We start from the raw sequence: 115,343 nt of genomic DNA on the forward strand, positions 1-115,343 counted from the left end.
CTTTCTTATTGATGGACTGAGAAAGAGCAATCTGTCTGCAGCTTCTATAATTTTCTACATGCTGAACAAAAGTTTTTCTTGCTTCAGCATCATTGTCAAGTATATGCATAAAAGCTTCCTGCTCAGCCGGTGTGAGTGAATTGTCGAAATATCCCTGGATATACGGCAGCAGTTCTTTGCTTTCCTGGTTCATAAACTTGGTCTTTAAATCTATAATCCGAAAGCCTGTTAAATGGGTGACAAAAAAATTAACTTTTTTTTAAACAAACTTTAATACAATGCTGTAAAACGGTGTTTATTCTGTTGCTAAATGTTAAAATATGGTAAGATTACAGATTTTGCAGTCTATAAATGAATTTTTAATAATGTGGAGGTGGTTTTTTGGCTTTTTGACAAAAGTGCGCATTTTGCATTATTATTTGTTATTATCCGATTTTACTGACGATAATATGGCTTATCGTCCTAAAGTGTAACTTATTATTAAATGAATATTAAAATTTAATTTATTTTTTGTCACCTATTTTCAAAGAATTGAATTAGTATGTTAAGTAATGACTCCAAAATTTAAATTTTTTGTCAAGTATGTTTCGGGTTTAGAGCTGGAAAATACAGAAGATTAATTATTAAGGAGTCTGCATTTTAGGACATTGCTTAAAAATTTGCCCAATATCCTATCACAAAAAATCAACAGACTAAACCATAACTATGAAACGCACTTTAATTTTATCATTCAGTTTTTTTATCGCGTCACTGCTCCAGGGTAATGCGCAGGACTACAAGGAATCGGATCCTCTGCCTGTTGACCAGAGCATAATAAAGGGTGTGCTTCCAAATGGGATGACGTATTATATTAAGAGAACGGAAGTTGTAAAAGGAGCAGCAAGCTACTACATAATCCAGAATGTAGGCTCTATTTTAGAGAATGACGAGCAGCAGGGGCTTGCGCATTTTTTGGAACATATGGCATTTAATGGAACGGAAAGTTTTCCGGGAAAAGGAATTTTAAATACCCTGCAAAAAAATGGGGCAGTCTTCGGTAAGGATATAAATGCCTACACATCATTTGATGAAACTGTTTATAATATGAACAATATACCGACAAAAGACGGTCTGGTAGATGTATGCCTTACAGTTTTAAGAGACTGGTCAAATAAGCTTCTTTTAACTGAAGAAGAAATAGATGCTGAAAGAGGAGTTATTAAAGAAGAGTGGCGTGCCAGACAAAACGGTCAGTCAAGATTAATGGAAAAGACACTTGGCGTACGATATAATAATTCTAAATATGCGCAGAGGATGCCTATTGGACTTATGCCTGTCGTAGAGAATTTTAAGTATAAAGCACTTCGTGATTTTTACCATGATTGGTACCGATCAGATCTTCAGGCTATTGCCGTAATAGGGGATATCGATGTAAAAGCTGTTGAGGCAGTGATAAAACAGAAGTTTTCTTCGATTCCAGCTGTTGATAATCCTAAAAAAAGATTTGTTGTGGATATAGCGCAAAATGAGAAAATGCAGTTTGTAATGGCTACAGATCCTGAAATTTCATCGCCTTCAATACATTTTGGCATACGCCATCAAAGATTGCAAAAATCAGAAACTGTTGGTGATTTGAAACGTATTCTCATGGAATCGATGGCACTTAAAATGCTTTCAGACAGAATCTCGGAATTAGCACAGAAGCCTGGAGCAGCATTTCTTGGGGCACGCACAGGATATGGACAGATGTCAAAGAGCGCCAATGTATTAAATGTAATGGTAACGCCTAAACCGAATCAGCAGCAGAAGGCGTTCACCGAAGTTTTGACTGAAGTTGTACGCGCTGTGAAATTTGGTTATACCGATTCTGAAGTTGAACGTGCAAAGCAGAATATCAAAACCTCTTACGAGAATCAGATAGCAGCTAAAAATGAGAAAAGCCATGAAAGCATAGAAGAAGTTATACAGGAAAACTTTTTAGATAATGCTGCAATGACAGACATTGACAAAGAGTATCAGGCGTCAAAAATGCTGATGGCATCAATAACAAAGGAAGAACTGCACAACATTATTAAAAATTTATACACAAAGGAGAACAGATTTTTAATTGTTACCGGCGTGGAAGGACAGGATAACCTCACTGAGGATGGCGCGCAGCAGATTTTAACGTCAATTGAAAACAGTACTTCAATACAGCCCTACACTGAAGCACTTGCAGGGAAAACCCTGATATCGGGACTGGAAATCAAACCAGGCACAATACGATCTGCTAAGAAAGATAAAACAACCGGGGCAACTACATTTATTTTAAGTAATGGTGTTACGGTGCACTATAAGTTTGTTAATAAAGAGAAAAATCAGGTAGTTTTAAATGGAATCAGCAGAGGCGGCACCTCTCTTGTAAAAGATGCAGATCTTCCATCTGCAGATTTTGCAATTAATCTGGCTCAGATGTCGGGACTTGGAGAATTTACTGCTGCAGAACTGAAAAAAGTGATGGCAGGAAAAACTGCCGGTGTTTCATTATCTCTTAGTGATATTAACGAGTCCATTTCGGGACGTTCTAATACCAAGGATACAGAGACAATGCTGCAGCTTGTTTATCTTCAGTTTGTAAAACCGCGTTTTGATCCAGAATCTTTTAAAGTGCTTCAGAGCAATATAAACAATTACATTGTCAGAAGAGGTAAAGATGTCGGTGAGAAAATGAAAGACAGCTTGTCATTGGCGCTATACGGAGCAAATAACCCGCGAAAATTAATTGTTAATCAAAAGTATGCTGATGCCGTTTCATTTGAAAAAATACAGTCTGTTTACAAGGAAAGATTTGCTGACATATCAGATTTTGAATTCTTTATTGTTGGTGACGTTGAATCAGGCCAGCTGGAGCCTCTTTTAGTTAAGTATATAGCAGGTATTTCGACTGGAAATGTTAAAGAAAAATTTGCTGACAATACGCCTCAATGGCTTTCTGAGAGAACCGATAAAGACATTTATGTTGAGATGAAAGATCCAAAAGCTGTAGTAAATATGGTTTTTAGAAAAGACATTCCATACAGTATAAAAAAATCAATTTACAGCAGCGTGCTTGGAAAAATACTTCAGCTGAGAGTTACTGCTACGGTTCGTGAAGCAGAAGGAGGAGCTTACAGCCCAAGTGCGTATGCAGGCTTTTCAAGAGAGCCCAAGCCGCAGGCGTTCGTATCATTTAGCTTTGACTGTAATCCAGGAATGGCAGACAAACTGGTTGATATTGTGAATGCAGAATTTAAAAAAATCGCTGACGGTATTATTATCGACGAAGAATTAAACAAGATCAGAACAAACCTTATCAAAGAAAACGAACAGGCAAAAGATAAAAATTCATACGATCTGCAGCTTCTTATGAGATATTTCAGATATGCAGAAGATATAAGCGATCCTAAAAACTTTGAGGAGATTGTTTCCAAGATGACCAAAAAAGACATACAGCTCATGGCTGGGGAAATTTTAAAAGGCGGTAAATCCTATGAGATAGTATTCAAGCCGAAACAATAAGAATAAAGAATAAAAAACATTAACCAATAAACTAAAAAAGATGAGAAAGACCGCCTTAATTTTTGCACTGCTTTCATTCTGTGCAGTACAAGCACAAATATTAGCACCGGTAAAATGGAAAACTTCAGTGAAAAAGATTTCCGAAACTGAATATGAACTTGTTGCTACGGCTGCGATTTCTGGTGACTGGCATTTATATTCGCAGTCAGTTCCAGAAAATGGACCTTCTGCAACCAGTTTTACATTTAAGGGAAATCCAAATTATTTAAAAAAAGGAAATACCAGAGAAGATCAGGGTCATACTATAGATGATAAAGTTTTCAAAATGAAAATAAAATATTTCGAAAAGAAAGCAGACTTCAGACAGACCATCAAAGTGAAAAATAAAAAGAAAGGTTTTAAAATAAATGCGGTGGTGGAATTCATGGTGTGCAATGATTCACAATGCCTGCCTCCTTCAGAGGAAGATCTAGTTTTTGAAATTAAATAAATATTAGCAGTTAAATAATTTCCCTTCAGCGGGCCCAAACGGCTGGGGGGAGAAATTTAACAGGGTTTTTTACATCCCGATTTATACAGTTATATTAAATGAAAAAGATTATATTATTTATATTGATATTCAGCACGCTGTCAGCTGTCTCGCAGGGCTCAAAGCCGGTAAAGTGGTCAACGGCAGTGGAAAAGATATCAGATACGGAATACAAACTTATAAGTAAGGCAGAAATAGGTGCAGGATGGTCTTTATATGGACAGGAAGTTCCTGCCGGTATTCCCGCTGCTACAAGTTTTCTTTATGATGATTCTGAAGGCGGTTTTACAGTGATTGGCAATACAAAAGAACCGGAAGGCCTGCTTATCAAAGATAAGGACGGGGCAGAAGTTAGTAGCTTTACCGGGTCTGCAGTATTTGAACAGCGTATTGAAATTTTAAAAAAAATTAAAGCTGTAAAGGCCGAGGTTGAATTTACTGCAGGTACAGCCGCTGAATTTCTTCCCGTGTCTTCTCAGACCTTAACCTTTTGGTTAGAAGATACCGCCGCAGTATCGGAAGTTTCAAAAACTGCGGCCGCAATATCCGAGGATTCATCGAAAGACAACCCGAATTCGGGAGGTCTTTTTGGGATCTTTTTCTTAGCATTTTTATCAGGTTTCGCTGCCTTGCTGACTCCATGTGTATTTCCAATGATTCCGATGACGGTCAGCTTTTTTACCAAACAGAGTAAAAACAGAGCTGCAGGAATCAGAAATGCTGTTATATATGGAATCTGTATTATAATTATCTATGTGCTGCTGGGTACCATAGTGACGGCTGTCTTCGGTGCGGATTCTTTAAATGCATTATCAACCAATGTATGGTTTAATATTATTTTCTTTCTTCTGCTGGTAGTTTTTGCCTGCTCGTTTTTAGGCGGATTTGAAATTATGCTTCCAAATTCACTGGCCAACAAAGTAGATTCTCAGGCCGATAGAGGAGGACTGATCGGTATATTTTTTATGGCTCTTGCCCTGGCAATAGTATCTTTCTCCTGTACTGGTCCAATCGTTGGAACACTGCTTGTCGAGGCGGCTTCAAAAGGAGGCGCAGCCCCTATAATAGGAATGCTGGGTTTCTCCTCGGCTATAGCACTGCCTTTTGCACTTTTTGCAGCCTTTCCGGGCTGGCTTAATTCCCTGCCAAAATCAGGAGGCTGGCTGAATACCGTGAAAGTATTCTTAGGTTTTCTGGAGCTTGCACTTGCCTTTAAGTTTTTGTCGCAAGCTGATTTAGTGCTGCAGCTGCATCTGCTGGAACGCGAAGTATTCATTGCAATCTGGATTGCTGTCTTTGGTGCACTGGCGTTTTATCTGTTTGGAAAAATTCAGCTTCCTCATGATTCCCCTCTGCCGCACATTTCGGTAGGAAGATTAGGAATGGGACTGCTGGTTTTGAGTTTTACGATCTATTTAATTCCCGGTCTTTGGGGGGCTCCGCTGAATCTAATAAGCGCTTTTCCTCCTCCGCAGGATTACAGTGAATCACCATATGGTGTTGGAAGTGCTAAAGGCGCGTCGGCCGATGCAGGTAAGGCCGCAGAACTGCCTGAGGGAGCACATCTTCTTGCCCCTCACGATATTGTAGCTTTTGATGACTATGATAAAGGGGTTGCCTATGCTAAAAAAACTGGAAAACCGATTATGCTAGATTTTACAGGATGGGCATGCGTGAACTGCAGAAAAATGGAGCAGAATGTATGGCCTAAGCCGGAAGTTTTAAATATATTGAAAAACGACGTTGTGCTGATATCACTTTATGTTGATGATAAACGAAAATTATCAGATTCAGAGATCATAGAGTCAAAATTAAAACCTGGCAAAAAGCTGAAGTACATCGGCCAGAAATGGAGTGAGCTTCAGACCCTTCGCTATAAATCAAACAGCCAGCCGTATTATGTCCTTATGGATCATAATGAGCAGACGCTGGTGAAACCTACCGGATATACGCCGGAAACAGCTGATTATAAAGCATGGCTTACCGAAGGAATATCAAAATTTAAAAAATAGATTAAAAAGTATTATATACTGTAAAGTTTAATGAGCACTACTACTACCCAAAACAATATTTCCCCGTTAGAGTCCTACTTCGGGTCTTTCAGACCGCATATAGTGGGAACAGGCCATAGGTTTAAATCCTATTACGGGGAACAAAAATTAGTATATGCCGACTGGATTGCAAGCGGAAGGTTGTACGGTCCCATTGAAGATATCATGAGATACAAGATAGGACCTATGATTGCCAACACACATTCATTTTCGAGTGAAACGGGAAAAGCTTCCACGTATGCGTATCAGCACGCCAGAATGCTGATAAAAAAGCATGTAAATGCAGCTGAAGACGATGTGCTGGTAACAACAGGAGCAGGAATGACTGCCGCACTCTCAAAGCTCCAGCGTTTAATGGGGCTTCAGCAGACAGGTTCGGAAATTCAAAATTCAGCAGACTCTGCGCAAAAACCAGTTGTATTCATTACTCATATGGAACACCATTCCAATCAGGTTCCCTGGTATGAAATTGGTGCAGATGTAGTAATTCTGCCTGCAGATGAAAATTTTCTGGCGGATCCTTCTGTTTTGGACAGGATTCTAGACAAGTACAAGGATAGAAAAGTTAAAATAGGCTCTTTTACGGCCTGTTCGAATGTAACGGGCATTATTACGCCTTATCATAAAATGGCGGCAGTGATGCACAAGCACGGAGGTATCTGTATCATAGATTTTGCAGCCTCGGCACCGTATGCCAATATTGATATGCACCCTGCAGATCCAGAGGAGCGTCTGGATGCCGTGCTCTTTTCACCTCACAAATTTCTGGGAGGACCGGGAACCTGCGGCATTTTAATTTTTAATGAAAAACTATATAAATCCCGATTTCCTGACAATCCGGGAGGGGGCAATGTAAAATGCACTAATCCTTGGGGGGATTATTTTTACAGTAATATTCCCGAGGTCAGGGAAGACGGGGGAACCCCAGGTTTTCTTCAGGTTATGAGAACTGCCTTATGCATCGAGCTCAAGGAAAAGATGGGAGTTGAGAATATGAAGAAAAGGGAAAAGGAATTACTGCACCTCTGTTATACAGAGCTTCTTAAAATTCCCGGACTATCTATACTGGGCGATATTCAAACGGAGCGTATCGGATGTGTTTCTTTTACAGTTGAAAATATCCATTATAACCTTCTGGTACGTCTTTTAAATGACCGTTTCGGCATTCAGGTCCGCGGCGGCTGGTCATGTGCCAGCACCTATGCGCACCATCTCTTTGATATTGATAAGAAGCAGTCCCAAGTTATTACAAAAGGCATCCTTGAAAAGGATTTAACACAGAAACCAGGCTGGGTCAGATTATCACTGCACCCGACTATGACCAACGAGGAATTACTGTTTATCTGCGATGCGGTACAGAAAATTGCTTTTTACTGTGAGGACTGGCAGAAAGGATATCAGTACAATCCGGCAAGTAATGAATTTGACAGCATAACAGAAAAAGAGCTTCTTGCCGAGAGTGTAAAGGAATGGTTTATCCTTGATTAATTGAGTTTTGAATTACAAAAATATTATATGTCAGATACAATCGAAAAAATTAAATGCCTGATTATTGGTTCTGGTCCCGCAGGTTATACTGCTGCAATTTATGCAGCCAGAGCAAATATGAATCCTATTTTATATCAGGGAATGCAGCCAGGCGGCCAGCTGACTACAACTAATGAGGTGGAGAATTTTCCGGGTTATGCTGATGGAATTACAGGCCCCGAAATGATGATGCAGTTACAAGAGCAGGCAAAACGTTTTGGAGCTGATATCCGCGATGGATGGGCTACAAAAGTAGATTTTTCAGCACAGTCACATAAAGTCTGGATTAACGATTCGATCGAATTACAATGTGAAACCGTTATTATTTCTACAGGTGCTTCGGCAAAATATTTAGGATTACCATCAGAACAGCACTATTTAAATATGGGCGGGGGAGTTTCAGCCTGCGCAGTCTGCGATGGATTTTTCTACCGAAATCGGGACGTTGTAATTGTCGGCGCCGGAGATTCTGCTTGTGAGGAGGCACATTATCTGTCTAAACTTTGTAAAAAGGTAACGATGCTTGTCAGAAGCGAGAAATTCAGGGCATCGAAAATTATGGAAGAACGTGTCCGCAAAACTGAGAATATTGAGATTTTAATGAATCATGATACTGTAGAAGTTGTAGGCGACCAGCATGTAGTTTACGGCGTTAAAGCATTAAATAAAAATACAGGGGAAGTTATTGAAATTCCTGCCACAGGTTTTTTCGTAGCCATTGGGCACAAACCAAATACAGATATTTTTGCTGATTACATTTCCCTTGATGAAACTGGGTATATCATAAATGTTCCGGGAACATCCAGAACAAATGTCGATGGCGTATTTGTGGCTGGCGATGCTGCGGACCAGGTTTACCGCCAGGCTATTACTGCTGCAGGCACTGGCTGCATGGCAGCACTTGATGCAGAAAGATATCTGGCATCAAAAGAAGACTGATTTTTATGAAATGCCAGTAAGAAGCAGGCTCGCAGGAGCGGTGGATTTTTATAATTTTTTAATAGTTGTCTTTCATTGTTTTTATGTAAACGTATAAGTTAGTACTTTTTGAAAGATACAGGGGGCTGCTTGCAGCTCCTTTTTTACCCGGTTCATGGGGAAAGCATTAGAAAAAATTAAAGGCAGAAGATTATGAATTGATAATTTACATTAACATAAAAAAAATTGAAATGAAAAAAGTAATACTGCTGGCAGTTTTTGTATTAAGCTTAACAGCATGGAAGTCGAAATCCGCAGACTACACTTTAATATCAGGCGTCATCACTAATAAAACCGAAGATTTTAAAATCGTAAGCAGGGACCAGTCATTTTCTAAGACTTTAAAAATCTCGGCAGATGGACACTTTCAAGATACCCTGCGTGTAAAGGAAGGCATATATTACCTGCTGAATGGTAAAAATTATGCATTATTATATGTGGAAAATGGAAATGATATTAAAATCAATGCAGATGCTTCAGATTTTTACAAAACATTAAAATTCTCTGGTAAAGGATCTGAGATATGCGGTTATCTACTTCGCAAGGATCAAATCAAAAAAGATTTAATCGGGCCTGACCAGTCGTCAGTTTATAAGTTGGAAGAGACTGCTTTTAAGGCAAAATTTAAAGAAATTAAGGACAAGACACAATCAGTGCTGGTTACTTCAAAAGGAATTCCTGCAGCTTATGCCGCGAAAGAAACCAGAAACATTCAGTACGCGTATTTCGCTGAGTTGGAAAAATACGAGAAATATCATGAGTATTATACACCGATGGAAGGCTTCAAAGTATCAAAAGACTTCTTGAATGATCTGGCAGGATTAAAGCTGGACAATTTGGAAGATTTCAAATTTTCTGAGGAATATAAAAAACTGCTTGTTTCTCATTATGAAAAGAAAGCCTCTGAACTGGAAAAGACAGAATCTATTGATGCAGATATAGCGCTTCTTAAAACATACAGCACAATTTCAAATCCGCTGATCAGGAATCAGCTTTTGTTTGAATCAGCAGAAATGGGAATTACTTATGCGGAAGATCTTGAAACCTATTACAAGATTTTCATGGGTGCAGATTCTGATGAGCAGCACAAAAATAAAATTACAAAAACATACAATGAACTGGTTAAAGTGTCCAAAGGGCGTCCTTCTCCAAAATTTGCTGGCTATGAGAACAATGCGGGAGGCACAACTTCTTTAGAAAGCCTGAAGGGAAAATTTGTATATATTGATGTCTGGGCAACATGGTGCGGGCCATGCAAGGCTGAAATTCCATTTCTGCAGAAAATGGAAGAGAAATATCATGATAAAAATATTGTTTTTGTAAGCATATCGGTAGACAAAGCCAAAGCACATGATAAATGGAAAGAAATGATTGAAAAGCAGAAAATGGGAGGAATTCAGCTTATTGCTGATAAATCTTTTGATTCGCAGTTTATAAAAGATTACCTGATCATGGCTATTCCTCGTTTTATTCTGATTGATCCTCAGGGGAATATTGTAAGTTCAAATGCACCGAGACCGTCTGACGAAGCAAAATTAACCAGCCTTTTTACTAAACTGGGCATTTAAAGCTGCTATCTCGATAACCCTTTTACAGGTGTGTTTTTCTGCAGGATCATTATTGAGATTCGGTCTTATTGAAACCACGTTAAATTATTTTAATCCTTCTTTATATGCCTTTTAAATTGAAAATTTTGAATTAGTAAGCAGTGTTTCCTTATTTAAAGCAGTAAAGAACAGAGAGGGCTTCGAAAGAAAGCCCTCTTTTATTGTTTTGCGTTTCCTGGAAAGGGATTTAGAAACTTTACAAAACAAAGGCTTTAAGTAACGCAGAAGAAGTTAGGGAAGCTGCTTGCTTTCCTCCAATAACTTACTTCCTTAAAATTTATCCAGAAAATGGAGCTGTTTGTATGCTAATATTAAATTTGAATTCTTAGATTTATAATTAACTTTGTAAGGTAACAAAAGGAACTGCAATTTAGTATGGAAGATTTTGAAGCTATAGAAGACTTTATGATGAATGGACATAAAGTTTATTTACCTCATATGTCTATAGAATGTGTTGTATTTGGATATGAAAATCGTCATTTAAAAGTATTATTGGTAAAATTAAGAAATGTTGGCTGGGGAGTTCCCAGCGGTTATATTCTTAAAGAAGAGGGTTTGACGCAAGCTGCTAAAAGGATTTTAAATGAACGAACATCTCTGGATAATATTTTCTTAAAACAATTTCATGTTTTTGGAGATTCCAAATACAGAATCTCAAAACGAGATGATGAAATTTGGGATAGGCTTCCGGAAAACAACTGGCTGGCAGACAGAACTCTGGCGGTTGGGTTTTATGCGATAATAGACTGCTCGGCTGCAAATATTAAACAAGATATTTTAATAGAAGACTACAAATGGGTTGAGGTAAATGAAATACCTGACAATTTATTATTAGATCATAATGAGATTATCGCAGAGGCTCTAAACACAATGCGAAAACAGATATTTAATGAGCCGATAGGATATAACCTGCTGCCTGAAAAATTTACCTTACCTGAAATTCAGATTTTGTACGAGACTGTTTTGAATAAAACTTTCGATCGGCGAAATTTCTCCAATAAATTGATTGCAATGGAAATTATTGTGAAGCTAAATGAAAAAAGAAATATTGGGCAGCACCGTTCGCCGTTTCTTTATAGTTTTCATGAAACCAATTATTTAAATGCACTCAATGAAGGCGTAGTCCAGGCCTTATAATTTATCCGCAAAATAATCAAATAAATTCGATCCGAAGCTCAAATACAGACGTATTTGGGCTTTTTTTCTGCCCGCAGGCCAGCAGTTCTGCCTGTTCAGACATTAGAGAGGCAGTACCTATTGACTATTATATTTTAGCGCGTCAAATTGTTTTTGAAGCAGTATCCCAAAATTGTAAAAGTGTAAAAATATAACTAAAAAAAAAATGATGTGACAATAAAACTTAAATAAATATATTAATTCGGCATTAATTAAAATATTTTTATATTTTTATAGCGTTATAATTACGCAATAGAATTGTTTTAAAATACGCAATGAGAAGAAGCGTTTGATTAGCTGAAAATTCTCAAAGGATTTATAATGTTTAAAAAGTTAAGTTTTATGAAAAGAGCCATTTTAGTTTTATTGGTCGCGATGAAGAGTATTCTTGTGAATTCACAGGGATATAAAACAGTATCAGGCCTTAATTACTATTCCGAATTAATCTGCAGTAAAGATGAGTATCTTAAAGATAAATGCCGGTTAGAAATTTATTATCCGGAAAATGCTAAAGATGCCGCTACTATTATCTGGTTCCATGGCGGAGGTCTCACTAACGGACAGGCTGAAATACCTGATGCTCTAAAAAAAAGCAGTTTCATTGTTGTAGGTGTTGACTATAGATTGTCTCCAAAGGTGAAAGCCCCGGGTTATATTGAGGATGCTGCTGCTGCTGCTGCATGGGTTTTCGAGAATATTCATAAATATGGGGGCAGTCCAAATAAAATTTTCATAGCCGGACACTCTGCCGGCGGCTACTTAGCGCTGATGATTACTCTGGATAAAAATTATCTGCTGAAATACAATATTGATGCGGATCGTGTTGCGGGAATTGTTCCGCTGAGCGGTCAGGCAATAACTCATTTTACAATCAGGAAAGAGATGGGGATAAATGAAACCCAGCCCATAATTGATAAATACGCACCGCTTTATTTTTGCAGGCCATCCGCCCCTCCAATATTATTGATCACGGGTGACCGCGAGCTTGAACTTCTGGGTCGTTATGAAGAAAATGCATATCTGGATCGGATGCTCAAACTATCGGGCCACCAAAATACGACTTTGTTTGAGCTGCAGGGCTTTGACCACAATATGACTGCTCCGGCTTTTCCTCTTCTAGTCAAATTTGTGAGGAGAATCAGCAAAACAAAAAAAGCAGATTAAGTACTGCAGATTTCATCCTAACTGTCTAATTTAAACCAAATGAATTAATATGAAAAGAACATTAGTAAACTTGATAACATCCATTTTGTTGATAAACAATATAAAAGAACAAAAGAAACAATTTCTAATTTTTGCAGCGATGCTTATAATGACATCAAATATTAGTATTGGCCAGAATGCGCAGCGAGAGGTCAGTTTTAACAGCAGCTGGCTTTTTATAAATAAAGATGTATGTACAGCTGATCAGAGTAATTATGATGACTCTTCATGGAGAAAACTTAATCTTCCCCATGACTGGAGTATCGAGGATCTGCCCAACCAGCAGGCCGGGCAGGTTGTCGGGCCATTTTCAAAAAAAAGCATTGGTAAGGCAGCAACAGGCTGGACAGTCGGAGGCACAGCTTGGTACAGGAAAAAATTTACCCTGTCGCCAAAAGACACGGGGAAAAATATTTCTATTTATTTTGATGGCGTTTACATGAATTCTGATGTATGGGTTAACGGCAGGCATGCAGGGTATCAGCCCTACGGGTATTCAGCTTTTTGCTATGATATTACACCATTTCTGAACAAGGATGGAAAAGAGAATGTAATTGCGGTAAAAGTGCGCAACGAAGGGAAAAACTCAAGATGGTACTCGGGATCGGGGATTTACCGCAACGTTTCTTTAATTATTACAGAGCCTCTGCATATACAGACCTGGGGAGTAGCTGTTACGACTCCTGAAATTTCTGCAAAACAGGCAAAAGTCAATCTACAGGTTAAGGTAACGAACCACTCAGAGCATTCCAAATCAGGTATATTGAATACAAAAATTATCAATTCTAAAGGAAAAGTTGTAAGCCAGTCTGAAAAAAAATACAATATTGACGCGCAGCAGAACGGAGAGATTTCTGAACAGATAGAGGTTCAGTCGCCAGAACTATGGTCGGTAGAGACCCCGGCTTTATATAAAGCGGTTACCGAAATATTGGATGGCGGCAAAGTTATCGATCGTGTGGAAACCAGTTTTGGAATCAGGGAAATTAAGTTTGACGGGGTGAACGGATTTCAGTTAAACGGCAAAAAGATAATTCTGAAAGGGGGCTGCATTCATCATGATAACGGGCCGCTGGGTGCGGCTGCATTTGAAAGAGCGGAAGAAAGAAAAATTGAGATATTAAAAAATAGCGGCTTTAATGCGGTCAGAACGAGTCACAATCCTCCTTCCCAGGCTTTACTGGATGCCTGTGACCGGTTAGGAATGCTGGTTATGGATGAAGCTTTTGATATGTGGGTAAGACCCAAAAATCCGGAAGATTATAATCTTAATTTTAATGAATGGTGGAAAAAGGATCTGCATGCAATGCTGCTTCGAGACAGGAATCATCCTTCGATCATTATGTGGAGTATCGGAAATGAAATTTATGAAGCTCCGGATTTATTAGGGCAGGAAATAGGGAAAACATTGGCGGATGAAGTAAGAAAAATTGATCCTACAAGACCGGTTACAGAAGCTTTTGTATATCTGCCTGGGTTTACAAAAAAGTCACTCACCGCATACATTCCTCATATGGATAATATAGATGTTGAAGGGTACAATTATTTTTTAGAAGGAAGTTCTGTATATTTTCAGAGAGACAGTTCTGTAGTAAATTTCGTGGACAGGCAGAATGAAAGACAGCCTGATAAAACTTTCGTCGTTACAGAATCTCTTCCGTTTTTTGCTCTGGAAAATTATAATAAGTCGCTAGTGAGCCCCTATATGATTGGAAGTTTTAAATGGACTGCATTTGATTATATAGGTGAAGCTGGAATTGGTAAATCACGATTTAAGCTAAAGTCAAGACCAGATGGATCAGGGATAGCTGGAATGGGAATATTTTTTAAAGACGAATGGCCGATTTTTAATGCAGCATGCGGTGATTTTGATTTAATTGGAAATAAAAAAGCAGCCTCATATTATCAGGATGTGGTCTGGGGCATAAGCCCTTTAGAAATTCTTGTGCATGATGCAGTGCCTGATGGAATGAAAGAGGCAGTTTCTCCATGGGGGTTTGCCGAACAAAGAAAATCATGGACATGGCCGGGACAAGAAGGCAAAAAACAGTTAGTTTATGTTTATACCAAAGCACAGAAAGTAGTTTTGAAAATAAATGGTAAGACTGCTGGAGAGCAGAATATTGCTGAGGGGTCCGTCACTGCTGTCTTTGAGGTAGATTATCAGCCTGGAATCATTTCTGCTGAAGGTTACAATAACGGCAAAAAAGTTTATTACAAAGAATTAAAAACTTCTGGAGAGGCTGCTGCGATCCGTTTGACAGCAGATCGAAAAGTGCTTCATAAATCTTCAAATGATCTTGCCTACATATCGGTAGAGATAGTAGATAAACAGGGCAACTTAGTGCCTAATATTGATGATCTTGAAATCGAATATAAACTCGATGGTAATGCTTCAATTGCCGGGTTAGGTAACGGCAATCCGTCTGATATGAGCAGTTTTCAGGGCACTTCCAAAAAAGTTTTTCAAGGAAAAGGACTGGTTATTATAAAGGCTGATGACAGCAGCGGGGAGGTTATTCTTACTGCCAGAGCAAATAAACTTCAAGAATCTCACATAAGGATCAAAATAAATTAACAGCCGGTCATTTCAAAAAAATATCTCTCATGATTACGCCGGATCAGTTAAACCGGTAAAAGCTGATTATATCAAAGCTGAAAATCGTAAAACGCCGCAGGGTAATTTTTTACTATATGATCTAATCATTGCTGCACTGAAAGAAAGAAAGCCGCATGTGCAGCTTCACGGCTTAATGTCAGCAGGAGATCTGCGAAAGCCCGCAGTTAACTGAAGAAAGGAAAAAGAGGATATTCTCAAAAAAAAAATAATCTGCTTAAACTTTTAGAGGATTTTGCAGCCTTGTAATCTGATCATCAGCCGTGTTGTAAAATACGGCTGATTTTTTTTTGTTTTTACAGCCAGCCAATAATTATTTAATGTGCTGGAAACGATCTTTTATTCTGCTTTTTGTGTCTCTATTTTTCTTAAAAATGAAATATCTGTGCTGATTCTGATATTTAAACTGCCTTGATATCTGCCTGCATAATTGAAAATGACAGAAAAATATTTAAAAATAAAATAAAATTATTTTTTTCAGGTTTTAAACCGGCTAATAATCAAGAATCTATCCAGCCGATTTACAGCTTATTTGTGTATTGCTGTTTTTCTAAAAACATATCCCTTTTCTTTTTTTGTATTGTGAAAAACTCACTAAAAAAGATATTTTTCTGAATAATTAGCTGTCGTAACGCTTTCTTTACTGTTTGTCTGTTTTTGTAAAGTTCTTAATTTTTCACGGTTAAAAATATGCATATGGCATTTTTATATAAAAAAAAATATCAAATTACCTATTGCGTGTATTGTACGTAATGAAATAAATTATATATTGCGTGATATTTACCGAATAGAAAATTTATTATTAAAACTTTAAATGCAGAAAATGCCTTAAAACAAATTTGACTTGCTAAAATTTACTAACCAACCAATAAATAATTATGAAAATTAAACAAAGAAAGTTCAGCGGATATCTAACAGGAATTCTTCTGTTTTTAAATAGTGCTGTGATCGTTGCGCAGGATAAAAAGGAAGCGGAACAGAAATCTGATTCCATTGCAGTTTCGAAGGAAGTTAAAAACCGTAACGTAATGTTAAGCGCTGAAAGCGCTTCCAGCCCAAGGCAGTTAAATATAGGCCTGCCTTTTGCAGGCGATGTGCTTATTCTGGAGAATGATGTTCCGATTGTATATACTTTCTGGACGCAGTTTCCAATGTCAACCTGGCGTTACGACAGCAGTATCGGCCGCGTGGGATTGATGTCTTTTGCCGATGGAGCTTTAACTTTTGGAAAAGTCGGGTATATGGTTACTTCTTTTGACCGTGACCCGGGGAGAAGCTTTAAAGGTAATGCTACTTTTTACACTTCCAGTTTCGGAAGTGTGAATTATGATGTGTCCATAAGCGGTCCAATAGGAAAAAAAGGCTGGGGATACAGCCTTTCGACCAATCAGATTCATGATCGTGCAAGCGGTTTTGATTACGGATTTACACCTTGGGGAGACAAAGCTGAATTTTATAAGGCGGGTATTTCAAAGCGATACTCAAAAGGTTTTGTGAAAGTACTGTACAAGCACGCTCAGGACAGAACTATTTTTGGTTCCTATGCGCCTTTAAGATATGACGGCAACGGCAAAACGTCTGAACTGGATAATTTTAAACTGGGAGGAGACTCCTATATTCTGGGCACGGGAATTTTTCCTTATTACGACCACAATACCGGGGAATCGAAATGGGGTGACGAGATGAGCGACTCTGCTACTAAAACCGTAAGCGACGCCGTATATCTGACAGGAGAACACAGGTTTAAAAACAAAATGAAATTAAACTACTCTTCGATGTTCATGAAATCAAAAGCGGCTTTCACCATGCAGTTTCCAATCAGTTTAAATATTAAGGATCCGGAGCAGCAGGCGGCAAGCGGGGATGTTTTTAAATTTTATGATACTGATAATGTTTATGAAGGTTCAGTGCAGATGATGGCAGCACAGTATTATCCTCAGGTGGATATTACCACTTCGCTGACCAGGGTTGAACTTAATCACAAGATTGGAAAGCATAGTCTGCGCGGCGGATTTACCTATCAGTATTATTTTGCACCTACTGAATATAATGGGGGTATTTACTATCAGACCGTTGAGCCGCAGCCTAAACTGGTTGACTGGTATATGGATCTTGCAGCACAGGGAATGCCGGGGGTAAAAGCAAAGGTGACAAAAGATGGTCTGCTTCCTTCTGCAGGGGTTGGATCTTACCAGGAACAGACAATCAACAAGGCAGGTCTATATTTTTCTGACGACATTGTTTTTAATACGAGATTTAACGGAGGATTTGGAGTAAGAATTGAACATGAAAATAACAGGGATTTACATGATCCGTATCTTAATCAATTTATAAAAGACAGGCCCTTAGTTACTGATTCGAGAAGCAAGTTCAACAAAGTGTTTACAGGGAATGCCGTGGCAAAAGTTACCAACAATTTCGGTTTTTTAGCAGATGCAGTTTATAACAGTTTTTATTCTCGTTACTGGGATTATAATGAGAGAGATGCAGACGGTTTCCCAACGGCCGACGCGATTACCTCTGTTGCAAAAGATAATTTTGTGAATGTGATAAATTACGGGGGAGGTATATACTGGAACCGCGGGGAGCTGTTCAGTATAGTATCGAAAGTTACACACATCAGCAAAAACAACATTGTAACCTCTCAGACGGGATATAACGCTACAGGGCAGCAGCAGACAGTTGCTCCGATTATTTATGACATCAGTACAACAGGATGGACAACGGATATCATTTCAAATCCATTTAAAAATTTCAACCTGCATTTCCTGCTTACTTTACAGAAACCGCAGTATAAAAACTATTCGTATTCAATATTCGGAAATGAGTATTCATACAACAATAAAAATATACCTGAACTGTCAAAAGTTCTTATAGAGCTTGATCCGAGCTACTATTTGTTTGATCGTGATGTGAGAGTCTGGCTGAGCTTGAGATATTTCGGACCGCAGGCAGCAAATCCAACCAATGCATTTACTTATAACGGCTGGATAGAAAATTTCGGAGGTATCGATTACCATTTTAATAAAAATATCGATTTTAAATTACAGGTAGTTAATTTCTTGGGACAAAGCGGGGTAAAAGGAGCCATAGTCGGGGCAGACCAGATTACAGATGCTACGCCGTATATCGGTAAAACAGTTGTTGCAGGTGGTATCCGTCCAAGAACTTTGGAACTGACAGTGAAGTTAAATTTTTAGCAGATAATTCAACAGGGTAATATGAGACTGTTACCCTGTTAAACACAAGAAGCATGTAAGTCTCACACAATTCAATTTTTAATATTTTAATCTTAAATCACTAACACATGAAAACAATTAGTAAAACTTTAATTATGATAATGCTTTTAATTGGGGGATTTGCCGCCAACGCCCAGAAAGCAGATGGAAATTTAACTCCAAGCGAAAAGTATTTTATTGGGAAATGGAAATTAGATGTTTTTGGAATGCCCCAGGGGGATGCTGTAATGATATTGGAGGTTACAAAAACGGATGGCGTTCTGGGAGGTACAATTGGTAATGAAGGAACAGCAGCCCTGAAATTAACAAAAGCAGAGATTAAGGATAATACCCTTACAGTACGCTTTCTTGGAGGAGGCTGGGACATTCCGCTGTATCTTGATAAGAAAGATGAAACATCAGTAACCGGAAGCATGAATGATATGTTTGACATAGAGGGCAAAAAAATTACGAAGTAATTTTTAAATGTTTTGCAGTTCTTTAAATAGTTGAGGAACTGCAAAGCATTAAATTTTTAGAATGTTTAAAAAATGCAAAGCTGGAACCAGCTTAAATCATAATACAGCCTTTGCTGCTGTTTAAGATAAAAAACTAAAACAATTACTATAATGGGAAAAAAGCTTTTTGTTTTCTTGCTTCTTTGTTCACTTACTGCTTCATATTCACAGACAGCGGAAAAAAAAGACTGGCTTAAAAGCTACGATATTTCAATTGAGAGCTTTAAAAAGCCGCCGCTTGACTACGCTCCATTTGCAAGATGGTGGTGGCCGGGTAATGATGTTGATAAAGAACAGCTGAAAGCTGAAATCAATCTGTTTGCTGATAATAATTTTGGAGGTGTAGAAATTCAGCCAATGTCGCTGGTATTTCCCACAAAGGGAAAGGGACGGGCCGATAGGATTATGGGTTTCGACACGCCGCTTTATTATGAGAATTTAAAAGCAGTATTTGAAGAGGCCAGAAAAAGAGGAGTAACTGTTGATATGACTGACGGAAGCGGGTGGCCTGCGGGCGGAGATCATTTAACCGAAGATGACAATAACTTGAAACTGGATTATGGAATAATGGATATTCCTTCCGGTAACAAGAACGCTTTAAAGATTCCGCGTGCTGCCAAGGGTGATCGCCCTAAGGCAAAGCTTGTCGCACTGCTGGCCGCAAAAGTTCTAAATAATCCTGACAATGCTAAAAAGTCATATATGCTGGATGCAGATTCGGTGATAAATATAACAGACAAAGTTAAGGACTCAACTTTTATATATTCTCCAAAGGGTTCCTCATGGAAGGCAATAGCACTGTGGTCAATTCCCGCTATGGAATCGCCAATGCTTTCAGCCAAAAAAAATGCAGGTTTTGTAATGAATCATTTTGATTCCACAAAAGTGAAAAAAAGTTTAAATTATCTTTTTGGAGAGCGTACAGGAATGACTTCTTATTTCGGAAATCCTTTCCGATCGGTTTTTGATGACAGTTTTGAGTTTAAAGTAGAACGGCATTTTTCCGAAGATTTCACTAGATTTTTTAAGGCCAACAGAGGCTATGACGCTGTAAAATATCTGCCTGCCAATATCTGGCTGGGATATAACTGCATTACTTCAAGATTATCTAATCCTGAGGCACAGCCAGATTTTATATATAGTGAAGAGGATTGGAGACTGCGTTATGATTATGATTTGACTTTATCTGAGCTGCTGGTGAAACATTTCTTTAAACCTGCTAACTTATGGGCTGAATCCAGAGGACTGCTGCATCGTACTCAGGGGTACGGCGTTAATATGGACATGATAGCTGCAGCCGGGGAGACTCAAATTCCTGAAATGGAGACCATGCAGTTTAACATCGCTTCAGAAGGAGGTTTTAAAATAATTTCATCAGGAGCTCATCTGTATAACCGTCCTGTAGTCAGCTGCGAGTCAGCTGTCTATTCGGGCAGGGAGTTTATGACTACACCGCAGAAACTTAAAATGTTAATGGATAAAGCTTTCTGCAGCGGTGTGAATCAAATTATCTGGCATGGAGTTCCTTACCAGTATTCGCCTGAAGGCTATCCTAAAGAAGGATGGTATCCCTTTTTTAATTCCGGTGTCGGAATCAGGTTCTCAACTAATATGGGAACGGCCAATCCTTATTGGAAATATATGAAGAGCATAAATCAATACGGTCAGCGTGTCCAATATGCAATGAGAAGCGGTAAGGCTCAGGCGGATGTTTTAGTTTATTTTCCTTTCCTGAGCTACAGCCAGTCAGCTGCAAATCCCTCAGAAGTCTTGTTAAAAGGATACATGAAGGATGTCGAGCCGCCTCTTTCCGCTGAAATCTCTGAACCTGAGAGCTACAATCAGCCGTCCAGTACGGAATGGCTTCAAAAGATATGGCCTCTGCTGAATGAACTTAACTCCAAAGGCATCACCTGGGACTGGATTAATGATGCTTCCGTTCAGGAATTAAAAGCTACTTCGGACAAAAAAATAAGCATCAAAGGAAATGTTTATCAGTCCATTGTTCTTTTTGACCCGCCATTTGTACAGCTTAAAAGTGCTGAAAATCTTAAAAAGCTCTCCAAAGCAGCAGTAAATATTCTAATGGTCGGCAGCCTGGCAAAAAAACAGCCAAGTTTCAATAATTACAGAAAAAATGATCAGCTGACTGAAAAACTCATTGCAGAAACATCAAAAGCAGGCAGCACTAAAATTATTGAAATAAATTCCAGCATATCATCATGGTCCGAGACACTTGATATCCCAGTCAGGTATGCTGACACAAAAAATAATTTAAGACAGGCCAGACGCTTGATGAGCGACGGATCGCTTTTGCAGTTTATATGGAACCAGAGTGAAAAATGGCAGAGGATTGATTTGAAATTAAGTCCTGAATATAAAAATGCGTACTGGATGGATGCTGAGTCCGGACTTGTAAAACCAGGGATGATTAACGGTAAAAATGAAACAGGTTACCTTCTGCCGCCATTCAGCACAATCATTCTGAATGCCAGCCTTTCACCAATACAGAATTTACAAACTGCAGAAACTGCAGGATTTAATCCTGAAAATGCCAGGGCATTAGCAGCAATAGATAAATGGGACATCAAATCAGGCCCTGCTTCTCTTAATAACAGTGGACTGTTTGACTGGAAAAGCAATGCCGACTTTAAGCATTCGTCTGAGCTGGGAGAGTACACCGCCACTTTTACGCTTGCAGATGCAGATCTATCCAAATCATACTTTTTGGATTTGGGCAGAGTCTGCTTCAGCGCAGATGTTATTATTAACGACAAACCAGTCAGTTCAATGATATTTTCTCCCTATGTATGTGATATAACAAATTACATACGTCCTGGATTAAATAAGGTGAAAGTTGTTGTAACGCCTACCAAATTTAATGAGTTTGCCGGTTTGGGAAGCAAAGGCGACAAGCTCTACAAGCTGTTAAAAGATTCTGAGCTCATGAGCCAGGGTTTATTGGGGCCGGTACATATTTACGAACAAAAAAAACAATAGAGGAATGCTTTTAAAATCAACTTGCATATATTTTTTTCTACTATCCTTCAGTGCGGCATCTGGACAAATCAGCAGAGCTCCGCAATTGGGGAAGTCGCCGGTCAAAGAGGTGATCAATGCGATGACTCTGGAAGAAAAAATTAATTTAGTAAAAGGCAGCGGCATGCGCGGCAATGAAAATAATAACGGACCTGTTGCAGGAGGCATTGACGGAAAAGTTCCAGGTGCGGCAGGCAGTACCTATGCCATACCGCGGCTAGGCATTCCTGCAATTTATATGGCAGATGGTCCTGCAGGGCTGAGGATAGATACAGCAAGGGTGAATGATAAGAAAAGGTACTATTCGACAGCTTTTCCAACAGGAACCTCGCTGGCATCATCATGGAATACAGATCTTGTTAAAGAGGTAGGAAAAGCTATGGGAAAAGAAGTTTTGGAATATGGCATCGATATTTTACTGGCGCCAGGAATAAATATTCAAAGAAATCCGCTCTGCGGCAGAAATTTTGAATACTATTCGGAGGATCCTTTACTGGCAGGCTACCTTACGAGCGCTATGGTTACCGGCATCCAGTCAAATGGAGTCGGTACTTCCGTAAAGCATTTTGCTGTAAATAACCAGGAAAACAACCGTTATAATTTAGATGCGGTAATCGGGCAGAGGGCATTACGTGAAATTTATCTCAGAGGATTTGAAATTGCCGTTAAAGAGGCAGACCCGTGGACTATTATGAGTTCCTATAATAAATTGAACGGGGTATATACTTCTGAGAGCACTTCTCTACTTACCGCCATACTGCGAAAAGAATGGGGTTTTAAAGGGATTGTTGTTACGGACTGGTATGCCGGCCGCAAACCTGTTGAACAGGTTAAAGCGGGTAATGATCTGCTGATGCCGGGCAGGGATATGGAATATACCGCCATTAAGGAAGCAATAGAAAATAAATCTCTAGATGTTGAACTTCTGGACAGAAATATTGAAAAGATACTTAATATCGTACTGCATTCCCCTTCATTTAAAAAATATAAATATTCGAATAATCCTGATTTAAAAGCCAATGCGGCAATCGCACGCAAAGCGGCTGCGGAATCTCTGGTTTTATTAAAAAATGAAAAAGCGGCACTGCCTTTAAATAAATCAAATATATTGTTATTTGGGAATGCATCATATGATACCTATATCGGAGGTACCGGCAGCGGAGAAGTATATAAGGCGTACAAAGTTTCAATATCTGATGGTCTGCAAAATACAGACTGCAGACCGGACCAGCAGTTAATGGACAGCTATAAAGCGCATATAGCTGCAGAGAAAAGAAACAGACCCCAGCGTTCGAGCCTCCTTGCAACGGAAAAACTGCTTGCGGAAAAAAAATTCACCATCGATGAAATTAATTCGATTGCTGATAGAGGCGAAACAGCTGTTATTACGATTTCCCGAACTGCAGGTGAGGGAAGTGACAGAAACGTAGATAAAGATTATTATCTGCAGGCTTCCGAAATTGAATTAATTGAAAATGTTTCATCGGTTTTTCATGCTAAAAATAAGAGGGTGGCTGTAATCCTAAATATTGATGCGGCGGTAGATGTCGCAGCCTGGAGAGATAAAGTGGATGCAATTTTACTTGCATGGCTTCCGGGCCAGGAAGCCGGAAATGCTGTTGCGGATATTGTCACAGGAAAACTTAGTCCTTCGGGGCATCTATCAATCACTTTTCCTATGAAATATGAGGATGTTCCCTCAGCAGGGACATTTCCGGGAAAGGGAGAGAAAAGACCGGCCAAAGCAGTTTATAATGACGGGATATATGTAGGTTACAGGCATAATGTGTCATTTGATGTCAAACCAGCTTACGAATTTGGTTTTGGCTTATCCTATACTAATTTCAGCATTACCGGCATCAAATTGAACAGCACTAAATTTTCTAAATCGATCAGTGCCAGCGTTAATGTTAAAAACACTGGAAACCAGTCAGGCAAAGAAGTCGTGCAGCTTTACTTATCTGCTCCCCGCAAAAACATGGATAAGCCGGAAAGAGAATTGAAAGGTTTTGCAAAAACCAAACTGCTGAAGCCCGGCGAAGCGCAGAAACTAACTTTTATTTTAACTCCTAAAGAGCTGGCTTCCTTTGATGCGCAAAAATCTGCATGGATTGCTGAAAAGGGTGCCTATACTGTAAAAATTGGAAATTCGAGCAATAATTTAAAGGTGAACCAAAGTTTCACACTTGAAAACGATCTGCTGGTTGAACAGGCCAATAATGTGCTTGCTCCGACGGATAATTTAGCTGAATTAAAAAGCGCTGAATAGTTATACGGAAAATAATAAAAAATCATCTCAATATGAAAAGGAAACTTTTACTGCTGACTGCTGTAAGCACATTTTTTAATTTTCCTAATGCTGGTGCGCAGTCCGTTAAAACCAGCGGAAGCAGGCCTAATATAATCATCATCAACATGGATGATATGGGGTATGGAGACACGGAACCTTACGGTATGACCAATATAGCGACACCCAATTTTAACAAGGCGGCCCAGCAGGGAATCCGCCTGACAAACTTCAATGCTGCCCAGCCGGTATGTTCTGCTTCACGTGCCAGCTTAATGACTGGCAGCTATTCCAATCGTGTCGGTATTCCAGGCGCTTTAATGCCGCAGTCTCCAATTGCGCTTAATCCTGATGAAGAAACAATAGCTACCGTTTTAAAAAAAGCAGGATATAAAACAGCAATGCTCGGCAAATGGCATCTGGGATCTAAAGCTCCATATCTGCCGGTCCATTATGGTTTCGAGAGTTTCTTTGGACTGCCGTATTCCAATGACATGTGGCCGGTCGATTTTAATTATAAACCAGTCAAAGCATCAAAAGGGAGACCCTATTTAACATTATTAGAGGGCGATAAAGCAGTGGATACAATAAGGACTTTAGATGATCAGGCCAGGCTCACTACCTTATATACCGAAAAGGCTGTCTCTTTTATAAATGAAAATAAGAAAAAGAATTTCTTCCTTTATCTGGCTCATCCAATGCCCCATGTTCCGCTGGCTGTTTCAGATAAATTTAAAGGAAAAAGCGAGTTAGGCATTTTCGGTGATGTGATCATGGAACTGGACTGGTCTGTTGGAGAAATTAGAAAGGCACTGAGAGATTCGAAAATTGATAAAAAAACAATATTGATTATCACAAGTGATAATGGACCTTGGAAAATGTACGGAGACTGGGCAGGTTCGTCCGCTGGTTTTCGGGAAGGAAAGGGGACAAGTTTTGAAGGCGGTACCCGAGTGCCCTGCATAATAATCTGGCCGGACAATATCCCGGCAGGCATGGTTAACAGCGAGTTGATGACCAATATGGATATTCTGCCGACCGTTGCAGCAGCCTGCGGCGCTGCACTGCCTGTGAAGAAAATTGATGGAATGAATTTTCTCCCGATGCTTACAGGCCTGGAAACGAAGGGGCCAAGAGATACTTTTTATTATTATTATAATGATCCTGCAGAGCTTAGGGCAATCCGCTATAAAAGCTGGAAAATGGTATTTGCACATCACAGCGGAAGTTATGATGCAGACAGAGGGATGAATGGGAAAATGGGGACATACGGAGCATTTGATGCTAAAACGGCGCTTTATGACTTATCGCGAGATCCAGGTGAAACTTATGATGTCCAGAATCAGTATCCCGAAATTGTTGCAAAGATCCTAAAGCTTGCCGAGGATGCCCGCGAAGATTTAGGGGATAAACTTACAGACCGCATAGGAAAAAACGTTCGAAATCCCGCAAATGCGGCCATTAAATAAAACATTGGGACAGCCTGTTTTACAAAAAAAATCCAGAAGTTGACAGAATTAACAGTCTTAATAAATTTGTACAGTTATGAAAATTAATTTTTTTTTATTCTCCTTTTTTTTGATTTTTTCAAATATTGATGCCCAGATAAAAGTTGCGTCTGCTTTAGGCGATAACATGGTGCTTCAGAGGAACAGCGAAGTTAAGATATGGGGGACTTCAAAGCCGGACAGCAGATTAACTGTCAGTGCTGACTGGAACAAAACACAGATCAAGACCATCAGTAACAGCAGAGGGGAATGGATTGTAACATTAAAAACCGGCGAGGCCGGCGGTCCCTACCTTATTTCAATCTCAGATTCTGAACAGAAGCTAAAATTAAGCAATATACTTTTAGGAGAGGTCTGGCTTTGTTCGGGACAGTCCAATATGGAAATGCCGATGCTGGGTATCGCAAATAGTCCGGTTAATAATTCAAACGAGGCCATTTTCAATGCCGATAACAATAATATCAGATTATTTACGGTCAAGCAGAATGATAAATTGACTCCGCAGGATTCCTGCCAGGGGAGCTGGTCAGCTGCAACCTCAGAATCAGTGAGTAAATTCAGTGCCGTTGCTTACTATTTTTCGCTGCAGTTATATAAAAAGCTTAATGTTCCAATCGGCATAATCTGCTCAAGTTACGGAGGATCGCGAATTGAAGCCTGGATGGACAGTGAGACCCTTGCGAAATTTCCAAAAGATGTACAGCTGAAAGCTCAAAACAGCCAGATCGTTCAGCATAAAGCTTCGGTTCTTTTTAACGGCATGATCCATCCCCTTAAAAATTGCGTGTTCAAAGGGGTACTTTGGTACCAGGGAGAATCCAACAGGGAAGATTATAAGGATTATGCCGATTTGATGGGCGGCATGGTCGAAAACTGGCGAAATACCTTCAATAATGGCAGTTTTCCATTTTATTACGTTCAGATAGCTCCATATTCTTATGAAAACAGCAGTGCTATTTTGAATGGCAGGTTTTGGGAAGAACAGCAGAAGGCAGCAGGCAAAATTCAAAACAGCGGCATGGTTTCCACAATTGATCTTGGTGAAGAAAAAAATCTTCATCCCGCAGAGAAAGAAATCATAGGTAAACGTCTGTCTTACTGGGCTGTTGGCAAAACGTACGATGTGAAAGGCATACACTATAAAAGCGCATCTTTTAAAGAATCATTGGTAAAGGATTCCAGCATGGTTTTGATTTTTGAGAATGAGACTTTAGGATTTACTTCATACGGTCATGATCTTTCTAACTTTGAAATCGCTGGTGAAGATAGAATTTTTTATCCCGCCAAAGCTGTTATAAATACTGCCAGAAGAATAACTGTTTCTGCAAAGGAGGTCAGCAGGCCCGCTGCGGTCCGATACTGCTTTAAAAATTTTCCGCAGGGAAATGGTTTTCTCTATAATGCGGCAGGCCTGCCGGTCATGCCCTTTCGAACAGATATCTGGTAGCTCCTAAGCGTTTCTGGCCTATAAAATTCAGGGAAAATAAAATTCACAAAATAAAAATATAATTAAAAATGAAACTACATAATAAGACAATAGTGGTAACCGGGGCAGGAAATGGAATGGGAAGAGAGCTTGTCCTTCAGCTGCTTGCAAAAGGCGCAAAGGTAGCTGCCCTTGACATCAATGAATCAGCACTGGCTGAAACCGCTAAACTGGCAGGTGAAAGAAGCGGCTCTTTATTTGCATTCGAGGTCGATATCAGCAGCCGTAAAGCAGTTGAAGCCACTGTTTCGGAAGTGATTAATTTTGTCGGGAATGTAGATGCCATCATTAATAATGCAGGAATTATTCAGCCTTTCATAAAGTTAAATGATCTTGATTATGCGGCAGTTGAGAAGGTTTTTAATATAAACTTTTTTGGGACTTTATATGTTACCAAAAGTTTTCTTCCCCATCTTCTTGTGCGTCCGGAAGCCCATATTGTAAATATTTCCAGTATGGGAGGGTTTGTACCCGTTCCAGGACAGACCATTTACGGAGCAACAAAAGCAGCCGTAAAGCTTATGACAGAAGGCCTGACACAAGAACTAAAGGATACCCTTGTAAGGGTTTCGGTTGTTTTTCCAGGTGCAGTCGGAACCAATATTATGCACAATTCGGGAGCTGCATTACCCGGTACAAAAGCTGAACCAGCACAGAAAAATGGCATAAATCTGCCTCCCGGGGAAGCTGCAAGACAAATCATCGCTGGAATTGAGAATAATCAGGAAAGAATTTTTGTGGGTAGGGATTCAAAAATGATGAATTTCATGTACCGCATAAATGCCAGATTTGCTTCAAACTTAATCGGCAAGCAGATGAAAAAAATATTAAAATAATCAGGCAGGGGGATTTCGAAAAAAACAAGGACAATGCTCAAGGCACATAATTCGCAGCTTGTGCCGTAAAACGCAACTGCATTAATAGATTAATATGAACATACTTACGGATTTTAGCTTAGGAGGGTCAAACAGACCAAAGTACCTGCAGATAGCGGACTGTTTTATTGATAATATCTCCCGTGGAAATTTAAAGAATAATCAGCGCATTCCTTCAATTAATGAATTCAGCAAGGCCTACAACTGTTCGAGAGATACCGTTGAAAAGGGCTATAAAGTCCTAAAGGAAAGAAATGCAATAAAAGTTATAAAAGGAAAAGGAACTTATATTGATTCTACAAAATTTGTGGCCAGCCGGAATGTACTGTTTCTTATTAACAAATTAAGCACCTATAAGCTGGAAATGTATAACTCATTCTGCGACAATGTAGACAGCGGTTTTCAGAATGATTTTGAAATCTACAATTGTGATGAAGTTTTATTCAGGAACCTGCTTGACAGGAATTTTAATCTTTACGACTACTACATTATCATGCCGCATTTCAAGATTTATAACGGTGATCCAAATAATTTCAGCAGTGAAACCATTGAAATTATCAAGAGCATACCCGAAGAGAAGCTTGTGATTATGGACAATAATGAATTAAAAATCGACGGAAGCATAATTGAAATTTACCAGGATTTTTCACTGGATGTTTATGAAGCTTTAAGCGAGGGAATTGATAAAATCAGAAAGTACAAGTCAGTAATACTGGTAACTGGAGGACTCAGCGTGTATTCCTATATGGATAAAATTAAAAAAGGTTTTATCGAATTCTGCCAAGATCATAAATTACATTATGAAGTGCTTGAAGAAAATGAGGACACCATTGCAGTTGAGAGAGGAGATTTATTTATTACTGTCAATGATACTGATTTAGTTAAAATAATCGATGCGGCCAACGCAGAAAAATTTGAACTCGGTGCGGATATTGGAGTAATTTCATACAATGAAACCCCTTTAAAAAGATTATTGGGAATTGCTGTAATGTCTACAGATTTTAAAGGCATGGGGGCAACTGCGGCCTCCATGATTTTGAATAATGAAAAAGGCAGGATAAGGAATCCTTTTAAATTTATTGACAGGGTTTCCCTTTAGTTAAGACTTTCCTTTTTATTTTTTTTCACTTGAAAACGGTTTTAAATCCATCAAGGAAGAGAGATTAAGATTATTAAAGCCAATACTGTTTCGGGCAGTGCAATGCTAAAGCTCCGCAAAAAGAACTTAAGCTGCGCTGCTTTTAAATATAAAACAAGCACATATATGGATGTAAAAATTAAATCTGCTGCAAGACGAATTGTTATAGCACTATTTCTATCATTTTTTCCAGGAAATTATCTTGCGGCTGTGCATGCACAGGGGGTAATGAAGCCGACGGTCAGCTGCAATCCTATTAACCTGAACTATAGATTTCAGCTCAGAGATGTTTCAAGACGGGAAGCAGCCGACCCCACAATTGCACTGTTTAAAGGCAGGTATTATTTATTTGCTTCAAAGTCTGGAGGCTACTGGATTTCCGACGATCTTGTAAACTGGTCTTTAAAAGAGACAAAAGATCTGCCGATTGAAAGTTATGCGCCAACGGCCGCAGCTATAGACGATACACTGTATTTTATGGCAATTAACCGGAAAATCTGCAAGTCAACTCAGCCTGAGACTGGTAAATGGGAAGTGGTAAATGAGAAATTTCCCATTTTTGCGGGTGATCCCTGTCTATTTTTAGATGATGACGGAAAATTATATTTATATTATTCAGAGGGACATAATAATCCGCTTTACGGCATCGAACTGGATAAAAAAACATTTATGCCGATAGGTGAGCGTGCCGAGTTTTTCAGACATCAAAAGGCAGATTTTGGCTGGGAACGTCCGGGAGATTATAACACAGGAACAGAAGATCCATGGATAGAAGGCGCCTGGATGACAAAGCATAACGGAAAGTATTATCTTCAATATGCGGCACCCGGCACGGCTTTTAAGAGTTATGCAGACGGGCTGTACACAGGTGATGAGCCGCTGGGCACATTTAAGATTGCGGACAATAATCCTTTTTCATATAAGCCTGAAGGGTTTGCCTGCGGAGCAGGGCATGGTTCCACTTTTCAGGATAAGTGGGGAAATTACTGGCATATATCCACAATTTCTGTTTCCGTGAAACATGATTATGAGAGAAGACTGGGATTATTTCCTGCTTTTTTTGATAAAGACGGAGTATTTTATACCTATACCGGCTTTGGGGATTATCCACATTCGATACCGCAGAAAAAGATAAAGAGTCCTGACGATTATCAGCCTGCTGGAATGCTGCTGTCTTACAAAAAAAAGGTTGAGGTGTCATCATCACTGCCGGATCATCCAAAAGAATACGCAGCCGACGAAGAAATCCGCAGCTACTGGAGCGCTGCATCGGGCAGTAAAGGCGAGTGGATAATAATTGACCTTCAGGATCAATGCAGAGTAAGCGGGGTGCAATTAAATTTTGCGGAGGAAAATGCCGAGATTTTTGGACGTAAAAATTCCATTTATCATCAGTATATTCTTGAGTATTCCAACGATAAAATAAAGTGGGAAATATTAGCAGACAAGATTAAAAATACGGCCGATGTTCCGCATGATTTTATTGAGCTCAGCAATCCTGTCAAGGCACGTTTTCTCCGATTGACAAATGTTCATGTTCCTGATGGAAATTTTGCCCTTTCAGGATTCAGGGCTTTTGGCAAAGGAAGCGGTAAATCTCCCAAGGCGGTATCTGAATTTTCTGCTGCCCGCGATCAGTCAGACGGAAGAAATGTTAAGCTTAAATGGAATAAGATCCCTAACGCCACTGGATATAACATTCGTTACGGAACGGCAAAGGATAAATTATATCTCAATTATCAGGTTTTTGATACGGATTCACTGGTAATCCATAGCCTGAGCAGACTAAAAGACTACTATTTTACCATTGATGCTTTTAATGAAAATGGAATTACCAAAGGAAAACATATTCAATTTTCAGAAAAGATAAATTAATGCTGCTATTGAAAAAAGGTAAGAGCCGCCATCGACGCATAAAAAACTGTTTTTCAGCCTGTTTTTGAAACCGATATGGTCCAATCCATAAATGAGATAAACCAGCTTCAAGGAAAAGGTTATGGCGTGTGTATTAACAGCTTATGGTCATCTTTGAACGGCGGGCATGATGATGACAATTCAGTTGACAATAATAAGCCTGATTAGAACTGGGGCTGGATAATAAAAAAGGGAGCCAATGTCATTCAAACCGGCAGGCTGAAAGAACTACTGATGTACCTTAAAAGCAAAAAGCGCCATCGATAAGTAAGGACTTACAGAAATCAATAATTTTTTTTATCCGCAAGATTCTACCATATAGAAGCTGATGAGCAAGATTATTTTAATTAAATCGGTACAGAATACGTTTTGTTCCGATTTTTTTTAGCCGGCTTCTTCTGAAACGATATGATTTGGACTCTTAAATCTAGGTGCACCGATTCTGCAGCAAGATACAAATGTGTCTACTTCAGTATTTTACTAACCAGAATGTCTTTGTAAATATATTACCAGGTAGAGTTTCAAGTATTGATTTTGTAGGGGTTTTGTTTTTAGAAATTTTGCAGTTCCGAGATTTTGCCATAAAACCTAAAGGAGAAAAAAGCATTTGAAATCCACCTTTGCTTTTGGCGTTGTAAATGTTTCAAGTCATTTTTTCAGTTTGCAGACTCTCCAATTTTTTAACATTTATGCCAGATGCAGATAAGATCTAAATAATTAAATTTGATTTAAGAATGACCCAAAAACATTTACAGATCTTTTGCAATGGAAAAAGAGATACAATTACAGGTGAGAAAAGATTTGAATGCCCATCAGCAGCACACGATCCTTAGACTTAAAGGCAGCCTTATTTCAAAAGGCTATACCGAAATAATACATATTTTGGATCTTGATGACGAGTTTCATATCAATACGTTTGAAACGGACAGAGAAAAACGAATTGAAGTCGAAGAGTATATTGCTGCGTTTATCAATCAGGAAAACCTTCTGGATACTATCGCAATCAAATAAATCCAATTTCCAAATGTATTTACAGTGAAGAGCCCGCCGGCTGTACAGCCGGCGGGCTTCCAAGGATTGCAAAAGCATAAAAAAAGCCGATAATTTATCGGCTTACTGTTTTGGTGGCTTTTTTCCTTTTTTTCATTCGTTCCCTAATCTGGTAAAGGTTCTGACTTATCAGGCGCAGGATGTGCGCATGATGTTTGGAAGGGTTGTGTTTCTCCCCTGAGCATTGGAGCACCTGCATACGGCTTAGTGAGACTTCGATAGTCTCTACAGACTGTCCGCCGATTTTAGCAGACAGGATAAGGGAATCTTTTTTAGCATAATACTCATTGGTAAATATGCAATGCCCCAAGTCATCTCCCTGCTGCATGAAATCCTTAACGTTTTCAATTACGGAAATCGTCAGCTGTTTGTCCTGAAAAAGCAGACCAAAAAATCTCTGTTTATCGCTTCGGTATCTTTTCTGCGCTTTTTCGATTTCAAGGCGCAGCTCATGGATTTTTTTCTTTCTGAGCAGCTCCCTTTTTTTCTTTACCAAATGGTCGTGCGCCTGCTGCAGATTTTCAGGGCAGACAAAAAGCGGATTGGAAAGGTCTTTTTTGAAGTATCGGAGCAGTTCGATATAATCCTCCCAAATTTTAATGTCCGCTATCTTATAGCCATTTTTAATGACGGTCTTTACCGTCTGCCAATTGCGTTTTATTTCCTGATTCGGTCGGCAGAGGTAATGCTGCAAAAGAGCGGTCTGTTTGGCTTTTAGCAGGGTTTCTGCGATAGAATCGTTTAAAAGTGCAGTAAATAGAATCTGCGGTGCGATGCCATAAACAGATGATTTAAATCCGTTTCTTTTTAAAACAGGCAGCACACTGCTCTGCGGATATACCTTATAGGGATTGATGCGGTATTTGGCATTCAGAGCGAAATCCTTTGGCTTGATTTCAAGGCGAGAATAGAATTTCCAAGCATCACAGGTCTGCGCAAAAACATTCACGCTCAAAGAGAGCGTACGCACTTCCCCTTTAGGACTTATCCAATGCTGCATGACCTCATTATGAAAATAGGTCGGGGTCAAGTTCTTTTTCATGTGTTTGTAAGAACAAATGATGCGCACCACCTGAAAGCCTCCGCAGGTCTGCAGCAAAGCGCAGTAGTCCATTTCCCTGAAACGCACCTGATTATAGGGCTGCATTTTCAGTTTTCCCCCGCAGGCAGCACAGGCGGTATATTTTGAACAGGTATTTGGACAGGCGGGTTTCCACACGTGCGTGCATTCCAAGCAATGGAACTTGGAGCGTGAAAGCACGCCCCATTTGAGAAAGATGTTTTTTTCAGCCCATGCGAAAACCTTTGGTTCTATAGGAGCAAGGGAGGCGCTGAGTGCTGTCAGCTGCTTTTCGATGTTGGTCTTAGGTATCATAGGTCAAAGAGTGTAAGTGTGGTCTGCACAGGTTTAACTTCTTTTTTTGCTGCAGGAAAAGGTTCGCTTTTTATAGGCGGCGCGGCAGTTTCGTGCTGCGAGAACAGGTCAGCAGCCGCAGGGGACTGCACTACGGCTTTGCAGGCAACAGGGGCAGGCACACCAATGGTGTCGTCTGTGTAATACTTTATTGCCATGTCATAGATTTCCTGATTGTCAAAGGCACACAAGCCTGTTTTTTTGACCTCGCCGAAAATATAATGGATGCAGCTTTCCAAATTTTTGGAAGATTTGGCAAAGTGGGGCGCAAAGGCGGTATCGCTCTGCGCCCTATCACTGAGGTATTTTTCTATTGCGGTCTTAAAATTTTCAGAAGCTTTCATAAGAGAAGTTTTAAGATTGAAAATTTCTATTCAAAGAGCCTAGAGTAGAGGTCATAACAGTACTCCTCGAAGCAGAGCCAGCAGACAAAAGTGTAGTGCGGTGCGCTAAAGCGGTTCTCAATTGGTTCGCCTATGGCTTCTTCGAGTTCGGTACGGATATTTTCAAGGTCATCGATATGCTTGATGTAAAATTCTTTGCAGTCAGCGTGATAGATAAATTCTGAAATCATGCCGCTCACGCATCCTCCCTGCTGCAAATCAAGGAAAAAGGATTTAAGTTTTTCTCTGCGTTTTCCGCTGTAGGAGGTAATGCTTCTTCGGATAATTTCATTAAAGGCATCGCTTACACGATAGTGGCTGTAATTTGATTTTTCTAAGGCTTTCATAATGTTGTATTTAGGCGTGTATAAAAATGTAATGGCAGCTGCAATTAGAAAGGCAGGTCGTCAGGCTCTTCGTTTTTAATTTCCTTTTTAGCTGCGGGTACAGCTTTTGCGGCTTCGGTCTGAGGGAAAACCAAGATTTTAATATCTGAGGTGTGAAAGGTCAATGTCCCATGCGCCTGAGCATCATTTCCGATATAGACATTGAGTCCAATGCGCCCAAATAACTGCACAAGGGTGCCTTTTTTGAGCCACTGCACGAGTCCCGAGCTGAGCCAGTAGGAACAGTCGATGTAGGTTACAATCTTTTTGACCTCTGTGCTACCTTTGGGTTTATAGCTGTCGTTGACCGCTATGGAGAAGTTTACGACCTCACGGTTTTCTTTTACTTTAAAAACTGAGGCATCTTTTACAATACGTCCTGTGATTTCCATGACAATAAAATTTAAGTGAATATTCTTTTTAGTTTTCTTTTCCCCTGCTTCCCAAATGAAATTTTTCAAAAGAAAAAACGGGAAAAAAGAAAGCAAAGAATCAGTGGACGGTTAGGAGCCGGAGTGCTATAAGTCCCGAAGGGCGGCGCTGCGCCGTTATGCGCATGCAGGTGAGGACGGCCACTACTTTGGCTGCCCTTTTAACCCGTTTTGAATGAAAAATCAATCTGTCTATTACGCCTTTATTTGAGATTCCGGCTAAATATCAGTATCTTAGCTATGGACCTAAAAGCCTGATGTGAACTTTTACGATTCAGCTCTTACCAGTGCTGCCTTTAAAAAAATTTTAAACTATGAATATTGATTACCAAAACCTTGATATTTTTGAGACTGATTACATCTTTAGAATTCAAACTTTTGAAAAGTATCTGGAGAGTCCATTAGCTTCGCAAGAGCATTTTGCGAAATATAAAATAGGACTGATGCCCAATATCTTCTACCAGCATAATGTGCCGGAGCTTATAGATTTATTCCGAGCAGAGTTCCTTGAGATAAAAGCAGGGCTGGAACGATATGAACTGGACAACCATAATGATTTTCCGATGCTCAAGTCGTTTATCAATACCGAGAGGGCATTACGAAAAGTATTAGATGAGAAACAGCTTAGGGACTATACGGCAAAACTGGAATGGTCATTTGATCACCAGAAAACAGATGCAGGGGCGGCCGCAGTCAGCCGTTTCTTTTTAGCAAGCCCGATATTGAAGAGCTATATCTATCAAGTGGAGAAATTATTCGGCAAGGAAATTTTGGACTGATCCTCCTGAATTTGAAAAAGCGGCTCTGCAGCCGTTACACGGCTGGTCTGAATCTCATAATTTATTGGTTTATGGAACTACATTTTGAAGATTTTGCACTCATAATCAAGGCGGGGGATTACAGTATTCCGTATGGTCTTATGGATGAGGCATTGTTTTTGTCGGTCCGTCCCGCTCTAACAGCATTATTAGCAGATAAAAACACAGAGATTCTGTACTTTGGAACGGCTCCCGATAATACAGCGGACGGTCAGGATGAACTTTTGGAGAATGGTCTTTTCTACCGCATTATTGCCTATGAAAAAAACCTGGGGATCGATTTGGAAAGCCGGCCTGAAGAAATTTTAAATGCTTTCCATTACCTGGTGGTTAATTTCCAGCCGAGATGGACTGCCATTTTTGTCGAAGAAGGGCTGACCAAAAAAGAGGTTACCATTGAATTAATGTTCCAAGAAGTGTTTTAGAAGGAGATTTTTCTTATGCTCTTCAAACTCAATGCAGAAGTAATGATTTCTGAACTGATGAATGCAGAACTGATTATTTCTTACTATATACTTTTTTAAACAGCGGGCAGGCAGTGGAAAACTGAACACAAAACCCCTGCACAGCAAAAACAATGATGCTCCATTTTAAATTACTATTTTATGAACCTAGATGAAGGTATAGAAAGATTTGCGGCCGCACAGCAGGATGTATACCAGCAGGCACTGCAGGAAATAAAAAACGGAAAGAAACAAAGCCACTGGATGTGGTACATTTTTCCCCAGATCAGAGGTCTGGGATTTACGGATTACAATGTTTATTATGGAATAAAGGACCTTAATGAAGCCCGCGCCTATCTGAATGATCCAGTGCTTGGTAAACGCCTGATTGAAATTTCAGAAGCAGTGCTCAGCCAGCAGAGAAAAACAGCCTTAGAGATATTCGGCAGGCCTGATGACAGGAAACTCAAGTCCTGCATGACCTTATTTAGCCGGATCGAAAATACGGATCCAGTATTTCAAAAAGTGCTGGATAAATACTATAACGGGGAGTATGATGATAAGACCATATCCCTATTAAACGAGCAGTAAAATAAGCCCTAAAATTTTTGACAGCAAAGAGATTGATTCATCTGCAGTTTTATTGGCAGAGCAGCATTATTTTGAGAATTACACTTTTTACAAAAATAAATTCAATACCCCATGCTGAATGAAATTATGGATAGATAAAAATTCAAGCCATGCTGAAGAGTTAAAAGATCTTATGAGTTTTATCAGAAAAGCAGCTGCAGAGGTTATACTATGACAGTAAAAAAAGATGATGCGCTACAGGTCTACGAAAGTAAGCTTTACTGCGGCCAAGTATTCATCGGTTGCGATGCTGAGCTGGGGCATAAGCTGCTGCATTTTTGCTTTTACAATTTCATCGCGCTGTTTCTGTAAAAGCGCATATCGATCTGCTCTCTGCTCGGGAGTTTCGTCGATTTCTATTTGGTCCGAATTAATGCCAAGGCCCTGCTCGTCTTGACTTTCTGACTGCTGCTTTTTCTTCTCAAGCCATCTTTCATGGTCTGCACTTTCATAGGTATTGTACAGATATTCATATAAAATCATTTCACATCTTTTTAGATGCTCCCATGGCTGAGGATCTTCTTCGACGAATTCATGCGGGTAGGTGTAAATGGTAATTTCCATTCTTGAAAACAGATCGAGTTTATAGTAATCTATAAATTCGTTATCGCTAACTCCCTTGAAATAATCAATTTCCTGCATTGTACTTTTTTTTACTTGAAATAATAAGGTTTTCATTCTGTGGAAACGAAACCCCTTGAACTGGAACTTCACTTAAAAAAGCCCATATTGTACATTTGGATTTAAATTCACTGCGTTGAGATTTCCTTCATATGGAAATGCAAATTCAGACATATCAATGCTTTGATCCAGCCATGCCGTTTCGTCCTGGCGGCGCAGCATGATGGGCATTCTCGAATCATGGATATTCCCGGATTTGATGGATTTGCTGTTGTGCACATACTTCATTATCTGGTTTCCTTCAGTGGTAACCATAGTAAATGTGTTTTTTGTAATGCCCAGTCCAGGATGCAGCCACGAAGAATACAGTCCTGCAAAGGTGAATATTTCATCATCGAAGGATTTTATCTGGTATTTGTCTTTGGCTTTACCCTGTTTGTCGTGCCAATGCCATTCATAATATGCAGAAGCTATGATAAGGCATCGGTTCTGTGTTATGTTTTTATATGAGTTCCTGCTGTCTATAGTTTCAATTCGGGCATTTAGTGTTCTGCGTCTATTGAAATCCTCATCTGCCCATGACGGCATCAGCCCCCAGGTGTGATCCGTGGTGATGATGTTTGGAGCGGTATCCAGAATAATTGGAATGTTTGGATATTTGAAACCTTTAATAAAATCCGACTGCAGAAAAGCATCTTCATTCTCTACCTCTGCGTTAAACCTTCTCTTGACAGCTTCGATAGTAGACATCTGTTGTGTGTAGTAGCACATAAACTTTATTTTTAGTTTAGTAACTTTATTTAACTGTGAGCTCCTTGATGTTTGCGCAAGAGCCTTTCTATCAAATTTAATGATTTATTTTTTAAATAGCCAGGGCACAGAGCCCTAAAAATATAACACGACTATGATTTCATTTTATGTCTGGGCAGGTTTATCTCGTGCTCCTGCGGGTAGGGCTGGCGCTCTGTGCTGCTTACATCCTGTTTAATCTGGTTCTGAGTGGTAAACCTTTTATCGGAATCTCCGTATCTGGGATCGGGAATGAAAGGCATCTTGGCCATCTTCAGAATCGTTATGGTCGGAAAATGATAATCAATCTCAACAGTTCCCAGCAGCAGGTAACATCCTCCTCCCTGAAATGGATACTTAATGAGTGAATCAGGAAAATGGGCTGTGTCAAAATAAGCCCCCTGGTGGTCAATCCATGTCCCAAAATACATATTGCCTTTTTTTGTCGGCACCTGTTTGGTTGAGATCAGATAGGCAAGCATCCTTACCTGCCTTTTGTGATAAAGCAGTAAATCTTTTACCAGTACATCACCGCGGTGTCTGGTCTGCAGCAGGTCAAATACAGTGCAGGATATGGGAAAACTCAACAGTTCAATTTCATCAAAGGCATCTTCAAAAATGGAACGTTCCAGTACAGGCAGTTTAAATTCCTTTGCGGGCTCCTGCAGCAGCATCAGGCTGCGGTTTTCGGGTTTATAATTATTTAAGAGCAGGCTGACCAGAACCAGCAGCTGGTTTTTAGTTTTTCCCGTAAATCGGAACGCGCCTATAAAGATCAGGGTTTTTATGTTTTCAATTCCCATCGGCACCCTGTTTATAAAATCTTCCAATGAAAGAAAGTCCCCGTTTCTGTTGCGTTCGAGTGCAATAAACTGAGAGAGTTTGGAATCTATGTTCAGCAGGTGCATAAAGCCGAGGTATATGTCATTCCCATACAATACCGTTTCATACCCGCTTTTGTTCACGCAGGGATTATGGATAGCAGCGCCAGCCATCCTTGCTTCGTGTATATAAATTTCAGTGCGGTAAAACCCGCCCTGATTGTTTATCACGGCGACCATAAACTCAATGGGATAATGCACTTTAAGATACAGGCTCTGGTAGCTTTCCACGGCATAGGAAGCGGAGTGGGCCTTACAGAAGGAATACCCTGCAAAAGATTCAATCTGGCGGTAAATTTCCTGGCTGAGTGCCAAAGGATGCCCCTTTGTCCCGCAGGATTTAAAAAAATCATCCTTTACTTTCTCAAGGGCAGCTTTGGATCTTCCTTTCCCGGACATGGCACGGCGCAGGATATCACCGTCAGCTGCTGAAAGCCCGCCGTAATGCAGTGCAATCTTGATCACATCTTCCTGATAGACCATAATGCCGTATGTTTCCCCGAGCTGCTGTTCAAATACCGGATGGAAATATTCGAACTTGGAAGGGTTGTTATGCCGGAAAATATATTCCTTCATCATACCGGACTGCGCCACGCCGGGACGGATAATGGAGGAGGCAGCCACAAGGGTCTTATAGTTGTCGCATTTCAAACGGCGCAGCAGACCTCGCATGGCCGGACTTTCAATGTAAAAGCAGCCGATTGTCCTTCCTTCGGCGAGATATTTATTGGCTGAAGCCTCGTTTTTTGAGAGGCGCGTATCGCGGATATTAATGCGCAGCCCCCTGTTTTTTTCAATCAGTTTAACCGTATCATCAATGTGGCCGATGCCTCTCTGGCTCAGGATATCAAACTTTTCAAAGCCAATATCTTCAGCGGTATGCATATCAAAGAGCACAATCGGGAACCCTTTCGGTGGCATTTCCAAAGGAGTATAGTTTGTTAAAGGCTCTTCCGAAATCAAGATGCCGCAGGAATGCATGCTTCTCATGTTTGGATATTTCTCCAGCATCATGCCGTATTCCTGCACCAGTTTGACAATAGAATTAGTCTGGTGAAATTTCATCGGATTTTTTGCCAGCTGGTCCAATTCCTCCTTGGGCAGCCCGAATACTTTTCCCACTTCACGGAAAATGGATCGGTATTTGAATTCCACATTAGTGCCACAGAAAGCCACATTCTCATAACCGTAGCGGTCAAAGATGTATTTCAGTATCACATCACGCTCTTTCCAGGACCAGTCGATGTCAAAATCGGGCGGGCTCTTGCGGTTTTCATTCAGGAACCGCTCGAAATACAGATCCAGTTCCAAAGGGCATATATCGGTAATGCCCAGACAGTAGGCAATAATGCTGTTGGCGCCCGAACCCCTTCCGATGTGGAGGAAACCGCGGCTGTTGCTGTATCGAATGATATCCCAGGTAATGAGAAAATAGCCGCTGAATTCAAGATCATTAATCACTTTTAGCTCTTTCTCCACACGTGCTTTTGCCTGGTCATTATGGCGCCCGTAACGCCATACCAGACCTTCTTCTGCAAGGGTTGTCAGAAGGGCAATGTCCCCTTTTTTATTTTTGGTATAGTATTTTTTGTTTTTTGGACTTTCAAAATCGTACTGAAAATTACAGCGCTCGATAATATGCCGGGTATTGTGGATGATCTCGGGATAATCATTATACAGGGCAGTAAGCTGCGCTTCGGGAATCATGACATCTGATTTACTGCAGCAGTCATCCGGCCCGAGTTTGGAGAGAAGTTCGTTGAGGTCAACCGCGCGCAGAATCCTGTGAAGGTTGTATTCCCTTTTGGTGCGGAAGACCACCGGCTGAAGAATAACCATGTCGGCGCGGCGCTTTCTCCACTGGGATATCACGAGTTTTGACAGCTGGTCGGGACGGATGCCGATGTACTGGTTATGCCCGAGCTCATCTGGCGCATTTTCCAAAGGATAAATGATGAAAACATCCGAGAAAAACGGTGCGGTTTGAGGCAGCGGTTTCTTTTCAAAGTTATGTTCAGTCAGAAAGCGGTTCATCTGGGCAAGACCGACTGCATTTTGTGCAAGCCCGATATAGCGCAGGCGGTGCCTGCAGCGGAATTCTATCCCGACAAGCGGTTTTATGCCTGAAGCTTCACAGCCTTTTATAAAATCATAAATCCCTGTCACGGTATTGATGTCGGTTAATGCCATTGCCGTGACACGGCAATCGGCTGCCTGTCTTATCAGATCATCCAGCGGAATGGTGCCGTAGCGAAGAGAATGATAGGAGTGGCAGTTGAGAAACATGATTTATTTTTTGCGTTTTAAAATTTCGTCTTTATTGTTGGGTTTGAAAGAGGCACCGGCGCATCTCATCACGGCGTCGAAGCCGTAGCGTGTTTTCATCCTGTCCATTGCCTGATAGAGAGACAGCATTTCCTGGGTATCACTGAACAGGTCAATCTGATAGGTTCCCCTGACCAGTCCGCTGAAACGCACACCGATCAGACGCAGTCTCATACGGCGCTGGTATAATTTATCGAACAATTCTGTTACGGTTCTGGTCAGTATATGGTCGGCAGAGGTGTACTGCACCCTGCACTGTTTGGTTTCCGTATCAAAATTGGCATATCGTATCTTCACTGTTACCGTTGAGGTGAGCCACTCTTCCGAGCGCAGCTGATAGGCGAGCTTTTCGACCATTCCAAGAAGCACCCTGTTCAATTTGGGCATATCTATCGTATCTTGGGAAAAGGTATGCTCGGTAGAGATGGATTTTCTTTCCGTATAGGGTTCAACAGGATTGTTGTCAATACCATTTGCTTTTTTCCAAAGTTCAAGCCCGTTTTTGCCTATCATCTGCTGCAGGGCTTCTGCCGGCATTTCAGACAGCGTCTGGATGGTGCGTATTCCAATCCTGGACAAAAGTTCGAAGGTCTTCTGTCCCACCATTGGGATTTTTTGAATCGAAAGCGGATTTAGGAAAGACTGCACCAAATGCTCGGGTATTTCCAGGTTCTGTTTCTGTTTTCCTTCTCCTGTTCCAATTTTGGAAACCGTTTTGTTGATGGAGAGCGCAAAGGTGAGGGGCAGGCCCGTCTCTTTTGTGATGCGCTGTGCCAGTTCATCGGTCCATTTATAGCTGCCGTAGAACTTGTCCATTCCCGAAATATCCAGGTAGAATTCATCAATTGAAGCTTTTTCGACAACCGGCGCTTTTTCCTGAATGATTTCGGTAATATCGTGGGATAGTTTGGAATACAGCTCCATATCGCCTTTCATTATTTTGGCCTGCGGACAGAGCTTCATTGCCATGTGGATCGGCATGGCCGAACGCACTCCGAACCGTCGTGCTTCATAAGAGCATGAAGCCACAACCCCTCTTTCGCCTCCGCCGATAATCAAGGGAATCCCATGCAGTTCAGAATTTGCCAGCCTTTCGCAGGATACGAAAAACGTATTCATATCGATGTGTACAATTGCCCGGTTCATAATCTATATCATTTTATACGGATCAAAATTAGTACAGTACGTAACAAAAAATAAAAATAAAATGTTCCAAATAATAACAAAGTGTAAAAATCCTTATTTTGCAGTGCATGCGAAAAACCGCTTTTTTATGCATAAGATGCTTTATTCAGAATTTACAGCAAGGGTGCTTACCGCAGATCAGAGAAAATCAATTTCTAAAATACTGCGGCCTTTTTGAATTTTACCTATTTAAATGCAGAAATCGTTTCACAATAATCAATTGCGGAGCTCTGTCTGCTTTTTTATTTATGTATATTTCGTATATTTAACAGCTGTTAACCGCTTCAGGGATATAAATCAATGGTTTAACCATCTGAGGATTTCTATTTTTATTTAACCAGTCTTCCGCAGATTTTAAGATTCTTGTCTTTTGCTGCGCAAAAAGTATATGACATGTCCAAACTCCATAATCCACAGAAATTTATTTTTATAGCTGATGATGATGAAGATGACAGAATGCTGTTTTTTGATGCTGTTCAGGATTTAAATCTGCCGGCGGTAATTGAATCTGCTTCGGACGGAGAGGAACTTCTCAATACACTCTGCGGGAAAACGAAGCATCTGCCGGATCTTATTTTTCTTGATATCAATATGCCGATCAAAAATGGATTTGACTGTCTGCAGGAGATCCGCAGCAAGGATGGGGCTTTAAAAGAAGTAAGGATTATTATGCTGTCCACCAGCAGGAGTACAGACAATATTGAGCTAAGCTATAAACTGGGTGCAGATTTTTATGCTGTAAAGCCAAGCACTTTCCAGGGACTGAAAGATCTGCTTCAGAAAGTGTTTGAAATGGACTGGAAAAACGTCGAAAAAAACAGTACTAAATTCCTGCTTGCTTAAGCAGAAAATCCGCATCATATTTTACAGCACTTATAATTTTAATTCTTTGGAAAAAGTAGGTAATGACTGTGAATCAGAACTTTTGCATAGTTGTGATCGTCTCAATTTAGTAATGAGGTATACAGTTTCGAACCTAAAGCCGGTAAGCCTTAATTTTTCTTGGATTTTAGTTTTCTAAAATTGCGAGTGCCACGATTTTGCCACAAAACTTATAGTGTTTTTTAAACTATAATTTTAAGTATAGAATATACAGGTATAAAACTTCATTTGAAGTATCCTGCATAGAAGTAATGAGATTTACAAAGAAACTAATAGATTAGGATTTTATTCATTATATAGAAAGGGATTACAAAACAGGTATTTCTACCTGCTTTCCATTGTTTTCCAAAGTATATTTTAGCTGTTATCATTATTCAAAGTGCGAACAAATAAAATAATGACCTGTTTAAATATATTGTATGCTTAAAAAACAAAACGGATTAAAATAAATACTGAGCATTTAACATAATTGATTACTATTTATAAAATAGGTAAAAGACTAACCTGCCAATAACTATCATGGAGAATACCAAACCAGAAATCTTAACTAAAATTGAAAAAAAATTTAAACTGAATCTTAACAGGGTTATTGAAGGAGATGTTCTCCATCGTCCGTATTCTTACAAGATTGATGAAAATAATAATATTATAGAGCTTAATCTTGACAATTGCAGTCTGACATCTCTTTACTACTTAAGATCGGCTAAAACCCTAAAAAGATTGACTGCGAGAGGAAATAATATCCAGGACATAGAGGGGCTGTTTCAACTTGAAGAATTAGAGTATCTCGATTTAGCCAAAAACAGGATTGAGGATATTTCAATCTTAAAAGAGCTGACTCGACTTGAATATTTAGATATATCCAATAACAGGGTATATGATATAAGTCCTGTTTATGATCACTTAAGTCATGGATTGACACTGAAAGCCGAATTTAATCCAACGATTTACCCATCACAGGAATTTTCTCTAGATAGTAATGAAAAAATTGTTGGTTGGTTTGACAATTTATGGTATTATGCACAGACAATAATTGAAGAAAACCTAAAATCTGGAGAAGAGGTTTTGGATCTTGGGAATTGTGGCATTACCGATTTATCAAGGTTTCCTTTATTATATGAATGCACGCACTTAAAAAGACTTGTACTGAGTAATGAATGGGCTATTTATGAAGACGGATGGGATAGGGAAACCAGTAATAATAAGCGAATGCCAAATAATATTTTCAATGTTCCAGTAGAATTTTTCAAGTTGGTTAATTTGGAAGAGCTTATTATTGGCGGTGACTGGAAGAGCAAGAAGAAATTGTTTTGGAACAGATGGAGAATTAAATTTTTTGATTTTAATAAATTGATAAATCTAAAGTATCTCAATATAAGCAATAACTTAATTTATGGTAAAATCTATCTTTCTAAACTTGAAAAGATAGAAGTATTGCATTTGAATAATAATAGAATAACTTCCATATCGGTAAGTTCCAGCCTGGAAAATATAAAAGAACTCTACCTGAGCAATAATTATATTTCCGACATTTCTTTTCTTAATAAATTTCCGGCAATCACTACGGCAGATCTTCACTCCAATAAAATAAAAACTTTGCTGCCCATAAGAGAGGTTATTAAAAGAGTAGAGATCAATGATTCAAGATGGAGAAAGGATACAATAAACCTAACCCAAAATCCTTTATCAAATCCTCCATTGGAAGTTGTTTCACAACAAAATGAATTTGTACTAGCCTATTTTGAACAATATCAGGCGGAGCTGGATATCAAAATAATGCCTTATAAAAACAGAGATATTAAGTTAGTTTTAGTGGGAAACAGCGATGCAGGAAAATCGACCCTTACAGAATATCTGCTGACCGGAATATGGAACGATACTATCAGCAGCACCCACTGGATGGAAGTAAAACCCTGGCTGGCAAAACATAAAAAGAAAACCTATAATGTCAGGATTTTTGATTTTGGCGGACAGGAATATTATCATGATACCCATTATCTATTCTTTACCAAACAAACCGCTTATTTATTGCTGTGGAACGAAAGTTCAAATAAGTATGGAGATTTGCCTATTAAGCAAAGGCAGAGCGATGGCAGCTTTGAAACAAACAATGTCCAGTGTTTTCCATTAGAGTACTGGCTAAATTCCATCGAATATCATACGAGAAATAGAAATATTTCTCTTGATGAGAAAAGGATCATTGAAATATTGGATAAGCGTGATGAAGCCATTAAAAATATTTTTAATGCTGGAGAAGATTGGGTTAAAATTATAGTTGATCCTACTGATAAAATTGCCAGAGAATTAGATGAAGTTCCCAATATTGTAATTTCCCAGAATAAAGTGGACAATGCAAATGATCTAAGATTTCTGGATGAAAAGCAACTTAAAGAAGACTATGCCAAAATTTTCGGATATGCATCTTTTTCTCTAAAAACCCAGAGAGGTTTTGAAAATTTTAAAAACATCTTATTTGAACTGCTTGACAAAACTCCTTTAATTAACAAAGAATTTTTGGGCACATGGGGATATGTGAAAAATGAAATTGAAAATGGGAATTACCCCAACAAAAAACTGTCGATTAAGGATTTTAAGGATTACTGCAACAGACTAATTAAAACTATTCCTGAAGTAAAGATTGGAGGGAAAAAATTAATAAAACAGGTGCTGTTTAATGTTACGGACGCGGCTAGTTTTGCCCAGTACCTAAATAATATCGGTTTAATACTGTATTTTCCAGAAAATGAGAAACTTAAAGATTATGTGTTTGTAAATCAAAAAGATATTCTTAAAAACATCTATGATATTTTATTGGGGCTAAATAAGCAGAATGGGAAATTCAACAAAGAGTATATTAAAAGCAAACTAGGGAAAAGCCATTTTGATAATGAATGTGAAATGATTACCAGCATTATGACACATTTTAAGATGATTTTTGAGCATCCTTCAGAGGCAGATCATTATATAGCACCTTTATATCTGCCGGGCGAACCTCCTAAGAGCGTAAAAATTTTTCTCAATACATTTCACCAGCCTGTCTGCAAGTTTGTATTCAACAGCTTTATCCATAAACATGTGATTTTAGAATTTTTTCAGAAATACGGGCAGGCAGTACTTAAGGATTCAAATAGCGGTGAATCTTATCTATACTGGAAAACGGGAATAGTTTTAAAAGATGCCGATACCCATGAAATTGTTCTTGTAAAATTCTGCAATGTTGATCAAAATAATGAGATACCCCATATCAGCGTTTACAGACTGGTAAATTCAGCCAGCAGCCATTTCTCTGAAAATGTTATAGATGCATTAGAAGAAATTTGTTTAGATAAAGATGTCACCAAAATGATAACTGTTGATGGCGAGAATTTTATTCCCCTTAACATAATAAATACTGCAGAAGAACAGGAGAATTGGGTTTTTTATTATGATCACAAATATTACGAACTAAAAGAATTTAAAAAATATCTAAAAAAAACTATAAAGATGAAAAAAATATTTATCTCGTATTCAAAAGCTGATGCCTTTTATCTGGAGAAATTGGAAAAACATTTAAGCGTACTGAAAAGAAATGGAACCATAGATACCTGGAATTGCCGTCAATTGCTTGCAGGAGAAAAATGGGATGGGAAAATTAAAAAAGAACTGGAAGAAGCGAACGTAATTATATTCTTGGTAAGCGATGATTTTCTAGCTACAGATTACATTTGGGATGTGGAGATAAAAAGAGCAATTGAACGCGAGACTGCCGATCCGGATGGTGTGAAGGTAGTGCCAATTATAGTGCGAAGCTGCTATTGGGAAGAATCGCCTTTAAGCGTATATAATACTGCACCTAAAAAAGCGCAGGTGATTACACTGGCTGGGGATATTGATCTAGCGTACACGGAGGCTGTAAAGGAAATCAAGAAAATATTGTAAGTGATTATTAATTTTTGAGGCTGTCAGCTGCCTGTATTTCATTTATGAAAGCCAGCAAGATTGCAAATGCAATACATCTTGCTACCTGCAGAAATAAAGCATTTTTTATGTGCCCATTACGGAAAGCCGTAAAACGTTCTGCAATCGGTTTTGTAGTTTTGTTATAAGTCTTAAATGGGGCATTATTGAGCGCTGGAGCATTTTATATCATTAAAGAAAGAAATAAGCTTCTTATGCCTTTGCAGGGAAGAAAGCAAAGAAATAAATTACTAAAATTATTGATTGCTCTGCAGCATCCTTTCGAGTATGATCTGAAGGGCTTAAAACTAGAGAAGTTATGATGCTGATGAAATAAATTAAAAACAGCTGGAGTTTAGGGCAATTAAAATATCAATTGACTGAATGCTGCCGGCAGATTTTGCTTCATATTTTGTTTGAATGAGGCAGAATAAACTTTATAGATATGAGTAAAAACAGAATAAATATCAGGCCCCATGTTTCCATGCTGTCTGTTCTAAAGTTTGTTGAATACGAAACATGGTTTGCTTTGGCGGAGTTTGTGGACAATTCAATTGCAAGTTATCTTAAGAATGAAAAAGAACTTAAGTTGTTGCATGGAAATGATTTTCAATTAGAAGTTGCGATAGAAATTAATGATCATGAAAACAAAATTACTATCCGAGATAATGCAGGGGGTATAGAAAAATCCAACTATGAGCGAGCTTTCAGAGCTGCAGAAATTCCAGCCGATACCACAGGACTTTCTGAATTTGGAATGGGAATGAAGTCGGCCTCATGTTGGTTTTCTGATTTTTGGACAGTCCGTACAAAAGCGCTGAACGAGACTGAAGAAAAGACAGTGAAGTTTGATATGAATAAAATCTTCGAAGATAAGTTGGAAGAGTTAGAATTTGTAGCAAAACTAGCAGATAAAAACTATCATTACACTATTATTGAACTTGAAAATGTAAACAAAATGCCAAGGCATAAAGGTCTTGCAAAGGTAAAATCACATCTTGCCAGCATATACCGGGATTTTATTCGTAGAGGTATTTTAAAACTGGTGGTCAACAACAGCGAACTCCAGTTTTCTGAGCCCAAAATTCTAACAGCTCCAAAATTTGATGATGCAGGTGGTGAGAAGATTGAATGGAGAAAGGAAATTAGTTTTGTTCTGGATGATGGCTTGTCTGTTAAAGGTTTTGTTGCAATCAGGGAAACCGGTTCAACAGCGGAAGCGGGTTTTGCATTATTTAGGAGGGGCAGGGTGATTGAAGGAAGTTTTGACAATGGTTTCAGACCCGAGTTTATATTCGGTGCATCGAATAGCTACAGATATCAAAGAGTTTTCGGCGAACTTCATCTTGAAGGTTTTGGTGTCTCATTTACAAAAAAAGGCATTCAATGGGACGAAAATCTGGATGTGTTTTTAAAATGTCTGAAAGATGAATTAAACCATGAAAGTTTTCCTCTTCTGGTTCAGGCAGAAAAGTTCAGGGCAAGAGCCAATGATGCGGATTATAAAAAGTCGGGTGTTAAAGCGCTCAGTGGCACTGTTTCTGATTTTGACAAAAAGGCACCGCAGGCTATTAAGGAAACTTTTGAGAATAGCAGTGCTGAAGGAGAAGATAGCACTAATGAAGAACTGGTTAAAACCGACAAAAGAATTTACAAATCATTCAAGGTGCATTTCAATAAAATAAACTGGCTTATTGCAATAGAACTTTCCTATGATACATCTTTAACTGATCTGATTGAAGTGGGGCCGCATCTTGTAAAGGATCCAGTTTCAGAGCCTGATATAAAACAGATAGGCATTCGATTGTCGTTAGTTCATCCTTTTATGGTTGAGTATGCAGGAACAGAGAATGGAAAGATTGAACCGATTTTAAAAATGACAGCGGCAATGGGTTTGGCAGAAATAATTGCAAGAGAAAGCGGTGCAAAGACGCAGGGAGAAATCCGAAGAAATTTCAATCAGCTAATAACAAAAATATCTACTAATTAATTATGACAGAAACAGCAGCAATGGAAGGTAGCGGAAATCCCAATAATGCAAAATGGCAACCTAAGCAGGGAGGTGAAATTGAAGGATTATTGAAGTATAAGGGATTTGCGGATAACGAAGGTAAAATTGACTCGACAGGACAACGCGTAATTGAAGAAACTTTCAAGATCCTCGGGATGTGCGGAGACCCTAACGAAGAGCAGAATGTTGAAACAGGGCTAGTTATAGGTTATGTGCAAAGCGGAAAAACGCTCTCTTTTACCTCTGTTGCTGCTCTTGCAAACGATAATCAATATCAAATCGTAATTATAATTGCGGGAACATCTGTGCCTCTTTCGGAGCAGTCATATGAAAGAATGAAAAAGGACCTTCGTATAGATACAAGATTTGACCGTAAGTGGACAATCATAAAAAATGTTGGAACCCAAGAAGACAGAAATACAATAGAAATGAAATTGGAACAATGGGCGGATCACACTTATCCAAAAGAAAATTGCTCCACATTATTGATAACAGTCATGAAAAACGGCAGCCGATTAAGAAACTTGACCGATCAGTTGCGTGATTTAAATCTTGATAGTGTTCCAACTCTTATCATAGATGATGAAAGCGATCAAGCAAGTTTGAATACAAGGGCTAGAGTAAATGCAAATACAGGAGAGGAAGTGAATGAAGGAGAAGCTTCAACAATCTATAGAAGAATTAATGAACTAAGAGCTGTATTTCCTCATCATACATTTTTACAGTATACTGCTACACCTCAAGCTAACCTATTTATTAATATTTTGGACAGACTCTCGCCGAACTTTATAAAACTTCTCACACCAGGAAGCGGTTATACCGGCGGTAATGTTTTTTTTGTTCAAAACCCTAATTTGATTAGAAGAATACCTGATGTTGAAATCCCATCAAATCACAATCCTGTGCACGAACCCCCTGAGAGTTTACTTTTTGCATTAAAAATTTTCTTCTTAGGAGTTGTAACTGGTGAAATTAAAAGGGATCAGCGTAATCGCTCTATGATGGTTCACCCATCGAGATTAACCAATTCACAAAATATATATTATACTTGGATCAGAAATATTTGTGAGAGCTGGAAAACTTTATTGCAAAGCAGTTCTCGTGCCGATGAAGATGAAAAAAAAGAATTATTAAAAGAGTTTAGAGTAGCGTATGATGATTTGAAGCAGACAGTTGATAATCTGCCTACATTTGAAGAATTGACTAACACCAGGCTTCTGCATTGTATAAAAAATACAAGAATAATGGAGATAAATGCAAGTCGAGGAAAGACACCTGAAATTCGCTGGAGTGATTTCTATTCTCATATTTTGATTGGCGGACAAGCAATGGACAGAGGATTTACGGTTGAAGGACTTACCATTTCTTATATGCCAAGACCATTAGCGACAGGACAAGTAGATACGACTTTACAAAGAGCCAGATTTTTTGGTTATAAAGGTTCTTATCTTGGTTTCTGCAGAGTTTGGTTAGATAACCCAAACATTGAAGCTTTTAGGGCTATAATAGAACATGAAGAAGATGTGAGGCAGCGTTTAGAAGAATTTGATGTAAATAACAAACATCTAAATGAATGGGAGAGGGAAACTGTTTTAGATCAAATGCTCAGACTAACAAGACCTAATATTTTGTATAACGACATTGATAGGGATTATTTTGGACAAGAATGGTTTACAGTTGGAGCACCTCATGACACAGAAAATTTAATACTCTATAATAAAAATGTTGTCTCAGAATTTACAAGTAAATACATTGATAGTTTTGTAACTAATGATGGGCATGTGGAAAGGACTGATCTACAGCGACATCTGGAGGCAGAATTACCGCTGGAGGAAAGCCTTCAGTTGCTGCTGAATAGATTAAAATTTACTAGAGAAACTGACAGTCAGACTTATTCGAGTTTGCGAGGTTTATTAAGTTCTTATCTCCAAGAAAATAAAGATGAAACCTGTATGTTATATGTTATAAGTTCGAGGATTGAAAATGACACAATTATTCAAGCCACAAGACAGCGTAGATTAAACCAAAATGATAATATCCAACAGCTTTTTCAAGGGGAACAGCCAACATCAAACGGTAGACTTAGAAAAGGTGAAGTATATATAGGAGATAGAAATATCAGAAGCCATGATAAGGTGACAATTCAAATACACAGATTAAAATTACTCGATAGAAACGGTAATGAAATTTTAAATGAAGACGGCAATGAAGTTTATAACGACTTGATAAGTCTTGCAATCTGGATACCAGAAAGAATTGGTAGAGACATAATCAGGCAGCCTGACAATATCTGAGTTTACTAGATAACTCTTTAGAATTGAATATTTAGGGATGTATCAATACAGACACGCTAAATATAAGAAAAAAATAGAATTAGGATCTTATATTTACGTAAGAAATTTTACAGAAATGCCCTTTAGTACAGAAAATAATGAGGTAAATGAATAAAAAAGTTGTTCAATTAATAGAAAATCTAGTTGAAACTGAAACCTCAAAAATTAAAGAAACTTTTTCTGGTCCAAGTTATTATGCAGTACAGCATATTCTAAGGAGAATAGACTTTGTAATGCTTTTTTATAACAACGATCCAAGAAAAACAAAAGAGGAAGTCGAGGAACTTAGAGAATTTTATAGTTACGGATGGGTAAAAGCCTTAAAACCATTTTATCATGACTTGAATATAGATATTCTTGAGTCTTTTCCAGAAATGTATAAGGAGGCAATTAACTGGGCAGACGGTATTATGCAGTTTAGTGGGCAGATTGCATTTTTAATCCAATTACTTGACTACTATAGATCAGGTTTAATAAACCTAGAAATTAAAAATAAAAGAGAAATTTCATTTAGGTATATTGTTGAAAACCCTGGTGTAGAGTACTTCGACAGAAAAAGTAGAGACTTTTACAGAGATGTAATTGTTGAGAGAATGCTGGAGCAGAAAAAACAAGATGACAGTTTAAATGAGAATGTAATAAAGATTAAACTTAGAGAGATTATTCGTAATCCAAAGGGTAAATACATAAGTTATGATGCTACTCCAGAAATTGATGAATATTATAAAATTAAAGGACAAATTTTTGTGCTTAAACTTCAAGGATATGATGACTTTGGCGAGCAGGATTTATTTGGAGGAATTCCATACTGGAAGTATTTAGACGTTGTCATAACAATTGTCGGTGCTGCAATAATGCATACCGAAGCTTGTTTAGAATTAAGTAAAATGAATCCTAGTGTAGATTTGCATAATCTGCTAACGTATACTTATTATAAAGATAAAACCTTAAATGTTTATAAGAATTATTTTGGTGCTTCTCAAGACGAAATTGAGCAGATTTTCTCGTGTATCACTCTTAATAAACAAAATTACAATTATTACTTAGAATATCCTGGCGCTGCACTTCCTATGTATGTGGAGGCTTCAGATAATATGCTGGTGAGACTCATTTCTGGCTGCCTGGGAAATCCATTTGAATTATTAAATAGAGAACTAAAAAGAAAATTTGAAAAGGATTATTTCAAAGCAGTAAACAATAGAGAAGAAAGATTTAGAAATGAACTTTTCAATTTGTTTCCCTCTCAGAATTTAATAAAATTACAAAAAGGAGTCAATATAACTGTGAATGGTCGCAAGACAGATATTGATGCAGTTCTTTTTGATACAGATACTATGACAATTGGTTTGTTTCAATTGAAGTGGCAGGATCCATTTAAAAAATCAATGAGAGAAAGATTTAGCCGAATTTCAAATTTATTTGATAAGGCAGTTGAATGGGTAGATAAAGTTGAAAATTGGCTGACAAATACAGATATAAAAAACATTCTTGAAATTCTGGAGATTAAAAAATACTACAAAGGTGAAATTTCAATAAATGAAGCATACATATTTGTCTTATCTCGAAATAATATAAATTTTACGAATATAGATAAAATGGATGATAGAGTTGCGTGGGGTACCTGGTATCAAATGATTGAGTCACAAAATATAGTAAGGACTTCATCTGAAAACATAATTAAAGATGCCTTCATAAAGCTAAAAACTTTGTCACCTAAGCATAGATTGAAAAATGAAAAATTGCCGGAATTACCAAACTTTGAGATGCAATTCGGTGGATATAGAATACATCATGACAAAGAAAATAAAAATGACTAATAATATTTTTTGTTTCAATTGAAATTCTAAATTGAATTGTATTTGCTAAAAATGCTAGATTGGATTCATTCATTTTTTTATTAAAGAAAGATACCGATGTAAAATAATATAGAATTTTAAAACGATAGTCATTTCTATATTAAAAGGCTATACTTAAAGTAAAATTTAGATTATATTTGCTAAAAATATTAATATGGCTGATAGAAAATCAGGGGTTTTTCAGATAAAGACCGAAAATCTAATTTTAGATCAATTTAATCCAAGACTGTACGGAGAAACTGCGACAGAATCTCAGGATCAGATTATGACTAAAATTTACCAAAAGGAATCTATAGATGAACTAGCTAGTTCATTGGCTGTAAATGGCTATTTCCAGGAAGAGCCAATAATTGTAGTTCCAGAAAATCAAAATGATTTCGATACGATTGATCAAACAAATATAGATAATTTTAAATATATTGTAATTGAAGGGAATAGACGTACTACGTCTGTTAAACTTTTACTTAATACAGCTAATACTATTGTTGATACTGATTTTCCAAAAATTCGTGATGGAATAGACCTTAAGCAGATTCCTGCAATTATTTATAAAAATAGAGATGATGTTGATACATATCTTAGTGTAAGACATATTGCAGGGAATAGAAAGTGGGATGCTTTTGCAAAAGCCAAATACATCTTTGAAAAGGTTAATAAAATAAATGTAGTAACACAGGACGTTTCTAAAGCGATTGAGATTCTTTCAACTCAAATTGGTGACAAAAATAATGTTGTCAAAAAATATTATATTTATTTCAAAGTCTTTCAGCAGATTGAAGATGATGTTTTGACTTATTCCAGCAGACATATTAAAGATCGTTTTTCATTATTAGAAGTATCTCTAGCATCGGGAAATACTACTATTGCAAATTATATTGGATTACCTCCATTTAGAAAGATTAATTTAGAAGATGATCTTATTAAGCAGGATAAAGTTGATGAATTAAAGAACGTTACAGAATGGATTTTCGGAACGGACGATCAAGGTAACAATAGCCTTATAAGTGATTCAAGACTTATTAGTTCAGTTTTAAAGCCAATTTTAGCAAACAAAGAAGCAATAGATCATTTAGTAACATATAAAGACTTAGATGGAGCATATCAGCTAACAGGAGGCGAAGAACAGCTTGTTATTGGAAATATTAACAAATCAAGAAAATTACTATATAATATTTTAGGTAAAGTACCCAAGTATAAGCAGAATAAAGAATTCCTTGGTGCTTTTGAAGAATTATTAGGCAGTATTGATTCAATTAAAAAATTAATGGAATGAGTTTGACTTTTCCTTCACTCGTTTCTTCTGATAATAAAGTAAACTCCTATTGCAATTTCATTGAATACAGTGCATTTTGTGATGGGGATATTTTATTTGATGAATTCGACACTGATGATAACGGATTGCAATTAGCTGATATAATAGGTGAACTAACTAGAAGACTTGATTTGTATGGAGACATTTTTGTACCATATGAAATCAAGAAAGATAGTATTGAGAGTTTGCTACCAGACAAAGAAAATTATCTGCATTATTTTTATTGTTTGTATTACGCATTACAAGGAGGCAGTTTTCCAGTTTATATAACTAATATTTTTGAACAAATTACAGATAATAGCCTTAAAAATTATTTTGGCACAACTAATAGCGAAATAACATCAATAGGTCAAAATACAGGTAATTTAAGAGGATCAATAGATTCTATTAGAATTGCTTTAAAGGAAGTAAAAGGTAATTATGATGTGATTGCACCCCAAGCAAAAGATGGGGGTATTGATATAGTTACTTATAAACCTCTCGATGATAGAGGTAATCAGATTGTATGTTTAACTGATGCCACTATTGGTAAAAACTGGAAAACTTCAAAATCGGTAATTACTAAATTAAATTATTGGACTGATTACATTCTTTTTAAAGTTTGTCCAATTACTTGTCTGTCTATAGTTCACATTGTCGATGAAGCTGAATTTTATCAAGCATCAAGAAACAATGGCTTAATTTTCGATAGAACCCGTATAATGAAATATTATACATCTGATAACACTCTTAAAACTAGCTTAACAGCTTGGCATGCAACATTATGAGATTCATTGATTTATTTGCGGGTATTGGCGGATTTCATCAGGCTCTTTCTAATTTAGGGCACGAATGCGTGTTTGCAAGTGAAAAAAAAGAGCATCTTGCAAAACTTTATGAGCTAAATTATAACATTGTCCCTAATAGAAACATACGGGATGTTAATCCTTCAGAAATTCCAGACCACGATATTTTGTGTGCCGGATTCCCATGCCAGCCATTTTCTAAAGCTGGGAATATGCAGGGACTACAAGACGAAAATAATGGTAGTTTTTTCGATATCATTATCGAAATATTGCAAGAGAAAAATCCAACATATTTTATCTTAGAAAACGTAAGGAATATTGAATCACATGATGATTTTAAAACTTGGGATTATATTTCAGAAAGTCTGATCGGACTAGGATATAATATTAGTAAAAATGTGATGTCACCACACCAATACAATATTCCCCAGCATAGGGAAAGGTTGTTTATCATAGGTTCACGTCTGCCAATTGATAATTTTGAATGGCCTCCTAAAGTGGAGCTAACTAATACTGTTCGAAATTTTCTCCATTCAGAAAATGCAAAATTAGTGGAGGAAGACCGAATGGATGTTATCGATATCTGGCAGGATTTTATCAATATACTGCCGACAGATAAAAGTTTACCAGGCTTTCCAATTTGGTCCATGGAATTTGGAGCGACTTATCCAACTGAAGTGCCAATAAGTGAATTATCTAATGAAGAATTAGAAAAATATAAAGGAAGTTACGGTGTTCCATTAAAGGGACTTTCTTATGAAGAAAAAATAAAAAACTTGCCAGGATATGCTGTAAAGAACAAAGGAAGACTTGTATATCCTGACTGGAAAATCCGATGGATAAATAATAATAGAGAACTTTTTATTAAAAACAAAAGGGAGCTAGTACCTATTGTTAAAAAACTAAAGAAGCTTACCAATAAGAGCTGGCAAAAATTTGAATGGAACTGTGGTGATGTAGATAGAAATATCAGAGAACATATAATTCAGTTCCGGGCTTCTGGAGTGAGAATTAAAAAGGCTGATTTTTTCCCATCTCTGGTAACTGTAAGTACACAGATACCAATAATAGGATGGGAGAATAGATATCTGACGCCTGAGGAAGGAGCAAGGATACAATCATTTGAGAATATTACTTTTCCTGAAAATATTACAACCTGTTTTGGTGCGCTTGGGAATGCAGTAAATGTTAAACTGGTAAATTTAATCGCTGCAAATCTGCTGCCACCAGTTGAAGAAAATCAAGTTGAAATTTATTTAAATCAGCATATTGAACTTAGAAATGCTTTGTAATTATAAATGTTTCAGGGAGGTGCTTGAAAAATAGTATAATAGCGTACAGGACGAAAAAACACTGCAGTTAATAAAAGAATCAGGTTGCTAAAAAATATTTTTCTTTAACCTGCTTCAAGAAAGCAATTAAAGCAGCGAGTGACTATTTTTTCTTTTTGATAATTAAATGTGACAGAGCAGGGTCATGGATAAGACGTTCCATTTCTGAATTAACAATTTCGGATATATCTTCTTTTATCTGAAGATAATTGCGTTCAATCATTGTGTTGTTTATAATACGTACAGGGCTGATTCCCTGATATGAGTTTTCTTCTTTTTTAAGCTGCCCGTGATTATTGATTATTTCCGAATGAAATGTTTTGAGTTCTATTTTACAGTCGGGATTATCGGCAGTTATGCCTACAAATTCACCTGAACTTAAACAGGAAATTTTAGAAGCAGGCACTGCAGCTTCCAACTGTTTTGATCTGCTGATTGATGTATCCGAGCTGTTTATGGAAATACTCTCGCGGTCTTGCATTATTTTTCCAAAACGTTCGGAGAGCTGTTTAGCCGTATCTCCGCTTACCTGTCCTGAGACAATATTTCCAACTATGTTAACAATTACATCCGCCTGTTCGCGGCCGTAATCCTTGCGCAGCTGGCTGAAGTCCTGAATCCCCAAACAGGTGCTTACTTTATTGCTTCGGGCTGTAGCTATAAGACTGTCCATATTATTGAGGTATATTGTCGGGAATTCATCAAATATGAGACTGCTTTTAATTCTGTCTTTCTGGTTTATCTGCTTGATCAGCCTGCTGACATAAAGCGAGAGAACGGCGCCATAGGTCTGAATTTTAAGCGGGTTGTTTCCCATGCAGACAATCTTTGGATCTTCAGGATTATTGATATCAAGTGTGAAGTCATTTCCAGAGAGCACATAGTAAAGCTGTGCGCTGGAAAGCCTTGCCATTGATATCTTAGCTGAGGCTATCTGACCCTCCAGCTGCTCCATAACATTCTGAAGATAGGCACTGACAAATGGATCTATCAGAATCTCTATTTCTTTTTGAGTTCTCAGCAATGTGAAAAGACTGTTGTATTCAACCTGCATCAACTCAATTACATGAGGCAGGGTGCAGAACTCCCCGTTATTGTATTTACGCAGATACCATATTACAGCAGTAAGAAAATTGATAGGAGATTCAACGAAAAAGTCTCCCTGCTTTTTTATCCATTCACGGTTTAATCCCAGAAGAATAGTGCGTGCTGATTCAGCTGCATCTGTTATGTCCTCCATTGATTTTGGGTCAAGGGGATTGCATCTGTGCGTACGGCTCAGGTCATCAAAGTTAATGACATAGAATTTCGGTTCAACTTTGTATAAATGTTTGTTCTCAAGCCAAGTATTATAGGCTATTATGCTGAGGTCATCAAACTTAAAGTCATATACAAACATTGAGAAACCTTTGCGTATGTGCTGGGTTATGATATGACGGATCACGAAATAGGATTTTCCGGAGCCCGGGGTTCCTACAACTAAGATTCCCCGAAAAGGATTTATGACATTGATCCAGCTTTTTCGTACTTTGTTTTTTAAATTATATTGTGCCGGCAGGTTAATGGAATATTCATTTTCAAGAAGCCTTTCTTCCTGCGGGAATGTTTCATTTTCCCTGTTGAAAATGTCCTTACGGCTGAGATTTCTTCTTATGATTCTAGAAAGCAGTGTTCCTCCTGACAGCAGGAGAAGATATCCAGCAGAAGTGCACAGCATATAGAGAAGCAGTTTATTTTCCGCAGTGGAATGCATGATCAGAAAAAAGTAACTCAAAAAATAAGCCATAAGCCCTAAAGCAATATAGCAAAAAGCAGTTTTGAAGCCCAGCTTTTCATTTTTTCTGCCCTTTGCCCCAAGAAGGGAAATGCATAAAAATCCCAAAGAAAACAGTTTGGATAAATGAAAATAATCAAAAAGTCCCGTACGAAAAATATTGGCTAATATTTTATCTGCAAAACTGCCTGCAAGTCCCCATATTTTAAACGCATTATATCCGTAATAATAGAAATGAAGACCTAACAATATAATGCTGATAAGCCTTGTCATATCCAAAATTTTTCTAAGCGCCTGTTCATTTTCACCTGTCTGCATAGTCTTAGTTTTTTAGTTAATAATCGGACTGTCCTTTTCCTTTTTTTCGTTTCTTTTTTCTTTTTAGCTGAGAGGGAATAAAATCAGCTGAAAACTCGGGCTGGAGCACCGAGTCAATTATCTTCTGGAACTCGCCAGCAGAAATAAATGAAGACTGAGATTGTTTATTTTTTAATGTATTATCCTCAAGAATTTTAACGGCGGTTCTACCAGTGTTAAAACCTTTGAGACCGCATTGTTCTTCTATGCCAGAAGCTGAGTAAGTTTTTCCTAGAGAGCTTCCGTTAAAAACACATTTTGTTTTATGGTCTATATAGGTTAAGCCATAAAGGATCCCCTGTTTATTTCTTCGTTCAGCAGTTTTGATTCCATCTCGCATCAGAATTCTGTCAAGATCCGAAACTGACTTAATACTGTTCTGCATAAAGGCGAGATCAACCGCATTTTTTACTCTTTTTAAATGCGGATTCCGGCCTGTATTATTTAGAGCAAATTTTAATTCCAGATAGGCAAGGGTAGGTTTCATATAAAAGCTGCTGGCTTTTAAGGGAACACCCACAGGCTGTTTTTTATCGTTCAGAATCTGGTAAGCCAGACCTTTATGGAGAAACATTTTTGAATCTTTACTGCCCTGCACAGCGGTAACGTTATAAAGATTCAGCACTGCATTTAATTCTCCTACAGTGGTATATTTATAATTGGGAATCACTGCGTTTAATACAGCAGCAATTGCTTTTTTAGCTTCAGCTGTTCCATATTCGACCACACTGTTTCTGGCAGGTTTTATATTGAGGATCTTTTCCTTTTGGCCTTGCTGTGCAGGAACCAGATTGAATGCCTTTTCAATTTCTTTACGGGCTGTTTCAGATTGGTTCTTGCCTATGTTCTGCATATCAATTCTCTTTCCGTCGGACTTCACTTTTACAGACACTATATGGATGTGCGGATGTCCTGCATCATGATGCTTATATACCAAGTAAGGCTGGGATCCGAATCCGATTTTTTCCATATACGATTTCGCAATTTCCATCAGCTTTTCCTTTGAAATATTGCTTTCAGAGGAATCGAAATTGAGTGAGATGTGGACACTTCCGCGCTTGACATTTGTATTTAATTCGAGTTGTTTTAACAGCAGTTTTAGTCTGAAATCTTTCGAAATATCAGAAGCATTTATAGGATAATTTCCTTCTCCTATGAGTTCTGCTTTTCCTGCTTCCATTTTATTTTCATTATAATTGAAAATGCTTCTGACTGATGACCCCGTGTTTATGATTGCAACCATTTTTCAGCAATATTTTTAATAGTCAATTTTATTTCTTCAATAGAATCGAACAGTTTTTTTTTATCTGTTTCAAAACTCAGAATCCACATTTTGAAATCAGAAATCTGTGAAAGCGAGTGCAGTTTTTTCACTGTCTGATTAAAATTGTTTCCAATGGGATTCAGCACTGTTCTGAGCCTTGTTAATTCGGATATTAAATCATCAAGAGATTCGTTTCTGTATTTTAAAACAACAGGTTTTTGGAGCAGATTTTTTCGGGCAAAATCACTCAGTTTTGGGCAGAGCGACTCTGCAAAATATTTCTGAAGGATTTTATATTCCTGCTCACTTAGCCTTAAATGAAGCCATCTGTTTCTGTTTTTTTTCTCGTCTTTCATCATTTTTCCTTTTCATTCGACATTATAAATCTTCCAGTTTTCACTGCCAACGAGTTCCGAGTAGAGAGGCAGCAAGATATCGGTTGTGATACAACCGGACATCTTGCAGATTGCAGGAACGTGGCAATCTTTATGAGTCTGAATAAAAAACTCAGACTGCATTCAAATACTCAAACGAATGTATAAAGGAAAAACCAATGCATCCCATCATAGGTAAATTTTGCTTATGATGCTTAAAGCTGTCATAGCTACCTTTAGACTTTGATTTATTAATTTAAAAATGCTGAAATTATGAGTGCAAAGAATTATGCAGCCAAGGTGTTTGATACTGTATTGAGCATCCCTGGAATGAGTGAGCCGGTGAAGATTGATCTGAAAATTTCACGCAAAAATGTACTGCTTTTATCCCACTTTATTGAGAGAGGATTGCTGCTGGAAAAAGATGAAGGAAGTATAATGGGAAGCATAGCAGAGGAGGAACTGGCAGAGCTTAAAAATGTCTCGCAGGAATGTCTTCAGAAGGCTGGACTTGTGGAACTCAATCAAAAGCTTTCGTCTTTTATGGAAGATGTAAATCATAAGTAAAGAGAAGACTTAGAAAGTGTAAATGCTTTATAGATTTTTAATCTGTAAAGCATTTTTATTGCAAATTTCGAGTAGGAAAATTGGCGTGTTTTTGATGTTTTTTGGCGTGTTTTTGATGTGTTTTCTTTCAATTGTCTGATTTATATTTGTCCTATGTTTTTTAATAAATGAACTACAAAGTTAAAAACTATCCTATGCAGTTAAATGTCAGACATAAAAAAAGAATTAGCGAAGTAATTAGTCTTATTTTTATTTTACTGTTCGTTTATGCGGCAGTAAGTAAACTTCTTGATTTTGAAAATTTTCAGGCCCAATTGGGACAGTCCCCAATTCTCAGCCCTTTTGCCGGATGGATAGTTTGGCTTATTCCTGTTTTGGAAGTTGCCGCTTCAATATTGCTTTTTTTGCCAAAGTATAGAACATTAGGTCTGATATCCGCTTTGAGTCTGATGGTTATGTTTTCTGTATATATTTTCATTATACTTCATTTCGGTTCTTTTGTGCCTTGTTCCTGTGGTGGTATTCTGGAGAAAATGAATTGGAGGCAGCACTTTATCTTCAATCTGTTTTTTGTTTTACTTGCTGCAGCCGCCTTTGCCATGAACTATTCACTCGGCAGCTCTAATCGGAAAAAGAGCAAGAGCAAAACTTTCTTTATAGCTGCTGCGGCAACAGCTTTAAGCTCTATTGCAGTAATTGTTTTATTTACATATTCAGAAAATGAGATGCAGTACGAGAATCCATTTATAAGACGATATCCCAAACATCCTGTTTCACTCGAAAAAAGTCTGGATCTGGTTTACAACTCATTTTATTTTGCAGGATATACCAATAATAGAATTTATCTTGGCAATTACACCAATCCTCTTCATATTATTTCTTTGGATACCATTCTGGAGGATAGAAGAGATGAAAAGATTAAATTTTCACGCAGGAACATTCCTTTTAGAATGATCAGAATAATGGTTCAGGGATCTGATTTTTATTTGGCCGACGGATCAGTGCCGTGCATTTTTAAAGGTAAAGTTTCTGATTGGCAAATTAGAGATGAATTGGAAGGAATCCGCAAGTTCAATCTGGCTGTACCGATAACTGAGAACCTAATTGCTGTTAGGTCGACAAGAGGAAGTGAGGCTTACCATATTTTGGGTGTTGTCCGTTTTGGTGATTCCATCCGAACAGTTTACAACAGAGAGCTTTTAAAAAAACAGCCAGACGGTATTTTTGGAACTGACGGCATATTGATGGGCAGCGAGAAAAATAAGCAGATTGTTTATCTTCACTATTATAAAAACCAATTTTTAACAGCAGATAAAAACGCTGAAAAAATAGGTGAGGGGAAAACGATAGACACGATTACGAAGGCCCAGATAAAAGTAGCCCATCTTAAGGGAGGCCGCGAACAAAAAATGTCCAGCACCCCTTTGGTTGTAAATGATCTAGCGGCAGTGTGCGGTGATGTTCTTTTTGTAAAATCGAAGATACAGGGAAGATTCGAAAAGAAAAAATTATGGCAGCAAGCCTCTATCATTGATGTCTATAATTACAGAAAGAATAAATACATAATGAGTTTCGCCATTTATGAAATCGGAAATGAAAAACTGGACTCTTTCTACGTCACACCCCATCATTTATTTGCTATTCAGGGAACCCAGCTTACTGTTTATAAATTTGATGAAATCCTGCTTAAAGAAATTAATTCTTCTGATATATAAAATAATGTCAAGGAGCAAAAATATACGGGCCCGTATCAGGAAAAGAGATCGAAAACCTGTAAAAAAAAGTAGATCATAGTTTAATCTAATATTTTAATATTATGAAAACTGAAATTTTTAAAAATGTGATGCCTTTTGCTGTAGCAGCATTAGGAATTGCGGGAGCTTTCACTACAACTTCAATGCAGAGCAAATCTGCAGAGAAGCCTTTTGTGGCCGCCTGGACACTTGATTCAAATGGAGATTGCAATATCCCTGTTGAATGCAGTGAAACTCTAGGTAAAATCTGTCGTGCAAATGGCGATACTGGCGCTCAGGCTTTCTTTAAAGATAATGATGGAGATTGCAACCAGCTTGCATACAAACCTCAAAATCCTTAAAGTCTAATTTTTTGTGAGGGAGTCATACCGCAGTCTGAATGCTGCGGTATGACTTTTTATTTTCGTTGATTCACTTATGTTCCTCCATCCAGAATCCATTTGCTTGAGAGCCCGTCCTTAAGATAAAAGTCAAACCACTGTTCAATGCGCATGTTTAGATCCAATTGATTTTCATGCTGTGTTAAAGAATGACCTTCTGAGGGATAAAGAAGCAAAATGCACTTTTTATTGAGTCTGCGAAAGGCGAGGTAATATTCGATACTTTGATCAGGATTGACGGTCTGATCGCCTTTGCCAGACCAAAGCAGAAGCGGTGCTGTAACTCTATCTGCATTTGCCACAGGCGAATTGCGTTCATAGCTTTCCGAAGCTTCAAAAGGGCTGCTCTCCATACGGAATTGACCGCTTTCAAAACGCCACATATCAGATAAGCCGATGTTTTCCCCTATTGAAAAGTAGTGGCTCTTAAGGTCTGTTATGGCAGCTCCTGCAACAGCCGCTCTGAACAGCTTTGTCTGGGTAATGATTATTGAGACTTCAAAGCCTCCGAATGAATGTCCGATAAGTCCGATTTTATGAGGATTTATAAAGCCTAAGCTGATAATTTTTTTTGTTCCTTCAATTACGCAGTCAGCCGCTGAAATGCCCGAATTGCCAATTTCATAGCTGATGTCAGGCAGAAAAACAAAGTATCCTAAGGCGGAATAAATGGAAGGGTTAAATCCCTGTTCATCATAGTATGAAGGAAATATGAATTTATGCAGGCTGTTGGACTGCTTCTCATAGATATTGACAATCATCGGATACTTTTTTGTGGGATCAAAATCAGCAGGATAAATCAGGACACCTTTTAGATTCTGCTTTTTTGAATTTTGAAATCTAATGAGTTCGGATTTACCCCAATAATATTTCTTATGATGCAGGTTGCTGCTAAAAAAATTTTCAGGCTGTGAATTTCCTGTTTTAATTCGAAGCAGCGGGGGCTGGTCATAATTCTGCTGGCGGTAATAGAATGAATTATTTTTTTTGCCGTATGCAAGCTGGTCAATGCCGCTGTCGGCATAGACAATTGGTTTGACGCCAGAAGCGCTTTTCCATTGATAAAAACCAGTCTTGCCATCTTCTCCCTGCGCACTGAGCAAGAGCCCTTTTCTCAAATCAAAAGATTCCAAATTATAGCCGTCATAGGTCATTTCCAGTTCATTTTTGCCTGGGAGTGCAGCGATGCGATATTTAATTTTTGAGCCGGCTCCATCAGTAAGCTTCTTTGGGGATGTTCCGTCTGGCTTTATGGCCCATATGTCATATTTTCCATAAATTAAAATCTCATTGTCATCATTGCTCCAACCCGGGTTTCCGAAAGGAAAATCCTGCGATAAAATTTCTTCATTATTTACAAATAAAGCAGGTATTTCTTTGGTGATATTTGTATGGAGATCCATTCTGACATCATATACCCACCAGTCCTTATTTCTGAAATAGGCAATATATCTTCCCTTAGGGGAAGGGACTGTAAAATTTGGGATGCCTTCCTGCTTTTTAAGAAGCAGTTTTTTCTTCTGTGTTTCAAAATCCAAGATGTAGTAATCCCTTAGGCCATATCTCTTGAACTGGGGTTCGTACTGCTTGGGATTCGAGAGGACGGCATATTGGCAATTTCTGCTGAGCATAATTTTGGGAAGCACCTCTGAGGTAATCTTCATAATTTTTCCAGTCTCTGGAATCCAAAGCGCGACTCTGTTGACGCCACTCTTTTTCTCATACGGATAAATCCATCTGTCACTGGACTTCCATACCTCAGGAATTGTACTCAGAACAGTTTTATCAAGCAGATATTTGTAGCCGAAAAACACCTTTGATCCATCATCCGATATAATGGTTTTGTAAGTAGAATTTTTAACAAATACCGCGGTACTGTCTGGGGCTGATAATCTGTCAGGGGCTACAGAAAGCAGTTTTTCATTTTGAATGCTGTAATGATAAAGAGATAAGTAAATCTTCGAATTTGATCGGGAAAAAAAAGCGAATGAGCGCCCATTTGTCTGCCATGTGAATTCGCTAAATTTATTTGGAATTCCTTCAATGATATGTTTTTGTTTGTTTAGATTCCTGAAATCAATCAGCAGGACTTCATTTTGTTTCTCCGACTCTTTGACGCACACTGCATACTGTCCCATTGGGTCCATTGACCAGTCATATACATCCGGCACCTGCTGGAGGATTCTTCCTGATGAATTTAGAATTATCAGTTCTTTACTTTTTTTGATAATAAAAAAATCCATCTTTTGAGAATAGACAAATGACTGCACTTCTGCAATTATCTGTTCTTTGGAGGATTCCAAATCGACTATATGCATTTTCTCGCCGATAAGGCAGGCAAACACATTCTTCTGGGCAAATAGGCAAGAAGAGCCGTTAGGGAAGCTATGCATTCTCTTTTTTCTGCGGTCGCTGACAAACAAAGTGTCAATTCCGGTTGGATATGCAATTTTATAAGCAATCCAATTTTCATCATCTGACACCTTATCAATATTCAGCCCTCCCCACAAATCACAATCTGCTTCTGAAAGCTGTTTTTTTTGCATTGCCTGCCCCCGGAGGGGACAGGCTACTAATGGCAAAATAAAAAATAAAAACAAAACTAATCTAAGGATTACGGCGGCAGGCTTTCCAGTTCTGGCCGCTATGTTGAAGTCAAGCATAAGCATTTTAATTAATAACCTTGATTTTGAGGCAGTAGATTTGGATTGGCGCTCAGTTCGCTTTGAGGCAGGGGAAATAAAATGTCAGTTGAGTTCCAGCCCGGTTTTGCGCCTGCAAGAACCTGATCTAATTTATTGAAACGTTTCAAGTCAAAGAAACGGTGTCCATGTTCTGTGAAGAGCTCAAGCCTTCTTTCCTGCAGGATTGCATTAAGGATTTCTTCCTGGGTCTGCTCATCTGCATCAGCAAGGCCAGCCCTTTTGCGGATTTTATTCAAATCCTCTTTTGCGCCTATCAAATCCCCCTGCATTGCCCTTGCTTCCGCCCGAATGAGATATTGCTCGGCAAGTCTGAAAACAATTGAGTATTCAAGGGATTTGGAAGTTGGGTTCTGCTCCTTGTATTTATTTGCATGATACCATACTGATGTTCCATTAGCCACAGATTTAATCCAGCTGTTTTTTCGCAAATCCTGACTGCTGAAGCTGCTGACCAGACTGCTGTTCAGGGCAACTAATGGAGGAGGACCCGATTTAAAGATAAACACTCCTGCCTCAAGGGTGTTTCTGCCTGCGGCTGATGATTTCAGTTGCCATATTGTTTCTTTTGATGTGGCCAGAAAAACGTTGTTGACATTGCTTTCAATAGTATATAAAGGAATCTCATTAATGACGGCCGATGACTCATTGGCAGCTTGGGCATATAGTTTTTTGTGCAGATAAACGCGGGCAAGAAGCGCTTTTGCGGCAAACTTGTTTGGGCGGATCCTTTCTGTTGAATTGTAGGCCGCTGCAAGCAGAGGAACTGCTTTTTCCAGATCCAGAACTGCATTGTCATATACCTGTTCAACAGATATTTTTAAAGCACTGCTGTTTTCTTTATAGTCTGTTGTTCTGATATAAGGCACTTGCCCGAATAGATTGGCAAGGTAAAAATGAAGCAATGCCCTTATAAATAATGCTTCCCCCTGTAATTTTTTTATCTGATCCTCCGATAGATTCTTGTTAGATTCTACACCTTCCAGCACGCTGTTTGACGCATATATCTGGTTGTAGGTGCTGTTCCACAGTTCTGCAATTGCAGGAGTGGACTGGGAGAGTATATTGTTATAAAATGGAAGGCTTGGATTGGTTGGCGATCCATAGCTAACAAGTTCATCGGTATAATTTCCAAGCTGATTGGCAAGTCCAGTGTTATTCCCGGTAAGCAGACCCTTATCGCGTATTTTGGAATATATATCAGATAAGGCAGCTGTAGCCGTTGCATTGTCCTCAAAAACGGAAACTGTAGTGAGCTGCGATTTGGGTAGGTCGACCTCAACGAATGAATCACATGAACTCAACATCACAGAGGCACAGAATGCTATTATGCATAGGATTGAAAATATGGTATTTGTTCTCATTTTCTTTTGTTTTAAAATGTTAATTGCACTCCCGCTGTTATCACTTTTAAAGGAGGCAGAAAGCCGCTGGTGATGAATTCCGGATCACCGTCCTTATATTTGGTGAATGTCAGAAGGTTTTGTCCCTGCACAAATATCCTCAGCGATGTCTGGCTTAAATGCAGAGGAACCTCATAAGACAAGGAAGCGTTCTTAAGGCGTATAAAGGAAGCATCCACAACAGAAGCATCACTTTCGGTAAAAAGATTATAAGCGCTGACTGCAGCATTATTTACTCCTGTGGTGTAAATTTGATACGGACCAGAATCTCCGGTCTGCACCCAGCTCTCGGAAGCACGGGCGTTTTCGTTTGACATCTGGCCTGAAAATCCCATGCCGTATGAACGGTTCTTCTGCTTGACGAACTGGAATAGAAAATCAAGCTTCCAATTTTTATAGGAAAGCTGATTTTGAAGTCCTCCATAAAATTTAGGATTTAAATCTGCGGCTACCTGGCGGTCTTCAGGAAATGAAATCCTTCCGTCATTGTTGAGATCCTCAAATTCGTAAACGCCGCTCTGCGTATTTATTCCCTTATATTTATAAAGCAGCGCAATATTTAACGGTTGGTTGATTCGATACTTCTGATTGTAGGTTGAACTTTCAAGACCTGGAAAATCTACCAGCCTGTTTTTGGCTGACGTCAAATTAAAAGAGGTGGTCCAGTTGAAGCTTTTGCCGGCAATATTTACTGTCCTAAGGGTAAATTCCATCCCCTTGTTTTCCACAACAGCCTGAAGGTTTGCCTGAACAGATGAAAATCCTGTTGTGCCGGGCAGCGGAATCCCCACAAGCTGGTTGGATGAACGGTTTTTATACCATGCCGCCGTTGCAAATATGCGATCCTGAAGGAAACCCAGTTCGATTGCACCCTCAATTTTTCTGTTGATCTCCCATCCGAAATTGGGGTTGTAAAGACGGGAAGGCTGCAGGCCTATTACTCCGTTATAAGCCAGTCCTGTGGTTGTATAGGTGTTAAGGAACTGATAGTCGCCAATCTGGTCGTTGCCTGTCGTTCCGTAACTTGAACGGATTTTTCCGAAACTTATCCAATTTAGTTTTTTAAGGAATTCTTCATTCGAAAACAGCCATGCTGCGCCGACTGCGCCAAACTGGGCAAACTGATTGCCTGGGCCAAATCTACTTGAGCCATCCCTGCGTGCTGTCAGGTTAAGAATGTATTTCTGCTTCCAGTTGTAGTTGATCCTGCCGAAAAGTGCCTGATACTTGTACTGCGTCTGGTCGTTAAGCTGCACGCTCACAGTAGTGGCGGCTCCTAAGTTGTAGATTAGATTATTGGAACTGAATCCTTTCCCTGTCTGGTAGAGACGGTCAGTTGTCTGGCTTTGGAATGTGCTGCCCAAAAGAACATCAAATTTTCCGCTTCCAATTTTGGCATTCCATGTTACCTGAGGCTCAATTATCCATGAAGACCTTTCGGTGTTATTGAAAAAGACTGAAGAGTTGGCGCTTGAAATATTATATGCGGGATTAAACACGGTGGAAGGTGAAGTCCTACTCTCTGTTGTGGAGAGGTCTGTGTATCCGAAGTTGCTTTTGACAAATAGGTTTGGCAACACTTCATAAGACAGCACTGCATTGGCTACAAGATCCTTGGTTTTTGATTCTGATTTAGCGTTGAGGTTTCTAAGGGGATTGTCCCATGTTCCATTCTCCCAGTTCAGGCTGCCGTCAGCATTATAAAGGGTAGGGGCGTTGGGAGGAAGCGAACGGCTGTCATAGGTAAAATCAAATGCTGGCTGATCATTGTTCTGCAGGTTGCATCCCGCCGAGAAAGTCAGCTTAAATTTATTGTCTAAAGACTGGTGGTTCACATTGAGCTGAGTTCCTCCTTTTTTATACAAAAAATCTCCGGGAAATACCGTTGTTTCCGTATGATAGGAACCGCTTAGCAGAAATTGCGTGGTTTCAGATCCTCCCGATATAGTCCCCTGAATATCGTTTATCTGGGAAGTCCTGCCGATCAGCTCCTTCTGCCAGTCTGTATAGCGGTTCTGGTCCCAAGTGCCGTTAATGTCATAGTCCCAGTCATTATACTGCGTCAGACCGTCATTCAGAAATGCCTGTTTTCGCATTGCGAGATACTGCTGCGTATTCATCAGTTCCATAAATTTGGCAACAGTACCTGCTCCAGTGGAGGCTGAAAAATTAAATGCTGTTTTTCCTTTCTTTCCTTTTTTGGTTGTAATAAGCACAACACCATTTGCTCCCCGCGAACCATAAATAGAAGTTGCATCCGCATCCTTTAAGACTTCCAGACTTTCTATAGTGTCAGGGTTGATGCTGTTCAGGGGACTGGTAAGCGTGGGAAATGTGGAAGCTGTCTGATTGTATCCGATAGGATCGGAAGCATAAGGCACTCCATCAATGATGTAAAGCGGCGAGTTGGCATCAGGGCGAAGACTGTTCTGTCCCCTGATCTTTATGTCAAAGCCTCCGCCGGGTACCCCGGTGGTCTGTGTAATGGAAACCCCTGCCATGCGTCCCTGCATAGTTGCCAGAACATTGGTCACAGGCTGAGTTTCGATATCTTTTGAAGTAATGCGCGCAATGCTTCCCGTGCGCTCGCTTTCCTTTACTGAATAATAGCCGGCATTGATGCGGACTTCCTGCAAGGTTGTTGTATCATATTCAAGTTTGATGTCGATTTTGGATCTGTTATTGACGGGAATTAATTTCGTTTTAAATCCTATAAAGGAAACAATCAGTGTATCATTCGCATGGGCATTAATTGTGTATTGTCCATTATAATCGGTAATAGACGAGTTGCTGGTTTTGCCCTTTATTGATATACTTACACCGGATAGCGGACTAGAACCATCAGTTACAATACCCTGCAACTGACTTTGCAAAATAAAAATGTTAACATGCCGATCTTGGTTACGGCCAAATGATGATAAAAAAGACATTAAAAAGCCTGCAAAAAATAGGCAATAAAGTGCCTTTCCACTCTTGAAGAATGAAAAATAATTCATAATATTGGAATTGGTTAGTTAAAAGGTTTTTGATTAGCTAAGGTCCTCTGCTCTAGTTTGGTCGCTGCAGCTGAGGGCCATTTTTTATGCATTAAGTAAACTGCTTAACGAACATAAAGTGATTTTTTGTTTAATACACAGGCAATGATTAATTAAAAAGTTCAACTTCTCGAAAGTTGCGAAACTTGAAATGAAAACAAAATCGCTAAGAATAGAAAGGGAGTTTTAACAAAAAAGACGTGGAACTCATCTTACTGCGTTAGAGGCACTGGTATACCGTTGCAACAATAAGTGAGCCCACGCCAAAGGACGTGAGCATCTTACTTATCATCTCGTTGCAAAAATTACCAGTTTCCTAACGCGAGATTCAAAGCGAGTGCTTCAAATATTTTTCTGAAGAATCGCAAATATATGTAATAGAATACAAATATAATAAAAAATAACAAATATGGACTATAGTCCATTGAAATTTAACAAATAATGTTAGCTATTTGTATATTATGAATGACAAATTATCCGAAATAGAAAATTATATAATTGATAGGGTAAGAACCATCCGCAAGGAAAAGGGTTTTACCCAAGAGCAATTATCTCTAAAATTGGATAAGGGTGTGGGGTTTATTGGAGATATTGAATCTTCAAAAAAAGCAAAATATAATGTTCAGCATTTAAATGACATTGCAAAAATTTTTAATTGTTCCCCAAAAGATTTTTGGCCAGATAAAGGTCTGTGAATATTATTTTCTTTTACTATTTCGTATTTAGAAACTACTGATAGAATAACTATAAAAAAAAGCCCTTCAGATTTATTTGAAGGGTTTTCTAATTAAAGGCGTATTATTTTTTAGATTCTTCAATAGAAACTTTTCTAAACTCTTTTAATAGTTTTTCAATTTCCAGTGAAGATTTACGTGCTCTAGCTCCTGCAGCTTTAACACCTTTCTCAGATAAAGAGTCTGATTCTGTTTTGAATGTTTCAATTTCAGCATTAATTTTTGCTATTAGATCTTTCATATTGTCATTTTTTTAATTACGGCAGCAAATGTAAAATATTAAATCGAATGAATTGTAGAAATGCCTACTAATTAAGAAGTGCTCTTTTTAAGCTGGTCAATAAAATAATTGACAGGCATTCCTGCTCTTGCCAGGAAAGCATTTGCAAATCGTTGTGTAGAACTGAATCCGGCTTCTTGGGCCAAAGCAGCATAAGTGTATTTCCTATAAATAGGTTCTGTCCTAAGCAGATTTATAATGTATTCTATTCGCAGTCCGTTTATATACTCATGCATTCGCATATCTCTATAATAATTTAGAATAGCAGCTAAGTATTTAGTATTTGAATTAAAAGCTGCTGATAATGAAACTAGATTCCAGTCTTTTTCTAAAAATTTTTTTTCGTTTTCAAACTTCTCGAGCTGTTTAAGTATTAGAGCTATGGTTTCACTATTAATATCTTTTATAGGTTCTTTTTCAATTTTATTTTTAGGTTTATTTTTAACTCCATCAAGCTCGTCCATTAGAAGTTTATAATTTTTTTCATAAATTAATCTTTTTCTATAATGACGACGCGTCTGCCAAAATATAAAAATGAATAATAAAAAGATTATCAAAACAAATATTAAATCATAGTATTTTTCCTTTTTCAAGTCATTTGCGATTTCTTCTTTTTCGATTAATATCCTTTCCTTTTCCGAAACAAGTTCTTTTGTATCATACTGTTTGTGAATTTTACTGATTATATATTTATTATTTTCGACAAGAATTGTATCTGCCTTTAGAAGCTGATTTATGTAATTCAATTGATTATCTAAATTATTATTTGTTTTATAATAATTGATCAAGAGTTCAAAAGCCTGCCTTAGATCCGGCCTAAGATATTTTTTTTCTTTAAAGATATTGTCAACGATTTGAAAATGCTCCACAGCCTTTTCCTTTTTGTTAATTGACCAATAGCTTTTACCGATATAGAAGTTTCCGATTGCAACATTTGCAAAATCCTTATTTTCATTTATTGCATCCAATGAAGATTCTATTTTATTTATTGATTCTGAGTAATTTTTTCTATAATAGTCATTGATTCCTTCTGAATGATTGAAATAAGGTATCATTACATTTGATTTTAATCTTCTGCTTTCGGAAATTCCTAAAGTATTCATTTGGGTACATAATCCATAGTTTCCAAGTTTATTATAACAAAGCCCTAGCATATGAATTGAGTTAAGGTATGGTCTGGATTCAACATTCTTGTAAAAATAAACACATTCTCTCAAGAGGGAAACAGCTTCATCATAAAATCCCACGTAAAATTTAGTAAGAGCAATACAGTATTTTACTTTGTGTATCTGATATTGATCATTTGTTTTTGAAAGATAAGTATTTGCAGTTAAATAGTAATCCATCGCCAGTTTCTGCTGCTTTAGTCCATAGTAATATGTGCCTTTACTAAGGTATGCGGCACCAATTAATGCATTGTCATTAGATTTTTTGGCAGTATATAAAATACTATCTATATATATAGTTCTAATTCGATCAGGTGATATCAGCATTAAATTTTGATATCCATTCATGATTTCCTTTGGATTTTTTTCCCGTTTAGCCTTATTAAGAAATGTATAAGCATATACTGATGCAAGTGTGCTGTCATTTTTTAGATCATAAAGTCTATTATCTAAATAGTCATAAGTTTTTTTCTTTAAAGAATCAGGGATAATAAATGAAGTTTTTTGAGCTGATCCAAAATTAAATACCAGCAAGTAAATTAAAATTAGGATTGGTCTATTCATATGATTGAGTATTTATTAGGCATTGAAAGTCATATAGAATAATGTAATGTAAATTTTACATTTAATTAATATAAAAATAATATAAACAATTGAATTACAATGTTTTGTTTGATAAAAAGCACTATGGATTTCGTGGAAATCCATAGTGGATTTGCCGAAAACCCACACATATCAGCTTGCGAAAGATAAATAAGCAAAATAGTTTTGCCTTGAATTCAAAAGCAAAATGTTCAGCAAGGTGCTGGATAAAAGTTCTGCTTATCCGGATGAAAAGGACTGAGAAAACATCTCATTCATTTCAAACATCAAAATCATGAAAACTTTTTTATTATGCATTATTACATCAGTTTTATTCATTTCATGCTCGGCAGATTCCGATATTGAAAATTCACAAGGTGCTTTAGATTCTTCAAGTTACACTAAATCTTCTGCCAACAATGGTAACCCTTTTGATTTAAATGGACAAAAAGTTTACGACGCACTAAATGCTTATTATCTAAATAATCAACGACCAAGTTCTGTTTCAGAACTCACCGAGCAGATTCTATTTATATCTCAAAGCCTTCAGAAAAAAAATCTGCTTACAAACAGGCTTATTCCCTTTAGTGATGAAATGGTAGAAGCTATCATGTCAGATCCGGATAATAGTATGATTCTTATTGTTCAGAATAGTGAATTACAAACCTATGCAAAAAATAATCTGATCAATTTCCTTCAGAACCTGATTATTAAAAGAGAAGAGGAATTTAATATCACCAATAACTATATTTTAAATTACGAGTCTGATGTACTTACTGATACAGTTTTTACTTCTGAAGAAACGGAGACCATTTTAACAGTGGCTTCTATTTCAAGATATTCTCTTTATTCAGAAGAAGAGCGAAAAGACAAAGATTGGGATATATTGGTAGGAAGCAAACATGCTAAAGCCTTTTTAAAGAAAAATGAAATTTCAATTGTGCTTGTAATTGCATTGCTTGAAAAACTGCTTTAACATTTGAAAAGTTTAAACTTAAATCTGCTTAATATGAAACTACGCACCATTCTAAATTTTCTTATGGTTGTAACAAATGTAGTTTGCCTTATTTTTATTCTAGGATTTCTATTTGACTATCATTTGGCAGATTATTATAAAGATGAAGAAACTACAGCATATGTACCTTTTCGTTTTAAGATATATATGCTGTATATCACATGCTTATTCAACCTATATTTTATTTTCTATCTATTGATTAAAAAAAGATTTAAAATTTAAGGGAATGATCAAACGGATATTTAAAGAAGGTAATAATGATAAAAAATCTAATTAATTCCAAATTACTTGATCTTTCTAATCAAGGTTTCGATATTCATATTATAAAAAAATACCAAAACAGTGACAAGCATGAACCTTTTGTAACAGAAAACTTGGCTGTATTGTTAATTAGATCGGGTAATGTTAAGATTAAGCTTCATGAAATAATTCAAAATTTAAGAGCACGTGATCTTATCATTATTCCGAAGGACTCTTTCTGTACTATTTTTGAAGTTCAGGATAAACTTCAGCTGTATTTGATTACTTTCTCTACAGAGTTTGCCGTAAAAAACTGTCTGAAGCGAGAATTAGTTGACTCATTTTATTTTTTTATAAGGAAAGAACCTTTAAAAGCATCACTTGAAGAGAAAGAATATCAGGTACTATCTCTAATTTATAAGCTCATACATTATATTAATTTAGAAGTTAAAAGGACTGATGTTGATTATGAGCTTTACAGGATAAGTTTGAACTTATTTATATATGAACTTAAATTAATTTATGCAAAGTATTCTTCTAGTGCACTCATCAATTTTACAAGGAAGGAAAATTTGGTTATTCAGTTTTTAACGGTGCTATCAATACATTATAAAAAACAGCATCATGCTAAATTTTATGCTGGCGCTCTTTTTATTACCAGCAAGTATTTAAACAAAGTGGTAAAGGAGGTAACAGGAAGTTCAGTAAAAGCATTAATTATAGAAGCTATTATCAGCGAAGCAAAAATTTTATTAGAAGATACTCAGAATACTTTTGCAGAAATCGCTGAAGAAATGGAATTTGCGAGTGTATCTATCTTTAGCATTTTCTTTAAAAAACATACATCATATTCGCCTTCAGAATATCGTGCGACTTATATTGATAGATATAAGAATCAATAGTTTATTTTGTTTCATTGTAAAATCTAAAGATGATGAACAGTAAATATCCACTGGAATGGTTTGATTCTTTGATACTGCACACTTTTGATCCATTGAGCATAAATATCGATAGTTTAACTGATAATGATATAGCAGTTATTTCTGAGAATATTTCCAAAGAATCTATTAAAATACAGATACATCTGAAAAATGAAGTTTTTTCATTAAAAAAGAAAAGACATATCCGCGTGACAGTCAGGCAATATCATTCTACACTAATTTTCCTGCTGGAAAGTATGATTGAGAATCGGACCAAAGTGCAGCAATCAGAAAAAATAATACAAATGGCTGATCTGGTGATTTCGAGTCTGGATTACCTGATTTCTTTCATTGAGGATCGGTTTACATATTATCTGAGTCTGGATGAAAGAGTGCCCATAACATACTTGATGGTTTGCAGAAAAGAACTTGCACTAAAACTGCAGAGGATCAGTAAAAGGAATTTAGATGCTGAGCTTGATATATTAACGGTCAAGCAAGTTGTAAAAATTTTGCAGAATGCAATTGAGGCTGATAATGGAAAAAAACTCACTTATCGCCAGATTCTCTATTTTCGGGAGCTATTAAAGCTTCTTGAGGAACATAATGACAATCTGGAAAGTCCTTCGATTTTCACTCCGCTTGATGAACTTCTAATTGACCATAATTTTAATTCGGTGCAGTACATTTCAATTCTAACAGAGCGAATGACCGAACAGATTTACAAAACAGAGAAACAATCTTCCAAATTAAGCCTGCTTCTGCTATTTTTCAAGGATTTCAAACAGCTTCACTCGAACGTGAAAATAACGTTCGATGCCAGCCATCAGAACATAAAGGATGTTTTGGAAAACTGGTTTGTATCAGAGATTAGTTTTCTTCAGAACGCAGACGAAATTGAAGCAAAAGATATTTTATCTTCTAAAAAAAATGGAAATCCTTCACATCCCGCTGATGAAAATAAAATCCAGTGCACCCTTTCTTCTGATCAAATGGGGCTTATTTTGAGAGCAACCGATGAAACGAGAGTATTAAAGGCAAGATCAATGAGCCTGATTTTTAAAACGATTGTTCCTTATCTGTCCACGCCTTTTAAACGAAATTTATCTTATCAATCCGTCAGAAGCAAGTCCTATAATCCTGAGGAAAAAGATAAAGAATTTGTGATAAAAACGTTAGAGAAAATTATTAAGCATATAAAAGAATATTAATTTAATTATTGAGATTATGAAAACATTATTAAAAATAGTGCCAGTGGTACTGCTTCTTTTTATGTCCTGCCAGAAAAAAGAATTGGATTCAAGAACTGCAGAAAAAATGATTATTAAAAAATATAATTATCCCTCAGTTATTGATTTTGAAGTTTTCCGTAATGATCCCGTCCATGCAAAAAGAATGCTGGACTTTAGACTAGAGGAAAAAGGTCTCGTGCAGATACGAAAAGTAAGGGAATTTAAAGATCGTGACAAACCTTTGATAGAGTTTACTGAATTGTCAAAACCTTTTCTACTTGAAACGACTTCACAGGAAAGAGGATATAAAATACAGAAGGTGCAGATCGGAACAAAAAAGTTCGATAAAATCATTCAAATAACTCCAGATACAAATAATGAAAAAATAACACTCGTTGAATACATTGTTAAATATGATATTAATGATTTTGGAGTACTATGGCCAGGATTTCCTGGTGAAAAAAAAGAAAAAGCATATTTTATTTATGCTGACAATGGCTGGCACATAATTGATAAATCAGATTTGTATTTGTGAAAAAAGTGCATATGTATGAATTAAATTGTAGGAAAAGTAATAAATATGCAAATTAATAGAATTTAAGGCAATTCTTCAACAATAATTAGGATGTTTTGTTGGTTTATTAATTGTTTTTTTTACACTTGTAATAGTTTTGTTATTTATTAAATCAATTATTAAATCTAATGTATGTTATCTAAATTTTGTTATATTTTTTTTCTACTTTTTGTTAATTCTACTTTTTCACAAAAACTAGAGAATTTCTCAGGCTATTTAACTTTACAGAGTGAAATTTCGTCCAGTAAAGGCAGCGAAGCTCTGACTCCTGTTTCAATTTTAACTATAGATAATTATAAGAATGTTTTAGAATTTAACGTTAAATTAAAAAGATTTAATGGAGAATTCATAGGTGCAGATACCTTAAATGTTTTTTTTATAAACACAGAAAAAGGTATTTATTCCGCATATAAAAAAATGGGCATAGATGAAAAACCTTATTTAACCGAGAGTATTGAAAATAAGAAAGAAGGATTAAGCTTTTTACAAAAAGACGTTGACTTTTTTGCAGATGTGCAAAATATTAAAATTAAGGATACGATCTTAAACCGAACTAAATATAAGATTGCCACTGGTTTTAAAAAAGCAGATAATTCAGAGCTAAGATACGAAGCTTACATAGCAAACACTCCAAGATATTTTCCGGTACAGATTAGTAAAATTTTATCTAAACTGACAGATGGAGGATTTGTCGAGATAGTCAGGATTATAGATAACGCAAATGATAGAATTATAACTTTTAGAAGTTCTTTTGAAAAGAAAGATCTGCCGAAAAGTATTGATAAAATAATGAAAGCGTGGAGCAGAAATTAATTATTTGCGGCTTATAAAAACTCAGTTTTTAATTTAAAAGGGATGAACATATGTTCATCCCTTTTTTTGTTTTACAATATTTTTAATTCTGATCCCCCGATTTTATTGAAAGGTACAGGGGTACAGCCGGGGTACAGAAAAAGTTGTACTTGTAGAAGTTTTATTTCCGAACTTACTTTGGAATGTAAAATAAACCATAATTATTCTTCTTGGTTTATTCATAGTATGAGATGATGTTGAATGATAAATGAAAATGCTATGTTAAATTCTATTTCATGGAACAGTTACCTCGTAACTGTTGTTGCTCTATTACTTATATGGTATCTGTATGCAGGATGCCGCTATTATTCTTTTGAGATCAGGCAGATTCTCACGGGCAGAAAGAAAATTGGTTTTCCGTCATTAGGAAAAAAAACAATAAATGATTCCCTGTCTTCTTCTGATCAGGAAGATGTTAGTCCTACAAATCTTAATCAAGCGTTTGAAGAATCATTTGCCACTCTTGATGAGGTAAAAGAGCTCTCGTCGAGTTTAACGGCTGCAGTTATTGAAAGCGCCGAAATAAAACGCTCAAAACAGGAGTTCGAAAATTATATCAGATTAATTCTTTCTGATTATCCCTATGTAAAAATTTCTTCTTTACGCAGCAATGTAAATAATCTGCTTGCGTACGAATCCAAAAAATATCCTGAACTACTTCTGACTTCCGAAGAGGCAGATGAATTATGGGAAAATAATAATTAAAAGACAGCAGAGGAATTTTCCCCGTCCGCTCTAGTGCGGTATGGTAAAATGTGACAAGGAGAATAGATGATGTGACGGCGCTGTTCCTCTGCTTTTTGAATTAGTATTAATCTTTAAAATGATGTACGATGATGAACGATGGAATAAAGTTAAAGCGTTTTTTTAAAACAAACAAGATATTAATAAGCACTATTCTTTTGATTATGATAATTAATGGGAATGGATATGCCCAAGACGGTGTTGCCGGAATAAATGAAGCTAACCAAAAGGTGAGAAGCTATTTTGATGCAGGCACAGAACTTATGTATGCAGTAGGAGCAATACTTGGACTTATTGGAGCGGTGAAAGTATATCAGAAATGGAATGCAGGAGATCCCGACACAGGTAAAGTGGCAGCTGCATGGTTTGGCAGCTGCGTATTTCTGGTAGTGGTTGCCACTGTTATCAAATCTTTCTTTGGAGTATAAGCAGCTTTAAAATGAGCAGCGTTTATCAGATTAACAAAGGAATCAATCAGTCAATTGAATTTAAGGGCCTGAAAGCTCAGTACATCTGGTACCTGGGCGGAGGTGTTGTGGGACTGATGATTGTTTTTGCAGTGCTTATCATAGTCGGCATTCCTTCTCTTGTCTGTGTGGTTTTAATTGGTACTGCAGGAACTGTGATGGTGATTAAGATCTATAAAATGAGCAGGCAGTATGGTGAATTTGGCATGATGAAAGCTTTAGCTGCGAGGCAGATTCCTAAATGTGTTAAGGTGCGGAGCAGGGCTATTTTTATTAAGTGATAGTTGAAGAACGTTATAGAGATGGAGGTGGATTATGAAAGTCTTAAACTTATATGCCGGAATTGGCGGAAACCGAAAAAACTGGCATGACGTATCGGTTACGGCAGTTGAGCTGGATCCTGCGCTGGCTGCTTTGTATGCGCAGAACTTTCCAGATGATAAAGTGATTGTAGGGGATGCACACCAGTATCTTTTGGATCATTACAAAGAATTTGATTTTATCTGGTCATCACCGCCGTGCCAGTCACATTCCTCTTTTCGGCAGAATATCTGCGTGAGATTCCGAGGCACTCCTGCTGTTTTTCCTGACATGAGGCTGTATCAGGAAATTTTATTTCTGCAGCATAATGCAGAGTGTTTATGGGCCGTTGAAAATGTCAAGCCTTATTACACTGTGCTTATCGAACCTGATGCTGCTTTGCAGCGTCATCTTTTCTGGTCAAATTTTCAGATTCCCGAATCGGAAATAAAGGCAGGAATTAAAATACGACACGCACAGATTCCTGAGCTTGAAGAGTCTTTAGGTTTCTGTTTGAAGGGATCTAATATATCAAACAAAAGACAGGTCCTTCGAAACTGTGTGGATCCAAATCTTGGGCTTCATATTTTAAGTACGGCCAGAAGTCTCTATATGAGTAAAGTGAAGATTAGTAAAATTATGAAAAATGGAAAAGGAGTTAGATGATGTTTTACCGATCATGGACGTGCAGCATGACTGCATACTATCAAAGCAGGGAGACATTACTGTGGTCTTTAAGGCTGATCTGCCGGAAATTTTCACAATGTCGGACCAGGAATATGAGGCGTTTCACCAGTCATGGATAAAAGCTGTAAAAATACTTCCGAAGTTCACAGTTTTTCATAAACAGGATTGGTTTTTAGAAAGCAGGTATAAAGCGGACTTTAATAATGAGGACAGCAGTTTTTTGACCAGAAGCAGTGAGAGATTTTTCAATGAAAGGCCATTTCTGGATCACTCATGTTATATAATGATTACCAAAAAACCGGCAGGAAGAAAAAATTCCAGTTCGTTATTTTCTAGTCTTATAAGGAATAATCTAGTGCCTGACGAAACGCTAAATAGGCAGTTCCTTCAAGACTTCATTGACAGTGCAGGCCAGTTTAAAAGGATTATGGAAGACAGCGGGTTCATTAGACTCACAAGACTTCGTAATAATGAGCTGATAAGCCAGAGCAGAAAGACAGGTCTTATAGAAAAGTATTGTTTTCTATCAGAAAATGAAAATTCGTTTATATACAATGATCTCAAGTTTTCAGACGGGATGCAGATAGGGGATAAGCACAGCCAGCTTTTTACTCTTGGGGATGCCGCTGATCTGCCGGCGCTCTGCGGTTCGAGAATCAATTTTGACCGTTACTCAACGGATAAGACAAAGTTCAGCATTGGATTTGCCTCAACACTCGGCCAGCTGCTGTCCTGCAATCATATATACAACCAGTATATTTTCATTGAAGACGCACAGAAGACAATCCAAAAACTGGAGAGTAAAAGATTGCGGCTTCAGTCACTCTCAGCCTACAGCAGGGAAAATATGATTGCCAGAGATGCCACAAATGATTTTCTCAATGAGGCTATTGCACAGCAGCGGCTGCCGGTTAAAGCGCATTTTAATGTGCTGGCCTGGTCATCTGAAAAGGAAGAACTGAAAGACATAAAAAACAAAGTTTCATCAGCTCTCGCGCAGATGGACGCAGCGGCTAAACAGGAAACAGTTGGAGCACCGCAGATTTACTGGGCGGGGATTCCCGGAAATGCAGCGGATTTTCCAATGAATGATGCCTTTGACACTTTTACCGAGCAGGCAGTCTGTTTTCTGAATATGGAAACAGGATACCGTTCCTCACTGAGTCCCTGCGGAATAAGATTGGGAGACCGTCTGACCGGCAAGCCTGTCCACGTGGATATCAGCGACGAACCTGTTAAGATGGGAATTTGTACTAACCGAAACAAGTTCGTTTTGGGGCCTTCTGGAAGCGGAAAATCCTTTTTTACCAATCATATGGTCAGAAGCTATTACGAACAGGGAACTCATATTGTTCTGGTGGACGTCGGGCACAGCTATAAAGGCTTATGTGATATGGTAAACGGCTATTATTTTACCTATGACGAAAAGAACCCGATCCGTTTTAATCCCTTTTATATCGGGGAAGGAGACAGTCTGGATACCGAGAAAAAGGAAAGCATCAAAACGCTTCTACTGGCTTTGTGGAAGAAAGATGACGAAACCTTTAATAGAAGTGAGTATGTGGCGCTTTCCAATGCCCTTCAGCTGTATTTTGAAAAACTTGATAAGGATGAATCCATCTTTCCATGTTTCAATACTTTTTATGAGTTTTTAAAACAGGAGTTTGTAACAATTCTTCAGGGTGATAATGTAAAAGATAAGGATTTTGATGTGAATAATTTCCTTTATGTGCTTCGCCCTTATTACAGCGGAGGAGAGTTTGACTATCTGCTCAATGCTACTGAAAATCTTGATCTGCTAAAAGAGCGCTTTATTGTATTTGAACTGGATAACATCAAAGACCATCCAATTCTTTTTCCAGTGGTGACCATCATCATCATGGAGGTATTTATCAGCAAGATGAGAAAGCTCAAGGGCATACGAAAAATGATCCTTATTGAGGAAGCATGGAAAGCTATTGCGAAGGAAGGAATGTCAGAATATATCAAATATCTTTTTAAAACTGTGCGTAAGTTCTTTGGCGAGGCAATAGTAGTAACGCAGGAGGTTGAAGACATTATCTCTTCACCCATAGTGAAGCAGGCCATTATTAATAACAGTGACTGCAAAATTCTGCTGGACCAGAGCAAGTATCAAAACAAGTTTGACCAGATTCAGGAACTGCTTGGGCTGACCGATAAAGAAAAAGCACTGGTGCTTTCGGTGAACAAAGCAAATGATCCTGCCAAGAAATACAAGGAAGTTTTTATCTCGCTTGGCGGGATGCTGTCCAAGGTATACAGGACAGAAGTATCTCTGGAGGAATATCTTGCCTACACAACAGAGGAAAGCGAGAAAGTAAAAATGAATGCCTACGCTCAGAAATTTGGCGGAGACATCAAAAAAGGAATTGCCGCTATGGCTCAGGAATTAAGAAACGGAACTTAAAATATTGAAGGAATGAAAACAAAAATTAAGGCCGCTGCATTTTTAATGTGCTTTTTATTAATAAGCATGCCTGCAAGACCGGCAGAAAAGATGACGGCCCTGCCGATACTGGAGATTGTAAAAGCAGTTACAAAAAAAGTAATAAAGGCAATTGATCTGGGTATCCAGAGAATGCAGAATAAGACCATCTGGCTTCAGAATGCACAGAAACAGATTGAAAACACACTTTCAAAACTGAAACTCGATGAGATTTCAGACTGGACAAAAAAACAGCGTGACCTCTACAAGGATTATTACGATGAACTGCAGAAGGTGAAATCTATTATTACGTACTATCAGAGGATTAAAGAAATTTCAGCAAAACAGACCAGGCTGATTGATGAGTATGAAAAGGCCTGGAATCTTTTTAAAAGAGACGACCATTTCAAGAGCTCTGAACTTGAATACATGGGAAAAGTGTATGACGGAATTCTTGAAGAAAGTATGAAGAATATCGACCAGATATTTTTAATCATCGAATCTTTCACCATGCAGATGAGCGATCTGAAAAGACTCGAAATTATAAATACAGCAGCGGATCAGATAGATTCAAATTACAATGATCTGAGACTTTTTAACCAGCAGAATGTTCTGCTCAGCCTCCAGAGAGCAAAAACGGATGCTGATGTAAATAAAGTGAAACAATTTTATGGAATTCCGTAATCAACTTTAAAAATGATGAAAAATATAATAATGCTTCTTGCGGTTTTATGTTTATCTGCATGCCAGCTTCAGGCTCAGCAGGCAAAGCAGAAAAGGATGCTGCTGCTTCAGATAGCAGCCCTGCGGACTTATGTGGATTATGCGGCAAAAGGCTATAAGGCAGTTAAAAGCGGACTTAATTTTATATCAGATGCAAAGAAAGGAGAAGTGAACCTGCACAGCGATTATTTCACATCACTGGTATCAGTTAATCCTAAAGTAAAAAACTACGGCAGGGTGGCTGAAATAATCACTCTTCAGATTGAAATTTTTAAGATATATAAAAATACTTTAGCAAGCCTCCCTCAGGATGATCTGTTTCTCGGAAATGAACTTGAATACATTGAAAGGACTTTCAGGCGCCTGCTGGACAGCTGTGATGACAATCTTGATATACTGCTTCTGATCACAACAACTACATCACTTGAAATGAAAGATGATGAACGTATTGAACGTATTGATGGACTGTACGAAGCTGTGCAGGAAGATTATGCCTTCTGTAAAAAATTCAGCGGTGAGCTGAAACTTCTGGCATTATCAAAAAAAAGAGAAAAAAATGATGTGAAACAAGCCGAAGTTCTACTTGGCTTATAAATTAACAAATCATGAAAAAGATACTTATGTTTTTTGCAATGTTTTTTCTTTTCTGCATGCCTTTTTCAGGAAAGGCACAGTCAGCTGAAATCCAGCAGCTCATTTTAAATATCGAAAAACTCTCGCAGTTTAAAAAGATATTAAGTGATATGAAGAAAGGATATGATATTCTCAGCGGAGGGTATAAGGCTGTTAAGGATATGTCGGAAGGAAATTTTTCACTGCATAAGACTTTTCTGGATGCCCTGATGCAGGTCAGCCCAGTTGTAAAAAATTACAAGAGAGTCGGGGATATAATCGAATATCAGTTTACGCTTGTTAGGGAAAGCAGAAAAGGGATAGACCGCATCATTAAGAATGAAAGGTTCAGCCGTCAGGAAATCCAGTATTTTGAAAAAGTGTATTCTAATTTAAGCAGGGAAAGCCTTAGAAATATAGATGAACTGACTTCCATCGTAACAGCAGACAAACTCAGAATGAGTGATGACGAAAGGCTTGCAGCTATAGATAAGATATATGAAGATATGCAGCAGAAGGTGCTCTTTCTAAATGATTTTAACGGATCAACATCAGTGCTTGCGCTGCAGCGTTCTAAGGAAGCTAATGATGTGAATGCGATGCGGAACAGTTATCAGTTTAAAAATTAACTCTGGCCTTATGATAAATATTTTCAAATCAGCCCTATTAGTTTTAATGCTCTTTATGTTCCCGGAAAAGGTTTCTGCACAGGGACTTGGAGATAATATAGGCAGTCTTCATGCAGTTCTGGAACAGCTTTATGATGAGATGATGCCCCTATGCAGTAATCTGATTGGAGTCGGGCAGGGGCTGGCGGGTTTTGCCGCAGTCTTTTATATCGCTTCCAGAGTCTGGCGACATATTGCCAATGCGGAACCGATTGATTTTTATCCGCTCTTCAGGCCCTTTGTGATCGGTTTCTGTATTATGATTTTTCCTTCTGTTCTGGCGCTCTTAAACGGGGTTATGAAACCAACTGTTACTGCCACAGCTTCTATGGTTGACGGGTCAAACAAAGCAATCGAAGTGCTGCTGAGAGAAAAAGAAAAAGCAGTAAAAGAAAGCGCACCTTGGAAAATGTATGTCGGAGTGCTGGGTACAGGCGACCGCGACAGATGGTATAAATACACGCACGAGGGCGCAGATCCTTCTGATGAAGGACTTATGGAAGGAATTGGAAATGATGTAAAATTTGCAATGGAGAAAGCTTCATACAGTTTCAGGAATTCTGTAAAGGAATGGGTGAGCGAAATTCTGAGAATTCTCTTCGAAGCTTCTTCATTGTGTATTGATACGCTCAGGACGTTCCAGCTTGTGGTGCTGTCAATTTTAGGACCTCTGGTATTTGGTATCGCAGTCTTTGACGGATTCCAGCATACCCTGACGGTCTGGCTTGCCAGGTATATAAACATTTATCTCTGGCTTCCCGTTGCCAACATTTTCGGAAGCATTATCGGGAAGATTCAGGAACAGATGCTAAGGCTTGATATCTCACAGATTAATACTTCGGGAGATACCTTTTTCAGCAGGACCGATATAGGATACTTAATTTTCATGATTATAGGAATTGTGGGGTACTTTACTGTCCCTTCCGTAGCCAATTATATCGTGCATGCATCAGGAGGAAGCGCATTGGGACAGAAAGTGACAAGCCTGTTTGGCGGATCAACTTCTACTGTGATCGGAGGTGCTGCCACAGGAACAGGAATGATAATGGATTCAATGGGCAATGCGGCAGGCAGAATGAGCCAGAGCATGTCGTCTTCAGCCGCTGCGTCGCCTTATTTTGAGGAAAAAGGAAATTACATGAGCGACAAGCTCAAAGGAAACTCTAAAAGTTAAAAACACTAGATTATGTTTAGTAAAATGAAAAATATTGATACGGCTTTCCGCCATGTCAGAGGATTTAGCATGCTGGTTATCCTTTGCTGCGCTGCCATAACCTGTTATGCTCTTTATAAAAGTTTCAGTTCCGTCGCTTTGATGCAGGACAAGGTTTACATCCTGGCAAATGGAAAGGCGCTTGAGGCATTTGCATCAGACCGTAAGGATAATGTACAAGTTGAAGCAAGGGATCATGTCAGGACATTCCATCAGTTTTTCTTCAGCCTTGACCCAGATGATAAAGTAATTAAAGCCAATGTAACCAAGGCCTTGTATCTGGCTGATAATTCTGTTAAACGCATATATGATGATTTAAAAGAAAACGGATATTATTCGGGAATTATATCAGGAAATATAAGCCAGACTGTTATTGTAGACAGCGTCCGCATTGATATTAATGAATATCCCTACCGCTTTAAATGTTATGCCCGGCAGAACATCATAAGGACAACAAGCATATTGAACAGAAATCTGATTACAGAAGGAACGCTGCGAAATGTTTCAAGGAGCGATAACAATCCGCATGGTTTTCTGATTGAACGTTTCAATACTCTTGAGAATAAAGATCTTGGAACAGTAAACAGAAATCCATGAGAAGTCTGCTGCGAAAACAAAGACAGAATGTAAAATCTTCAAGGCCATATCTGATTATCAGATTCTGGTGGGTAACAAAAATGGATAGGCTAACTAGAGACCTTTCAAATTCACAGCTCAAGTTTTCTGTAATCATTTTTGCGGCCCTTGGAACGATTTTATGTGTTTATAACGCATTGAGCGGTTTTCTGTCAGAAAGTCAAAAATCAATGCACATTGATGCAGTAAAAGTGATTAAGCCTGCTTATAATGATGAGGGAGGCCAGATGCATTCTCTGGATCTGCCATTAAAAAAATATGCTGAGAGATCCAATCTCAGCAGATATATTGACAGTGTGATAAATGCAGCAGATTTAATCGATTTATGTAAAAATCAAAATTCCAATTCTAAAGATTTTACCAGCAGTCCGAAGCTCAAGGAAACTAATTCATCTAACTATAAAAAATAAGATTATGGAAAATAAAACTCTTTCAGGCAGAGAGAAAAAGAACCGCAGTATGATGCTGGTTCTTCCACTGCTTGTTCTTCCATTTATAACCATGCTGTTCTGGGTGCTTGGAGGAGGCAAAGGAACAGAAAATCCAATTTCGGGAACTGAAAAAAAAGGATTTAATATGCTGCTTCCAAATCCAAAACTAAAGGAAGATTCCAGTCTGGATAAAATGAGCTATTATGACCAGGCATCAATTGATTCGATAAAACTGCAGGAACAAAAAAAGAAAGATCCTAATTATTCGGTTGGTGCGGAAGATAATGATAATCTTGAATCAAAACGTTTTTTTGATATGGATGAGGTTCCCTGGAATGATAAAAAAAATGGACTGAACACAGGCTATCTAAAACCAGAGAATGAAAAGAAGATGTACCAGAAACTTGAAGCGCTACAAAAAGCAATTTCGGAGCCTCCAAGAGATTATCAGAACGGTCAGGATATGAGGGAATTTCAGTACCAGAAACCACCTTACGGTGAAACAGCAGAGATGAAAAATCTTGAACAGCTCATGACAGCAATGAGTGCGCCTTCCGAGCCTGATCCTGAACTTGCCCAGCTTGGCGGCATGCTGGAAAATATTCTGGATATCCAGCACCCAGAACGTGTTCAGGAAAAACTGCGGCAGAACTCAAAGCTTCAAAAAGGAAAAGTTTTTTCAGTGAGTAGAAAAGCTGAAGAGCAAAACCTGAGCTCTCTTCAGACCACGAAAGTAAATGATGAGCAGCCAATAAATTCATTTTATTCGCTTGATGATGAAACCAAAGATGAAGAAGTTCAGAACGCAGTTGAGGCAGCGGTTCATGAAACGCAGACCATCGTAAACGGATCCATTGTAAAAATCAGGCTGATAAACGATGTTTTTATCAATGGGATACTTATTCCTAGAAACAGTTTCGTTTTTGGAACAGCTTCACTTAAGGGGGAAAGGCTCGAAATAAAGATCAGTAGTATAAAATACCAGAATTCCATTTTCCCTGTTGAACTTTCGGTTTTTGATATCGACGGCATTAAAGGTATTTACATCCCAGGAACTATAAATAGAGATGTTGCAAAAGCTTCTGCCGACAGATCCATGCAGAGTATTGGACTCTCAGGAGTCAGTGATTCATGGGGTACTCAGGCAGCAGGTATGGGAGTTGAGGCAGCCAAGTCACTTTTAAGCAGAAAAGTTAAACTGATAAAGGTTGCAGTTAAGGCGGGGTACAAAGTGCTCCTTTATGATGAAAAAGAGAAGAATGAAAAATAATATTAAGCTAAGTGAAATGAAAAAGTTAAAAACATTAATTATCATATTTATTTTTTTGTCTGGATTTTCAGCTTCAGCGCAGTATGACGCTGCAGCCGAATACAATAATATACAGCTTGGCTACTCCAAAACTACAAGTATTTTATTTCCTTATGCTATAAAAAGCTTGGATATAGGAAGCCGTGATGTACTTGTACAGAAAGCTAAGGGAGTGGAAAACATACTGCTTCTCAAAGCCGGTAAGCAGAATTTTCTACAGACTAACCTGACTGTTGTCACTTCCGACGGTAAGCTTTACAGCTTTATTTTAAACTTTGATGATCTGTGTCCGACATTAAAAGTAGAAGCGGGACTAAGAGCAGATGAAGACAAATCCCTGCTGTTTTCCCTTGAGAACGAAAACCAGAAAGAAATAAAAGAATATGCACTGCTGGCATTATCCAAGAAAAATAAGGTAGGCGGACTGGATTCAAAAAATGCAGAAATTGAATTTAAGGTTGACGGCATTTTTATTCATCAGGACGTGATGTACTTCAGAGTGTTTTTAGGGAATGATTCCAGGATTAACTACGATGTGGACCAGCTTCGTTTTTTTATCAGAGACCAGAAAAAATCGAAAAGAACTGCAGTTCAGGAAATAGAAATGACACCGCTTTTATGCACCGGCGACTTTAGCAGGATTTCCGACAAATCTGAAACAACAGTAGTTTTTGCCATATCTAAATTTACTATACCAGAAAAGAAGAAATTCACAATGCAGGTCTTTGAAAAAAATGGAGGAAGGCATCTGGAACTTAACATAAAAAACAGGCACCTGGTTAATCTTGAAATACTGGGTAACCGATAAGCAGTACTAATTTTAAATGCGAATATCATGAACGAGAAAAATGTACAGTATCTGAAAGACCAGTTAAAATATACTGGATTCGGAGAAACTTTTGATGCTGAATTAAGAGAGAATATTCAGAAAGGGGATAAGGATTTTAAAATAGCGCATACCGGTATTATGAACAATGGTGTGCCTAATAAAGATACCGTGACCGTTGAACTGAATTTTAAAAAGTCCGACCAGAGCGATATGTATTTTTTCAATTCCTATCAAGTTAATCTTCAGAAAGAGGAAAATAAGCCGGGATTGGAACAGACTTTTTATATTAATAATGATAATACCAGCATTACACTCAAAGAGGCGTATAATTTGATGGAGGGCAGATCGGTTAATAAAGATTTAAAGAATAAGGACGGTGAAACCTACAATTGCTGGATTCGTATGGACTTCAAGGAAAGCGACGACCGTGGAAATTTCAAACTTCAGCATTATCATCAGAACTATGGCTATGATCTCGAAGCTTCGCTGGAAAAGCATTCCATAAAAGAACTTCTGACACCGCAGTACAAGGAAGATCTGATGAATTCTCTGAAAAAAGGTAATCTGCAGTCTGTAACTTTCGTAGTCGGCGGAGAGGAGCGTAAACAGTTTGTTGAGGCTAATCCCCAGTTTAAAACTATTAAGGTTTATGATTCTTCCCTACAGAGAATAAATGACCGTGAAAGCAAGAATGAAAAGCAGTCGCAGTCCAAAGAAAAGAGCGCAGAACAGAAAAATAACGATGATGAGCCTTCTCAGAAGGAAAAGAACAGTAACTCCCGTTCAAAAAAAGCGGGCAGATCAGTTTAAGGCTCTGCAGTAATAAGTATCGGTCATGTCTTCTGAAAACAATAGAGTAGAAAACGAGATAAAATTGTGGATGTCCAAGGAAGAAAAATTAAAATTTTTATTTCAAAATAGCCCGCAGGTTGAACGCTCTTTTGGAGTTGAGAAACTGAAATTTTTTAAGATGCTGCTTTTTAAATATAAAAAGACTAAATCTGTAGACGAAAAAATAACTTTGAGATTTCTTAAGCATGAATATAATAATTTGAGGCGTCAGGTCTATCCGAATATCATTCGCCGACTTCTAAATGAAGCGCTAAGCGCTGTTGTTTTTCAAAGGATAGATAAACGGGATTATCTTAGAGATCTGGAATTAAACAAGAAGAATTTAGAGGATCAGCTTACAAAAAGCGGTTTTCATGAGGCTTATGGCAAAGTATTGGAGCATATGCAGGAACAGCAGTTAAATTTTTCTGTTCCCGTTTCTTATCATATCTCAGAAAATGAGAGACTTGAATATTCATTGCAATTTGTAAAAGATGCACAGGGGGCTTATCAGTTTGATGGATTCAGATCAATTCTTCATACAGATTCGTCGCCATCTGGGCGGAGTGCGCATTACTTTAAGAATGAAAAATCTGAGAGCTTTAATGCTTCAGAGGCATACGAAATGCTTGCGGGAAGAGCAGTTCTTAAAAGCGGAACTTGGAAACAGTTTAATTTCTGCGATAGAGACCTTAATGACAATTATCGTATACATGAGTTTCCAGAAGCGTATGGATACAATGTCAGCAGTGCTTTGCGGGCTGTTCCTCTTAAAAATGATGACTATGAGACATTCGAATCCCTCGCCGATTCTTTGAAAAAGGGCAGGAGGGAAGAAGCTGTACTGCTGATTCAAGGGAGAGAAATGAAAGTTTTTTTGGAAGCAAATCCACGCTTTAAGACCTTGACTTTTTATAACGACAGGATGCAGAAACTTAGTCTGGCGGAAATTAAAAACGGCTGTAAAATTAGTCCCGTGGTAAAACCGCAGCAGAATATTGAGACTCAGACCGCAAAAAAGGTGCATCATATCTGATGTTTATAAATCTTATTTGGTTATGGAAAATCTTAAACTTTTATCGGGATTTTTTCAGGCTATTGAAAACGACTTTAGGGTCAGCACCACGCATATTGCAATATTTGCGGCTCTGCTTCAGTTTCGTGCCTGTAAAGATTTTGTCAATCCGATACAGGCATACAGCATAGAAATCCAGAATATTGCCAAGGTCATATCTCCAAAGACATATCATAAGTGTATGCGCGAATTGGATAATTATGGTTATATAATTTATGTTCCGACAAAGAATAAGAATAAGCGGAGCAGTATTTATTTTCATTTAGATCATTTATCTTAAAACAAATCTGATGAGTACAAAAAAATATTCAGTCAGCGACCATTTCGATTTTGAATCAAGACTTTCGAATCTGGAAACTTTATTTTTGAATTGTAATAATTACCGGAATCTGGTTTCAGACGTTTCCAATTTAGCGCAGAAATGCAAAAGCTCTTATTCGAAAATAGACCTGTCGAGTCTTTTTTACATTCTGATGGATGAAGGATTGCTGTTTTTTGATAAGTCAGATAAAAGGATGAACAGGGCCAGATTTCAGAACTTTATTTCCCATTGTTTTACATACTCTGGTGATGGAGGATGTCAAAAAGATATTACTTCAATCAGCAGGCAGTTTTCAGAATGCAGCGGTTTTATTTACAAAGATAAACAGATTAAATTTTTAGATACCTTAATTGCAAGGCTGCAGGAAAGGAAATCTCGTCTTGAAATCTGGTAGACGTATTTTTTATTTTTAGTATTTATAAAATTATTCTAGTGATGGCAAAAGTTATAACAGAAAAAAAAAGTGCTTTACTTTTAAAGTTTAAAGAGATTATAGAGCCTGTACTTGCAAGGCTTGAAACGATAGATTCGAAAATCAGCGGAAATAGTAAAAGTTTAAAACCTGGCTTTTACAGAAATGAAGATTTAAAAAAAATATTTGGACTATCTACTAATACCATTGTCAAATACAGACGGACAGGGATTCTCCCTTACACGAAGCTGGGAGATATATTTTTATATGAAGCTAAAAAGATTGAAAAAATACTGCATGATAATGAAGTTTAGTTTCTATTTTGTCCATTATGTTAAAGTGCTAAAATCATATATATAATAGCAATGTTGGTGTCTATCATTTTTATTGTTTATTTTGATTTTCTCAAATCATAGATGCGGTGTCTATCATCATGTCTATCATCATGTCCATGTTCAGAGTATTTTTGGATAAGCTGATGAAAATTCCAGACAAATTTAAAGCCACATTTACATCCTTAATTTTTTTAAAATATCTTTTTTAGAAACCTAAATTATCTTTAAGTTTCACATTAGTTTCAATAAACCTTAAAAAGAAAAGACGACCAAGTAGGTCGTCTTTTTTATTATTACTTGTAATTGAAATTTAAATTACTGCAAATTCTTCTTTTCTCAAAATATCAATTGCTTCTAAGGCTTGATCAGTTGTTAATCCAACAGTACCACTAGTTATTATTGCTTTGTTTTTGATATAATCAGGTAAACCATTTAAAGTTTTATCATCATCTAAAATAACAAAACTTTCAGAACTATTTGTTTTATTGCACCAGCGAAGTATTTCTTCTTTTCTATTAAGATTATCTAAGTTTGGTTCAAGTGCAGTAATGTTGGCTATAATACCTCTATTTTTAAAAATTATTTCCCACTCCGAATTACTGAATTTTGACTTATGTGAAGTGGTCAATAGAATTCTTGCTCCAGTATTATAAATAATATTCTGAAGATTACTTACAGCTCTTGAACTAAAATTGGCAAATCCATCAGATAATATTTCTGTAGGTCTCCAAGAAGTAGCAGGAACCATAACTCCGTCTATGTCTAATAGTATTAACATGTTGCAAAGGTACTCCTTTTTTTGTTTAGTGCAATATAATGATTTCTTTTAATTTAATCTTTATCATAACGTTCTGCAAAAAGTCTTCGAGAATCTTCATCATCATAATCTACTAAACTAACATTTACATGATTCCATAAAAGTTCAACTTGTGTAGCATTTGTACCTCCAGGTGTAATTTCAGGATTACTCTCTAATAGTTTATGACAGATATATCTATGATGTCCATCAACAATTCTTCCATTTGAAGTTTTTATTGCACTAAAGTTATTTCCGTTTTGTAATCTTTTGTGTATTCTCTCTAGAATTGGGAAACTTACTTCTATTTGTCCTGGATTGTATTCAAATTCTGTCTCTTGTATAAATTTCACAACCTGATCATATGTTATTTGTTTCATATTGTAACTGTATTGGTTTTTGGGTTAATAACAAATGTATTAATTTTAAGTGTCTATTTTTAAATAGCTAGAAAGGGATGAAAAAACAAATTGTGTGTTTTTAAACTTCTACGGTTTTCGAATAATAAATTATTATCTCTTACCGTCACAATTAGAATATTGAGATTTAATTTTACTTAGATTCGTATCTTTTCATTACCTTAATCATGTCGTCCATAACATTGTGATCTAAAACTTTAGCATAATGCTGTGTCTGTTTTATATTGGTATGTCCCATCATTGAAGAGACATGTTCGATTCGGACTCCGTTTCCAAGGGTCACAGTTGTACCGAAGGTATGTCTTGCCACATACCATGTCAGATGTTTTTGTATGTTACAGATGTCGGCAATTTCTTTAAGATATGCATTCATTTTCTGGTTTGAAATAATTGGTATTAGTCCAATCTGTTTTCCTTGGTATTTTTCAATGATCCTTCTGGCAGGAGGAAGAACAGGTACGTTTTCTCTGATGTCAGTTTTTGTTCTGCTGGCCATTATCCATAATTCATTTTTGTTCTTTGAGAGAATATTAGCATTTGTAAGAGAACATGCGTCAACCGGAGCATAACCTGTATAGCAGCAGAACAGAAAAATGTCCCTAACTTTCTGAAGTCTTTCAATATCTATGACTTTATTTTCAATAAGGTTTAATTCTTCCTGTGATAAAAATACAGCATCTTTAACGCTGATCTTTCCATCATATACAATAAAGGGGTTTCTCTGTATTAATTCCATTTTGATGCAGTGTGTGCACGCAGTTTTAAACATTCGGATATATTTTACCACCGAGTTATTTTTAATTCCTTGTACGCTCTTAAAAGTACTCTCGTATTTAAGGTATTCCTCCAGTTTGTATATAAATGACGATTTAACTTCATCAATAGGAAAGTCTTCCTTATTATACTCTTTGAAAATAAAAGCTTTCATAAGTTCACTAGACCTCTGGTATTTTTGAAGTGAAGCTGGCGCCCTCTCTCCATTCTTAACTTTTTTTTCGAAATGATCGTTGTGTTTTTTTAAGATCTGAAGTATAGTTAGATCACACTTTTTGGGGGTTGGCAGTCCCATTAGTTCATTTTTAAGGATCTGAAGTTTTACCTCAGGTTTTAATTTAAAAAGTTCGTTGAATTTGCGTTCAATGTTAAGATGCAAATTGTCAAGAGCGCTCTTAATTACTTTTTCTTTTTCAATTTTTAAAACTCCCCTCAACTTAGAGGTTGCTTTCCATCTATCTGCGGCAATTGATTTTCCTGTAGATAGAGACGTTTCCTGTTCTTTGTAATTGATTCGCGCAAAGATCGGAGATTCACCGTTTAAATCGGCTTTTTGTGTTTTGATGTAGAAGATAACTTTTAACATGTCCTGCAGTTTTTAAATTAATTAAAATTGTTTAAAAAAAATGCGGGAAGCTTTGTTTTTAGGGGAATTCCCTGGGAATATGAAAAAATTAGTTGACCTGTTTCATCATAAAATTGACTTAAAATTGATAGGTACACCAATAGGTCCACTTTACTTTACTGTTTTAAGTATTTTTTGATAATGTCTTAAAAATGAAAAACCCTTTAAATACTAGTATTTAAAGGGTTTGTGACTTTTAAAGTTTCTTCTGAAACTTCATCTGGCGGAGAAAGAGGGATTCGAACCCCCGGACCTGTTACAGTCAACAGTTTTCAAGACTGCCGCATTCGACCGCTCTGCCATTTCTCCAGTATGTCGCGATCATTATCTGATTGCGGGTGCAAATATAAGACGGTTTTTCGGTTATAAAAACTTTTTTTGGACTTTTTTTTAAAGTTTTTTGAGATAATTTTCAAGTATCTAATTATCAGTATTTCCGAAAGTGATATTTTTTTTAAATTAATCTAAATCGTCTAAAATTGGCGTTGGTTTTTTGTGTTCGTCGACTGCAACAAACGAAAAAGTTCCTGAAACTACTGTTTCGCGAAGCTCAGAATACATTTGTTCCATAAAAATATCAACATGAATTTTACAGCTTGTTCTTCCAACGCTATCTACTTTTGCTACTAATTCGATTAAAGTTCCCGCAGGAATCGCCTTTTTAAAGTCAATTTGTCCTGTAGAAATTGTAACTACTTTTTTACGACTGAAACGTGTTGCACAGATAAAAGCAACTTCGTCCATTAAATGAAGAGCAGTTCCTCCAAATAAAGTATCGTAATGATTTGTCGTGCTAGGAAAAACGGCTTTGAAAATACGAGTTTCTGATTTTTGAATTCTTTCTTCGACTGTTCCCATATTAGTAATTAACGTATTCTGTAATTTCAAGTCCGTATCCAATCATACCGACACGTTTTGTTTGCTCTGTATTCGAAACCAGTCTAATTTTAGAAATATCTAAATCATGAAGAATTTGCGCTCCAATTCCGTAATCTTTGCTATCAATGATGACTTTTGGAGCTTTCAGAGTTCCGTTAGCTTGCAATGATTTAAGCTCAGAAATTCTGTTTAAAAGATTAACTGCAGTCATGTCTTGATTGATAAAGATAACAGCGCCTTTTCCGTTCTCGTTAATCACTTTGAACATGTCGTCCAATTGCTGTTCAGCATTATTAGTCAGCGTGCCTAACAAGTCGTTATTTACTTGCGAAGAGTGAATTCTTGTTAAGATAGGTTCGCCAAGATTCCAAGTTCCTTTAGTTAAAGCGATATGAATTTGCTTGTTGGTGGTTTGCTCGTAAGCTCTTAAACGGAAAGTTCCGAAACGAGTCTCAATATCAAAATCTTCTTTTTTAACGATTAGGCTATCGTGCTGCATTCTATAAGCAACCAAATCTTCAATAGAAACTAATTTTAAATCAAATTTCTTTGCCACTTTGATCAATTCTGGCAAACGTGACATTGTTCCGTCTTCGTTTAAAATTTCGCAGATTACACCAGCAGGTTTAAATCCCGCAAGACGTGCAAAATCAATAGCTGCTTCCGTATGGCCAGTTCTTCTTAAAACACCGCCTTGTTTAGCGATTAAAGGAAAAATATGGCCAGGACGAGCTAAATCGTGAGGTTTTGTATTTGGATCAACTAATGATTGAACTGTTTTTGATCTATCGGCAGCAGAAATTCCAGTTGTAACCCCTTGACCTTTTAAATCAACAGAAACAGTAAAAGCAGTTTCCATGTGATCTGTATTGTTGGTAACCATAGCGCGAAGATCTAATTCCTTGCATCGGCTTTCTGTAAGCGGTGTACAAATTAAACCACGTCCGTGAGTAGCCATAAAGTTGATCATTTCTGGAGTAACTTTTTCGGCAGCAGCCAAAAAATCACCTTCATTTTCTCGATCCTCATCATCGACTACAATGATTACTTTACCTTGACGAATATCTTCTATAGCTTCTTCAATGGTATTCAGTTGTATTTTTGTTGTTGACATAATTATTTTTGCTTTTGAGCAGATGAAAACCGCTCAGAGATTTTCTGAATTAGTTGTGAAATTGGGGTTGTGATCGCATCAAAATTAATCAAACCATTATCGTTTGTAGCGCGATAGGTTAATAATATGGCAAGCGGCGATAAGACAAAAGATGACATCCATGATCCCATAAATGGAGTCATACCGCCTTCTTGAGATAACCTTTTTCCGAATGTATTGATGAAATGGAAAGTAATAAAGATTAAAACAGCAAATACAATAGGAAGTCCAAGTCCTCCTTTTCTAATAATAGCGCCAAGCGGAGCTCCAATAAAGAACATTAAGAAACAGGCAAAAGCAATAACAAACTTCTCGTATAATGCATTGTAGTGTTTGTTGATTTCTCGCTCTTTGTCTTTTAAATCTTTCTGTGTCGTTTCTATAGAATAAATATTACTGGTAATATTGCTTCCTGCCATTTTTAAAATATCAACTTTGTCTTTATTAGAATAAATAGACAAAACATCGTTTGGAAGCGGTTTCTTCTTGATATTTTTTTGAGTATTTTCATAGAATCTTTTAATTCCAACACGCTGATTGATGTTTTCAGAAAAGGAAACAATTTCGTTATCTAAATTTTTACTCAATGAGTCTAAAGTATAGCGCAATTCATTAACGTTTAGCATTGCATTTGTTCCTGCAATACTTTCTTTACTGTCATCGACTTTGTTTAGTTCAGATAAATCGATATTGATAATCTGTGTCTTAAATTTTCCTTTTATAAAAGGCATTTTCGCACGATCCTCATATTTTTTTGGAGTAACATCTTGGTAGTAATAACCGTCATTTAATACCAGTTTTAAAATGCTAGATTTTTCATTGCTTACAAGTTCCCCTGTTTTAGCTTTAATCACGGTTTTGTTTTCGCCCAAATTATTCGCTTTCTCGTGAATAGTCACACCAGTCAAGTGATTGCCGTTTTCGCCAGATTTTTTGTTTACTTTAATATTGTAAGTGCCAACATCATTAAACTGACCCTCGGCAATTGCCATAGCTGGTTTTGCTTGAGCGATGTTTTTTCTAAAATTGACAAATTTATATTCGGCATAAGGAATTACATTGTTTGCAAACCAAAATGCAACAATACTTAAAACGAAAATAAAAATAATTAGTACTCTCATTGCTCTTTGCAGCGAGATCCCAGACGATTTCATGGCTGCGAACTCATAATTTTCGGCAAGATTTCCGAAAGTCATGATTGAAGCTAATAAAACCGAAAGAGGTAAAACTAACGGGATAATTCGTGGCATAGAAAAAAGCAGGAATTTCACGACCAATATTAAATCGAGATCTTTACCTGCTAGTTCTGAAATAAATAGCCATACTGTTTGCAGTATGAATATGAAAAATAAGATTACAAATACCGTAGTAAATGTAAGTAAGAATGTTTTTAATAAGTATTTGTCTAGAATTTTCAACCTTCTAATTAATCTAATTTATTGATGTAGTATTTCGGGTATTTACTCGCTACAAAGGTAAATTGATTTTTTGATAATGGCTGATTGGTTTTAAAAGAATTAACGGTTAAAGTTGTTTTTGTTCCATTTTTTCCAGTTTCAATCAAATTGTAGATGTGTTTTGTCTGAACGTCAACACCTAACAAAATTTCTTTTCTTTGATCTTTTCCGCTAGTTGGAACCAATTTGATGTATTGAATTTTTCTTCCTTTTACATTCTGAACAATGTCCATGTTGTATTTGTAGCCAGAATTAAAGAAAGTAAGCATTTTTGAAGGAGTGATTGCATTATCATCTTTCTCGTTTACTTTAGAAATAGTAACTTCTTCGTCTTCAGGAACAATAGTGTATGTTTTTTGACCGTCAAAAATTTTAGTAACGCCCATGAAATTTAAAACATATTGGTTTCCTTTCATTGTTACGTTTCCTTTACTGTCTTGATTGATGTTTTCTTTGGCATTATTCAAAGAATATTTAAAATCGATAACAATATTGTCGTAGCTTTTTATTTTAGAAGTTACTTCGTTCAATAAATCTTTCGCTTTTTTATCTTGCGCCTGAATAGAAGTGAAGCTCAAAAGCAAAATGATTGCCATTTGGAAACACTTTTTAGTCATGTTTGTGATAGAATTGTTGTTGATTTCTTGAATTTTTGCTTTCATGATTGGATTAATTTTGTTCATTATTAAAAAATTGATCAAGAGCATTTAAATCTAAAATGTTTACACTGCGTGCTTTACTGCCTTCAAACGGACCAACAATACCTGCTGCCTCAAGTTGATCGATCAAACGACCAGCTCTGTTGTATCCTAATTTTAATTTTCGTTGCAATAAAGAAGCAGAACCCTGCTGTGCATTGACAATAATCTCTGCCGCTTCTCTAAATAAAGTATCTCTTTCGGAAATATCTATATCAAGATTAATGCCACTTTCTTCTCCGACAAACTCTGGAAGCAAATAAGCTGTAGCGTAAGCTTTTTGTCCGCCAATGAAATCTGTAATTTTTTCTACTTCTGGAGTGTCAATGAAAGCGCATTGTACACGGATTACGTCGTTTCCATTAGTGTATAATAAATCTCCGCGTCCAATAAGCTGATCTGCACCTTGAGTATCCAAAATAGTTCTAGAGTCAATTTTAGAAGTTACTCTAAATGCTATTCTGGCAGGGAAATTGGCTTTAATTAAACCTGTAATAACGTTTACAGAAGGTCTTTGTGTTGCAATAATTAAGTGAATACCAATAGCACGGGCTAATTGAGCCAAACGCGCAATCGGAACTTCAACTTCTTTTCCTGCAGTCATAATCAAATCGGCAAACTCATCGACAACCAAAACGATGTAAGGTAAAAATCTATGACCGGCTTCTGGGTTTAATTTTCTCGCTTTAAATTTATCGTTGTATTCTTTAATGTTACGAACCATCGCGTCTTTTAGTAAAGAATAACGATTGTCCATTTCAGTACAAAGCGAATTTAAAGTATTGACAACTTTTGCGTTATCTGTAATAATAGCGTCTTCTGTATCAGGAAGTTTGGCTAAATAATGTCTTTCAATTTTATTAAAAAGTGTAAGCTCCACTTTTTTCGGGTCAACTAAAACAAATTTTACTTCTGCTGGATGTTTTTTATATAAAAGAGAAGTTAAAACCGCATTTAATCCAACCGATTTTCCTTGTCCAGTAGCACCCGCCATCAGTAAGTGAGGCATTTTAGCTAAATCGACAACAAAAGTTTCGTTTGAAATGGTTTTTCCTAAAGCAATTGGCAGTTCCATTTCAGCTTCTTGGAATTTTGCAGCTCCAATAACACTTTTCATAGAAACCATAGTTGGGTTTTTATTCGGAACCTCGATACCAATTGTCCCTTTTCCTGGAATTGGCGCAATAATACGAATTCCTAAAGCTGACAATGACAAAGCAATATCATCTTCTAAACTTTTAATTTTAGAAATTCTGATTCCAGCTTCCGGCACAATTTCGTATAAAGTAACAGATGGCCCAACCGTTGCTTTAATTTGTGCAATTTCAATTTTGTAGTTTCGAAGTGTATCTACAATCCTATTTTTATTTTCTTCTAATTCTTCTTGATTGATTGTAATTCCTCCAGTCGAATATTCTTTTAATAAATCAATGGTTGGGAATTTGTAATTGGATAAATCCAAAGTTGGATCAAATAATCCGAAATCGGCAACTAAGCGAGAAGCCAAGTTTTCTTCGATAATATCTTCTTCCTCTGCTTTTTCAATTACAAATGCTTCATCAGGAGAAACTAATGGAAGCTCTTGTTTTGGAGTAATTGGCTTTAAAACTGGATTTAATTCAATTTCAGACGAATGAGAAATAGTTGGCTTTAAAGCTTCTTTGTTAAGTTCGAATTGCGTGTCAACTGTTTTGATGTGAATGTCATCTATTTCAGGATCGCTTTCTACTTCTTCTTCTTCTTTAATAGCAAATTCTTCTAAATTGTAAGCGCTTTCAGGTTGATTTACCGCTGGTTTTAAAGTGTCTAATTCTGATTTAAATTCTTTTTTAGTAGAATCAAAATACGATTGAATTTTTTCTGGTGATAATTTGATTTTGAAAATCAGATAGATAATTAAACCAAAAAGTAGCGTAAGCAATGTACCTGTTTTTCCGATATAATCTTGAAGGAATAAGTTCAATTCGTAACCAATTGTTCCACCTAATTCTGGTGCAGAAGTAGCAAAGAAACCAAACAGTACAGAAACGATAATAATGGCAAAAATATCCCAGAACCAGGTGTTTTTTAGTTTTTGAGTTGAAAGCTCCAATGCCAAAAACATTCCGGTTAGGAAAAATAGACGTACGAAAATAAAAGACGCAAGTCCGAAACCTCTGTAAATAATTAAATCGGCCAAATAAGCCCCGAATTTTCCGAGCCAGTTCTCAGCAACTTCGGTACGATCACCGATCTGATTTACAACACTTTGGTCATTTTGCCATTGTCCGTTTACATAAAAAGAAATAAATGCGACCAATAGTGCAATAGAAAAAAGAACCAAAAGACAGCCTAAAACAAATCTTTGCTGTTTAGACATCTTAAATGATCTTTTAACTCCTTCCTGTTTTTCGTTTTTTTTATCTACAGTTTCTTTTTTATTTTTTGCCATTCTTGCGTTTTCCTTTGCCTAAATAAATTTTGGGATATAAATAATCAAGCCTATTGCAATTGCAGTCATTGCGGCAAAAAATACCGCTCCGGCAGCAATATCTTTAATAAAACCGATTCGTTTGCTGTAATCAGGATGGATAAAATCGGCAATTTTTTCTACTGCCGTATTTAATCCTTCAATAGCTAAAACTAAACCAATGGCTAAGGTTTGACATAGCCATTCGGTTTGAGAAATATGAAAATAGAATCCAGCAATTGTCATGATAATTCCCAATGAGAATTGAACCATAATGCTGTGTTCTGTTTTAATTAATTTTACAGCTCCGTTAAAAGCATACGTCATGCTTTTTAAACGACCTGTAACAAAAGTATTGTCTTTTTGAAACTCCATTTAAAGGAAAATATTATAATGCTGCTAAAGCTGCTTCGTAATTTGGTTCGTTTGCAATTTCTGCTACTTGTTCTGTATGAACAATTTTTCCGTTAGCATCTACAACAATGATCGCTCTTGAGTGTAAACCTGCTAATGGTCCGTCAACGATTTCTAATCCATTTGCTTTGCCAAAAGCTCCAGATTGAAAATCTGATAAGTTAACCACATTTTCTAAACCTTCAGCACCACAAAAACGTTTTTGAGCAAAAGGTAAATCTCTAGAAATACATAATACTGTAGTGTTTTCTAATTCGCTTGCACTTGCATTGAAAGTTCTAACTGATGTTGCGCAAGTTCCTGTATCAACACTAGGAAAGATGTTTAAAACTAATTTTTTACCAGCGAAATTGCTTAATGAAGCAACAGATAAATCGTTTTGTACTAATTTGAAGTCAGCTAATTGCGATCCAACTGCTGGTAATTCGCCTGATGTATGAACTGGATTTCCTCCTAATGTGATAGATGCCATGATTTTTGTTTAAAATTAATGAGGCTCAAAAGTAAGGATTAATATTTTAATCTAAAAGTATTTGTTAAGGGTTTAAGGAGAGATTAAGGATGGTTTTTTGATGGCCACGAATTCACGAATTTATCTAATTATTTTAGATTTATTACGTTTGTCGATAACCATAAAAGTCAATTGAAACCGTTTGCCCGCGAGAGGGATAGGAGCTGGCTACCGAAGTAGCGCGGATAGCCCGACATCATCCCGATAAAAGGGCGGATATGCGCAAAGTGAGTTAGCCCTTTTATCGGGATGATGTCTCGTCCAAATCATTATTTTTATGCACAAAAAAAAGCGTCCCTAAATTAGAAACGCTTTCTCAGTCTTGTTTTTGTATTTATTCTTGGGAAGGAGGTCGACTTACTTATCGATTGAGCCTAATACACGTTTCATGAACGTATTTAAAGCTTCTTTTTTATCTGTTCCTTGGGCAACTAATTTTTGTACTTCAAGGGCACCGTACATATTCGAAATCAATTCGCCGATTACGTCTAATTCTTCGTCTTTAAGAGAAGGAATTTCGGTCATTGCTTCTAGAACTTCGATCGTTTCTATGATATAATCCTGATCGTTTTCTTCGATGAATTGTGTTAAATGCTTAATTACAGGTAATTTCATGTTTAGATTTCTTAGATTTTTAGACTTTATTAGACTTCTTAGACTTTCTATAAATTTTGCAACATCTAAGTTGTCTAAAATCTAAGTAAGTCTAACGATCTAAAATTAAACAATAGCGTTTACTAAGTCAATTAAAACTTCTTGTTTGTTAGTTTGCGTTTCGCCAACTAATTGTCCGTTTACGAAAGTGGCAAATGTTGGCAAGTTGCTCACATTAGCTAATTTTCTAGACTCTGGAGAGTTTTCTGCATCAACCAAAACAAAAGTGATAGCTTCGTTTTCTGTTGCTAATTTTTTGAATTTTGGTTTCATAATACGGCAATTTCCACACCATGAAGCTGAATATTGTACTACTACTTTTTCGTTTTTAGCAACTAAATCTGCTAACGTATCTTCGTTTAAGTCGATTAACATAAGTTTTATTTTTTGAGATTCTAAGGTGCTAAGATTCTAAGGTTCTGAGTTTTTGAACCTTTGTGGATTTTAACAACTATAATTTTTTGAGATTTTTTGAGAGAGGATTAGATTTCTAAGTTACTAAGGCCTAAGAGTAAATCTTAGAACCTTAGCATCTTAGTATCTTAGTAACTAATTAAAAATTAGTTAGCGCTTAAGTATTCAGCAGTACTGATTCTGTCTGCAGACATAGCTTCTTTACCAGCTTCCCAGTTTGCTGGACAAACTTCACCTTTAGTTTGAATGTGTGTGTAAGCGTCAACCATTCTTAAGTATTCGTTTACGTTACGTCCTAATGGCATATCGTTAACACTTTCGTGGAAGATTTTTCCAGTTTCGTCAATTAGGTAAGTAGCTCTGTAAGTTACGTTTGAACCTTCGATGATAACTGAATCAGTGTCTTCACTGTAGCTTGTAGATTCGATATCAAGAATACCTAAAATGTTAGCTAAGTTACGGTTTGTATCCGCTAAGATTGGGTAAGTAACACCTTCGATTCCACCATTGTTTTTTGGAGTATTTAACCAAGCAAAGTGAACTTCGTTAGTATCGCAAGAAGCACCAATTACGATAGTATTTCTTTTTTCGAATTCTGGTAATGCAGCTTGAAAGGCGTGTAATTCAGTTGGGCAAACAAAAGTGAAATCTTTTGGGTACCAAAACAATAATACTTTTTTGTTGTTGTTTACTGCTTCTTCAAAAATGTTGATTTTTAAATTATCACCCATTTCTGAGATAGCATCTACTGCAATACTTGGGAATTTTTTTCCTACTAAAGACATATTTTTCGTTTTACGTTAAAAATTTATTTCTGGTGCAAAAGTAGGGCATAAGTACAGGCACTTACAATAAGATGTGATTATAAAAACTTATAAGTTGATAAATTTTGACTATTTTGATTTTTAACTTATTGGATATCAATGTTTACTGGAAGAATTCCGTTTAAAGAAATTTTCTCTAAAAATTGAATTCCCGCAGTTTTTTGAAATTCTTCAAAATCTTGATAAGCCTGAATTAGTCCTGAAGCCTTTTTCAGATTCGGAATTAAAGGCAATGCATACGGATTTCCGAAAACAAATACGATGCATTTTTTAGTCTGCAATAATTCAGAAAGTAGTTTTATAACTTCGTTATCAATTTCGAAATTATTCAGAGGTTTTGCTTTTGGAACAAATAATGAAATTAAAATGGCTTCGAAATTGTCTAATTCTTTTTGAATTGATGAAATATCTGAAACTTCTAGATTTTCAAAAGCAAATTCTGGAGAATCAAGTTTTGAGTTCAGTGTTTTGAAAAATGTATTTTCAGTATTTTTATATAAACTCAGTTTAGCAAGTTTATTGTTTTTCTGTGCTTCAAAAGCTAGTTCAGCACTTGAGTTGTCTATAATTTTAGTAATTGCATTTTGAGCAATTTCTAAGTTTATTTTTGATGTTTTTTCGAAATCCAATTCGCCAGAAACTGCAGTGTTTCCAGAAAGAATTCCAGCTTTTTCTTTGGCTTTCATGATTCGGTTGTAACTTTCGAAAATACGATCTGGTGAAGCATTTTTATAGATTGCTTCAATTCCTTCGGGAACATTTTCGGCAAAACATAAAATATCATTTCCTGCATTAAAAGCTTCCCATTCTAGTTGACCTTTGGTTTCGTACAATTTAGAAACGCTGTGCATATTTAAAGCATCAGAAATCACCAAACCATCATAACCTAATTTGTCGCGCAAAAGATCCTGAATAACCGCTTTTGATAAAGTTGCAGAAGTATCTTTTCCGTCATTTAAACTAGGAACAGCCAAATGCCCAATCATTATAGAATCGACATTATTTTCGATTCCCTTAATGAACGGATACAATTCGTTTTCCATCAATTCTTCTAAAGTTTCCTTTAAAACCGGTAATCCTAAATGTGAATCGATATTGGTGTTTCCGTGTCCTGGAAAGTGTTTCAAACAGCCTAAAACGCCAACTTCCGACATTCCTTTTAAATATTCAACAGCAAAATTGGCTACTTTTTCTTTGTTTTCACCAAAAGAACGATATCCAATAACCGGATTATTCGGATTGTTATTGATGTCTGCCAAAGGCGATAAATTATACTGAATTCCAGCAGCTTTTAAATCCAACCCTATTTGTTTTCCAACTTCGTAAACCAAATCCGATTTGTTTTCTGGCAAAGCACCAAGTGTAATCGCATACGGATATTGTGGTGTTTTTTCGATACGCATTGCCAATCCCCATTCCGCATCAATGCTAATAAGAAGCGGAGTAGAAGCGGCTTTTTGGTAGCGAGCAATTAAGGCTTTAATTTTTTCGTAGCTGTCGTCATTAAAAACTACTTTTTTCTTGCTTTCATAATTGGTTGCAGCGCTCGCACGACTATGAAAAAAGGTCAATCCGCCAATATTATGTTCTTTTATAAGGCGTTCTGTTTCTTGAATGTTTTCTTCAGTATCGTTGATAAAAACGGCAGGAAAGAAAAATTGTCCTATTCTTTGGCGTAATGCTTCGTCTGTAATTTTCATTATTATAAAGGCTTTTTCATGCAAACTTTATTATCCATTTTTTATAATACGGATAATTCGGAATGATGGTATAATTTGATTTTAAAATCAGTTGTGTTCTTCCTAAAAGGACACAATTATTTTTATTTGCTTACTATAATTTGGCTTTCTTTTGTTTGGCTAATTGCTTTTTGGTTTCAAGCGCTTTTTCCAATCGGTTTTTGAAACGGAAAAGTTTTGGTAATCCTTCTAATCGATCTACAAGGGTGATTTCTTCGTAAACCAAAATAGCCTTTTCTAAAATCCTGATTTCATTTTCAAGGTCATTTTGGTTTTTGTAGATCGTAGCTAATCGATCGTATGGATGATTTCCTTTAAAGCCTTCACTAGCATTTTCTTCATACAATTCAATTGCTTTCTCAAGATTTCCGGTTTTTTCGAACTCGGATCCTTTCAGATTTCGTTCGTTCTGCAAATTTTTATTGATTTCCATAGGTAAAGTTTGATTTGGGGATTAAACTTCTTCTGATTTCTTCCCAAAATCTTTTGGGAAAGTTAAAAAACGTGATAAAATAAGACCTGGAATTGTAGCTATTAAAACCCAAACAAAGAAGTTTTGATAGCCTAAAAAATTCTGAATATAACCGCTCAACATTCCCGGAAGCATCATTCCTAATGCCATAAAACCAGTTGCAAGTGCATAATGCGCTGTTTTCGATTCGCCTTCTGCCACATGAATTAAATACATCATAAAACCTGTAAATCCAAAGCCGTAACCAAATTGTTCCAGAACAACCGTAATGCAAGTATAAAGATTTAATGGAGAATTTATTTCGAAAAAATATAAATTTATATGAAGATGAAAAAGCTCTTGTGGCTGAAAATGAGCTAAGCCAATAAAACCAAGTATAGGAAGGTGCATTGCTAAAAACATCGGAAGCATCCATTTTGTTAGACCATGTTTAGAAATGGCAATTCCACCTAAAATTCCGCCTACCGTAAGGGCAAAAATTCCTAATGTTCCGTAGATAATTCCAACAGCTTCAGTGTCTAATCCCATTCCACCTAGTTCTCTTTTATCAAGCAAGAAAGGACTCAACATTTTCAATAATTGCGATTCTCCTAATCTGAAAACCAAGATAAAAGTCAAAATTAAACCAATTTGTTTTTTCTGGAAGAAGCTGGTAAATATGGTTCCGAAGCTTTGATGAGGTGTTTCTTTCTTATTTTCTACAGCATTAATTTCATTTTTTGGTGTGAAAATGAAATTGTAAGCAGTAATAAACACCATTAATAAACCTACACAAATCATGGTATACGACCAAGCTTTGGTATTGTCTCCGTATTTATGTTCCAAATATCCAGCAAAAAGTACTACCAAGCCGTTTCCTGCAAGCATTGAAAGTCTGTAAAAAGTACTTCTGATTCCAATAAAAAAAGATTGTTTGTCTTCGGGTAAAACCAATAAATAGAAGCCATCAGTCGCAATATCATTGGAAGCCGAAGCAAAAGCTGCGACCCAGAAAATCGATAAGGTCATGATGAAAAATCCGTCGATCGGAATGGTGAAGCCAACCAATAGAAATGCAATTGAAATAATCAGTTGCATCAGCAGGAACCATTTTCTTTTGGTTCCAATTAATTCTATAAGCGGACTCCAAAGTGGCTTAATAACCCATGGAAGATATAATAAACTGGTATAGACTCCAATGTCTTCATTTGTAATTCCTAGATTTTTGTACATAATTACCGAAACCGAAATAATTATGGCATACGGTAATCCTGAAGCGAAGTTTAGAAGCGGAATCCAGAACCAAGGTTTATTATCTATTTTCATTAGGCTGATTTGGTGTATAGTTTTTAAATGGTTTTTTTAAGTCAATAGCAGTTGGGGTGCTTTCGTTGGCATAATAATCAATAAAAGTTACAGCGCAGGCTTTGTAAAGATTTAGTTTTCCTGCTGCAATAGAGAAATTGATTTTTCCGTCAGCTTCTTTTACTGTAACTTTTTCGATGATTTTCGAGGCATCATTGATGTCGATTTTCGAGATATGATCGCCTCCATAAACCACCATATAGCGAACTTTTGTATTTAGCGGACTTTGGAATGTAAAGTTGTATTTAATGCTGTCTTTGCTATACTCCAAAACTTTTGGCGTATCAATAATTACGTGTCTTAAATTTGGAACCGCTGCAGGAAGTGCAGGATATTTATATTGGTTTTCTTCTAAATGACGCACTACGTCGAAATTTTTGCCCATAAACCATTTTGAACTGAAATAAGCACTTCCGGAAACATTTTTAAAAGTTCTTAAAAAATCAATTTGAGTTGGAATTTCGGTCATGTAATTCCAGTTTTTGTCACCATCGGCTCTAATTTTGTAAGTAGCATGTCCGATGTAGATAGCAGTATTAGGATTTGTATTTTCAGACCACCATTTTACCAGTTTAGAGTAAGATGCTCTGGTATTGTTCATGCTCCAATACAATTGAGGCAAGATATAATCGATCCATTTTTGATCCATCCATAACATCGGATCTGCGTATAAATCATCGTAATTTGATGTAGATTGTGTTTCAGACCCTCTCGGATCTTGAGATTTGTTTCGCCAAACCCCAAACGGACTAATTCCGAATTGTACCCAAGGTTTGCTTTCTTTGATAGTTGTTGAAATAGCATGCACAAAATTGCTCACATTCGCACGGCGCCAATCAGAAAGGCTCAAACCAGCTCCGTATTTTTTGTAAGATGCAGTATCGTTAAACACTTTTCCAGGAACCGCATAAGGATAGAAATAATCGTCAAAATGAATTGCGTCGATATCATATTTGTCCACGACTTCTTTTACCACTTTAGTTAGATGTGCCTGAACTTCTGGTAATGCAGGATTGTAATAATATTTTCCGCCATATTCAATCATCCATTCCGGATGTTTAAAAAAATCGTGTCCAGGGCTTAAAAGATTTTTATTTAAGTCGAAAGTTGCACGATATGGATTTAACCAAGCGTGAAATTCAAATCCACGGTTGTGTGCTTGTTCGATCATCCACTCGAGAGTGTCGTAATATGGGTTTGGAGCCAAGCCTTCTTTTCCAGTTAAAAATCGAGACCAAGGCGCAAATTCTGAAGGATAAATAGCATCGCCAACACTTCTAACCTGAACGATTACAGCATTGTAATTCAGTTTTTTATACGCTTCTAAAATTTCAAGATAATCAGCTTTTTCTTTTTCTACGTTGTCTGTTGCTTTTTGTGGCCAGTCAATGTTTACGACTGTTGCAATCCAGACTCCTCTAAATTCATTTTTAGGATGCAGTATTTTTTCCTGAGAAACAGATTTCCATCCAAAGAAAATTAAAAATAGGAGAGAGTATAGTAAGTGCTGATTTTTATGCATTTCAATCTTTATTTTAACAAGAACCAAAAATAGTTTCTTTTGCCACGAATTCAATGAATTCTACTAATTTTTTATTTTAAATGTTTTTTTGCCACGAATTTCACAAATTACATTAATTTTTTATTCTCAAAGTATTAAAAAATAATTCGTGCTAATCTTTTTTGCCACAGATTAAAAGGATTATTTGGATTAATCTTTTTAATCTTTTTAATCTGTGGCTAAAATATTTAATTAGGAAAAGAAATTTTCCCCATTGTTACTGATGGAATTCCTTTTTGCGAACCAAAATTATAATTGCCACCTGCAACAGTTTCATTGGCCAAAACGGCAAATAGGACCGCTTCTTTCGCATCGCCTGAAATTCCGAGAACGTCGCTTTTTTCAAACTTGCAAGGCAATAATTCCTGTAACCAGCTCACCAATAACGGATTTCTTGCGCCACCGCCAGACATATAAACTGTAAACTCTTCGATTGAAGTTTTAGTATTTTCTACAACAAACAAAACCGCTTCAGCAATCGTTTCTGCGCTCAATCGCGTTAAAGTTGCCAACAAATCTGATGCCGAAATATTCTGTAATCCTAATTTTACCAGAGCCGAGTTTACAAAATCGTGATTAAACAATTCTTGACCGATAGTTTTTGGAAAGCTTTTCTGGAAGAAAGCATCACTTTTTAATTCGCTTAAAAGTTCCTGATTTACAGTTCCTTTTTTAGCAATCTCTGCGTCTTTATCGAAGCTTTTTTCAGGAAAAAACTGTTTGGTAAAAATATCGATTAAAGTATTTGCAGTTCCAGTATCGGTTACAAAGACCTCTTCGGCATTTTGTGAAGCTGGTAAATAAGTGAAATTTGCAATTCCGCCCATGTTCAGCATAATTCGGTTTTCGCCTTTTTTACTGAATAACAAATAATCGCCATAAACTGCCAAAGGCGCGCCTTCGCCACCTGCAGCCACATGTTTTTGTCTGAAATCTGATAACGTTATAATTCCGGTTTTTACTGCAATATGATCGCCATCGCCAATTTGCAAAGTCGCATTTGGAAATTTTTCCTGCTGATGCAAAAACTTTGGTGCATGCAGAACCGTTTGTCCGTGTGAGGCAATTAAATCGACTTCGCTTGCGGGAACATTCCATTTAGAAAGACAATCGTTGATCATTCCGGCATGCAGGTTTGCAATCCATTCGTTTAGTAAAACCAAATGCTGAAAATCGATTGTTTTTTTAGCAAACACTTTTCTGATTTCGGTTTTAATATCGTCGTTGTAATCAACGGTTTCAAATTGCTGGATTTTTACAACCGTGTTTCCGCCTTCGCCCGAAACTTCGCAAAGCGCCAAGTCTAGTCCATCAAGCGAAGTTCCTGACATTAAGCCTACTATTTTTCGAGTCTCTTTTTGAGCAATTTCGTAAAGAGCTTTTATATTTTTATTCATTTCAAGTAATCTTAAAAACGCAATTAATTTGGAAACGCTAAAATGAGATTATTTCAGATATAAAACTATAGATTTTAGACAATTTTTATTTTTTGAATGCCACTATTGTAGAACAATAATTTGTGGTAAAAATCCTAAAAAAAATAATTCATACTTCCCGTCTTTTCTATATATTTGCTGATAACCAATTCAAAAATATATATATGTTAGTTATTATAGGACTTTTTGTTTTCCTTTTTATCATCGGAATAGTAATCTACAATTCACTTATCGGAAAAAGAAATCAGGTTGCGAATGCTTTTTCCGCAATTGATGTAATGTTGAAAAAACGTTTCGATTTGATTCCGAATCTAGTTGAACTCGTAAAACAATACACGAATTATGAACAAAGCACTTTGACTAAAATCGTGGAGCTCCGTTCAAAATCTACTTCAGGAACTTTAACAGACAAAGAGAAAGCAAGTTTGGATACCGAATTAAGTTCTGCTGTAAAAGGCTTAATGGTAACGGTTGAAAATTATCCAGATCTAAAAGCAAATACGAATTTTTTAAATCTGCAAACAACTTGGACAGAAAGTGAAGAGCAAATCGCTGCAGCAAGAAGAACTTACAATGCAGTAGTGACCGATTATAATAATGCGATTATGATGTTTCCAGGTAATATGTTTGCAGGAATGTTGAGTTATACTAAAATTGAAGTTTTGGCAACTCCAGAAGAAGAGCGTAAAAATATTAGTGCAAAAGAATTATTCAATAATTAATGGATTCAGAAATAAATTCGAATGCGGCCTTGCAAGAGGTTTTAAGTGAATTAGAAATTGATCGTAAAAAAGTTGCTCACGCTTATATCAATTGCTACATATTGTTGGGCGTTGGATTACTTATTATAATTGCAGGTTTCATTATCGGTTTTGGAGGTTATGCTTTTATAGGAGGTATAGTGCCTTTGATTGCGGGAATTATTATATGTTTTAATACCAACGGTGAAGCGGTTAAATACCAATCTTCTTTTAAAACAAGAGTAGTCACATCTGCCTTAAAAAAGATTAACGAAAATTTACTTTTTAGACCTCAAAGCGGGCTTCCAGAATATGAGTTTATAAGTTCAGAACTTTTTACGACCGAACCTGATCGCTATAAAACGCAAGATTTTGTAAGTGGAACAGTCGATAAAACTTCTTTTTGGTTTTCAGAAGTCCACGCCGAATATAAAACGGAAACGCAAACAAAAAACGGAACAAAAACAACTTGGCACACGATTTTTAAAGGAATTGTTTTTGTAGCCGATTTCAATAAAAACTTTAATGTTTCGACTATTGTGCGTCCAAAAGGTATTACAGATGCTATTGGTTCATGGTTTTCGAAAAACGTTTTCAGTTTTGGTAATTCCGAGTTAGTTCAATTAGAAAATAAAGTCTTTGACGAAATATTTGTAACCTATTCCAAAAATCAAATCGAAGCGCGATACATTTTAACGCCCGCTATGATGGAAAGGATTTTGGATTTAAATCAAAAATCGGAGGATACAATTTCAATATCGTTTATTAATTCTAAAATGTATATCGCTTTTCCTTTGTCTCAAAATTACTTTGAAGCGCCAATTCATTCCTCACTTTTAGCTCCCGATTTACTAACCGATGATCTTTCGATTGTTCAGTTTATGCATGATATTGTTCATGAATTGGATCTGAATACCAGGATTTGGGGGAAAGAGTAAAAGGTTTTATAAAGTAGCAATCACAATTTGATTTTTTTACTATACTATGAAGAATACAATATTTACAATGTTATTGGGAGTTTTTATGAATGTGCTTTTTAATAATGCTGTTTATGCGCAGGAAAATGTTTCGGATTCAGGTCCTACTGTATCTATAGATTATTCTGGGCTGTCATTTGAAAAAGTTGTAATAAATGGCAAAGTTGGTTTAAAGGATAAAAAAGGCAACTTAGTTATACCAGTAGAATATCAAGACGTTGACGTTTTTGATATGCAATTTCCAATAGCCGTTAAAAAAAATGATCTCTGGGGTGCAGTAGATTCTGCTGGCAAAATGGTTATTCCTGCAAAATATGAAGGGCTTTTTAGATTTCAAGATAAAAATCATGCTTCGGTTAAAAAAAATAATAAATATGGTTTGATTGACAAAACAGATCAGATTTTGCTTCCAATACAATATGATCAAGATCTCTGGTTTTATAAAGGACTATCAAGAATTTGTCTAAATGAAAAAATAGGACTTATTAACGAGCAACTCAAAATTATTTATCCTATTGAACTTAACAACTTGTATGCCTTTGACGAAACAGGATCAGCTGTAGCTTCAAAAAATGGAAAATGGGGATTGATTGATAATGAAGGAAATATAATCGCACCTTTTGTGTACGATGCTGTCTCTTCATTCTATAACAATCGAGCGAAATATAAGCTAAATAAGAAAATCGGAATGATTGACAGAAATGGTAAAGTAGTAATTCCAAATAATTATGAATCGCTTTCGGATTTATATTTGAATCAGATTGTTGCAGAAAAAGAAGGTAAAGAAGGGCTTTTAGATAGTGTTGGTAAAGTGATTATCCCTTTTAAGTATGATTCAATTCAGTTAGGTTTAAAGGATTATATACCAGCCAAGAGAAAAGGTAAATGGGGATATATTAATAAATCTAACAATGTAGTAATTGATTTTAAATATGAAGAAGCCCTCATGACCACGGCTGATTTTTTTGTTGTAAAACAGAAAGATAAATATGGAGCTATTGATAGAGATGGAAAAATTATACTGCCATTTATTTTTGATGAAGCAATTCTATCCGATGATTTTATTACCATTTACCCTTCGCTGGAATATAGATTCACAAAAGATGAGCAAAGCATTTATTTTAATGAAAAGCTGGAGTGTGTAAAAAATTGTAGAAAATTAAGTAAGTTAGGATTGGATAATTATAGGATTAAAAAATAAAAAAACAATTATTACAACAAATAAACCCCTCGATTTTTTAAAATCGAGGGGTTTATTTTAAATTCTACTCCACCTCCAAATAAGGATTTAAAGTTTCAGCCAATTCATTGAGCCAGTAAAAACTGTCTCTTAATTTGATGATTTCGCTTTGAAATGTTTCATGTTCGCTCAAAACGCATAAAGCAAGTGTAAAATTTACCTGCCTTAAAGTTTTAGCCATTTCAACAGGATCGATTCTGTTGTTGAAGAAATTCAAAAGCTTGATTTCGGTTTGTTTTGAAATTGTGTTTGCATTCATAAAGTCGTAGTTTAAAAATAATAAAACCCTTGTAAATTAGTGGTTCTAACGCCTACGACAGCGTTACGGTCGTTTCCGATACCGTCCACATAATACAAGGGCAAAGCCTATTTAGTTCTTAAGGTCGTAGTTTAAGAGTTGTAAAAGTATTAAAAAAAACGACAAAAAGTAAGAAAAATAATATATTTTTAAAATTCACAAAGTAAAGATACAGGATATTTTTCTTCACGAAATATTTTCATATGATTATCAAGATCAGAAAATATGCTTTCAAATCTATCAAAAGAAGATTCATAACCATAGCTTCCATCTTTTTTGAAACTTTCTTTAATTTTAAGTTTACCAACAACTTCAAATTTATTTTTAAAAGAAATAATATCTCTGTGCGTTACTAAATGATAGGTAAGTCCAAATAAAAAATTATCTTGATTAGCATATTCCCAAATTTCATCTACATTTGGCTGTTGCTCTAAAATAGTTTTCCAATCATAAGTTGAAGGAATTCTTCTGCCAGAAATGAAACAAGATTTTAAATCTTCAACAGTTGGCTTGTTTACGCCTTTATATGTTGTGATAGCCAAATCATATGAACATTGTCCTCTTTGTTGTGTAACTTTGGCGCAAATTACAGCATAATAATTATTGTCTGAAAGTTGGAAAGTTAGCAAATCATTTGGCTGAAAATATAGATTTTTAATAATCCTGTATTTTTTTCTTTTTCTAACTTTCAAATTTGGCAGACTTATCTTCTTTAAAAGTTTATCAAGCTCTTTTTGTCTTTTTTTACCTTCACTGGCATCACATTCGTCAGTCCAGATTTTTACCCCAGCTTTTATTTCAATAACACGTTTTACTTCTTCAAGAATTTCTTTGGTTAATTCACCAATTTCCCAAAAAGCAAGTGCATAAGAAGTTACAAAAATCTCGTGATAGAAATCGGTATCGTCGCCGTAATCTTCTATGATAAAAGGAATTTCTTTTTTAATGGTTTCTATAGTTGCATCGCTGTCATATAAATCCATTATTGATTCGTAAGTATCTCGAGCTAAATCACCATCGATTATTTTTACGCCGTCTGTTGCCATTGTGTTTTTGGAATTATTTTAAAAAGAATATCAGGCTAAATATAGAAAGTTTTGGATATTTGTTTTAATTATGATCGAAAAAATCTTAACAGACTACATTACATTTATCAGAAGCTTCGAAGCTTTATTAAAAGATAAATACCAAAAAGACATAAATCCATGTTCGTTTTCAATTACTTTCTTTGAAAG

The 115,343-nt window shown here is 37.0% G+C and carries 99 protein-coding genes and 1 tRNA gene (2 of these 100 only partly in view); 62 read left to right on the forward strand and 38 right to left on the reverse strand.

The window, feature by feature from the left end:
* Positions 1-193 carry the 5' portion of a FecR family protein gene (locus OZP10_RS14900; RefSeq protein ID WP_281631580.1) on the reverse strand. 1,007 nt of this gene lie to the left of the window's left edge, so the window shows 193 of its 1,200 coding nt (coding positions 1-193); the start codon lies at positions 191-193; its stop codon lies beyond the left edge, outside the window.
* A 512-nt stretch (positions 194-705) separates the two neighbouring features.
* Between OZP10_RS14900 and OZP10_RS14905 the strand changes: the two genes are divergently transcribed.
* The 20 genes from OZP10_RS14905 (at position 706) to OZP10_RS14995 (ending at position 32,198) form a co-directional block, all read left to right on the forward strand.
* Complete coding sequence (locus OZP10_RS14905) at positions 706-3,516, forward strand: M16 family metallopeptidase (protein ID WP_281631581.1); 2,811 nt, start codon at positions 706-708, stop codon at positions 3,514-3,516.
* 40 nt (positions 3,517-3,556) lie between these two features.
* Positions 3,557-4,006 carry a protein-disulfide reductase DsbD domain-containing protein gene (locus tag OZP10_RS14910; RefSeq protein ID WP_281631582.1) on the forward strand — a complete coding sequence of 150 codons (450 nt, stop codon included), beginning with the start codon at positions 3,557-3,559 and terminating at the stop codon, positions 4,004-4,006.
* A 98-nt stretch (positions 4,007-4,104) separates the two neighbouring features.
* A complete protein-coding gene (locus tag OZP10_RS14915; RefSeq protein WP_281631583.1) occupies positions 4,105-6,057 on the forward strand; it encodes a protein-disulfide reductase DsbD family protein in 1,953 nt (650 codons plus the stop codon).
* Between the two features lie 30 nt (positions 6,058-6,087).
* Positions 6,088-7,584 carry an aminotransferase class V-fold PLP-dependent enzyme gene (locus tag OZP10_RS14920; RefSeq protein WP_281631584.1) on the forward strand — a complete coding sequence of 499 codons (1,497 nt, stop codon included), beginning with the start codon at positions 6,088-6,090 and terminating at the stop codon, positions 7,582-7,584.
* Positions 7,585-7,611: 27 nt separating this feature from the next.
* Entirely contained in the window at positions 7,612-8,562 is a 951-nt protein-coding gene (gene trxB, locus OZP10_RS14925) for a thioredoxin-disulfide reductase (RefSeq protein ID WP_281631585.1), read from the forward strand.
* A gap of 230 nt (positions 8,563-8,792) precedes the next feature.
* The gene (locus OZP10_RS14930; protein WP_281631586.1) at positions 8,793-10,169 is read left to right on the forward strand and encodes a TlpA family protein disulfide reductase; all 1,377 of its coding nucleotides are present in this window, start codon (positions 8,793-8,795) and stop codon (positions 10,167-10,169) included.
* Between the two features lie 414 nt (positions 10,170-10,583).
* Complete coding sequence (locus OZP10_RS14935) at positions 10,584-11,345, forward strand: NUDIX hydrolase (protein ID WP_281631587.1); 762 nt, start codon at positions 10,584-10,586, stop codon at positions 11,343-11,345.
* Positions 11,346-11,726: 381 nt separating this feature from the next.
* On the forward strand, positions 11,727-12,548 hold the full coding sequence (locus OZP10_RS14940) for an alpha/beta hydrolase (protein WP_281631588.1): 822 nt from the start codon (positions 11,727-11,729) through the stop codon (positions 12,546-12,548).
* 49 nt (positions 12,549-12,597) lie between these two features.
* Complete coding sequence (locus tag OZP10_RS14945; RefSeq protein WP_281631589.1) at positions 12,598-15,165, forward strand: glycoside hydrolase family 2 TIM barrel-domain containing protein; 2,568 nt, start codon at positions 12,598-12,600, stop codon at positions 15,163-15,165.
* 917 nt (positions 15,166-16,082) lie between these two features.
* Positions 16,083-18,404, forward strand: a complete 2,322-nt coding sequence (locus OZP10_RS14950; RefSeq protein WP_281631590.1) for a TonB-dependent receptor — start codon at positions 16,083-16,085, stop codon at positions 18,402-18,404.
* A 107-nt stretch (positions 18,405-18,511) separates the two neighbouring features.
* Positions 18,512-18,901, forward strand: coding sequence for a hypothetical protein (locus OZP10_RS14955; protein ID WP_281631591.1), 390 nt, complete (start codon positions 18,512-18,514; stop codon positions 18,899-18,901).
* A gap of 150 nt (positions 18,902-19,051) precedes the next feature.
* A complete protein-coding gene (locus tag OZP10_RS14960; RefSeq protein WP_281631592.1) occupies positions 19,052-21,940 on the forward strand; it encodes a glycosyl hydrolase in 2,889 nt (962 codons plus the stop codon).
* 4 nt (positions 21,941-21,944) lie between these two features.
* Positions 21,945-24,248 (forward strand): glycoside hydrolase family 3 N-terminal domain-containing protein, encoded by a 2,304-nt coding sequence (locus OZP10_RS14965; RefSeq protein WP_281631593.1) that lies wholly within the window; start codon positions 21,945-21,947, stop codon positions 24,246-24,248.
* A 32-nt stretch (positions 24,249-24,280) separates the two neighbouring features.
* Positions 24,281-25,735 carry a sulfatase family protein gene (locus tag OZP10_RS14970; RefSeq protein ID WP_281631594.1) on the forward strand — a complete coding sequence of 485 codons (1,455 nt, stop codon included), beginning with the start codon at positions 24,281-24,283 and terminating at the stop codon, positions 25,733-25,735.
* A 76-nt stretch (positions 25,736-25,811) separates the two neighbouring features.
* Positions 25,812-27,221 (forward strand): sialate O-acetylesterase, encoded by a 1,410-nt coding sequence (locus OZP10_RS14975; protein ID WP_281631595.1) that lies wholly within the window; start codon positions 25,812-25,814, stop codon positions 27,219-27,221.
* Between the two features lie 68 nt (positions 27,222-27,289).
* Positions 27,290-28,096 (forward strand): SDR family NAD(P)-dependent oxidoreductase, encoded by an 807-nt coding sequence (locus OZP10_RS14980; protein ID WP_281631596.1) that lies wholly within the window; start codon positions 27,290-27,292, stop codon positions 28,094-28,096.
* Between the two features lie 94 nt (positions 28,097-28,190).
* Positions 28,191-29,234, forward strand: a complete 1,044-nt coding sequence (locus OZP10_RS14985) for a GntR family transcriptional regulator (RefSeq protein WP_281631597.1) — start codon at positions 28,191-28,193, stop codon at positions 29,232-29,234.
* A gap of 165 nt (positions 29,235-29,399) precedes the next feature.
* Positions 29,400-31,148 (forward strand): family 43 glycosylhydrolase, encoded by a 1,749-nt coding sequence (locus OZP10_RS14990; RefSeq protein WP_281631598.1) that lies wholly within the window; start codon positions 29,400-29,402, stop codon positions 31,146-31,148.
* Positions 31,149-31,223: 75 nt separating this feature from the next.
* Positions 31,224-31,355: a hypothetical protein gene (locus OZP10_RS22695; protein WP_432419402.1), complete on the forward strand. Its 132-nt coding sequence runs from the start codon at positions 31,224-31,226 to the stop codon at positions 31,353-31,355.
* A 597-nt stretch (positions 31,356-31,952) separates the two neighbouring features.
* Positions 31,953-32,198, forward strand: coding sequence for a hypothetical protein (locus OZP10_RS14995; RefSeq protein ID WP_281631599.1), 246 nt, complete (start codon positions 31,953-31,955; stop codon positions 32,196-32,198).
* 94 nt (positions 32,199-32,292) lie between these two features.
* Here OZP10_RS14995 and OZP10_RS15000 read toward each other — a convergent pair whose 3' ends face one another.
* From OZP10_RS15000 to OZP10_RS15015, 4 genes are read right to left on the reverse strand one after another with little or no spacing between them, the layout of a single operon-like run.
* Positions 32,293-33,612, reverse strand: coding sequence for a PcfJ domain-containing protein (locus tag OZP10_RS15000; protein ID WP_281631600.1), 1,320 nt, complete (start codon positions 33,610-33,612; stop codon positions 32,293-32,295).
* Positions 33,609-33,995 carry a PcfK-like family protein gene (locus OZP10_RS15005; protein ID WP_281631601.1) on the reverse strand — a complete coding sequence of 129 codons (387 nt, stop codon included), beginning with the start codon at positions 33,993-33,995 and terminating at the stop codon, positions 33,609-33,611. The genes OZP10_RS15000 and OZP10_RS15005 overlap by 4 nt, the downstream gene beginning before the upstream one ends.
* Positions 33,996-34,021: 26 nt before the next feature.
* A complete protein-coding gene (locus OZP10_RS15010) occupies positions 34,022-34,381 on the reverse strand; it encodes a DUF7222 domain-containing protein (protein ID WP_281631602.1) in 360 nt (119 codons plus the stop codon).
* Between the two features lie 44 nt (positions 34,382-34,425).
* On the reverse strand, positions 34,426-34,812 hold the full coding sequence (locus OZP10_RS15015; RefSeq protein WP_281631603.1) for a single-stranded DNA-binding protein: 387 nt from the start codon (positions 34,810-34,812) through the stop codon (positions 34,426-34,428).
* A 353-nt stretch (positions 34,813-35,165) separates the two neighbouring features.
* Between OZP10_RS15015 and OZP10_RS15020 the strand changes: the two genes are divergently transcribed.
* The 3 genes from OZP10_RS15020 to OZP10_RS15030 all read left to right on the forward strand — a co-directional run bounded on the left by OZP10_RS15020 (position 35,166) and on the right by OZP10_RS15030 (position 36,703).
* A complete protein-coding gene (locus OZP10_RS15020; RefSeq protein ID WP_281631604.1) occupies positions 35,166-35,630 on the forward strand; it encodes a hypothetical protein in 465 nt (154 codons plus the stop codon).
* A 71-nt stretch (positions 35,631-35,701) separates the two neighbouring features.
* A complete protein-coding gene (locus tag OZP10_RS15025; RefSeq protein ID WP_281631605.1) occupies positions 35,702-36,094 on the forward strand; it encodes a hypothetical protein in 393 nt (130 codons plus the stop codon).
* 180 nt (positions 36,095-36,274) lie between these two features.
* The gene (locus tag OZP10_RS15030) at positions 36,275-36,703 is read left to right on the forward strand and encodes a DUF1810 domain-containing protein (RefSeq protein WP_281631606.1); all 429 of its coding nucleotides are present in this window, start codon (positions 36,275-36,277) and stop codon (positions 36,701-36,703) included.
* Positions 36,704-36,937: 234 nt separating this feature from the next.
* On the opposite strand, the gene OZP10_RS15035 is transcribed toward OZP10_RS15030, so the two are convergent.
* From OZP10_RS15035 to dinB, 4 genes are all read right to left on the reverse strand, one after another.
* The gene (locus OZP10_RS15035; protein ID WP_281631607.1) at positions 36,938-37,420 is read right to left on the reverse strand and encodes a hypothetical protein; all 483 of its coding nucleotides are present in this window, start codon (positions 37,418-37,420) and stop codon (positions 36,938-36,940) included.
* A gap of 36 nt (positions 37,421-37,456) precedes the next feature.
* Complete coding sequence (locus tag OZP10_RS15040) at positions 37,457-38,113, reverse strand: SOS response-associated peptidase (protein ID WP_281631608.1); 657 nt, start codon at positions 38,111-38,113, stop codon at positions 37,457-37,459.
* Between the two features lie 152 nt (positions 38,114-38,265).
* The gene (locus OZP10_RS15045) at positions 38,266-41,319 is read right to left on the reverse strand and encodes a DNA polymerase III subunit alpha (RefSeq protein WP_281631609.1); all 3,054 of its coding nucleotides are present in this window, start codon (positions 41,317-41,319) and stop codon (positions 38,266-38,268) included.
* Between the two features lie 3 nt (positions 41,320-41,322).
* Complete coding sequence (dinB, locus tag OZP10_RS15050; protein WP_281631610.1) at positions 41,323-42,504, reverse strand: DNA polymerase IV; 1,182 nt, start codon at positions 42,502-42,504, stop codon at positions 41,323-41,325.
* A gap of 432 nt (positions 42,505-42,936) precedes the next feature.
* On the opposite strand from dinB, the gene OZP10_RS15055 reads away from it, so the two are divergent.
* The 8 genes from OZP10_RS15055 to OZP10_RS15090 all read left to right on the forward strand — a co-directional run bounded on the left by OZP10_RS15055 (position 42,937) and on the right by OZP10_RS15090 (position 56,950).
* On the forward strand, positions 42,937-43,386 hold the full coding sequence (locus tag OZP10_RS15055; protein WP_281631611.1) for a response regulator: 450 nt from the start codon (positions 42,937-42,939) through the stop codon (positions 43,384-43,386).
* Positions 43,387-43,944: 558 nt separating this feature from the next.
* Positions 43,945-47,343: a leucine-rich repeat domain-containing protein gene (locus OZP10_RS15060; protein WP_281631612.1), complete on the forward strand. Its 3,399-nt coding sequence runs from the start codon at positions 43,945-43,947 to the stop codon at positions 47,341-47,343.
* A 463-nt stretch (positions 47,344-47,806) separates the two neighbouring features.
* Positions 47,807-49,351 carry an ATP-binding protein gene (locus tag OZP10_RS15065; RefSeq protein WP_281631613.1) on the forward strand — a complete coding sequence of 515 codons (1,545 nt, stop codon included), beginning with the start codon at positions 47,807-47,809 and terminating at the stop codon, positions 49,349-49,351.
* Between the two features lie 2 nt (positions 49,352-49,353).
* Complete coding sequence (locus tag OZP10_RS15070) at positions 49,354-51,666, forward strand: Z1 domain-containing protein (protein ID WP_281631614.1); 2,313 nt, start codon at positions 49,354-49,356, stop codon at positions 51,664-51,666.
* Between the two features lie 146 nt (positions 51,667-51,812).
* Positions 51,813-53,522 carry a hypothetical protein gene (locus OZP10_RS15075; protein WP_281631615.1) on the forward strand — a complete coding sequence of 570 codons (1,710 nt, stop codon included), beginning with the start codon at positions 51,813-51,815 and terminating at the stop codon, positions 53,520-53,522.
* Positions 53,523-53,715: 193 nt separating this feature from the next.
* Positions 53,716-54,834, forward strand: a complete 1,119-nt coding sequence (locus OZP10_RS15080) for a ParB N-terminal domain-containing protein (protein WP_281631616.1) — start codon at positions 53,716-53,718, stop codon at positions 54,832-54,834.
* Positions 54,831-55,640 carry a hypothetical protein gene (locus OZP10_RS15085; RefSeq protein WP_281631617.1) on the forward strand — a complete coding sequence of 270 codons (810 nt, stop codon included), beginning with the start codon at positions 54,831-54,833 and terminating at the stop codon, positions 55,638-55,640. The genes OZP10_RS15080 and OZP10_RS15085 overlap by 4 nt, the downstream gene beginning before the upstream one ends.
* Positions 55,637-56,950, forward strand: coding sequence for a DNA cytosine methyltransferase (locus OZP10_RS15090; RefSeq protein ID WP_281631618.1), 1,314 nt, complete (start codon positions 55,637-55,639; stop codon positions 56,948-56,950). Before OZP10_RS15085 ends, OZP10_RS15090 begins: the two co-directional genes overlap by 4 nt.
* 142 nt (positions 56,951-57,092) lie before the next feature.
* Here OZP10_RS15090 and mobC read toward each other — a convergent pair whose 3' ends face one another.
* Genes mobC through OZP10_RS15105 form a run of 3 tightly spaced genes read right to left on the reverse strand, consistent with a single transcriptional unit; the run spans position 57,093 to position 60,740 of the window.
* Entirely contained in the window at positions 57,093-59,081 is a 1,989-nt protein-coding gene (gene mobC / locus OZP10_RS15095) for a conjugal transfer protein MobC (RefSeq protein WP_281631619.1), read from the reverse strand.
* 16 nt (positions 59,082-59,097) lie between these two features.
* Entirely contained in the window at positions 59,098-60,300 is a 1,203-nt protein-coding gene (locus OZP10_RS15100; protein WP_349293735.1) for a relaxase/mobilization nuclease domain-containing protein, read from the reverse strand.
* Between the two features lie 47 nt (positions 60,301-60,347).
* The gene (locus OZP10_RS15105; RefSeq protein WP_281631621.1) at positions 60,348-60,740 is read right to left on the reverse strand and encodes a plasmid mobilization protein; all 393 of its coding nucleotides are present in this window, start codon (positions 60,738-60,740) and stop codon (positions 60,348-60,350) included.
* A gap of 291 nt (positions 60,741-61,031) precedes the next feature.
* On the opposite strand from OZP10_RS15105, the gene OZP10_RS15110 reads away from it, so the two are divergent.
* The 3 genes from OZP10_RS15110 to OZP10_RS15120 all read left to right on the forward strand — a co-directional run bounded on the left by OZP10_RS15110 (position 61,032) and on the right by OZP10_RS15120 (position 63,420).
* A complete protein-coding gene (locus OZP10_RS15110) occupies positions 61,032-61,325 on the forward strand; it encodes a hypothetical protein (RefSeq protein ID WP_281631622.1) in 294 nt (97 codons plus the stop codon).
* Between the two features lie 167 nt (positions 61,326-61,492).
* Positions 61,493-63,040, forward strand: coding sequence for a DoxX family protein (locus OZP10_RS15115; protein WP_281631623.1), 1,548 nt, complete (start codon positions 61,493-61,495; stop codon positions 63,038-63,040).
* Positions 63,041-63,141: 101 nt separating this feature from the next.
* Positions 63,142-63,420 (forward strand): DUF6520 family protein, encoded by a 279-nt coding sequence (locus tag OZP10_RS15120; protein ID WP_281631624.1) that lies wholly within the window; start codon positions 63,142-63,144, stop codon positions 63,418-63,420.
* A gap of 74 nt (positions 63,421-63,494) precedes the next feature.
* Here OZP10_RS15120 and OZP10_RS15125 read toward each other — a convergent pair whose 3' ends face one another.
* Genes OZP10_RS15125 through OZP10_RS15135 form a run of 3 tightly spaced genes read right to left on the reverse strand, consistent with a single transcriptional unit; the run spans position 63,495 to position 70,560 of the window.
* On the reverse strand, positions 63,495-66,122 hold the full coding sequence (locus tag OZP10_RS15125) for a S9 family peptidase (RefSeq protein WP_281631625.1): 2,628 nt from the start codon (positions 66,120-66,122) through the stop codon (positions 63,495-63,497).
* A gap of 11 nt (positions 66,123-66,133) precedes the next feature.
* Complete coding sequence (locus OZP10_RS15130) at positions 66,134-67,525, reverse strand: RagB/SusD family nutrient uptake outer membrane protein (RefSeq protein WP_281631626.1); 1,392 nt, start codon at positions 67,523-67,525, stop codon at positions 66,134-66,136.
* An 11-nt stretch (positions 67,526-67,536) separates the two neighbouring features.
* The gene (locus tag OZP10_RS15135) at positions 67,537-70,560 is read right to left on the reverse strand and encodes a SusC/RagA family TonB-linked outer membrane protein (protein WP_281631627.1); all 3,024 of its coding nucleotides are present in this window, start codon (positions 70,558-70,560) and stop codon (positions 67,537-67,539) included.
* Between the two features lie 500 nt (positions 70,561-71,060).
* Here OZP10_RS15135 and OZP10_RS15140 point away from each other — a divergent pair, with 500 nt between their 5' ends.
* On the forward strand, positions 71,061-71,294 hold the full coding sequence (locus OZP10_RS15140) for a helix-turn-helix domain-containing protein (protein WP_223704623.1): 234 nt from the start codon (positions 71,061-71,063) through the stop codon (positions 71,292-71,294).
* A 103-nt stretch (positions 71,295-71,397) separates the two neighbouring features.
* Here the strand turns inward: OZP10_RS15140 and OZP10_RS15145 are convergent, their stop codons facing one another.
* Both OZP10_RS15145 and OZP10_RS15150 read right to left on the reverse strand, forming a co-directional pair.
* Positions 71,398-71,574, reverse strand: coding sequence for a histone H1 (locus tag OZP10_RS15145; RefSeq protein WP_056253890.1), 177 nt, complete (start codon positions 71,572-71,574; stop codon positions 71,398-71,400).
* Positions 71,575-71,645: 71 nt separating this feature from the next.
* Positions 71,646-73,343, reverse strand: a complete 1,698-nt coding sequence (locus OZP10_RS15150) for a helix-turn-helix domain-containing protein (RefSeq protein ID WP_281631628.1) — start codon at positions 73,341-73,343, stop codon at positions 71,646-71,648.
* 313 nt (positions 73,344-73,656) lie between these two features.
* On the opposite strand from OZP10_RS15150, the gene OZP10_RS15155 reads away from it, so the two are divergent.
* The 23 genes from OZP10_RS15155 (at position 73,657) to OZP10_RS15265 (ending at position 92,213) form a co-directional block, all read left to right on the forward strand.
* Complete coding sequence (locus tag OZP10_RS15155) at positions 73,657-74,337, forward strand: hypothetical protein (RefSeq protein ID WP_281631629.1); 681 nt, start codon at positions 73,657-73,659, stop codon at positions 74,335-74,337.
* A 296-nt stretch (positions 74,338-74,633) separates the two neighbouring features.
* On the forward strand, positions 74,634-75,518 hold the full coding sequence (locus OZP10_RS15160) for a helix-turn-helix domain-containing protein (RefSeq protein ID WP_281631630.1): 885 nt from the start codon (positions 74,634-74,636) through the stop codon (positions 75,516-75,518).
* 29 nt (positions 75,519-75,547) lie between these two features.
* Entirely contained in the window at positions 75,548-76,747 is a 1,200-nt protein-coding gene (locus OZP10_RS15165) for a hypothetical protein (RefSeq protein ID WP_281631631.1), read from the forward strand.
* A gap of 16 nt (positions 76,748-76,763) precedes the next feature.
* Positions 76,764-77,303: a hypothetical protein gene (locus OZP10_RS15170; RefSeq protein ID WP_281631632.1), complete on the forward strand. Its 540-nt coding sequence runs from the start codon at positions 76,764-76,766 to the stop codon at positions 77,301-77,303.
* A 171-nt stretch (positions 77,304-77,474) separates the two neighbouring features.
* The gene (locus OZP10_RS15175; RefSeq protein WP_281631633.1) at positions 77,475-78,155 is read left to right on the forward strand and encodes a hypothetical protein; all 681 of its coding nucleotides are present in this window, start codon (positions 77,475-77,477) and stop codon (positions 78,153-78,155) included.
* 258 nt (positions 78,156-78,413) lie between these two features.
* Complete coding sequence (locus OZP10_RS15180; protein WP_281631634.1) at positions 78,414-78,899, forward strand: hypothetical protein; 486 nt, start codon at positions 78,414-78,416, stop codon at positions 78,897-78,899.
* A gap of 203 nt (positions 78,900-79,102) precedes the next feature.
* On the forward strand, positions 79,103-79,366 hold the full coding sequence (locus OZP10_RS15185; RefSeq protein ID WP_281631635.1) for a DUF4134 domain-containing protein: 264 nt from the start codon (positions 79,103-79,105) through the stop codon (positions 79,364-79,366).
* Between the two features lie 11 nt (positions 79,367-79,377).
* On the forward strand, positions 79,378-79,686 hold the full coding sequence (locus OZP10_RS15190) for a DUF4133 domain-containing protein (protein ID WP_281631636.1): 309 nt from the start codon (positions 79,378-79,380) through the stop codon (positions 79,684-79,686).
* Positions 79,687-79,720: 34 nt separating this feature from the next.
* Entirely contained in the window at positions 79,721-80,371 is a 651-nt protein-coding gene (locus tag OZP10_RS15195) for a DNA cytosine methyltransferase (protein WP_281631637.1), read from the forward strand.
* Entirely contained in the window at positions 80,352-82,820 is a 2,469-nt protein-coding gene (locus OZP10_RS15200) for a TraG family conjugative transposon ATPase (protein WP_281631638.1), read from the forward strand. The genes OZP10_RS15195 and OZP10_RS15200 overlap by 20 nt, the downstream gene beginning before the upstream one ends.
* A gap of 12 nt (positions 82,821-82,832) precedes the next feature.
* A complete protein-coding gene (locus OZP10_RS15205) occupies positions 82,833-83,522 on the forward strand; it encodes a conjugal transfer protein TraI (protein ID WP_281631639.1) in 690 nt (229 codons plus the stop codon).
* Positions 83,523-83,534: 12 nt separating this feature from the next.
* The gene (locus OZP10_RS15210) at positions 83,535-84,155 is read left to right on the forward strand and encodes a hypothetical protein (protein ID WP_281631640.1); all 621 of its coding nucleotides are present in this window, start codon (positions 83,535-83,537) and stop codon (positions 84,153-84,155) included.
* An 11-nt stretch (positions 84,156-84,166) separates the two neighbouring features.
* Positions 84,167-84,802: a TerB family tellurite resistance protein gene (locus tag OZP10_RS15215; RefSeq protein WP_281631641.1), complete on the forward strand. Its 636-nt coding sequence runs from the start codon at positions 84,167-84,169 to the stop codon at positions 84,800-84,802.
* A gap of 10 nt (positions 84,803-84,812) precedes the next feature.
* Positions 84,813-86,015 (forward strand): conjugative transposon protein TraJ, encoded by a 1,203-nt coding sequence (gene traJ / locus OZP10_RS15220; protein ID WP_281631642.1) that lies wholly within the window; start codon positions 84,813-84,815, stop codon positions 86,013-86,015.
* A gap of 12 nt (positions 86,016-86,027) precedes the next feature.
* Complete coding sequence (traK, locus tag OZP10_RS15225) at positions 86,028-86,651, forward strand: conjugative transposon protein TraK (RefSeq protein ID WP_281631643.1); 624 nt, start codon at positions 86,028-86,030, stop codon at positions 86,649-86,651.
* Entirely contained in the window at positions 86,648-87,100 is a 453-nt protein-coding gene (locus OZP10_RS15230; protein ID WP_281631644.1) for a hypothetical protein, read from the forward strand. Before traK ends, OZP10_RS15230 begins: the two co-directional genes overlap by 4 nt.
* A 4-nt stretch (positions 87,101-87,104) precedes the next feature.
* Entirely contained in the window at positions 87,105-88,391 is a 1,287-nt protein-coding gene (gene traM / locus OZP10_RS15235) for a conjugative transposon protein TraM (RefSeq protein WP_281631645.1), read from the forward strand.
* Positions 88,381-89,238: a conjugative transposon protein TraN gene (gene traN, locus OZP10_RS15240; protein WP_281631646.1), complete on the forward strand. Its 858-nt coding sequence runs from the start codon at positions 88,381-88,383 to the stop codon at positions 89,236-89,238. Before traM ends, traN begins: the two co-directional genes overlap by 11 nt.
* 27 nt (positions 89,239-89,265) lie before the next feature.
* The gene (locus tag OZP10_RS15245; RefSeq protein WP_281631647.1) at positions 89,266-90,069 is read left to right on the forward strand and encodes a hypothetical protein; all 804 of its coding nucleotides are present in this window, start codon (positions 89,266-89,268) and stop codon (positions 90,067-90,069) included.
* Between the two features lie 25 nt (positions 90,070-90,094).
* Positions 90,095-91,126: a hypothetical protein gene (locus OZP10_RS15250; protein ID WP_281631648.1), complete on the forward strand. Its 1,032-nt coding sequence runs from the start codon at positions 90,095-90,097 to the stop codon at positions 91,124-91,126.
* A 22-nt stretch (positions 91,127-91,148) separates the two neighbouring features.
* Positions 91,149-91,445 carry a hypothetical protein gene (locus OZP10_RS15255; RefSeq protein WP_281631649.1) on the forward strand — a complete coding sequence of 99 codons (297 nt, stop codon included), beginning with the start codon at positions 91,149-91,151 and terminating at the stop codon, positions 91,443-91,445.
* A gap of 10 nt (positions 91,446-91,455) precedes the next feature.
* Positions 91,456-91,881 carry a hypothetical protein gene (locus OZP10_RS15260; RefSeq protein WP_281631650.1) on the forward strand — a complete coding sequence of 142 codons (426 nt, stop codon included), beginning with the start codon at positions 91,456-91,458 and terminating at the stop codon, positions 91,879-91,881.
* 41 nt (positions 91,882-91,922) lie between these two features.
* Positions 91,923-92,213, forward strand: a complete 291-nt coding sequence (locus OZP10_RS15265) for a MerR family transcriptional regulator (RefSeq protein WP_281631651.1) — start codon at positions 91,923-91,925, stop codon at positions 92,211-92,213.
* Between the two features lie 331 nt (positions 92,214-92,544).
* Here the strand turns inward: OZP10_RS15265 and OZP10_RS15270 are convergent, their stop codons facing one another.
* From OZP10_RS15270 to OZP10_RS15360, 19 genes are all read right to left on the reverse strand, one after another.
* Positions 92,545-93,012, reverse strand: a complete 468-nt coding sequence (locus tag OZP10_RS15270; protein ID WP_281631652.1) for an HAD domain-containing protein — start codon at positions 93,010-93,012, stop codon at positions 92,545-92,547.
* Positions 93,013-93,065: 53 nt separating this feature from the next.
* Positions 93,066-93,410, reverse strand: a complete 345-nt coding sequence (locus tag OZP10_RS15275; RefSeq protein WP_281631653.1) for a hypothetical protein — start codon at positions 93,408-93,410, stop codon at positions 93,066-93,068.
* Between the two features lie 172 nt (positions 93,411-93,582).
* Positions 93,583-94,809 carry a site-specific integrase gene (locus tag OZP10_RS15280; protein ID WP_281631654.1) on the reverse strand — a complete coding sequence of 409 codons (1,227 nt, stop codon included), beginning with the start codon at positions 94,807-94,809 and terminating at the stop codon, positions 93,583-93,585.
* Between the two features lie 260 nt (positions 94,810-95,069).
* Positions 95,070-95,157, reverse strand: a tRNA-Ser gene (locus tag OZP10_RS15285).
* A gap of 150 nt (positions 95,158-95,307) precedes the next feature.
* Positions 95,308-95,706 carry an acyl-CoA thioesterase gene (locus OZP10_RS15290; RefSeq protein ID WP_095931760.1) on the reverse strand — a complete coding sequence of 133 codons (399 nt, stop codon included), beginning with the start codon at positions 95,704-95,706 and terminating at the stop codon, positions 95,308-95,310.
* Between the two features lies 1 nt (position 95,707).
* Entirely contained in the window at positions 95,708-96,841 is a 1,134-nt protein-coding gene (gene ribB / locus OZP10_RS15295) for a 3,4-dihydroxy-2-butanone-4-phosphate synthase (protein ID WP_177210538.1), read from the reverse strand.
* A gap of 2 nt (positions 96,842-96,843) precedes the next feature.
* Entirely contained in the window at positions 96,844-98,298 is a 1,455-nt protein-coding gene (locus OZP10_RS15300) for an LptF/LptG family permease (protein WP_281631655.1), read from the reverse strand.
* An 8-nt stretch (positions 98,299-98,306) separates the two neighbouring features.
* A complete protein-coding gene (gene lolA1 / locus OZP10_RS15305) occupies positions 98,307-98,933 on the reverse strand; it encodes an outer membrane lipoprotein periplasmic chaperone LolA1 (RefSeq protein WP_462676712.1) in 627 nt (208 codons plus the stop codon).
* Between the two features lie 73 nt (positions 98,934-99,006).
* Positions 99,007-101,466 carry a DNA translocase FtsK gene (locus OZP10_RS15310; protein ID WP_281631656.1) on the reverse strand — a complete coding sequence of 820 codons (2,460 nt, stop codon included), beginning with the start codon at positions 101,464-101,466 and terminating at the stop codon, positions 99,007-99,009.
* Positions 101,467-101,484: 18 nt separating this feature from the next.
* Complete coding sequence (locus tag OZP10_RS15315) at positions 101,485-101,859, reverse strand: diacylglycerol kinase family protein (protein ID WP_057119332.1); 375 nt, start codon at positions 101,857-101,859, stop codon at positions 101,485-101,487.
* A gap of 13 nt (positions 101,860-101,872) precedes the next feature.
* On the reverse strand, positions 101,873-102,370 hold the full coding sequence (gene tpx, locus OZP10_RS15320; protein WP_281631657.1) for a thiol peroxidase: 498 nt from the start codon (positions 102,368-102,370) through the stop codon (positions 101,873-101,875).
* Positions 102,371-102,766: 396 nt separating this feature from the next.
* On the reverse strand, positions 102,767-103,024 hold the full coding sequence (locus tag OZP10_RS15325; RefSeq protein WP_008462029.1) for a DUF6952 family protein: 258 nt from the start codon (positions 103,022-103,024) through the stop codon (positions 102,767-102,769).
* Between the two features lie 105 nt (positions 103,025-103,129).
* On the reverse strand, positions 103,130-103,438 hold the full coding sequence (locus tag OZP10_RS15330) for a thioredoxin family protein (protein WP_008462030.1): 309 nt from the start codon (positions 103,436-103,438) through the stop codon (positions 103,130-103,132).
* A gap of 185 nt (positions 103,439-103,623) precedes the next feature.
* Positions 103,624-104,262 (reverse strand): peroxiredoxin, encoded by a 639-nt coding sequence (locus OZP10_RS15335; RefSeq protein WP_012024184.1) that lies wholly within the window; start codon positions 104,260-104,262, stop codon positions 103,624-103,626.
* 125 nt (positions 104,263-104,387) lie between these two features.
* Positions 104,388-106,001: a glycoside hydrolase family 3 protein gene (locus OZP10_RS15340; protein ID WP_281631658.1), complete on the reverse strand. Its 1,614-nt coding sequence runs from the start codon at positions 105,999-106,001 to the stop codon at positions 104,388-104,390.
* A 133-nt stretch (positions 106,002-106,134) separates the two neighbouring features.
* On the reverse strand, positions 106,135-106,473 hold the full coding sequence (locus tag OZP10_RS15345) for a hypothetical protein (RefSeq protein ID WP_281631659.1): 339 nt from the start codon (positions 106,471-106,473) through the stop codon (positions 106,135-106,137).
* Between the two features lie 21 nt (positions 106,474-106,494).
* Positions 106,495-107,817: an MFS transporter gene (locus tag OZP10_RS15350; RefSeq protein WP_281631660.1), complete on the reverse strand. Its 1,323-nt coding sequence runs from the start codon at positions 107,815-107,817 to the stop codon at positions 106,495-106,497.
* Positions 107,804-109,378: a family 10 glycosylhydrolase gene (locus OZP10_RS15355; RefSeq protein ID WP_281631661.1), complete on the reverse strand. Its 1,575-nt coding sequence runs from the start codon at positions 109,376-109,378 to the stop codon at positions 107,804-107,806. The genes OZP10_RS15350 and OZP10_RS15355 overlap by 14 nt, the downstream gene beginning before the upstream one ends.
* A 227-nt stretch (positions 109,379-109,605) precedes the next feature.
* Positions 109,606-110,814 carry an anhydro-N-acetylmuramic acid kinase gene (locus OZP10_RS15360; protein WP_281631662.1) on the reverse strand — a complete coding sequence of 403 codons (1,209 nt, stop codon included), beginning with the start codon at positions 110,812-110,814 and terminating at the stop codon, positions 109,606-109,608.
* A gap of 203 nt (positions 110,815-111,017) precedes the next feature.
* Between OZP10_RS15360 and OZP10_RS15365 the strand changes: the two genes are divergently transcribed.
* Genes OZP10_RS15365 through OZP10_RS15375 form a run of 3 tightly spaced genes read left to right on the forward strand, consistent with a single transcriptional unit; the run spans position 111,018 to position 113,771 of the window.
* A complete protein-coding gene (locus OZP10_RS15365) occupies positions 111,018-111,575 on the forward strand; it encodes a LemA family protein (RefSeq protein ID WP_281631663.1) in 558 nt (185 codons plus the stop codon).
* On the forward strand, positions 111,575-112,531 hold the full coding sequence (locus tag OZP10_RS15370; protein WP_281631664.1) for a DUF3137 domain-containing protein: 957 nt from the start codon (positions 111,575-111,577) through the stop codon (positions 112,529-112,531). Before OZP10_RS15365 ends, OZP10_RS15370 begins: the two co-directional genes overlap by 1 nt.
* A 46-nt stretch (positions 112,532-112,577) precedes the next feature.
* Positions 112,578-113,771, forward strand: coding sequence for a WG repeat-containing protein (locus tag OZP10_RS15375; RefSeq protein ID WP_281631665.1), 1,194 nt, complete (start codon positions 112,578-112,580; stop codon positions 113,769-113,771).
* A 64-nt stretch (positions 113,772-113,835) separates the two neighbouring features.
* On the opposite strand, the gene OZP10_RS15380 is transcribed toward OZP10_RS15375, so the two are convergent.
* Both OZP10_RS15380 and OZP10_RS15385 read right to left on the reverse strand, forming a co-directional pair.
* Positions 113,836-114,069, reverse strand: a complete 234-nt coding sequence (locus OZP10_RS15380) for a hypothetical protein (protein ID WP_281631666.1) — start codon at positions 114,067-114,069, stop codon at positions 113,836-113,838.
* Between the two features lie 188 nt (positions 114,070-114,257).
* Entirely contained in the window at positions 114,258-115,154 is an 897-nt protein-coding gene (locus OZP10_RS15385) for a hypothetical protein (RefSeq protein ID WP_281631667.1), read from the reverse strand.
* Positions 115,155-115,224: 70 nt separating this feature from the next.
* Between OZP10_RS15385 and OZP10_RS15390 the strand changes: the two genes are divergently transcribed.
* Positions 115,225-115,343: the 5' portion of a DUF6896 domain-containing protein gene (locus tag OZP10_RS15390; protein WP_281631668.1), read on the forward strand. It continues 325 nt past the right edge of the window; 119 of the gene's 444 nt are visible here — the first part of the coding sequence; it begins with the start codon at positions 115,225-115,227; its stop codon lies off the right edge, out of view.

The sequence above is a fragment of the Flavobacterium luteolum genome, assembly GCF_027111275.1.
Taxonomy (GTDB): Bacteria; Bacteroidota; Bacteroidia; order Flavobacteriales; family Flavobacteriaceae; genus Flavobacterium; species Flavobacterium luteolum.

What these genes read in the sequence shown, in the direction of transcription:
- OZP10_RS14950 (WP_281631590.1), top strand. Translation starts at nt 16,083, where the DNA reads ATGAAAATTAAACAAAGAAAGTTCAGCGGATATCTAACAGGAATTCTT.
- traJ (WP_281631642.1), top strand. Translation starts at nt 84,813, where the DNA reads ATGATAAATATTTTCAAATCAGCCCTATTAGTTTTAATGCTCTTTATG.
- OZP10_RS15365 (WP_281631663.1), top strand. Translation starts at nt 111,018, where the DNA reads ATGTTAGTTATTATAGGACTTTTTGTTTTCCTTTTTATCATCGGAATA.
- OZP10_RS14990 (WP_281631598.1), top strand. Translation starts at nt 29,400, where the DNA reads ATGGATGTAAAAATTAAATCTGCTGCAAGACGAATTGTTATAGCACTA.
- OZP10_RS14905 (WP_281631581.1), top strand. Translation starts at nt 706, where the DNA reads ATGAAACGCACTTTAATTTTATCATTCAGTTTTTTTATCGCGTCACTG.
- traK (WP_281631643.1), top strand. Translation starts at nt 86,028, where the DNA reads ATGTTTAGTAAAATGAAAAATATTGATACGGCTTTCCGCCATGTCAGA.
- OZP10_RS15290 (WP_095931760.1), bottom strand. Translation starts at nt 95,706, where the DNA reads ATGGGAACAGTCGAAGAAAGAATTCAAAAATCAGAAACTCGTATTTTC.
- OZP10_RS15340 (WP_281631658.1), bottom strand. Translation starts at nt 106,001, where the DNA reads ATGAAAATTACAGACGAAGCATTACGCCAAAGAATAGGACAATTTTTC.
- OZP10_RS15260 (WP_281631650.1), top strand. Translation starts at nt 91,456, where the DNA reads ATGAGTACAAAAAAATATTCAGTCAGCGACCATTTCGATTTTGAATCA.
- OZP10_RS15140 (WP_223704623.1), top strand. Translation starts at nt 71,061, where the DNA reads ATGAATGACAAATTATCCGAAATAGAAAATTATATAATTGATAGGGTA.
- OZP10_RS15110 (WP_281631622.1), top strand. Translation starts at nt 61,032, where the DNA reads ATGAGTGCAAAGAATTATGCAGCCAAGGTGTTTGATACTGTATTGAGC.
- OZP10_RS15345 (WP_281631659.1), bottom strand. Translation starts at nt 106,473, where the DNA reads ATGGAAATCAATAAAAATTTGCAGAACGAACGAAATCTGAAAGGATCC.
- OZP10_RS15310 (WP_281631656.1), bottom strand. Translation starts at nt 101,466, where the DNA reads ATGGCAAAAAATAAAAAAGAAACTGTAGATAAAAAAAACGAAAAACAG.
- OZP10_RS15040 (WP_281631608.1), bottom strand. Translation starts at nt 38,113, where the DNA reads ATGTCTACTATCGAAGCTGTCAAGAGAAGGTTTAACGCAGAGGTAGAG.
- OZP10_RS15265 (WP_281631651.1), top strand. Translation starts at nt 91,923, where the DNA reads ATGGCAAAAGTTATAACAGAAAAAAAAAGTGCTTTACTTTTAAAGTTT.
- OZP10_RS15130 (WP_281631626.1), bottom strand. Translation starts at nt 67,525, where the DNA reads ATGAGAACAAATACCATATTTTCAATCCTATGCATAATAGCATTCTGT.
- OZP10_RS14965 (WP_281631593.1), top strand. Translation starts at nt 21,945, where the DNA reads ATGCTTTTAAAATCAACTTGCATATATTTTTTTCTACTATCCTTCAGT.
- OZP10_RS15085 (WP_281631617.1), top strand. Translation starts at nt 54,831, where the DNA reads ATGAGTTTGACTTTTCCTTCACTCGTTTCTTCTGATAATAAAGTAAAC.
- OZP10_RS15000 (WP_281631600.1), bottom strand. Translation starts at nt 33,612, where the DNA reads ATGATACCTAAGACCAACATCGAAAAGCAGCTGACAGCACTCAGCGCC.
- OZP10_RS15205 (WP_281631639.1), top strand. Translation starts at nt 82,833, where the DNA reads ATGAAAACAAAAATTAAGGCCGCTGCATTTTTAATGTGCTTTTTATTA.
- OZP10_RS15035 (WP_281631607.1), bottom strand. Translation starts at nt 37,420, where the DNA reads ATGAAAACCTTATTATTTCAAGTAAAAAAAAGTACAATGCAGGAAATT.
- OZP10_RS15045 (WP_281631609.1), bottom strand. Translation starts at nt 41,319, where the DNA reads ATGTTTCTCAACTGCCACTCCTATCATTCTCTTCGCTACGGCACCATT.
- OZP10_RS14970 (WP_281631594.1), top strand. Translation starts at nt 24,281, where the DNA reads ATGAAAAGGAAACTTTTACTGCTGACTGCTGTAAGCACATTTTTTAAT.
- OZP10_RS22695 (WP_432419402.1), top strand. Translation starts at nt 31,224, where the DNA reads ATGGTCCAATCCATAAATGAGATAAACCAGCTTCAAGGAAAAGGTTAT.
- OZP10_RS14955 (WP_281631591.1), top strand. Translation starts at nt 18,512, where the DNA reads ATGAAAACAATTAGTAAAACTTTAATTATGATAATGCTTTTAATTGGG.
- OZP10_RS15245 (WP_281631647.1), top strand. Translation starts at nt 89,266, where the DNA reads ATGAACGAGAAAAATGTACAGTATCTGAAAGACCAGTTAAAATATACT.
- OZP10_RS15125 (WP_281631625.1), bottom strand. Translation starts at nt 66,122, where the DNA reads ATGCTTGACTTCAACATAGCGGCCAGAACTGGAAAGCCTGCCGCCGTA.
- OZP10_RS14995 (WP_281631599.1), top strand. Translation starts at nt 31,953, where the DNA reads ATGGAAAAAGAGATACAATTACAGGTGAGAAAAGATTTGAATGCCCAT.
- OZP10_RS15325 (WP_008462029.1), bottom strand. Translation starts at nt 103,024, where the DNA reads ATGAAATTACCTGTAATTAAGCATTTAACACAATTCATCGAAGAAAAC.
- OZP10_RS15080 (WP_281631616.1), top strand. Translation starts at nt 53,716, where the DNA reads ATGGCTGATAGAAAATCAGGGGTTTTTCAGATAAAGACCGAAAATCTA.
- OZP10_RS15280 (WP_281631654.1), bottom strand. Translation starts at nt 94,809, where the DNA reads ATGTTAAAAGTTATCTTCTACATCAAAACACAAAAAGCCGATTTAAAC.
- OZP10_RS15190 (WP_281631636.1), top strand. Translation starts at nt 79,378, where the DNA reads ATGAGCAGCGTTTATCAGATTAACAAAGGAATCAATCAGTCAATTGAA.
- OZP10_RS14940 (WP_281631588.1), top strand. Translation starts at nt 11,727, where the DNA reads ATGAAAAGAGCCATTTTAGTTTTATTGGTCGCGATGAAGAGTATTCTT.
- OZP10_RS14930 (WP_281631586.1), top strand. Translation starts at nt 8,793, where the DNA reads ATGAAAAAAGTAATACTGCTGGCAGTTTTTGTATTAAGCTTAACAGCA.
- OZP10_RS14985 (WP_281631597.1), top strand. Translation starts at nt 28,191, where the DNA reads ATGAACATACTTACGGATTTTAGCTTAGGAGGGTCAAACAGACCAAAG.
- OZP10_RS15155 (WP_281631629.1), top strand. Translation starts at nt 73,657, where the DNA reads ATGAAAACTTTTTTATTATGCATTATTACATCAGTTTTATTCATTTCA.
- OZP10_RS15010 (WP_281631602.1), bottom strand. Translation starts at nt 34,381, where the DNA reads ATGAAAGCCTTAGAAAAATCAAATTACAGCCACTATCGTGTAAGCGAT.
- OZP10_RS14960 (WP_281631592.1), top strand. Translation starts at nt 19,052, where the DNA reads ATGGGAAAAAAGCTTTTTGTTTTCTTGCTTCTTTGTTCACTTACTGCT.
- OZP10_RS15165 (WP_281631631.1), top strand. Translation starts at nt 75,548, where the DNA reads ATGATGAACAGTAAATATCCACTGGAATGGTTTGATTCTTTGATACTG.
- OZP10_RS15075 (WP_281631615.1), top strand. Translation starts at nt 51,813, where the DNA reads ATGAATAAAAAAGTTGTTCAATTAATAGAAAATCTAGTTGAAACTGAA.
- OZP10_RS15170 (WP_281631632.1), top strand. Translation starts at nt 76,764, where the DNA reads ATGAAAACATTATTAAAAATAGTGCCAGTGGTACTGCTTCTTTTTATG.
- tpx (WP_281631657.1), bottom strand. Translation starts at nt 102,370, where the DNA reads ATGGCATCTATCACATTAGGAGGAAATCCAGTTCATACATCAGGCGAA.
- OZP10_RS15360 (WP_281631662.1), bottom strand. Translation starts at nt 110,814, where the DNA reads ATGAATAAAAATATAAAAGCTCTTTACGAAATTGCTCAAAAAGAGACT.
- OZP10_RS14920 (WP_281631584.1), top strand. Translation starts at nt 6,088, where the DNA reads ATGAGCACTACTACTACCCAAAACAATATTTCCCCGTTAGAGTCCTAC.
- OZP10_RS15175 (WP_281631633.1), top strand. Translation starts at nt 77,475, where the DNA reads ATGTTATCTAAATTTTGTTATATTTTTTTTCTACTTTTTGTTAATTCT.
- OZP10_RS15255 (WP_281631649.1), top strand. Translation starts at nt 91,149, where the DNA reads ATGGAAAATCTTAAACTTTTATCGGGATTTTTTCAGGCTATTGAAAAC.
- OZP10_RS15015 (WP_281631603.1), bottom strand. Translation starts at nt 34,812, where the DNA reads ATGGAAATCACAGGACGTATTGTAAAAGATGCCTCAGTTTTTAAAGTA.
- OZP10_RS15315 (WP_057119332.1), bottom strand. Translation starts at nt 101,859, where the DNA reads ATGGAGTTTCAAAAAGACAATACTTTTGTTACAGGTCGTTTAAAAAGC.
- OZP10_RS15065 (WP_281631613.1), top strand. Translation starts at nt 47,807, where the DNA reads ATGAGTAAAAACAGAATAAATATCAGGCCCCATGTTTCCATGCTGTCT.
- OZP10_RS15105 (WP_281631621.1), bottom strand. Translation starts at nt 60,740, where the DNA reads ATGAAAGACGAGAAAAAAAACAGAAACAGATGGCTTCATTTAAGGCTA.
- OZP10_RS15375 (WP_281631665.1), top strand. Translation starts at nt 112,578, where the DNA reads ATGAAGAATACAATATTTACAATGTTATTGGGAGTTTTTATGAATGTG.
- OZP10_RS15150 (WP_281631628.1), bottom strand. Translation starts at nt 73,343, where the DNA reads ATGAATAGACCAATCCTAATTTTAATTTACTTGCTGGTATTTAATTTT.
- OZP10_RS15335 (WP_012024184.1), bottom strand. Translation starts at nt 104,262, where the DNA reads ATGTCTTTAGTAGGAAAAAAATTCCCAAGTATTGCAGTAGATGCTATC.
- OZP10_RS14915 (WP_281631583.1), top strand. Translation starts at nt 4,105, where the DNA reads ATGAAAAAGATTATATTATTTATATTGATATTCAGCACGCTGTCAGCT.
- traN (WP_281631646.1), top strand. Translation starts at nt 88,381, where the DNA reads ATGAAAAATAATATTAAGCTAAGTGAAATGAAAAAGTTAAAAACATTA.
- OZP10_RS15100 (WP_349293735.1), bottom strand. Translation starts at nt 60,300, where the DNA reads ATGGAAGCAGGAAAAGCAGAACTCATAGGAGAAGGAAATTATCCTATA.
- OZP10_RS15355 (WP_281631661.1), bottom strand. Translation starts at nt 109,378, where the DNA reads ATGCATAAAAATCAGCACTTACTATACTCTCTCCTATTTTTAATTTTC.
- OZP10_RS14945 (WP_281631589.1), top strand. Translation starts at nt 12,598, where the DNA reads ATGAAAAGAACATTAGTAAACTTGATAACATCCATTTTGTTGATAAAC.
- OZP10_RS15145 (WP_056253890.1), bottom strand. Translation starts at nt 71,574, where the DNA reads ATGAAAGATCTAATAGCAAAAATTAATGCTGAAATTGAAACATTCAAA.
- OZP10_RS14975 (WP_281631595.1), top strand. Translation starts at nt 25,812, where the DNA reads ATGAAAATTAATTTTTTTTTATTCTCCTTTTTTTTGATTTTTTCAAAT.
- OZP10_RS15020 (WP_281631604.1), top strand. Translation starts at nt 35,166, where the DNA reads ATGAATATTGATTACCAAAACCTTGATATTTTTGAGACTGATTACATC.
- OZP10_RS15005 (WP_281631601.1), bottom strand. Translation starts at nt 33,995, where the DNA reads ATGAAAGCTTCTGAAAATTTTAAGACCGCAATAGAAAAATACCTCAGT.
- OZP10_RS15200 (WP_281631638.1), top strand. Translation starts at nt 80,352, where the DNA reads ATGGAAAAGGAGTTAGATGATGTTTTACCGATCATGGACGTGCAGCAT.
- OZP10_RS15215 (WP_281631641.1), top strand. Translation starts at nt 84,167, where the DNA reads ATGAAAAAGATACTTATGTTTTTTGCAATGTTTTTTCTTTTCTGCATG.
- OZP10_RS15250 (WP_281631648.1), top strand. Translation starts at nt 90,095, where the DNA reads ATGTCTTCTGAAAACAATAGAGTAGAAAACGAGATAAAATTGTGGATG.
- OZP10_RS15350 (WP_281631660.1), bottom strand. Translation starts at nt 107,817, where the DNA reads ATGAAAATAGATAATAAACCTTGGTTCTGGATTCCGCTTCTAAACTTC.
- OZP10_RS14935 (WP_281631587.1), top strand. Translation starts at nt 10,584, where the DNA reads ATGGAAGATTTTGAAGCTATAGAAGACTTTATGATGAATGGACATAAA.
- OZP10_RS15135 (WP_281631627.1), bottom strand. Translation starts at nt 70,560, where the DNA reads ATGAATTATTTTTCATTCTTCAAGAGTGGAAAGGCACTTTATTGCCTA.
- lolA1 (WP_462676712.1), bottom strand. Translation starts at nt 98,933, where the DNA reads ATGGCAATCATTTTGCTTTTGAGCTTCACTTCTATTCAGGCGCAAGAT.
- OZP10_RS15330 (WP_008462030.1), bottom strand. Translation starts at nt 103,438, where the DNA reads ATGTTAATCGACTTAAACGAAGATACGTTAGCAGATTTAGTTGCTAAA.
- OZP10_RS15195 (WP_281631637.1), top strand. Translation starts at nt 79,721, where the DNA reads ATGAAAGTCTTAAACTTATATGCCGGAATTGGCGGAAACCGAAAAAAC.
- OZP10_RS14910 (WP_281631582.1), top strand. Translation starts at nt 3,557, where the DNA reads ATGAGAAAGACCGCCTTAATTTTTGCACTGCTTTCATTCTGTGCAGTA.
- OZP10_RS15115 (WP_281631623.1), top strand. Translation starts at nt 61,493, where the DNA reads ATGAACTACAAAGTTAAAAACTATCCTATGCAGTTAAATGTCAGACAT.
- OZP10_RS15070 (WP_281631614.1), top strand. Translation starts at nt 49,354, where the DNA reads ATGACAGAAACAGCAGCAATGGAAGGTAGCGGAAATCCCAATAATGCA.
- OZP10_RS15185 (WP_281631635.1), top strand. Translation starts at nt 79,103, where the DNA reads ATGATAATTAATGGGAATGGATATGCCCAAGACGGTGTTGCCGGAATA.
- OZP10_RS15180 (WP_281631634.1), top strand. Translation starts at nt 78,414, where the DNA reads ATGTTAAATTCTATTTCATGGAACAGTTACCTCGTAACTGTTGTTGCT.
- OZP10_RS15120 (WP_281631624.1), top strand. Translation starts at nt 63,142, where the DNA reads ATGAAAACTGAAATTTTTAAAAATGTGATGCCTTTTGCTGTAGCAGCA.
- OZP10_RS15370 (WP_281631664.1), top strand. Translation starts at nt 111,575, where the DNA reads ATGGATTCAGAAATAAATTCGAATGCGGCCTTGCAAGAGGTTTTAAGT.
- ribB (WP_177210538.1), bottom strand. Translation starts at nt 96,841, where the DNA reads ATGTCAACAACAAAAATACAACTGAATACCATTGAAGAAGCTATAGAA.
- OZP10_RS15275 (WP_281631653.1), bottom strand. Translation starts at nt 93,410, where the DNA reads ATGAAACAAATAACATATGATCAGGTTGTGAAATTTATACAAGAGACA.
- OZP10_RS15210 (WP_281631640.1), top strand. Translation starts at nt 83,535, where the DNA reads ATGATGAAAAATATAATAATGCTTCTTGCGGTTTTATGTTTATCTGCA.
- OZP10_RS14980 (WP_281631596.1), top strand. Translation starts at nt 27,290, where the DNA reads ATGAAACTACATAATAAGACAATAGTGGTAACCGGGGCAGGAAATGGA.
- OZP10_RS15270 (WP_281631652.1), bottom strand. Translation starts at nt 93,012, where the DNA reads ATGTTAATACTATTAGACATAGACGGAGTTATGGTTCCTGCTACTTCT.
- OZP10_RS15380 (WP_281631666.1), bottom strand. Translation starts at nt 114,069, where the DNA reads ATGAATGCAAACACAATTTCAAAACAAACCGAAATCAAGCTTTTGAAT.
- OZP10_RS15230 (WP_281631644.1), top strand. Translation starts at nt 86,648, where the DNA reads ATGAGAAGTCTGCTGCGAAAACAAAGACAGAATGTAAAATCTTCAAGG.
- OZP10_RS15025 (WP_281631605.1), top strand. Translation starts at nt 35,702, where the DNA reads ATGGAACTACATTTTGAAGATTTTGCACTCATAATCAAGGCGGGGGAT.
- traM (WP_281631645.1), top strand. Translation starts at nt 87,105, where the DNA reads ATGGAAAATAAAACTCTTTCAGGCAGAGAGAAAAAGAACCGCAGTATG.
- OZP10_RS15060 (WP_281631612.1), top strand. Translation starts at nt 43,945, where the DNA reads ATGGAGAATACCAAACCAGAAATCTTAACTAAAATTGAAAAAAAATTT.
- dinB (WP_281631610.1), bottom strand. Translation starts at nt 42,504, where the DNA reads ATGAACCGGGCAATTGTACACATCGATATGAATACGTTTTTCGTATCC.
- OZP10_RS15030 (WP_281631606.1), top strand. Translation starts at nt 36,275, where the DNA reads ATGAACCTAGATGAAGGTATAGAAAGATTTGCGGCCGCACAGCAGGAT.
- OZP10_RS15160 (WP_281631630.1), top strand. Translation starts at nt 74,634, where the DNA reads ATGATAAAAAATCTAATTAATTCCAAATTACTTGATCTTTCTAATCAA.
- mobC (WP_281631619.1), bottom strand. Translation starts at nt 59,081, where the DNA reads ATGCAGACAGGTGAAAATGAACAGGCGCTTAGAAAAATTTTGGATATG.
- OZP10_RS15385 (WP_281631667.1), bottom strand. Translation starts at nt 115,154, where the DNA reads ATGGCAACAGACGGCGTAAAAATAATCGATGGTGATTTAGCTCGAGAT.
- OZP10_RS15055 (WP_281631611.1), top strand. Translation starts at nt 42,937, where the DNA reads ATGTCCAAACTCCATAATCCACAGAAATTTATTTTTATAGCTGATGAT.
- OZP10_RS15090 (WP_281631618.1), top strand. Translation starts at nt 55,637, where the DNA reads ATGAGATTCATTGATTTATTTGCGGGTATTGGCGGATTTCATCAGGCT.
- trxB (WP_281631585.1), top strand. Translation starts at nt 7,612, where the DNA reads ATGTCAGATACAATCGAAAAAATTAAATGCCTGATTATTGGTTCTGGT.